Annotated in this window: 125 protein-coding genes, 1 pseudogene and 1 riboswitch (1 of these 127 running past the window's edge); of the genes and pseudogenes, 53 read left to right on the top strand and 73 right to left on the bottom strand. The window is 42.8% G+C overall.

Annotated features, from left to right (window positions below; genetic code table 11):
* The first annotated feature begins 573 nt into the window (after positions 1-573).
* Positions 574-1,341, top strand: coding sequence for an SDR family NAD(P)-dependent oxidoreductase (locus LGO15_RS02660; protein ID WP_226086599.1), 768 nt, complete (start codon positions 574-576; stop codon positions 1,339-1,341).
* Between the two features lie 48 nt (positions 1,342-1,389).
* On the top strand, positions 1,390-1,689 hold the full coding sequence (locus LGO15_RS02655) for an ArsR/SmtB family transcription factor (RefSeq protein ID WP_226086598.1): 300 nt from the start codon (positions 1,390-1,392) through the stop codon (positions 1,687-1,689).
* A gap of 42 nt (positions 1,690-1,731) precedes the next feature.
* Here the strand turns inward: LGO15_RS02655 and LGO15_RS02650 are convergent, their stop codons facing one another.
* The gene (locus LGO15_RS02650) at positions 1,732-2,541 is read right to left on the bottom strand and encodes a cupin domain-containing protein (protein ID WP_226086597.1); all 810 of its coding nucleotides are present in this window, start codon (positions 2,539-2,541) and stop codon (positions 1,732-1,734) included.
* A gap of 162 nt (positions 2,542-2,703) precedes the next feature.
* On the opposite strand from LGO15_RS02650, the gene LGO15_RS02645 reads away from it, so the two are divergent.
* The 3 genes from LGO15_RS02645 to LGO15_RS02635 all read left to right on the top strand — a co-directional run bounded on the left by LGO15_RS02645 (position 2,704) and on the right by LGO15_RS02635 (position 6,990).
* Positions 2,704-3,312, top strand: a complete 609-nt coding sequence (locus LGO15_RS02645) for a DUF421 domain-containing protein (RefSeq protein ID WP_226086596.1) — start codon at positions 2,704-2,706, stop codon at positions 3,310-3,312.
* Between the two features lie 216 nt (positions 3,313-3,528).
* Positions 3,529-5,412: a M48 family metallopeptidase gene (locus LGO15_RS02640; protein WP_226086594.1), complete on the top strand. Its 1,884-nt coding sequence runs from the start codon at positions 3,529-3,531 to the stop codon at positions 5,410-5,412.
* 339 nt (positions 5,413-5,751) lie between these two features.
* Positions 5,752-6,990 (top strand): MFS transporter, encoded by a 1,239-nt coding sequence (locus LGO15_RS02635; RefSeq protein WP_226086593.1) that lies wholly within the window; start codon positions 5,752-5,754, stop codon positions 6,988-6,990.
* A gap of 2 nt (positions 6,991-6,992) precedes the next feature.
* Here the strand turns inward: LGO15_RS02635 and LGO15_RS02630 are convergent, their stop codons facing one another.
* Both LGO15_RS02630 and LGO15_RS02625 read right to left on the bottom strand, forming a co-directional pair.
* On the bottom strand, positions 6,993-7,898 hold the full coding sequence (locus LGO15_RS02630) for an AraC family transcriptional regulator (RefSeq protein ID WP_226086591.1): 906 nt from the start codon (positions 7,896-7,898) through the stop codon (positions 6,993-6,995).
* Positions 7,899-8,019: 121 nt separating this feature from the next.
* Positions 8,020-8,343 carry a winged helix-turn-helix transcriptional regulator gene (locus tag LGO15_RS02625; RefSeq protein WP_226086589.1) on the bottom strand — a complete coding sequence of 108 codons (324 nt, stop codon included), beginning with the start codon at positions 8,341-8,343 and terminating at the stop codon, positions 8,020-8,022.
* A 157-nt stretch (positions 8,344-8,500) separates the two neighbouring features.
* On the opposite strand from LGO15_RS02625, the gene LGO15_RS02620 reads away from it, so the two are divergent.
* Positions 8,501-8,998 carry a lactoylglutathione lyase family protein gene (locus LGO15_RS02620; RefSeq protein WP_226086587.1) on the top strand — a complete coding sequence of 166 codons (498 nt, stop codon included), beginning with the start codon at positions 8,501-8,503 and terminating at the stop codon, positions 8,996-8,998.
* A 15-nt stretch (positions 8,999-9,013) separates the two neighbouring features.
* Positions 9,014-9,997, top strand: coding sequence for a zinc-binding dehydrogenase (locus LGO15_RS02615; RefSeq protein WP_226086585.1), 984 nt, complete (start codon positions 9,014-9,016; stop codon positions 9,995-9,997).
* A gap of 181 nt (positions 9,998-10,178) precedes the next feature.
* On the opposite strand, the gene LGO15_RS02610 is transcribed toward LGO15_RS02615, so the two are convergent.
* Both LGO15_RS02610 and LGO15_RS02605 read right to left on the bottom strand, forming a co-directional pair.
* Positions 10,179-11,015 carry an STAS domain-containing protein gene (locus LGO15_RS02610; RefSeq protein ID WP_226086583.1) on the bottom strand — a complete coding sequence of 279 codons (837 nt, stop codon included), beginning with the start codon at positions 11,013-11,015 and terminating at the stop codon, positions 10,179-10,181.
* Between the two features lie 173 nt (positions 11,016-11,188).
* Positions 11,189-12,106, bottom strand: a complete 918-nt coding sequence (locus LGO15_RS02605; RefSeq protein WP_226086581.1) for an alpha/beta fold hydrolase — start codon at positions 12,104-12,106, stop codon at positions 11,189-11,191.
* 132 nt (positions 12,107-12,238) lie between these two features.
* On the opposite strand from LGO15_RS02605, the gene LGO15_RS02600 reads away from it, so the two are divergent.
* Positions 12,239-12,694 carry a GNAT family N-acetyltransferase gene (locus LGO15_RS02600; RefSeq protein WP_226086580.1) on the top strand — a complete coding sequence of 152 codons (456 nt, stop codon included), beginning with the start codon at positions 12,239-12,241 and terminating at the stop codon, positions 12,692-12,694.
* Positions 12,695-13,173: 479 nt separating this feature from the next.
* Here the strand turns inward: LGO15_RS02600 and LGO15_RS02595 are convergent, their stop codons facing one another.
* Complete coding sequence (locus LGO15_RS02595) at positions 13,174-13,476, bottom strand: EthD family reductase (RefSeq protein ID WP_226086578.1); 303 nt, start codon at positions 13,474-13,476, stop codon at positions 13,174-13,176.
* A 205-nt stretch (positions 13,477-13,681) separates the two neighbouring features.
* Between LGO15_RS02595 and LGO15_RS02590 the strand changes: the two genes are divergently transcribed.
* The 3 genes from LGO15_RS02590 to LGO15_RS02580 all read left to right on the top strand — a co-directional run bounded on the left by LGO15_RS02590 (position 13,682) and on the right by LGO15_RS02580 (position 15,594).
* Positions 13,682-14,293, top strand: a complete 612-nt coding sequence (locus tag LGO15_RS02590; protein WP_226086576.1) for a TetR/AcrR family transcriptional regulator — start codon at positions 13,682-13,684, stop codon at positions 14,291-14,293.
* 29 nt (positions 14,294-14,322) lie between these two features.
* Complete coding sequence (locus tag LGO15_RS02585) at positions 14,323-14,733, top strand: Spx/MgsR family RNA polymerase-binding regulatory protein (RefSeq protein WP_226086575.1); 411 nt, start codon at positions 14,323-14,325, stop codon at positions 14,731-14,733.
* A gap of 96 nt (positions 14,734-14,829) precedes the next feature.
* A complete protein-coding gene (locus LGO15_RS02580; RefSeq protein WP_226086574.1) occupies positions 14,830-15,594 on the top strand; it encodes a GTP pyrophosphokinase in 765 nt (254 codons plus the stop codon).
* Between the two features lie 182 nt (positions 15,595-15,776).
* On the opposite strand, the gene LGO15_RS02575 is transcribed toward LGO15_RS02580, so the two are convergent.
* From LGO15_RS02575 to proB, 3 genes and pseudogenes are all read right to left on the bottom strand, one after another.
* A complete protein-coding gene (locus LGO15_RS02575) occupies positions 15,777-16,481 on the bottom strand; it encodes a tubby C-terminal domain-like protein (RefSeq protein ID WP_226086573.1) in 705 nt (234 codons plus the stop codon).
* A 534-nt stretch (positions 16,482-17,015) separates the two neighbouring features.
* Positions 17,016-18,287 (bottom strand): annotated as a pseudogene (locus tag LGO15_RS02570) (glutamate-5-semialdehyde dehydrogenase); the annotation flags it as partial.
* A 15-nt stretch (positions 18,288-18,302) separates the two neighbouring features.
* Entirely contained in the window at positions 18,303-19,427 is a 1,125-nt protein-coding gene (gene proB / locus LGO15_RS02565) for a glutamate 5-kinase (RefSeq protein WP_226086571.1), read from the bottom strand.
* A gap of 458 nt (positions 19,428-19,885) precedes the next feature.
* On the opposite strand from proB, the gene LGO15_RS02560 reads away from it, so the two are divergent.
* On the top strand, positions 19,886-21,580 hold the full coding sequence (locus tag LGO15_RS02560; protein WP_413231366.1) for a methyl-accepting chemotaxis protein: 1,695 nt from the start codon (positions 19,886-19,888) through the stop codon (positions 21,578-21,580).
* Between the two features lie 614 nt (positions 21,581-22,194).
* A complete protein-coding gene (locus LGO15_RS02555; RefSeq protein WP_226086569.1) occupies positions 22,195-22,374 on the top strand; it encodes a hypothetical protein in 180 nt (59 codons plus the stop codon).
* Positions 22,375-22,506: 132 nt separating this feature from the next.
* Here the strand turns inward: LGO15_RS02555 and LGO15_RS02550 are convergent, their stop codons facing one another.
* The 5 genes from LGO15_RS02550 to LGO15_RS02530 form a co-directional block, all read right to left on the bottom strand.
* A complete protein-coding gene (locus LGO15_RS02550; RefSeq protein ID WP_167832269.1) occupies positions 22,507-22,665 on the bottom strand; it encodes a hypothetical protein in 159 nt (52 codons plus the stop codon).
* 262 nt (positions 22,666-22,927) lie between these two features.
* On the bottom strand, positions 22,928-23,626 hold the full coding sequence (locus LGO15_RS02545) for a SurA N-terminal domain-containing protein (RefSeq protein WP_226086568.1): 699 nt from the start codon (positions 23,624-23,626) through the stop codon (positions 22,928-22,930).
* A gap of 96 nt (positions 23,627-23,722) precedes the next feature.
* Entirely contained in the window at positions 23,723-24,214 is a 492-nt protein-coding gene (locus tag LGO15_RS02540) for a GNAT family N-acetyltransferase (protein WP_226086567.1), read from the bottom strand.
* A gap of 496 nt (positions 24,215-24,710) precedes the next feature.
* Positions 24,711-25,016 carry a hypothetical protein gene (locus LGO15_RS02535; protein ID WP_226086566.1) on the bottom strand — a complete coding sequence of 102 codons (306 nt, stop codon included), beginning with the start codon at positions 25,014-25,016 and terminating at the stop codon, positions 24,711-24,713.
* A 98-nt stretch (positions 25,017-25,114) separates the two neighbouring features.
* Positions 25,115-26,071: an SDR family NAD(P)-dependent oxidoreductase gene (locus tag LGO15_RS02530; protein ID WP_226086565.1), complete on the bottom strand. Its 957-nt coding sequence runs from the start codon at positions 26,069-26,071 to the stop codon at positions 25,115-25,117.
* A gap of 325 nt (positions 26,072-26,396) precedes the next feature.
* On the opposite strand from LGO15_RS02530, the gene LGO15_RS02525 reads away from it, so the two are divergent.
* Positions 26,397-27,119, top strand: a complete 723-nt coding sequence (locus tag LGO15_RS02525; RefSeq protein ID WP_226086564.1) for a TspO/MBR family protein — start codon at positions 26,397-26,399, stop codon at positions 27,117-27,119.
* A 138-nt stretch (positions 27,120-27,257) separates the two neighbouring features.
* On the opposite strand, the gene LGO15_RS02520 is transcribed toward LGO15_RS02525, so the two are convergent.
* Both LGO15_RS02520 and LGO15_RS02515 read right to left on the bottom strand, forming a co-directional pair.
* Positions 27,258-27,509 (bottom strand): hypothetical protein, encoded by a 252-nt coding sequence (locus LGO15_RS02520; RefSeq protein WP_167832274.1) that lies wholly within the window; start codon positions 27,507-27,509, stop codon positions 27,258-27,260.
* A gap of 121 nt (positions 27,510-27,630) precedes the next feature.
* The gene (locus LGO15_RS02515) at positions 27,631-27,876 is read right to left on the bottom strand and encodes a YuzF family protein (RefSeq protein ID WP_226086563.1); all 246 of its coding nucleotides are present in this window, start codon (positions 27,874-27,876) and stop codon (positions 27,631-27,633) included.
* A gap of 143 nt (positions 27,877-28,019) precedes the next feature.
* Here LGO15_RS02515 and LGO15_RS02510 point away from each other — a divergent pair, with 143 nt between their 5' ends.
* Entirely contained in the window at positions 28,020-28,244 is a 225-nt protein-coding gene (locus LGO15_RS02510) for a hypothetical protein (protein ID WP_226086562.1), read from the top strand.
* A gap of 66 nt (positions 28,245-28,310) precedes the next feature.
* On the opposite strand, the gene LGO15_RS02505 is transcribed toward LGO15_RS02510, so the two are convergent.
* The 4 genes from LGO15_RS02505 to LGO15_RS02490 form a co-directional block, all read right to left on the bottom strand.
* Positions 28,311-28,508, bottom strand: a complete 198-nt coding sequence (locus LGO15_RS02505; RefSeq protein WP_226086561.1) for a hypothetical protein — start codon at positions 28,506-28,508, stop codon at positions 28,311-28,313.
* A 49-nt stretch (positions 28,509-28,557) separates the two neighbouring features.
* The gene (locus LGO15_RS02500) at positions 28,558-29,412 is read right to left on the bottom strand and encodes a hypothetical protein (RefSeq protein ID WP_226086560.1); all 855 of its coding nucleotides are present in this window, start codon (positions 29,410-29,412) and stop codon (positions 28,558-28,560) included.
* Between the two features lie 37 nt (positions 29,413-29,449).
* Positions 29,450-29,737, bottom strand: a complete 288-nt coding sequence (locus LGO15_RS02495; RefSeq protein WP_226086559.1) for a transporter suffix domain-containing protein — start codon at positions 29,735-29,737, stop codon at positions 29,450-29,452.
* Between the two features lie 333 nt (positions 29,738-30,070).
* A complete protein-coding gene (locus LGO15_RS02490) occupies positions 30,071-30,289 on the bottom strand; it encodes a hypothetical protein (RefSeq protein ID WP_167832277.1) in 219 nt (72 codons plus the stop codon).
* A gap of 158 nt (positions 30,290-30,447) precedes the next feature.
* On the opposite strand from LGO15_RS02490, the gene LGO15_RS02485 reads away from it, so the two are divergent.
* Complete coding sequence (locus tag LGO15_RS02485) at positions 30,448-30,978, top strand: GNAT family N-acetyltransferase (RefSeq protein WP_226086558.1); 531 nt, start codon at positions 30,448-30,450, stop codon at positions 30,976-30,978.
* 110 nt (positions 30,979-31,088) lie between these two features.
* On the opposite strand, the gene LGO15_RS02480 is transcribed toward LGO15_RS02485, so the two are convergent.
* Entirely contained in the window at positions 31,089-31,802 is a 714-nt protein-coding gene (locus tag LGO15_RS02480) for a toast rack family protein (RefSeq protein ID WP_226086557.1), read from the bottom strand.
* Between the two features lie 549 nt (positions 31,803-32,351).
* Here LGO15_RS02480 and LGO15_RS02475 point away from each other — a divergent pair.
* A complete protein-coding gene (locus LGO15_RS02475; RefSeq protein WP_226086556.1) occupies positions 32,352-32,747 on the top strand; it encodes a VOC family protein in 396 nt (131 codons plus the stop codon).
* Positions 32,748-32,924: 177 nt separating this feature from the next.
* On the opposite strand, the gene LGO15_RS02470 is transcribed toward LGO15_RS02475, so the two are convergent.
* Positions 32,925-33,440, bottom strand: coding sequence for a hypothetical protein (locus LGO15_RS02470; protein ID WP_226086555.1), 516 nt, complete (start codon positions 33,438-33,440; stop codon positions 32,925-32,927).
* Between the two features lie 147 nt (positions 33,441-33,587).
* Here LGO15_RS02470 and LGO15_RS02465 point away from each other — a divergent pair, with 147 nt between their 5' ends.
* Positions 33,588-34,073 carry a CBO0543 family protein gene (locus LGO15_RS02465; protein WP_226086554.1) on the top strand — a complete coding sequence of 162 codons (486 nt, stop codon included), beginning with the start codon at positions 33,588-33,590 and terminating at the stop codon, positions 34,071-34,073.
* Positions 34,074-34,545: 472 nt separating this feature from the next.
* On the opposite strand, the gene LGO15_RS02460 is transcribed toward LGO15_RS02465, so the two are convergent.
* Together LGO15_RS02460 and LGO15_RS02455 are read right to left on the bottom strand one after the other, a co-directional pair.
* Complete coding sequence (locus tag LGO15_RS02460; protein WP_226086553.1) at positions 34,546-36,612, bottom strand: DUF4179 domain-containing protein; 2,067 nt, start codon at positions 36,610-36,612, stop codon at positions 34,546-34,548.
* Between the two features lie 115 nt (positions 36,613-36,727).
* Positions 36,728-36,931, bottom strand: a complete 204-nt coding sequence (locus LGO15_RS02455; RefSeq protein ID WP_226086552.1) for a hypothetical protein — start codon at positions 36,929-36,931, stop codon at positions 36,728-36,730.
* Between the two features lie 397 nt (positions 36,932-37,328).
* Between LGO15_RS02455 and LGO15_RS02450 the strand changes: the two genes are divergently transcribed.
* Positions 37,329-37,664 carry a PadR family transcriptional regulator gene (locus LGO15_RS02450; RefSeq protein WP_226086551.1) on the top strand — a complete coding sequence of 112 codons (336 nt, stop codon included), beginning with the start codon at positions 37,329-37,331 and terminating at the stop codon, positions 37,662-37,664.
* A gap of 65 nt (positions 37,665-37,729) precedes the next feature.
* Positions 37,730-38,500: a DUF1129 family protein gene (locus tag LGO15_RS02445; protein WP_226086550.1), complete on the top strand. Its 771-nt coding sequence runs from the start codon at positions 37,730-37,732 to the stop codon at positions 38,498-38,500.
* 44 nt (positions 38,501-38,544) lie between these two features.
* On the opposite strand, the gene LGO15_RS02440 is transcribed toward LGO15_RS02445, so the two are convergent.
* Positions 38,545-38,811 carry a hypothetical protein gene (locus LGO15_RS02440; RefSeq protein ID WP_226086549.1) on the bottom strand — a complete coding sequence of 89 codons (267 nt, stop codon included), beginning with the start codon at positions 38,809-38,811 and terminating at the stop codon, positions 38,545-38,547.
* A 331-nt stretch (positions 38,812-39,142) separates the two neighbouring features.
* Here LGO15_RS02440 and LGO15_RS02435 point away from each other — a divergent pair, with 331 nt between their 5' ends.
* The gene (locus LGO15_RS02435) at positions 39,143-40,369 is read left to right on the top strand and encodes an NAD(P)/FAD-dependent oxidoreductase (RefSeq protein WP_226086548.1); all 1,227 of its coding nucleotides are present in this window, start codon (positions 39,143-39,145) and stop codon (positions 40,367-40,369) included.
* Between the two features lie 63 nt (positions 40,370-40,432).
* Here LGO15_RS02435 and LGO15_RS02430 read toward each other — a convergent pair whose 3' ends face one another.
* From LGO15_RS02430 to LGO15_RS02415, 4 genes are all read right to left on the bottom strand, one after another.
* A complete protein-coding gene (locus LGO15_RS02430; protein WP_167832285.1) occupies positions 40,433-41,194 on the bottom strand; it encodes an SDR family oxidoreductase in 762 nt (253 codons plus the stop codon).
* Between the two features lie 160 nt (positions 41,195-41,354).
* Positions 41,355-42,704 carry a TrkH family potassium uptake protein gene (locus LGO15_RS02425; RefSeq protein WP_226086547.1) on the bottom strand — a complete coding sequence of 450 codons (1,350 nt, stop codon included), beginning with the start codon at positions 42,702-42,704 and terminating at the stop codon, positions 41,355-41,357.
* Between the two features lie 87 nt (positions 42,705-42,791).
* Positions 42,792-42,940, bottom strand: a riboswitch (cyclic di-AMP (ydaO/yuaA leader).
* Between the two features lie 355 nt (positions 42,941-43,295).
* Complete coding sequence (locus tag LGO15_RS02420) at positions 43,296-44,576, bottom strand: DUF4179 domain-containing protein (protein WP_226086546.1); 1,281 nt, start codon at positions 44,574-44,576, stop codon at positions 43,296-43,298.
* Positions 44,539-45,087, bottom strand: coding sequence for an RNA polymerase sigma factor (locus LGO15_RS02415; RefSeq protein ID WP_226086545.1), 549 nt, complete (start codon positions 45,085-45,087; stop codon positions 44,539-44,541). The genes LGO15_RS02420 and LGO15_RS02415 overlap by 38 nt, the downstream gene beginning before the upstream one ends.
* Positions 45,088-45,232: 145 nt before the next feature.
* Between LGO15_RS02415 and LGO15_RS02410 the strand changes: the two genes are divergently transcribed.
* A complete protein-coding gene (locus tag LGO15_RS02410; protein ID WP_226086544.1) occupies positions 45,233-46,237 on the top strand; it encodes a DUF3231 family protein in 1,005 nt (334 codons plus the stop codon).
* 46 nt (positions 46,238-46,283) lie between these two features.
* Here LGO15_RS02410 and LGO15_RS02405 read toward each other — a convergent pair whose 3' ends face one another.
* From LGO15_RS02405 to LGO15_RS02360, 11 genes are all read right to left on the bottom strand, one after another.
* Complete coding sequence (locus tag LGO15_RS02405; RefSeq protein WP_226086543.1) at positions 46,284-46,511, bottom strand: hypothetical protein; 228 nt, start codon at positions 46,509-46,511, stop codon at positions 46,284-46,286.
* A 149-nt stretch (positions 46,512-46,660) separates the two neighbouring features.
* The gene (locus LGO15_RS24120) at positions 46,661-46,795 is read right to left on the bottom strand and encodes a hypothetical protein (RefSeq protein ID WP_264163862.1); all 135 of its coding nucleotides are present in this window, start codon (positions 46,793-46,795) and stop codon (positions 46,661-46,663) included.
* Between the two features lie 110 nt (positions 46,796-46,905).
* Positions 46,906-47,358: a hypothetical protein gene (locus LGO15_RS02400; RefSeq protein ID WP_226086542.1), complete on the bottom strand. Its 453-nt coding sequence runs from the start codon at positions 47,356-47,358 to the stop codon at positions 46,906-46,908.
* Positions 47,355-47,561, bottom strand: coding sequence for a helix-turn-helix transcriptional regulator (locus tag LGO15_RS02395; protein ID WP_226086541.1), 207 nt, complete (start codon positions 47,559-47,561; stop codon positions 47,355-47,357). Before LGO15_RS02395 ends, LGO15_RS02400 begins: the two co-directional genes overlap by 4 nt.
* A gap of 126 nt (positions 47,562-47,687) precedes the next feature.
* Positions 47,688-48,035: a hypothetical protein gene (locus LGO15_RS02390; protein WP_226086540.1), complete on the bottom strand. Its 348-nt coding sequence runs from the start codon at positions 48,033-48,035 to the stop codon at positions 47,688-47,690.
* Between the two features lie 109 nt (positions 48,036-48,144).
* Entirely contained in the window at positions 48,145-49,248 is a 1,104-nt protein-coding gene (locus tag LGO15_RS02385) for an AI-2E family transporter (protein WP_226086539.1), read from the bottom strand.
* Between the two features lie 54 nt (positions 49,249-49,302).
* Positions 49,303-50,511 carry an MFS transporter gene (locus LGO15_RS02380; protein WP_226086538.1) on the bottom strand — a complete coding sequence of 403 codons (1,209 nt, stop codon included), beginning with the start codon at positions 50,509-50,511 and terminating at the stop codon, positions 49,303-49,305.
* A gap of 963 nt (positions 50,512-51,474) precedes the next feature.
* Positions 51,475-52,002, bottom strand: coding sequence for a YceI family protein (locus LGO15_RS02375; RefSeq protein WP_226086537.1), 528 nt, complete (start codon positions 52,000-52,002; stop codon positions 51,475-51,477).
* Between the two features lie 144 nt (positions 52,003-52,146).
* Complete coding sequence (locus LGO15_RS02370; protein ID WP_226086536.1) at positions 52,147-52,521, bottom strand: hypothetical protein; 375 nt, start codon at positions 52,519-52,521, stop codon at positions 52,147-52,149.
* A 41-nt stretch (positions 52,522-52,562) separates the two neighbouring features.
* Positions 52,563-53,198 (bottom strand): coiled-coil domain-containing protein, encoded by a 636-nt coding sequence (locus LGO15_RS02365; RefSeq protein ID WP_226086535.1) that lies wholly within the window; start codon positions 53,196-53,198, stop codon positions 52,563-52,565.
* Between the two features lie 111 nt (positions 53,199-53,309).
* The gene (locus tag LGO15_RS02360) at positions 53,310-54,365 is read right to left on the bottom strand and encodes a GNAT family N-acetyltransferase (RefSeq protein ID WP_226086534.1); all 1,056 of its coding nucleotides are present in this window, start codon (positions 54,363-54,365) and stop codon (positions 53,310-53,312) included.
* A gap of 355 nt (positions 54,366-54,720) precedes the next feature.
* Here LGO15_RS02360 and LGO15_RS02355 point away from each other — a divergent pair, with 355 nt between their 5' ends.
* From LGO15_RS02355 to LGO15_RS02330, 6 genes are all read left to right on the top strand, one after another.
* Positions 54,721-55,374: an ABC transporter permease gene (locus LGO15_RS02355; protein ID WP_226086533.1), complete on the top strand. Its 654-nt coding sequence runs from the start codon at positions 54,721-54,723 to the stop codon at positions 55,372-55,374.
* A gap of 24 nt (positions 55,375-55,398) precedes the next feature.
* Positions 55,399-56,364, top strand: coding sequence for an ABC transporter ATP-binding protein (locus tag LGO15_RS02350; RefSeq protein ID WP_226086532.1), 966 nt, complete (start codon positions 55,399-55,401; stop codon positions 56,362-56,364).
* A 16-nt stretch (positions 56,365-56,380) separates the two neighbouring features.
* Positions 56,381-57,124, top strand: a complete 744-nt coding sequence (locus LGO15_RS02345; protein WP_226086531.1) for an ABC transporter permease — start codon at positions 56,381-56,383, stop codon at positions 57,122-57,124.
* A 32-nt stretch (positions 57,125-57,156) separates the two neighbouring features.
* The gene (locus LGO15_RS02340) at positions 57,157-58,077 is read left to right on the top strand and encodes an ABC transporter substrate-binding protein (protein ID WP_167832300.1); all 921 of its coding nucleotides are present in this window, start codon (positions 57,157-57,159) and stop codon (positions 58,075-58,077) included.
* 260 nt (positions 58,078-58,337) lie between these two features.
* Positions 58,338-60,491, top strand: coding sequence for an ATP-binding protein (locus tag LGO15_RS02335; protein WP_226086530.1), 2,154 nt, complete (start codon positions 58,338-58,340; stop codon positions 60,489-60,491).
* Positions 60,466-61,860 (top strand): sigma-54-dependent transcriptional regulator, encoded by a 1,395-nt coding sequence (locus LGO15_RS02330; protein WP_226086529.1) that lies wholly within the window; start codon positions 60,466-60,468, stop codon positions 61,858-61,860. The genes LGO15_RS02335 and LGO15_RS02330 overlap by 26 nt, the downstream gene beginning before the upstream one ends.
* A gap of 58 nt (positions 61,861-61,918) precedes the next feature.
* Here LGO15_RS02330 and LGO15_RS02325 read toward each other — a convergent pair whose 3' ends face one another.
* Positions 61,919-62,434, bottom strand: coding sequence for a DoxX family membrane protein (locus LGO15_RS02325; protein ID WP_167832304.1), 516 nt, complete (start codon positions 62,432-62,434; stop codon positions 61,919-61,921).
* Positions 62,435-62,671: 237 nt separating this feature from the next.
* Between LGO15_RS02325 and LGO15_RS02320 the strand changes: the two genes are divergently transcribed.
* Positions 62,672-63,412: a YhcN/YlaJ family sporulation lipoprotein gene (locus LGO15_RS02320; RefSeq protein WP_226086528.1), complete on the top strand. Its 741-nt coding sequence runs from the start codon at positions 62,672-62,674 to the stop codon at positions 63,410-63,412.
* A gap of 131 nt (positions 63,413-63,543) precedes the next feature.
* Here LGO15_RS02320 and LGO15_RS02315 read toward each other — a convergent pair whose 3' ends face one another.
* Complete coding sequence (locus LGO15_RS02315; RefSeq protein ID WP_167832306.1) at positions 63,544-64,056, bottom strand: DoxX family protein; 513 nt, start codon at positions 64,054-64,056, stop codon at positions 63,544-63,546.
* A 236-nt stretch (positions 64,057-64,292) separates the two neighbouring features.
* On the opposite strand from LGO15_RS02315, the gene LGO15_RS02310 reads away from it, so the two are divergent.
* From LGO15_RS02310 to LGO15_RS02295, 4 genes are all read left to right on the top strand, one after another.
* The gene (locus LGO15_RS02310) at positions 64,293-64,664 is read left to right on the top strand and encodes a VOC family protein (RefSeq protein WP_226086527.1); all 372 of its coding nucleotides are present in this window, start codon (positions 64,293-64,295) and stop codon (positions 64,662-64,664) included.
* A gap of 22 nt (positions 64,665-64,686) precedes the next feature.
* Complete coding sequence (locus tag LGO15_RS02305; protein WP_226086526.1) at positions 64,687-65,109, top strand: DUF1801 domain-containing protein; 423 nt, start codon at positions 64,687-64,689, stop codon at positions 65,107-65,109.
* A 12-nt stretch (positions 65,110-65,121) separates the two neighbouring features.
* Positions 65,122-65,586 carry an SRPBCC family protein gene (locus LGO15_RS02300; protein ID WP_226086525.1) on the top strand — a complete coding sequence of 155 codons (465 nt, stop codon included), beginning with the start codon at positions 65,122-65,124 and terminating at the stop codon, positions 65,584-65,586.
* Positions 65,587-65,708: 122 nt separating this feature from the next.
* The gene (locus tag LGO15_RS02295; protein WP_226086524.1) at positions 65,709-66,032 is read left to right on the top strand and encodes a hypothetical protein; all 324 of its coding nucleotides are present in this window, start codon (positions 65,709-65,711) and stop codon (positions 66,030-66,032) included.
* Between the two features lie 246 nt (positions 66,033-66,278).
* Here the strand turns inward: LGO15_RS02295 and LGO15_RS02290 are convergent, their stop codons facing one another.
* The 3 genes from LGO15_RS02290 to LGO15_RS02280 all read right to left on the bottom strand — a co-directional run bounded on the left by LGO15_RS02290 (position 66,279) and on the right by LGO15_RS02280 (position 68,597).
* Complete coding sequence (locus LGO15_RS02290; protein ID WP_226086523.1) at positions 66,279-67,463, bottom strand: MFS transporter; 1,185 nt, start codon at positions 67,461-67,463, stop codon at positions 66,279-66,281.
* A 135-nt stretch (positions 67,464-67,598) separates the two neighbouring features.
* The gene (locus LGO15_RS02285) at positions 67,599-68,093 is read right to left on the bottom strand and encodes a fasciclin domain-containing protein (RefSeq protein WP_226086522.1); all 495 of its coding nucleotides are present in this window, start codon (positions 68,091-68,093) and stop codon (positions 67,599-67,601) included.
* Between the two features lie 261 nt (positions 68,094-68,354).
* Positions 68,355-68,597, bottom strand: coding sequence for a hypothetical protein (locus tag LGO15_RS02280; protein ID WP_226086521.1), 243 nt, complete (start codon positions 68,595-68,597; stop codon positions 68,355-68,357).
* 84 nt (positions 68,598-68,681) lie between these two features.
* Between LGO15_RS02280 and LGO15_RS02275 the strand changes: the two genes are divergently transcribed.
* Entirely contained in the window at positions 68,682-68,870 is a 189-nt protein-coding gene (locus LGO15_RS02275) for a transcription initiation factor TFIIIB (protein ID WP_226086520.1), read from the top strand.
* A 43-nt stretch (positions 68,871-68,913) separates the two neighbouring features.
* Here LGO15_RS02275 and putP read toward each other — a convergent pair whose 3' ends face one another.
* Positions 68,914-70,383, bottom strand: a complete 1,470-nt coding sequence (gene putP, locus LGO15_RS02270) for a sodium/proline symporter PutP (protein ID WP_167832314.1) — start codon at positions 70,381-70,383, stop codon at positions 68,914-68,916.
* Between the two features lie 681 nt (positions 70,384-71,064).
* Positions 71,065-71,382, bottom strand: a complete 318-nt coding sequence (locus tag LGO15_RS02265) for a hypothetical protein (protein ID WP_226086519.1) — start codon at positions 71,380-71,382, stop codon at positions 71,065-71,067.
* Positions 71,383-71,539: 157 nt separating this feature from the next.
* Here LGO15_RS02265 and LGO15_RS02260 point away from each other — a divergent pair, with 157 nt between their 5' ends.
* Positions 71,540-72,352: an N-acetylmuramoyl-L-alanine amidase gene (locus LGO15_RS02260; protein ID WP_226086518.1), complete on the top strand. Its 813-nt coding sequence runs from the start codon at positions 71,540-71,542 to the stop codon at positions 72,350-72,352.
* Between the two features lie 54 nt (positions 72,353-72,406).
* On the opposite strand, the gene pepF is transcribed toward LGO15_RS02260, so the two are convergent.
* Positions 72,407-74,224 carry an oligoendopeptidase F gene (gene pepF, locus LGO15_RS02255; protein ID WP_226086517.1) on the bottom strand — a complete coding sequence of 606 codons (1,818 nt, stop codon included), beginning with the start codon at positions 74,222-74,224 and terminating at the stop codon, positions 72,407-72,409.
* 132 nt (positions 74,225-74,356) lie between these two features.
* On the bottom strand, positions 74,357-75,142 hold the full coding sequence (locus LGO15_RS02250; RefSeq protein WP_226086516.1) for an SDR family oxidoreductase: 786 nt from the start codon (positions 75,140-75,142) through the stop codon (positions 74,357-74,359).
* 238 nt (positions 75,143-75,380) lie between these two features.
* On the opposite strand from LGO15_RS02250, the gene LGO15_RS02245 reads away from it, so the two are divergent.
* Positions 75,381-76,388 (top strand): NADP-dependent oxidoreductase, encoded by a 1,008-nt coding sequence (locus LGO15_RS02245; RefSeq protein ID WP_413231389.1) that lies wholly within the window; start codon positions 75,381-75,383, stop codon positions 76,386-76,388.
* Positions 76,389-76,474: 86 nt separating this feature from the next.
* Here LGO15_RS02245 and LGO15_RS02240 read toward each other — a convergent pair whose 3' ends face one another.
* The 7 genes from LGO15_RS02240 to LGO15_RS02210 form a co-directional block, all read right to left on the bottom strand.
* The gene (locus LGO15_RS02240) at positions 76,475-77,041 is read right to left on the bottom strand and encodes a DUF4256 domain-containing protein (protein ID WP_167832319.1); all 567 of its coding nucleotides are present in this window, start codon (positions 77,039-77,041) and stop codon (positions 76,475-76,477) included.
* Between the two features lie 17 nt (positions 77,042-77,058).
* The gene (locus tag LGO15_RS02235) at positions 77,059-77,853 is read right to left on the bottom strand and encodes a nucleotidyltransferase domain-containing protein (protein ID WP_226086514.1); all 795 of its coding nucleotides are present in this window, start codon (positions 77,851-77,853) and stop codon (positions 77,059-77,061) included.
* A gap of 15 nt (positions 77,854-77,868) precedes the next feature.
* A complete protein-coding gene (locus LGO15_RS02230) occupies positions 77,869-78,225 on the bottom strand; it encodes a hypothetical protein (RefSeq protein WP_226086513.1) in 357 nt (118 codons plus the stop codon).
* Positions 78,225-78,497 (bottom strand): hypothetical protein, encoded by a 273-nt coding sequence (locus LGO15_RS02225; RefSeq protein WP_226086512.1) that lies wholly within the window; start codon positions 78,495-78,497, stop codon positions 78,225-78,227. The genes LGO15_RS02230 and LGO15_RS02225 overlap by 1 nt, the downstream gene beginning before the upstream one ends.
* A gap of 12 nt (positions 78,498-78,509) precedes the next feature.
* Positions 78,510-78,689 carry a hypothetical protein gene (locus LGO15_RS02220; RefSeq protein ID WP_226086511.1) on the bottom strand — a complete coding sequence of 60 codons (180 nt, stop codon included), beginning with the start codon at positions 78,687-78,689 and terminating at the stop codon, positions 78,510-78,512.
* A gap of 527 nt (positions 78,690-79,216) precedes the next feature.
* Positions 79,217-79,426 carry a hypothetical protein gene (locus LGO15_RS02215; protein ID WP_167832323.1) on the bottom strand — a complete coding sequence of 70 codons (210 nt, stop codon included), beginning with the start codon at positions 79,424-79,426 and terminating at the stop codon, positions 79,217-79,219.
* A gap of 103 nt (positions 79,427-79,529) precedes the next feature.
* Positions 79,530-79,706, bottom strand: coding sequence for a DUF4083 family protein (locus LGO15_RS02210; protein WP_226086510.1), 177 nt, complete (start codon positions 79,704-79,706; stop codon positions 79,530-79,532).
* Positions 79,707-79,812: 106 nt separating this feature from the next.
* Between LGO15_RS02210 and LGO15_RS02205 the strand changes: the two genes are divergently transcribed.
* A complete protein-coding gene (locus LGO15_RS02205; RefSeq protein WP_226086509.1) occupies positions 79,813-80,889 on the top strand; it encodes a Gfo/Idh/MocA family protein in 1,077 nt (358 codons plus the stop codon).
* Positions 80,890-81,363: 474 nt separating this feature from the next.
* Here LGO15_RS02205 and LGO15_RS02200 read toward each other — a convergent pair whose 3' ends face one another.
* Together LGO15_RS02200 and LGO15_RS02195 are read right to left on the bottom strand one after the other, a co-directional pair.
* Entirely contained in the window at positions 81,364-81,540 is a 177-nt protein-coding gene (locus LGO15_RS02200) for an SE1832 family protein (protein ID WP_167832326.1), read from the bottom strand.
* Between the two features lie 129 nt (positions 81,541-81,669).
* Positions 81,670-81,780, bottom strand: a complete 111-nt coding sequence (locus tag LGO15_RS02195) for a DUF378 domain-containing protein (protein ID WP_226086508.1) — start codon at positions 81,778-81,780, stop codon at positions 81,670-81,672.
* Between the two features lie 247 nt (positions 81,781-82,027).
* Here LGO15_RS02195 and LGO15_RS02190 point away from each other — a divergent pair, with 247 nt between their 5' ends.
* Together LGO15_RS02190 and LGO15_RS02185 are read left to right on the top strand one after the other, a co-directional pair.
* Positions 82,028-82,912: a MerR family transcriptional regulator gene (locus LGO15_RS02190; RefSeq protein WP_226086507.1), complete on the top strand. Its 885-nt coding sequence runs from the start codon at positions 82,028-82,030 to the stop codon at positions 82,910-82,912.
* An 81-nt stretch (positions 82,913-82,993) separates the two neighbouring features.
* The gene (locus LGO15_RS02185; protein WP_226086506.1) at positions 82,994-85,117 is read left to right on the top strand and encodes an MMPL family transporter; all 2,124 of its coding nucleotides are present in this window, start codon (positions 82,994-82,996) and stop codon (positions 85,115-85,117) included.
* A 148-nt stretch (positions 85,118-85,265) separates the two neighbouring features.
* Here the strand turns inward: LGO15_RS02185 and LGO15_RS02180 are convergent, their stop codons facing one another.
* Positions 85,266-86,726 carry a protein adenylyltransferase SelO gene (locus LGO15_RS02180; RefSeq protein ID WP_226086505.1) on the bottom strand — a complete coding sequence of 487 codons (1,461 nt, stop codon included), beginning with the start codon at positions 86,724-86,726 and terminating at the stop codon, positions 85,266-85,268.
* Positions 86,727-86,865: 139 nt separating this feature from the next.
* On the opposite strand from LGO15_RS02180, the gene LGO15_RS02175 reads away from it, so the two are divergent.
* Positions 86,866-87,480, top strand: a complete 615-nt coding sequence (locus LGO15_RS02175; protein WP_226086504.1) for a hypothetical protein — start codon at positions 86,866-86,868, stop codon at positions 87,478-87,480.
* Positions 87,481-88,115: 635 nt separating this feature from the next.
* A complete protein-coding gene (locus tag LGO15_RS02170; protein ID WP_226086503.1) occupies positions 88,116-89,012 on the top strand; it encodes a 3-hydroxyacyl-CoA dehydrogenase in 897 nt (298 codons plus the stop codon).
* Between the two features lie 45 nt (positions 89,013-89,057).
* Here LGO15_RS02170 and LGO15_RS02165 read toward each other — a convergent pair whose 3' ends face one another.
* The 5 genes from LGO15_RS02165 to LGO15_RS02145 all read right to left on the bottom strand — a co-directional run bounded on the left by LGO15_RS02165 (position 89,058) and on the right by LGO15_RS02145 (position 93,751).
* Positions 89,058-90,578: a UDP-N-acetylmuramoyl-L-alanyl-D-glutamate--2,6-diaminopimelate ligase gene (locus tag LGO15_RS02165; protein WP_226086502.1), complete on the bottom strand. Its 1,521-nt coding sequence runs from the start codon at positions 90,576-90,578 to the stop codon at positions 89,058-89,060.
* A gap of 402 nt (positions 90,579-90,980) precedes the next feature.
* A complete protein-coding gene (wrbA, locus tag LGO15_RS02160) occupies positions 90,981-91,592 on the bottom strand; it encodes an NAD(P)H:quinone oxidoreductase (protein WP_167832448.1) in 612 nt (203 codons plus the stop codon).
* Positions 91,593-91,652: 60 nt separating this feature from the next.
* Positions 91,653-92,636: a ring-cleaving dioxygenase gene (locus tag LGO15_RS02155; protein ID WP_167832334.1), complete on the bottom strand. Its 984-nt coding sequence runs from the start codon at positions 92,634-92,636 to the stop codon at positions 91,653-91,655.
* Between the two features lie 222 nt (positions 92,637-92,858).
* The gene (locus LGO15_RS02150; protein ID WP_167832335.1) at positions 92,859-93,140 is read right to left on the bottom strand and encodes a GNAT family N-acetyltransferase; all 282 of its coding nucleotides are present in this window, start codon (positions 93,138-93,140) and stop codon (positions 92,859-92,861) included.
* Between the two features lie 80 nt (positions 93,141-93,220).
* Positions 93,221-93,751, bottom strand: a complete 531-nt coding sequence (locus tag LGO15_RS02145; protein WP_226086501.1) for a CBO0543 family protein — start codon at positions 93,749-93,751, stop codon at positions 93,221-93,223.
* A 157-nt stretch (positions 93,752-93,908) separates the two neighbouring features.
* Between LGO15_RS02145 and LGO15_RS24280 the strand changes: the two genes are divergently transcribed.
* Positions 93,909-94,427: a CBO0543 family protein gene (locus LGO15_RS24280; RefSeq protein ID WP_318999819.1), complete on the top strand. Its 519-nt coding sequence runs from the start codon at positions 93,909-93,911 to the stop codon at positions 94,425-94,427.
* Positions 94,428-94,514: 87 nt separating this feature from the next.
* Here the strand turns inward: LGO15_RS24280 and LGO15_RS02140 are convergent, their stop codons facing one another.
* Both LGO15_RS02140 and LGO15_RS02135 read right to left on the bottom strand, forming a co-directional pair.
* Positions 94,515-95,486, bottom strand: coding sequence for a PstS family phosphate ABC transporter substrate-binding protein (locus LGO15_RS02140; RefSeq protein WP_226086500.1), 972 nt, complete (start codon positions 95,484-95,486; stop codon positions 94,515-94,517).
* Positions 95,487-95,588: 102 nt separating this feature from the next.
* The gene (locus LGO15_RS02135) at positions 95,589-96,473 is read right to left on the bottom strand and encodes a GNAT family N-acetyltransferase (protein WP_226086499.1); all 885 of its coding nucleotides are present in this window, start codon (positions 96,471-96,473) and stop codon (positions 95,589-95,591) included.
* A 259-nt stretch (positions 96,474-96,732) separates the two neighbouring features.
* Between LGO15_RS02135 and LGO15_RS02130 the strand changes: the two genes are divergently transcribed.
* Entirely contained in the window at positions 96,733-97,173 is a 441-nt protein-coding gene (locus LGO15_RS02130; protein ID WP_226087796.1) for a peroxiredoxin-like family protein, read from the top strand.
* Positions 97,174-97,442: 269 nt separating this feature from the next.
* On the opposite strand, the gene LGO15_RS02125 is transcribed toward LGO15_RS02130, so the two are convergent.
* From LGO15_RS02125 to abc-f, 4 genes are all read right to left on the bottom strand, one after another.
* Positions 97,443-97,934, bottom strand: coding sequence for a TspO/MBR family protein (locus LGO15_RS02125; protein ID WP_226086498.1), 492 nt, complete (start codon positions 97,932-97,934; stop codon positions 97,443-97,445).
* Positions 97,935-99,035: 1,101 nt separating this feature from the next.
* A complete protein-coding gene (locus LGO15_RS02120) occupies positions 99,036-99,173 on the bottom strand; it encodes a hypothetical protein (protein WP_167832341.1) in 138 nt (45 codons plus the stop codon).
* Between the two features lie 12 nt (positions 99,174-99,185).
* Positions 99,186-99,641, bottom strand: coding sequence for a DUF2269 family protein (locus tag LGO15_RS02115; RefSeq protein ID WP_226086497.1), 456 nt, complete (start codon positions 99,639-99,641; stop codon positions 99,186-99,188).
* Positions 99,642-99,785: 144 nt separating this feature from the next.
* On the bottom strand, positions 99,786-101,723 hold the full coding sequence (gene abc-f / locus LGO15_RS02110; protein WP_226086496.1) for a ribosomal protection-like ABC-F family protein: 1,938 nt from the start codon (positions 101,721-101,723) through the stop codon (positions 99,786-99,788).
* A 463-nt stretch (positions 101,724-102,186) separates the two neighbouring features.
* On the opposite strand from abc-f, the gene LGO15_RS02105 reads away from it, so the two are divergent.
* The gene (locus tag LGO15_RS02105; protein ID WP_226086495.1) at positions 102,187-103,107 is read left to right on the top strand and encodes a DMT family transporter; all 921 of its coding nucleotides are present in this window, start codon (positions 102,187-102,189) and stop codon (positions 103,105-103,107) included.
* Between the two features lie 16 nt (positions 103,108-103,123).
* Entirely contained in the window at positions 103,124-103,684 is a 561-nt protein-coding gene (locus LGO15_RS02100) for a cysteine dioxygenase (RefSeq protein ID WP_226086494.1), read from the top strand.
* A gap of 29 nt (positions 103,685-103,713) precedes the next feature.
* Here the strand turns inward: LGO15_RS02100 and LGO15_RS02095 are convergent, their stop codons facing one another.
* Positions 103,714-104,205, bottom strand: a complete 492-nt coding sequence (locus tag LGO15_RS02095) for a YehS family protein (protein ID WP_226086493.1) — start codon at positions 104,203-104,205, stop codon at positions 103,714-103,716.
* A 292-nt stretch (positions 104,206-104,497) separates the two neighbouring features.
* Between LGO15_RS02095 and LGO15_RS02090 the strand changes: the two genes are divergently transcribed.
* The 5 genes from LGO15_RS02090 (at position 104,498) to LGO15_RS02070 (ending at position 109,780) form a co-directional block, all read left to right on the top strand.
* Positions 104,498-105,637: a metal ABC transporter solute-binding protein, Zn/Mn family gene (locus LGO15_RS02090; protein WP_226086492.1), complete on the top strand. Its 1,140-nt coding sequence runs from the start codon at positions 104,498-104,500 to the stop codon at positions 105,635-105,637.
* Positions 105,638-105,714: 77 nt separating this feature from the next.
* On the top strand, positions 105,715-106,710 hold the full coding sequence (locus LGO15_RS02085; protein WP_226086491.1) for a permease: 996 nt from the start codon (positions 105,715-105,717) through the stop codon (positions 106,708-106,710).
* Positions 106,711-106,722: 12 nt separating this feature from the next.
* The gene (locus LGO15_RS02080) at positions 106,723-107,727 is read left to right on the top strand and encodes a TIGR03943 family putative permease subunit (protein WP_226086490.1); all 1,005 of its coding nucleotides are present in this window, start codon (positions 106,723-106,725) and stop codon (positions 107,725-107,727) included.
* A gap of 191 nt (positions 107,728-107,918) precedes the next feature.
* Complete coding sequence (locus tag LGO15_RS02075; RefSeq protein WP_167832354.1) at positions 107,919-108,881, top strand: ABC transporter permease subunit; 963 nt, start codon at positions 107,919-107,921, stop codon at positions 108,879-108,881.
* Positions 108,878-109,780 carry an ABC transporter permease gene (locus LGO15_RS02070; RefSeq protein WP_226086489.1) on the top strand — a complete coding sequence of 301 codons (903 nt, stop codon included), beginning with the start codon at positions 108,878-108,880 and terminating at the stop codon, positions 109,778-109,780. The genes LGO15_RS02075 and LGO15_RS02070 overlap by 4 nt, the downstream gene beginning before the upstream one ends.
* Before the next feature lie 89 nt (positions 109,781-109,869).
* Here the strand turns inward: LGO15_RS02070 and LGO15_RS02065 are convergent, their stop codons facing one another.
* Positions 109,870-110,352 carry an Lrp/AsnC family transcriptional regulator gene (locus tag LGO15_RS02065; protein WP_167832356.1) on the bottom strand — a complete coding sequence of 161 codons (483 nt, stop codon included), beginning with the start codon at positions 110,350-110,352 and terminating at the stop codon, positions 109,870-109,872.
* 182 nt (positions 110,353-110,534) lie between these two features.
* Between LGO15_RS02065 and LGO15_RS02060 the strand changes: the two genes are divergently transcribed.
* A complete protein-coding gene (locus tag LGO15_RS02060; protein ID WP_226086488.1) occupies positions 110,535-111,503 on the top strand; it encodes a DMT family transporter in 969 nt (322 codons plus the stop codon).
* Between the two features lie 502 nt (positions 111,504-112,005).
* Complete coding sequence (locus LGO15_RS02055) at positions 112,006-113,310, top strand: MFS transporter (RefSeq protein ID WP_226086487.1); 1,305 nt, start codon at positions 112,006-112,008, stop codon at positions 113,308-113,310.
* Between the two features lie 369 nt (positions 113,311-113,679).
* Here LGO15_RS02055 and LGO15_RS02050 read toward each other — a convergent pair whose 3' ends face one another.
* Positions 113,680-114,690, bottom strand: a complete 1,011-nt coding sequence (locus tag LGO15_RS02050) for an EAL domain-containing protein (protein ID WP_226086486.1) — start codon at positions 114,688-114,690, stop codon at positions 113,680-113,682.
* A gap of 173 nt (positions 114,691-114,863) precedes the next feature.
* Here LGO15_RS02050 and yfkAB point away from each other — a divergent pair, with 173 nt between their 5' ends.
* On the top strand, positions 114,864-114,998 hold the start of the coding sequence (gene yfkAB / locus LGO15_RS02045) for a radical SAM/CxCxxxxC motif protein YfkAB (protein ID WP_226086485.1). 987 nt of this gene lie beyond the right edge of the window; 135 of the gene's 1,122 nt are visible here — the first part of the coding sequence; the start codon lies at positions 114,864-114,866; its stop codon lies off the right edge, out of view.

Below are 114,998 nucleotides of genomic sequence, written 5' to 3'. Positions count from 1 at the left end.
CCGTTAATTCAATATAAATTTTGTTCTGGCGAAGGACTATCAGACAGACAAGTCGATAAACTCTAGTTCCATTTCTGCTTCTGCTTTCGAAAGATAAAGCGATTATTTCCTCCCCTCCATTTATGAACTCATTATCACCCACCGCATATTTAGAACAATCACCTGGGTTTCCCTTGGACTGGCGGGAGGTGTTTTATATTATTATTGTTATTTTTCTTACGGCTGGAGTCTATCAAGATTGCCATTCGAAGTATCATAACCTTATCTCGACTCCCTTTTTATTTCATTTCACCACCTTATGGTTTGGAAGCCCTATTGGATTCCGTACTTCTTGCACAACCCTCGTTTCTCCGTTCCTCCCTCTTAATCAAACGTTTGATTAAATTCAAGACACCCCTTGATAGCCGTCGTTTTTGTGAAGTCTCCCCCTTCATGACCTCTTGTATTGAAATTCTGATGGTTCTGTTCATTTATAAAAAATAGATTTAAACACTTGAATTTTTTTAGAAAAGGTATTATTATTTGTTTAAACGTTTAAGCTTTTAAACATTTAAACATAATAGGAGGATTCACATGAATAAGACAGCTTTAATTACCGGAGCAACGAGCGGTTTAGGATATGATTTTGTTGGCATGTTTGCACATGATGGGTTTGATTTGGTTCTGGTGGCGCGAAATCAGGCAAAGATGGAGGAGATCAAGAGTCAATATCCTCAACTGAACGTCACCATCATCACCAAAGATTTAAGCAGGCCTAATGCTGCCAAAGAGGTATATGAGGAAGTCAAATCTGCAGGCATCACGATTGATACTTTAATAAACAATGCTGGCTTTGGTTTAATGGGCAATTTTGATAATCTCGATATCCAAAAGCAATCTGAGATGATTCAATTGAATAACACCGCACTGACAGAATTAACGTATTACTTTTTGCCAGAGATGAAAGGAAGCTCTCATAAGGCGAGGATCCTTAATGTTGCCAGTACCGCAGCCTTCCAGCCAGGACCGATGATGGCCGTTTACTATGCAACAAAAGCGTATGTGTTGTCCTTTTCAGAAGCGCTGGCTGAAGAACTGGCGGGCACGAATGTGACGGTCACCACTCTATGCCCCGGAGCGACAAAAACCAACTTTGCTTCTGTTGCGAACGTGGCAAAGACCAAGATGTTCAGCGGTGCCATGTCTTCACATGAGGTGGCGAAACAGGGCTATCAGGCATTGATGGCAGGCAAGCGTGTCGTCATTACTGGGGGTACGAATAAAGTCGGTGCCTACGCAGCCAAATTCCTGCCAAGGTCCCTAGCCGCCAAAATCGCTAAATATGTTGCGCAAGAAGCATAACTGCGATTTAATAAAAGGTAACGACTCAACAAAGGAGAGCATTCAAAGGTGGAAAAAGCAATTGAAGTTTTCCGTTCATGCATCCCGCTTTTTACAGCCTTAAGTGACCCTGCAAGGCAGGATATCATCTTATTATTAGCTGAGCATGAGCGCTTAAGCGTGAATGAAATCACCGAGCACGCAACCTTGTCACGGCCGGCCATTTCCCATCATTTAAAAATACTCCGTGAGCATAATTTGGTCGAAATGAACCAACAGGGCACACAGCGGTACTATTCCCTTTCCCTGGATCATTCGGTTGAATTATTAAAAAAGCTCATCAACACCGTGGAGAATGAATGCCTATAATACGCAGAAGCAAAGGGATCTCCCTTTGCTTCTTTCGTGTGCCTACATATTTTTGCTCTGCTGAAGAAGCTTGGATTTTCCGGAACGCTCCCACTCTTCTACTGTTTCATATGCTTTTTCAGGAGTGTATCCCTTCCCTACCAGGACTCCCATTAGAATGAATTCTTGAAGAATATGCGTGGCATTGATCCCTCTTTTCACGTCTTCTAATCCTTCCTGCACCAAATACTCTGTGTGCTGCACCCATTCATCTGGAGTCTTGCCAAAAACAACTGTATCCCCATTGCTGTTCGCACCGCCTTCACTTGCAATTGCATCGGCTTTTGTCACGTGGACAGTTCCGAATGGATGGTTAGGCGGCGCGTAGATGGAGTAAAGCTTTAACGGCGTATTGCCGGTATTGGTCACATTATGCCATGTTCCGGCAGGAATCATGATCGCAGAATCGTCAACCACCGGGCGCTGGAAGGTTAAGTTCTCTTTGCTCTGACCCATCTGAACCATCCCCTGCCCTTGCTCGATCCGCAAGAATTGATCCACATCAGGATGAATTTCCAGACCAATATCATCACCAACATCAATGCTCATCAACGTGACTTGCAAATGTGTTCCTGTCCATAAAGCCGTTCGATACGTGTTGTTCTGTATTGTAGCTTCATTGATATTGACCACATATGGATTAGGCCCATAATCCGCTAAAGGAATCATTCCGTTCCCGTTAGGATAGCGGAAACCATGGTAACCGTTCACATAATACATTCCATAAGGGTAAGCCCACTGACCAGACTGTCTTCCATCGTAATAATTCGGTCCATAATATTGATTAGAATAACCATTTGGTACATAGTACATTTTTGTCCATCCCTCCCCAGTTCATCAACATATCCTATGCAATGTATATAGGTAATGTACTTAGGTTCCATTCATCCAAGCCTCGGAAACTGCCTCCATACATGCATACTTTTTACACTTTTTAACAACATACATATTAATTGGTAAAAAGGAGGGCTACTCTTGGATTTACATTTCATATGGAAATCTGTCGTTATTGTCATCGGTGGCATCCTCATTCTCCGCCTGGCAGGAAGAAAATCAGTATCCCAGCTGACAGTGGCCCAGACGGTCATGATGGTAGCGGTTGGTTCATTGATCATCCAGCCAGTAAGCGAGAGGAATATATGGATCACTTTGGTCATTACCTTGTTGATGGTCATCACCCTTCTTGTCATTGAATATATCACCTTAAAAAACAATGTTCTGGAAACTTTTATCTACGGGAAATCCCGCCTCGTTGTCGAAAACGGCGAGTTGAATGTAGCTAACTTGAAAAAATTACGGTTGACCGTCGATATGCTTGAGGTCCGGTTACGGCAGCAAAACATTCAAAATTTCAGTGATCTGCAATGGGCAACGATTGAATCGAACGGTCAATTAGGATATATGCTGAAGCCTGAAAAACAATATGCCACTAAAGAGGATATCCAAATGCTTAAATCGCTGATTGAGAGCAGCCAACCACCAGGCAACAATCAAAACTCCACACCAGCAAGCGATTCGGACAATATTTTTACAGAAATAAAGAATCAAGGTCATAGCAAAGGCCACCCTGAAGAGTTGGAATGAGGAAATGGCGGGAACAAGTCAGCTGCAGACTTATTCCCTTTTTGATTTGGCTCTCCAGTGATTGTTGCAAACCCCCCATCATCCTAATTTCGAGGATGAAAAGGCCAGATTTGTGAATTGCTCTACTGTTTTGATTTTTTCCAATAAAAAACAGCTATTAGCAATAACTTCCTCCCTGCTATAATACTATCGATAACAAATTAAAGGGGAATGAGAATGACAAATCAAGAGTTTGAAATATTGGTCAACAAGCTGGAGAAACAGGCATCTGCCAACCCGAAGCTTTACAGATTCAAGGTCATCATGCTTACTGGACTTGGTTTTGGTTATGTTGCATTATTTTTGTCGTTATTTTTGTTTTTGATGGCTATTTCCGTATCGATGATTGCTGACGGTGATTTTACTTTTGGAAATGTGAAAGTTCTGCTCTTGACCGGAACTCTGTCATTCTTCATTATTAAAGCCCTGATTGTGAAGATGGAAATGCCTGATGGGTATTATCTTCAACGGGAAGAAGCTCCTAAGCTGTATGAGATGATTGATGCTTTACGTCATAAAATGAACACGCCGCCTATCGATGAGATTGTCCTTGATAGTGAATTCAATGCCTCTGTCGCTCAAATTTCTGCATATGGCATGTTCGGGAAAAAGCGGAATGTCCTTGTCATCGGAATCCCGCTTCTCACCACACTTTCTCAGCAGCAATTTACAGCTGTTCTGGCCCACGAGCTAGCCCATATCTCAAACTCGGATACTGCGCTTGGAGCGAAGATCTACAGGCTGAGAATGAGCTGGGGCCGTTTATTGCAGTCACTGGAGGAAAACGAACAATTCGGCACGTTTATATTTAAGAAGTTCTTCCAGTGGTTTTACCCACGGTTTGACGCTTATACTTTTGCAATGGCAAGACAAGAAGAATATGATGCTGACCGTTCGGCTGCTGAGATGACCTCTCCGCAGGCAATGGGAGAAGCCTTGGCAGCTACTTCTGTGGCAGCACCCTACTACTACCGTGATTTTTACAGTGAACTGTTCGAGGAGTGCGCCAAGACAAACAGTGTTCCTCAGCCATATTCGAATTTTACCGAAAAGTTCATCTCACTCAATGACCAAAAGGCAACTCAATACTTCCAGGAACAGCTCGATGAAGAGAGCTATATGACAGATACCCATCCATGCTTGAAAGACAGACTTTCTGCCCTGGGTGTTGAAGCACGTTTGCCTGAAAAACAACATGAATCCGCGCTGGACTATTTCTTCGCCTATCCAGGTCGAATCGTAAGTGACTTTAATAAGATGTGGGTCGATCACAATGAGGATACGTGGAAAGAAGAAATCGAAACCTTCAATGATTCAAAGCAGCGATTCGATGAATTATCGAAAAAACAGGTTACCTCTCTTGATGAACTCCTGGAAAAAGCTTATTTAACTGTTGAATTCAATAGCCTGGAAGCGGCGATTCCTTTGTACGAAGAAATTGCTGAAAAGCATCACCACGAGCAAAGAACCGCAGGAGCGCTATTGACTCTAGGAGAACATTACCTGGAATCCAGTGACACTGCGAAAAAAGGGATTTCACTGATCAACCTTGCGATGTCATATGATTGGGAATTGCGCCTGCCCGCTCTTGATGTGTTATGCGGATACTATTATGACACACAGCAAAGCGAGTTATTTGAGCAAACGAGAGAAGAATTGGAGAAGTGGGCTGATCTCGTGGAAGCTTCCAATGAAGAATGCGACTTTATCCAGCCAACAGACAACTTTACTGCCCATGACAAAGAGCCCGAAGAAATCCTCGCCGGATTGGAGCAGCTTGCCCAATACAGGGAGATTGCCCATGCATACCTTGTACGCAAACAAATCAAAGCCATTCCTGAGCGTAAGCAGTATGTCCTTGGCCTTGAGCTGAACCTTCCGAAGGGCACGGATCTCGACGAAGCAGAAGAAGCCTTATACGAAAAGTATATGAATGGCCTGGGCGAGTTCGAGGATACTTGCGTCATCATCCTCAATGACAAAAAGGATTTGCGCAAAAGCCTGCTTAGCGTAGAAAATTCCCAGATTTACTCTTTGGAGGATAAGGAACAAGCCTCCTGACCGAAAAGCGGAAGCGGCTTGGTCAGGCCCGACAAGCGTTGGAGGGCCTGACAGTGAAGTCGCCCTTTGACTTCATTGGCAGGACCGAAACGTCTCGAGGGGCTAGGCGCTGGAGCTAGACACTAATTTAGGTGAGAAATCTATACCTTCTTATCCAGTACGAAAAGCGGAAGCGGGTTGGTCAGCTCCTACAAGCGTTGGAGCTGGACCATTCTCAAATTATACTCTAGAGCAGCGAAGCCCTCGTGACTTCGCTGTTTTTTATAGGCACCTCAAAAAAACCGCAAATTTGGAAAAGAAATCATCTTTCTCCCTCTCTATAATCTTGTTAGGGGGGAGATGAAATTGACATTTATCAACAAAATGGATTCGTATCGAATCTATCTATACACACGTTTTTGGTCTCAGTTCTTTTTTACGTTTATCTTCACAGTTAACTTGCTGTATCATGTGAAGGTCGTTGGGCTTGATCCGTTGCAGCTCGTTCTGGTTGGAAGTGTTCTGGAGGCAGTTGTGTTCCTGTTTGAGATACCTACTGGGTTTGTGGCCGATTTAAAAAGTCGCAGGCTTTCTGTGATCATCGGATTTTTTTTGATTGGGGCCGGGTTCCTCATCGAGGGATCGTTTCCGTATTTCGTGGCTGTATTAGTGTCCCAGGTGCTTTGGGGGATTGGCTACACGTTCACAAGCGGAGCGCATCAAGCCTGGATTGCCGATGAAATCGGCGAAGAGCGTGCTTCCGAGGCGTTTGTGAATGGCGCTAAAGCTGGCACCCTTGGAGAAGTGATCGCGATTCCTTTGAGTATGCTGATCGGTTATTTTTTCATGATCAACCTGCCGATCATCATTGGCGGATTATCAATGATGGGATTAGCTGTTTTCCTGCTCCTTTTTATGAAAGAAGAGAATTTCAATCCTGTTCAACATGAAAATACATCCACTTGGAAGACGCTGAAGACAAATATGAAAGAGATGGTCCATTATACAAAGGCCAGTTACCTGATGCGGATTCTCTTCCTTATTGCCTTATTTTTCGGGTTATATAGTGAAGGGTTCGACCGGCTATGGATATCTCACTTTCTCGAAGAAACGCAGCTTGCTTATATGACAGAAGGAAATTGGGTCATCCTGATCGGCAGCATCCAATTTGTCGTGATGCTCCTTTCATTTGTCGGCCTTCATTTTATCAGCCGGAGTTCTCTCCACCAGAAGTTAAACACCATCTATGCATCCTTGCTGATCGGATGTGTTCTGATCATCGCCTCGCTGGCCGGTTTCGCTCTTTCGACCGGCATCATCGGCTTGCTGATCTTCTATCTGATCATCCAAGGAACAAGGTCTGTCATGGCACCACTTGAGGATACATGGCTGAATAAAATCATTCCTGATTCCTCAACAAGAGCGACGTTCTTCTCGGTAAAAGGACAGGTTGATGCGATTGGCCAGATTAGCGGAGGGCCGGCAATTGGATTGATTGCCGCAAATTTTTCGATTAAAATCGCCATGCTCACAAGTGCCCTTCTTTTAACGCCAGTGATTTATTTATATCGGTTAGTCATAAAAAAATCTCGAGGGTGATATCATCCTCGAGATTTTTCTTTGATTGGAATATGAATTTGCATATACACTTTTTTAAAATCCCAGTAATGGCAATTCTCATCATAGTATTCAAAATCAAAGCCCTCTTCATCCACTTCATAAGCGGAGTGCGGGAACCAATCCTCGAGTATGTATCTCCACGTCCCTTTGATTGCCGCAGCGAATTGGTCAACCTCAACCAAGGGCGTACGGAATATCGCATAAACAGCCTCAGGAATTTGGGTAGATGTTATTTCCGCCGGCAAGCCTTTTTCATCGTCATAGTCTACAGCAAACATGTATCGGCACCTGTCTTCATCGAGGCTGCGGCTCAAATTGATGCAATACTCTCCATGCTTTTTTGGTGCCAATTCTTTGTACAGGTACCGTTCGATCGACCCGTCTGTCAAACCTTCCTGGTCCCAAAAAGCCGGCACATTGCGGTCAGCAGGAAAATTCTCGATACTGAAGATTTTCCCGGCAACGTCAAAAGCACTCCGGCGGACAATCTGGGGCTGCAAGACAATGCCACCCGTGTTCTTTTCGTGAAGGCTCATCAGATCCAGTTTTTGAGGCAGTGATGTCGGACCATGCTCCTTATAAAGGCTCGGAGGACTTCCGAAACACTTCTTGAACGCTCTCGTGAATCCAGAATGAGTTTCAAACCCATAATCCATGGCAATTTCGATGATCTTTTTTCCTTTCACCAATTCATAAAGCGCAAACTGGAGCTTCCTTTTGACCACATAATCCATCAAGGTATAACCCGTCTGCTTCTGGAAAATCCGCGAAAAATGATAAGGAGAATACCCCACCATTTTCGCCATTTCCTCAGCACTAAGTTCCTCTTTAATATGGTCTTCTATATAATCAATGACCCGTTGAAGTAAAACTAACTGTTGAATCATCCTCACCACTTTACGATACTTGGAGATCAAGTTATGTTCATTTCTTCCTATTTTACAAAACTGACAGATAATGTGCACCATTCGGGAATGAAATAATCATAGAATCTTCGATGGCGCAACTTCAACCGCAATCCGGCTCATTCCCCATTCTTCTGTCACCCCAGGCACACATTAAATTCAGGATTTCCTTTAAGGTCTCCCCTTCCTCACTTAGTGAGTATTCCACTTTAGGAGGGATTTCATCGTACACTTTGCGGTTGATAATTCCGTCTTTTTCAAGCTCCCTAAGCTGCTGGGAAAGCATTTTCTTCGTTATCGCAGGCATAGCCCGCTGCAGTTCACTGAACCGTTTTTCTCCTTCTTTTAGCAAGCATAAAATGACCACTTTCCATTTTCCGCCGATCACTTCAAGAGTTGCCTCAACAGGGACATTGTATTTCGCCATAATTAAACCTCCTACTTCATGATAATGACACACCATATAGGTCAATATAAAATACGGTTACTAATAAGTTACCAGGTTACATAAAAGTGCCGTCTTACCATCACAGCATCTACTCATTATACTTAAAAAGGACTTTTAGTAAAAAGGAGAGAACCAAATGAACAAACCATATCCACGTTCTTTTTCACATATAGGCTTATCGGTACCCAATATAGAGGAAGCTGTCAGCTTCTATACGGAGGTGCTGGGATGGTACGTCATCATGGAACCATCTGATGTAATCGAAGACGACAGCCCAATCGGCCAGATGTGTACAGATGTTTTCGGCAAAGGCTGGGGGCAGTTCAAGATCGCTCACCTGGCTACATCGGATAAAATTGGCATCGAGCTTTTTGAATTTCCGAGCAACGAAACACCGGAAAACAACTTCGAGTATTGGAAGACGGGAATTTTCCATTTTTGCGTCCAGGATCCAGACATTGAAGGTCTTGTTGAAAAGATTGTCGCTCACGGCGGTAAACAGCGCATGCCAATCCGCGAATACTACCCAAATGAAAAACCTTATAAGATGGTATACTGCGAAGACCCATTCGGCAACTTGATTGAAATTTATACACATAGCTACGAATTGACCTATTCACAAGGAGCTTACTAAAAAGGAGAGTTGATCATGAAGGCATTATTGTTAGAAGACAAAGGAAAAGTTTTTGAAATGAAAGTAGGCACAACGGAAAAACCTGCTCCCGGAAAAGGAGAAATCCTCGTCAAAATAAAAGCAACTGCCTTGAATCCTGTCGACTATAAAACCGGCAATGGCGGCAACCCGAATTGGACATACCCTCATATTATTGGTCTAGATTCAGCTGGAATCGTCGAAGAAGTGGGTTCAGATGTTACAAATATCAAGGTTGGGGACAGGGTCGTCTATCATGGGGACTTGACTAAAAAAGGCGGCTACGCAGAGTATGGGGTGACAACAGCACATACCGTTTCCATCATTCCGGAAGGCGTTTCATTTGAAGATGCTGCTGCTTTGCCTACTGCCGGTTATACAGCGTACCAGGCACTATTTTATAAAATGCATGCTGCTAAAGGGCAAACCATTTTGGTACACGCTGGAGCTGGCGGAGTGGGAGGCTTTGCGATCCAGTTAGCGAAAAATTCCGGACTGACTGTTTTAACAACTGCCTCATCCGCCAATCACGAATATGTCAAAAGCCTTGGAGCCGATTATGCCATTGACTACCGCCAAGAAGACTTTGTTGAAAAAGCGTTGGACATCACAAACGGTCTCGGTGTCGATTTAGTCCTCGATACAGTCGGCCGGGACAATGCAGACAAGTCACTGAAGGCTCTCGCTTTCAATGGACAAATCGCTTTCATTGCCGGACCTCCAAACGCAAACGATGCAATTTCATTCGCCCATCCACTATCATTCCACCAGGTCGCTCTGGGGAGTGTGCACGAATCGAATCACTTGAGAGAGCAAAAAACGCTCGCAGAAATGGGCGACCATATGCTTTCAATGCTACAGGATAAGAAAATCAATCCCATGGTTGAGAAAGTGATCCCATTGGAAGAAGTGCCAAAAGCTCTGGCTGAACTTTCAACCCGGAGAGTGAAAGGGAAGATTGTCGCGAAAATCTCTGAATAGAATGTCCATAACATTGGGAACCAAAATTCAGGATTGATTCGGTTACAGGTCGTTACCTTTTTTAAAAAAGAAAAAAAAAGGGACGGAGATCGTGTTTCATTCTACGAAACTTGATCACCGCCCCTGTTTTTTTATATCCTCTGTACCTTATTTCAATCAGTTAAGGCTGAAGTTACTCCAGCTAAGCAATCTTCACTTTAAGTAACCTTTCCATAGCCATATGCAAATTCGAGGTTACTGGGATGTCCGAAACGTCAACACCTAGATTCACCATTGTTTGAGCGATTTCTGGGCGTATACCAGAGAGAGTAGCCTTAATCCCTAAGAGTGACAACGCCCTGACGACCTTAATTAACCGATCAGCAACCATGGTATCAATGATCGGCACACCCGAGAGGTCAATAATTATATGTTCCAAAGATAACTCACTGCCTTTAAGCAGAGCTTTGTTCATTAATTCTTGAGCTCTTTGTGTATCTATATCACCGATTATAGGAAGTACGCCAATCTTATCTGAAATTTTAATCACAGGAATGGACAATTCCAAAGCAGAGGTTTCCGCTACATGGATCCGAGTGTAAAAAACTCGTGTGTAAGAGATGCTTAACCAATGTACAGCACGGTCCACTACGGCATCAAAATTGGATATTAATTCGTAAAAATCAGCTATCGGCAAATTAAGCTTTATCGCTTCGTCCTTGATCATGTGTCCTATAAGATTTCTATAGTCTCTGACTTCATCAAGAGCTAGTTCAAGAGGTAGGTTATAGTTCACTAAAGTGTCTACTGCTTCCCGCCCCCATTCCTTCAATACGCTGAAAGAAGTTTCTAAATCACTTGCAACAGAAAGCGCATAGATGTCAATGATATTCTCACGCCACTCTTGCAGCAGGGAATCAAGTTTGGTAGACGTTTGGTGGGAATCTAGTTGAGTTTTATGTTTAATGAGACTTTGTTTTTCCGAAAGAATCTTATCAGATATATCCTGAAGATAATTAACTCGTATTTGTTCGCTCATGGTATCTCACTCCCTAGAAAGGTATAGTCTATTTTAGGGTAACATATCATCTCTATAGGATAAATGACTGGAATTTTGTACCATTCACTTTTAAAAAACCCTACATATAAGGGTACGTAAATGAACTAATTGTTCCCTTATACAGCCTCTTCCCTTCGACGCAAAAGAGCACCTTATGAATTTATCTTTATCAGCTTAAGAATACTATTTATCACGATCTCTGGATTTTCAAGATGCACGGAATGCCCAGTATCCGCTTCAATCTGTTCGGTATTATTGGTTAAATTGATCACCAGCTGCTGATCCTGCCTCCAGGCTTCAGGTTGTTTTTTGGCACTGATTACAATAACAGGTAAATCCGAACGTAAAGGCTTGGCATTTAAAAGTTGCTTCGCGGACTCTTCAGCATCCAAATATTCACGGTAAACAGACTTATATGCACCTAACGTATATCCGATATATTCCAGTGATTCATCATATTCCTTGGCAAGAAACTTCCTGCCAATCTTCTGTTTCAGCATTCTAGGTATACCAACTAGTGAAGTAATATATCCAAAAGTTACAAGCCTTCTGAATTTCTTGATTCTATTGATATTTTCTTTGGACAACATATACTGATTCTCATGGGCAGCATCCTCTAAAACTAGACCTGCAACTTCATTTGGATACATACTTGCAAATAGCCTCATCGAGAGACCGCCAAAAGAGTGGCCCACTAATATATAAGGTGGTTGTATTTTAAGATGATCAAGAATATCTTTTATTTCTTCCACACTATCCAAGGACGTCATCGTTCTCCTCTTGGTTCTGCTCCATCCATAGCTGCCTCGATCATAAGAAACCACGCGGGCAACCTTAGAAATCTCTGGTTGAACATAGCACCAATCAATGGATATTGAACTGAACCCCGCCTCCAGTATTACCGTGATAGGGCCTTCACCTGTAACAATGGCATGAACCTCAGAAGATTTCGTCTTAATGATCTGTCCAGGTGGTTTAACTTTATTTTTCCTTTCGATTGCAAGGTTCCATAATGTAAAAGGAAACCCAACAGTGCCTAATGTATTCCTGATTAATGTAGATAATATCATTGTCTTCCTCACCTTTTTCCAGAGATATTCTTGAAGATGCCTATAATTAAAAAACTAGTTGTCTTTTATTTTACAGGCAGGTTATGATATTCCTAATTTACCAGATTCTACATTATTGGAGGAATTTTTTTCATGGAAATCAAAGCTGATGATTTAACAGGTCCTGAGATTATTTCGTTGATTGGGGAGCATTTGCATGGAATGGCACTTCACTCCCCACCGGAGAGCATTCATGCTCTAGACCTGGAGAAATTGAAAAAACCGGAGATTTCCTTCTGGACTGTTTGGGAGGACGGTAAGCTGATGGGCTGCGGAGCACTGAAGGAGCTAGACCCTCAGCACGGTGAACTCAAATCAATGAGGACCGCTTCTGCCCATCTTCGTAAAGGGGTCGCGCGAGCTGTGCTTCAATACATCATTGACGAAGCCAGAAGACGTGGCTATAAAAGACTAAGCCTGGAAACAGGATCGATGGAGGCGTTCCTCCCCGCACGGAAACTTTATGAAAAAAACGGCTTCCACTACTGCCCGCCATTTGCGGATTATGTGGAAGACCACAATAGTGTGTTCATGACGAAGGAATTGTAAGCAGGAAACATGGGTGGTCCCGACTTTTCCCTCCATATAAAAGTACCCTGTGAATTTATGCGAGCTTCAGCCACCTCATAAGGGTATGATTACGGCTTTATCGTACCCTTATGCGAGTTCTCCCCACCACATAAGGGTACGATTTCGGGGTTATCGTATCCTAATGCAGGCTCTCCCCACCACATAAGGTTACGATTTCGGGGTTATCGTATCCTTGTGCGAGCTCTCCCCGCCACATAAGGATACGATTTCGGATTTATCGTATCCTTGTGCGGGCTTCGGCCTTCACATAAGGGTACGTTTCCTTACTAACCGTACCCTTATGCAAGCTTTGACCTTCAATAAAGGCACCTTTCCTACTAATCACACCTTAATATCGAGGCCGTCATGGATTGTAAAACTTAATCAACTCGAGGTGCAAAACGCTAGTGCTAGACAATTTAAAAAGGGACACCGGCGTGTCCCTTTCATGTCAAACTCTAATCCACAATCGCCACTACTGGCGGCTTATTGAGATAGTTTACTAGATTTTTGACATCGCCCTGCACTTCCTGGAATTCTGGGGTTGCCAACGCCTGTGCCAGGACTTCTTGATTTTCAAACTTCAGCTCAGCAATCAAGTACAACTTTTCATCCGTATACATGGACTGAAGCACACGATGAACCTCAGCACCTTTTAAGTTTGGAACCTTTTGAACAAGCGGAATATGAACCTCAAAATAATGCTTTTCAAATCCTGCTTGGTCCTTCGGCTGATCGTAAATAACAATAACCTTCGCCATTTCCTTCCCCCTTTTAAAAAAGAATCACAGTTTCATTATAAGTAACCAAACGTTCTTAATAAAGAATTACCTTTCGACAAAAAACTTTAACACACATACCCAATATGACGCTGTGTCACATTCAACATTGACAAGTGACACAGTGTCATTTATTATTTAATCATAATATGACACCGTGTCACATCACTGAATCGAGGTGATCATCATGCCAAAGCAAACATTCTTTAATTTGTCAGAGTCTAAAAGGAAAAAGCTGATTGAATCAGCAGAAATCGAGTTCGCCAGGGCTCCATTTTTTGAAGCTTCAATAGCCAATATCATCAAAACCGCCGGCGTATCCAGAGGAAGTTTTTATCAATATTTTGAAGACAAAGAAGATTTATATTTCTATTTGTTAGAAGATAAAGTAAAAAAGGCCAAATTCTATTTCAGCGGTTTATTGGAAAAACATCAGGGAGATCTGATTGAAGCCGTGATTGAACTTCAAAGTTACTTCTTGCATGCCTTATCAGATGAGGAGGAGAAGCTTTTTTTAAAAAATGCCCTGCTCTACACAACACATCGAGTAGAGAGTTCCTTTACAAGTATTTGGGATACACAGCTTGATAACGAGGAATTCAAGAAGGTCGGGGAGTTGATAAATCGGGAATACCTGAATCCAACTGCAGAAAAAGAGCTATTACATATCTTCAAAATGGTTTCTGCACTGGCATTCAACAACCTGATCGAGAAAACAGTAAAGGGCTTGTCCGATGATGAGGCAATGGAATCCTTTAAACTAAGCATGCGTTTACTGAAACAAGGTATATACAAGTAAAACCCAAAATAATTGAGGTGCAGGTCAAAATGACAGTTACGATCTATGGACTAGGATGCAGATCAACAAAGAAAGCCAAACAATGGATGATAAATAACCAAATCCCATTCGTAGAAAGGAATATGGCGGAGGAGCCTTTGACGGTTGCTGAACTTCAAGAGCTTTTACGAATGACAACCGATGGTACTGATGACATCGTCTCTAAGAGATCCCTTCCTTATAGAACCTTGGATATTGATTTTGATAAACTTTCTTTATTTGAATTACTGGAACTTGTCCATGAACACCCTCGGCTGCTTAAAAGCCCTCTTATCGTTGAAAAAAAGAAGCTTCAAGTTGGATATAACGAGGAGGAAATCCGGCAATTCCTTCCGAGAAAGGTACGTAATTTTCAGTGGCTGCAATGGAAAATGGAACACTTACAGCCTTTAGAGGGTTAACATAGAAGTTATTTATTCAGAAGTGGTACCTATCCCCTTTTACAGTTTCATCCACTTGGGGAATTATAGACTATAACCACAAGGAGAAGTCTACAAATGGAAAAATTGGCTCAGCAATATAGAATACATCCTAAACAAATGGTGAACGAACTTAAAAGGTTTTCTTTGAGCTATAAATTTGCTTTGGAAGAAATGAATACAAAGATCAATATTTTAAAAGAAGAGTTCATTCATATCCACGACTACAACCCTATAGAACATTGCAATTCTAGGATAAAGTCTCCCGAGAGTATCATCAAAAAACTGAGCAGGAAAAACCTTAGCTTTTCGATAGATTCCATCAGGGAAAACATCAAAGACATTGCCGGAATCCGAATCATTTGCCCGTTTATCACCGATGTTTATAAAATAAGCCAGATGATTGAAAAGCAAAGGGATATAGAGTTGGTTGAACGGAAGGACTATATCAAGGATCCAAAACCCAACGGTTATCAGAGCCTCCATCTTATTATTAAAATTCCGGTTTTCATGTCTGACCGAGTAGAGATGGTATTTGTGGAATTGCAGATCCGAACAATTGCCATGGATTTTTGGGCCAGCTTGGAACATAAAATCTATTATAAATATGATAAGGAAGTTCCGGAAAGGATCAAAAAAGACCTAAAGGACGCAGCCATATCAGCCGCTGAGCTGGATAAAAAAATGGAGAGCATCAATAATGAAGTCGCGAATTTGAAAGTGAAAGAAACTCATGATACAGACCTTCTAATCTTCAATGAAGCTGTGAATGGATCAAAGAGTAATTTTCAATCCATCATTAATGGCTTTTTTGTGGATGCTTCCAAAGAGGGGAAAAAGTAGGGATATCTATAAGCAGGGACACTGGACAGTTCTTCAATCCCGTGTCTCTTCGGGATAATATCATAAAATCAAACCGTCGAAAAAGCAAGACACAGGGTCTCAAAGGGGACCGAAAGCGCCAAATTTTGAAGGATTTTACCTTAGTGAGTCCCTGTCGAGTTATATCTGTGTCTCTATGTATTTTATTTACTTTTGAAAAAATAGGAATGAAGAATCAGCGCGACAAGGTATTCCGGTTTTTCATCTTGTACCTCTAATACTTGTACATTGCTGATGATATGGTTCCGTTTCATTGTGCCGAGCAGCACTTTGTCTTGGGTAAGTGAAATGGTTGATGTAACCGTCATTGCTGAAGACACAATAGTCGTGTCAAAGAAGTTGAGCTTGATTACTTCATTTAGTTGCAGTGCATTCCTCAGATTCACCTGTGTTTGAGCTTTGCCAATGAGCTTTCCATTTTGATAGATCTTCCATTGATCCTGTTGGGTGAACCACTTTTCTCGATACCATTGTACGTCGTATACATCATTATCGATTTCAATTTCTAAAGAAAGATACCAGTTAAAACCGAAAAGATCGCCAAAGATATATTTCCACTTCTGCGGAAAGTACCGTTTTATGTATCCTCTTTGAACTATCCCTTTAAAAAGAGGTTTCTGAATGGGTAATGATTTTTGGATATTGTAAAATGACCAGCCTTCGATATTTTTCGGCTGATAAGCACGCTCTTTCTCTGCGAACCTTTTACTGAGCAAATATATAGCAAGTGAGCCTACTGGAAGCACCAGAATCACCGCAAACATCAGTGGCTCAAATGCATCAAATACAATATACCGAGCTAGAGTTGTAAGCAATAACAGAACAAAGAGAAATAATAGTTCAATCACCAAAGTCACCTCTAATGATTTACGATAAAATTCTATAAAAGTTTCAACTTTTTGTTTTCTTACATTTAAACGGCATTCCTTCCAGTACAGCCACAAAGCAAGTCCAGTTAGAGGAAATTCCTAATATGATGTCATGTCTTCATCGAAAAATAAATAAGAGGAGATTTTCCGGTTAAATACAGAATCGAGCTGTTTTTGGGGTATATAAGCGGAAACTTTCCGGTTATGCAACGCAAAACCTCCCATTTTTGACTTTTTGAAGTCAATAGGCGGAATCTCTCCGGCTATTTAGGCTATTTTCAAAGCTATTTACTATTTAAGAGAAATTTCTCCGGCTATTTACGTTTCTTAATATGATTCCATAACTGATAAGCGGAGTCCCCTCGATTCTCGATGATTGCAATCCAGTAACTGAAAATATTACCTAAACTTTCATCTAGGTAAAGGATGATTAAGTTTTAATTAAGCCAAAAAAACAAGAATTGACGCATGCCAATCCATACGTCAATTCATGGGTCTCTTATAAGAATTTGTTTACCTAACCAATCCATCCCCAACCATGACATACTTCCTGGTAGTCAATGCCGGCAAGCCCATCGGCCCTCTGGCATGGAGCTTCTGAGTTGAAATCCCAATCTCAGCACCAAACCCTAACGCTCCTCCATCTGTGAATCTAGTGGATGCGTTATGATAGAGCGCTGCTGCATCAACTAACTGAAGGAATTTCTTGGCGTTCTCAGTATTTTCTGTAATGATTGCTTCAGAGTGTTTGGTGCCGTACTGGTCGATGTGCTCGATCGCTTCATCCATATCATTAACAACCTTGACGGCGATGTCGAGGCTCAAATATTCATCAGCCCAATCACTCTCATTTGCGGGCACAACATTCGGCAGAACCGAAGCTGCTGCTTCATCACCATGTACGGTGATTCCATTCTCCTGGAATGCGGCCGCAAGCTTCTCATTGTTTTCCTCAAGCCATGCTTGATGAACAATGAGTGTCTCTGCCGCGTTGCATACAGCCGGGCGGTCTGTTTTGGCGTTGATCATGATGTTCAATGCTTTTTCCGTATCCGCTTCTTCGTCTACATACAGATGGCAGTTCCCTACCCCGGTTTCTAGTACAGGAACCGTCGCGTTTTCAACGACTGCCTTGATCAATGCTCCGCCGCCGCGCGGGATCAAGACATCAATATGCTCTTTCATCGTGAACAGCTGCTGTGTTGCTTCACGGTCTGCTGTGGCAATAAATTGGATGGCGTCTTTAGGCACCTTGGTGTTCTCAAGTGCCTGGTGCATGATGTCGACGATGGCTTTATTGGAGGACAGTGCGGATGATCCGCCTTTTAAAATAATGGCGTTTCCTGATTTGAGTGCCAGCCCTGCTGCATCAACGGTTACGTTCGGGCGCGCTTCGTAAATCATCCCGATGACACCGAGCGGGACGCGGATTTCATTCACATTGAGTCCATTTTCCAAGGTCCAGTCTGAAAGTACGTCGCCGACTGGATCAGCATGCTCAGCGACCTGGCGAAGTCCTTCCGCAAAGTCTGCAATTCGTTCGCGTGAGAGGGCCAGGCGATCCATGAATGCGTCCTCGAAGCCTTTTTCCCTTCCGTTCTGCAGATCTTTTTCGTTCTCCGCTAAAATGGTTTCATAATTATGATCCAGTGCGTCAGCGAGAATCAGCAGTGCATCGTTTTTTTCCTCAGTGGAAAGGATGCTCAGCTGCTTCGCTGCCTTTTTCGCTGCAATCGCTTGTTCCTCTACTGTCGTTGCTTGAGTCATTGTCAATGTCATCAAAACGCCTCCTGTATATTTTTAGACTGATACTGGCAATGCAAAATCACGTGAACAGACAAATGTGTCCTGTTCGATTGCTTCTTTTCGTTCACATTCTTCTTCAATAAGTGTCTCTTCCAATTTTCCGCTGGAATAATTAATCCGTCCGAGCCCGATCTCTTCTCCGGTTTCATCCATCACTCTGACGACCGCTCCCTCGCCGAACCTTCCTTTTACCTGAAGGATGTCAGATGGAAGGATGTTTTTCCGATCCTCGATGATGGCTGTCCTTGATTCCGGGCAGATGATGACTTCACCCTCAGGTCCAGAATGGAAGGCGATCCATTGCTGGTTGTTGTCGAGGTTGAATCCTTCCGGGTCCTGGTTAAAATACGTTCCCTTTGCCGTTCCGCTCACTGCATTTACCAAAATGTCCTTGCTGTCGGCCTTCCCTAAAAACGAATCGATTCCAGATGCCATCGCAATTTTCACCGCGGAGATTTTCGACTTCATCCCGCCTGTACCGACTGCACTTCCGGAACCGCCTGCGGCTGCTTCGATTTCAGGAGTGATTTCATGGACCTTATCAAGCAATTTAGCGTCTGGGTTGTTGTTCGGGTTATCGTCATACAATCCGTCGATGTCGGAAAGGATGATCAGCTGGTCGGCCTCAATCAGCGCTGCAACCTTTGCTGACAATGTGTCATTGTCACCAAAACGCAGGCGATCAACCGTGACCGTGTCATTTTCATTGATGATCGGGATGATCCCTCTCTCCAACAGGACATTCAACGTATTTTTCATGTTGTTGTAGCGATTCTCATTCGCGAAATCGCTTCTCGTGATCAAGATCTGCGAAGCGACATACCCATGAGATAAAAAGAGTTCTGAGTAAGATTCCATTAACAAGCCCTGGCCTATTGAGGCGGCTGCCTGCTTTTCCGGCAATGAAGTCGGCCGCTGAATACAGCCAAGTTTTCGGTACCCTGCCGCCACTGCGCCAGATGATACAACGGCTGTTTCATAGCCAGCATCCTTCAAGGCCACAATCTGGTTCGCCAGCTTCTCCAGCTTCCTGCGGCTGATTTCCCCGTGCATGCTCGTAAGCGAACTGCTGCCAATCTTAATTACAACTCTTTTTATCTTCCTGTCTTGCTCTAACATCCAATACCTCCTTGTGAATCCGTCTGCAACAGATGAAACAATCACTCATTCAAAAAGTGTTCGTATACCGTTCGTCTTTTGCCAACGTTATTAATGTTAACATCCTCAGGAACACATTCAAGGGATATGGGGGCATTCGTGAGCATAAGGCCGAGATAGTGAATGGAAGCGGTAACATTTTAAAGATATGGGCCATTATATGAGGCTAATCATGGATAAAGCTCTCTCAGGGGAATATTTGGAGGTATATCGGAAGTATTGAGACAAGCTTGGGATATTTTATTCGGTATCACGTTCTAGATAGAAATGCTCTAGGAACTGAAAGTATCAAATAACTTCATTAAATCATCTTCTCTTTTCCAAAAATAGAAAAAGTATCCTTACAAAACCTTAACATTCACTTTACAATCGCTCGGTATACTGAATGTAATAGGTCGATCGTATCATAATTGGAGGTAATGATTTTGAAGTTCACAACCAAGTTTTCCTCTTTCACGCTAGGCACACGCTTGCTGCTCTTATTCTCCACCCTTCTGATGATTTCGGTTGTCACTGTCGGAGTCAGCTCCTACATAAAAGCAAAGAATATGGCTGTCGAAACGGTCGAACATCGCCTTCTAAGGGAAGCACAATTAATAGGATTCATAGCCGAGAATCTGAAATTTGTCTATATTAGTGATGATGATTATTTCAGGCAGCAGTTGGAAGTCAATGTCCGCTCACAGCAGAAAAAGCTAAAAGATGATGGAATTGCTTCTGATTTCTTCTATATTAGTGAAGGAGAAGCTGCTCCCTTCAATGTAAGCAAGAAGTCAGAGTATACCTTTTCTGACAGCCAAATTAAGTCCATCCAAAAGTCCAGGAACGGGGTGTTCCATTCCGCATTCAATGGACAAGACTATACAATTGCTTTTAATGAAATGAAAGAAATCAATGGGATTTATGTCATCGTGATCCCAACCAGTACATATATGGAACCCGTTAATGAAATGGCTTTTTTTACAATCATCGTCATCTTGATCAGTCTATTAGCTTCAACGATTTTGATCAGCCTGTTTGTCAAAAAACTGACGAAGCCATTGAACGAGCTTAGAAACACAATGAAGAAGGTCCGCGATGGCCATTTGCAAAGTGCTGCTGATATAGATACCTCTATTCCCGAAATCAACTCCCTTCAAAAAAGCTACAACAGCATGATTGAGCAGATGATGCAAATGGTGACCGAACTGACAGCCACGACAAAAGAGTTAGGAAATACCGGCAATGAGCTCAAGGATTCTTCTCAAAGTTCACTGGCGAGCAGCCAGCAGCTTGTCGCAGCCATACATCTTGTCAAAACCGGAGCACAACAAACTGCCGCAAGCTCAGAGACAAGCGTTCGAAGTTTTACAGAAATGAAAGATATGATTGAAGACATGGTAATGAATATGGACAGTGTGTTCAGCAGCTCAGAAGCAATGAATGCCTCCGCTCTGCATGGTGAAAAAACACTGCGTGAACTAATCTCAATGATTCATTCATTTGAAAAGGACTTCAATCAATTAGCCAATACAGTCCATCAAGTGAAAGACTATTCGTTATCGATCACCAAACTTGTTGGCATGGTAAAAGCAATTGCCGACCAGACTAAACTGCTCGCACTCAATGCCTCGATTGAAGCAGCCCGCGCAGGTGAAGCCGGCAAAGGTTTTGTGGTTGTCGCTAATGAAGTCGGCAGCCTTGCCGAACAATCAGCAAAAACCGCCGAGGAAATCACTAAGGCTATCGGTAAGATGGAGAAAATTACGATTGGGGCAACAGCAGAATTTGATGAGATGCATACGAAAATCATAACCAATCTATCAATGGCAGGCAGCTCACAATCGTCCTTCGACGAACTGATGGACGGGATTTCTGCCGTGAGCACCAAGCTTCACTCTGTGCAAGGAGAGCTAAAAAACCTTGAGAACACCCTGCCGCAGTTAGCAGAGGGAGCCGATAGCTTCCTGTCCGTCTCACAGGAAACCCTGGCAAGCGCAGAAGAAATGCTTCTGGCAAGTGAGACTCAGGTTGGCCAGATGGAAACCACCGATCAAATCGGAATGAAGCTGAATAACCTCGCCAGTTCATTAGCCGAGATTACCAACCAGTTCAGACTTGGAAGTAAAGCCTGATCCATTTTGGATCAGGTTTTTTTTGGTGAATATGCACGTATTTGGCCGATAGAAGAGCTTTATCGGACATTCAGATGGCCGTAACCACATAATGTGGCCGATAGAAGGGTCCTATCGGACAATTGGATGGCTGAAGACAGAAAAAGTGGCCGATAGAAGGGCTCTATCGGACATTCAGATGGACGTAACCACAAGAAGTGGCCGATAGAAAGGCCCTATCGGACAAGCGGATGGGCGTAACCATAAAAAGTGGCCGATAGAAGGGCCCTATCGGACATTCAGATGGCCGTAACCACATAATGTGGCCGATAGAAGGGTCCTATTGGACATTCGGATGGCCGAAGACTGAAAAAGTGGCCGATAGAAGGGCCCTATCGGACATTCAGATGGCCGTAACCACATAATGTGGCCGATAGAAGGGTCCTATTGAACATTCGGATGGCCGTAACCATAAAAAAGTGGCCGATAAAATCAGCTATTGCCCACAACGACATGTAAATCAGGACTTGGACCCTGCAGCCTTAAAAAAGTCTTAATAAAACACCTGCATTTCCTTAATATCCTCCAGTTACTCTATTAGTGTTAGTTCCTATTAATCTAGAGGAGGAGTCAGAATGAAGAGCAATCTTTCTACAGAAGAAGAAATAAAATTAAAGGAATTGAAATTACAATTAATGCATGCCCTTAACCCAAACGAGCACCACACCATTCTAAAGAACATCGAACAATTGCTCAACAAAGCAAAATATCGCAATAGATTCATTTCGACATTGAAGGATAATGAAAGTTTGTAAGTGTGATCATTCCTTCAGGGCTAGCCTTAATCAGAAAAACGAATCACAAATACGGCACCATCTGAGAGTTTGCCTTATTATTTTGCAACCATTTCCGGGACATGAGAACCCTCCCCATGTCCCCCATAAAATTCATTCCCCATCCGTTGAAGGCTCTTTATAATAGTAGTTTTTTATGTTATTACCAGAGTTATTACCAAGCCCATTCTTAACTGGTGAAATGAAGAAACCCAAAATAACACCCATAGAAAATGTTAAAGCTGATAACGTAAAGATTTCTCTTTTTCCCATTTTTCAACTCCCTCTCCTATTACTAACTTTTCCATTGCAAAATGTGCGCTAATCATAGTGTATAAAAGAACTATTCTGCAAAGGCAGAAAAGATTCCTACTAAAATAAAGAACTCCTTCTCCTTTATACCAACACTGATCACTGGAACCATTAGACTCCCTGATATGAATTCAATTCAATATATAAGCCCTTTTCATTTAAACGAAAAAAGAGGATAGACAGAAGTCTATCCCCCTTTCTTTATTCAACTTGAGAAGTGTCTTTACGCCTTAGTGATCTTAATCTTGTCTTCATTCTCTTTGCGAAGATCTTCTACCAGCTTGCTGATTTTCGCATTTTCTTTTTCAGAGATAACCTGCTGCTCGAGCTGTGGTTTGATTTTCTCTAATTCTTCAGGCTCTTGCTCTTGGGCTTTTGCTAACTCTTTATATTGGTCATATCTGGCCTGGATTTCTTTGTCTGTTACTTCTACCTTGCCAATCTTGCTGTCCAGGTATTTGTTGACGGTCATTTGCTTTTTAAGCTGGTTCTTTAGTTCTTTTTCTGTCATTTCATTCTTTTTCAATGCTTCTTCAAACTTTTTTTCGTCTTCGAAGTTGCCTTTGATTTTTTCCAGTTCTGCATCGATTTCTTTATCTTCAATCGAGATGCCATCCTTCTCTGCTGTCTGGAGAAGCAGCTCTGCATTGATCATTTGGTCAAGAACCGATTTTTCAAGTTCTTCTTTCTGCTTGTCATCCATTTGATCAACCGGCATGCCCTGCTGTTCGTAAGTTGCTTTTGTAGCCTCAAGCTCTTTCTCGTATTGTTGCTTTGAAATGCCTTGTCCATCTACTGTCGCAACCACATCTTCTTTATTTTTTTTCTCAGTATTCTCTTTTGAGCTATCATTGCTGCATGCGCCAAGCACAAGAACTGCAATGCTCAATAAGATCATACCTGTTAAAATACGTTTCATCATCAATAACTCCCCTTTCACCCAACATGTCCGTCATACTACCATATTACCTGAATGAATAGGGAAATTGTAAGGAAATGTTATCAGAATGTAATATTTTTAAGAGAGTTTCCTTCTTTCCAGTAAAATTGTATCCCGCCATACACCATCCATTTTGCCAATACGCTCCCGCCGCCCTACCTCGCGAAAACCATGGTTTATATGTAATTTAAGACTGCCTATGTTTTCAGGGAATATACTAGACTGCAAAGTCCAAAACCCACTCTGCTCACTTTTTTCGATCAATGACCTTAACAGTAGGCTGCCCATCCCTTTTCCATTATAATTTTGGCTAACATACACACTCACTTCCCCAACACCTGCGTACACACTCCTGCTGGATACCGGACTTACCGCAGCCCATCCCACAACAGCTCCATCTAATCGCGCAATAATCCGACACTCCGCATTATGGCCAAGATCCCATTCTTCCCATGAAGGAGCTTCCTTTTGGAAAGTTGCATGTCCGGTAGCAATCCCTTCAAGGTAGATAGCCCTCACTTCTTCCCAATCATCTGCACATATTGATTCAATGTTAATAGTACCTTCCATATTATCCACCTTGTCTTTCGTACTTAGTCTTATCGTAGCCAATCGGTACCCTTATAGAGGGGAAATCACTTGCATAAGGGTACCGTTCGTTTCGTTCCGTACCCTTATAGAGGTGAAACCACTTGCATAAGGGTACCGTTCATCTCGTTCCGTACCCTTATAGAGATGAAATCACTTGCATAAGGGTACCGTTCGGCTTGGTCCGTACCCTTATAGAGGGGAAATCACTTGCATAAGGGTACCGTTCGCTTCGTTCCGTACCCTTATAGAAATGAAATCACTCGCATAAGGGTCCCGTTCGGCTTGATCCGTACCCTTATAGAGATGAAACCACTCGCATAAGGGTACCGTTCGGCTTGATCCGTACCCTTATAGAGATGAAATCACTCGCATAAGGGTACCGTACCCTGTTTCTCAACTATCCAGTTGGTGGGGACGGCGCTCCCTCTTAAATACAACAAAAACGGCGATAATCCTCCTGGATCACGCCGTTCAACTAATCTTTATCATCAGTGAATATTTTAAGAGCTCCAAATATCATCAAAATCGGAATCACAACTAATACTAATCTAAGAACATAGATTTCAAGGATGATACTTGCGACTGCAAAAGGTATGGCAATCATCGAAGTCATCGCTATGAACCGAGTATACCTAATGGCTTTCCTCGATATCTCCGGCTCCTCTCTATACATCCAGCGACTGCCGAACAAGATGCTTTCTTCAGGACAATAATATGTCCAAATCAACAAGCCATAGATCGGAATCAACATAACCACTGTAAAAAAAATCGTTGTAACCATTACCTGCCTCCCCAGGAATCAGCGTTGGGACCCTATCTAATGGTACGCACTTTTTCTGAAAAGGTTTCATTTTAATTGGATGAAGCAGAGATGCTGCCCTACGACAAGCTTACAGGATCTCTCGTCAGGCTGACACACAGATCCCAGACTCTCTCGATATTCTCCTGGTCATCTGCGTATTTCGGGTAAACATTTTGGTCCATCAGCTGCTTGATATCCTGTGTAAGTCCTGCAGAATAATGTGAGGACTCCATCACCTTTCTTTTATCATTGATCAGCTTGCCTGTCACAGTCTTGAACTCATCGGATGTGCATATGTAGTAATAAGTGTCGGCCATCGTTTCACGAGGTGCGCTGAATACATTCTGGATCCTGGCCGCAAATCTCCAGCCAGACTGTAATTTATTTATGGTTTCTTTTGAAAGTTTAATAGCTGGAATTTGCACGGCATTGACGCTGATTCCCTGGCCCCTCAATTCTTCAGCCATTTTAAAAGTCAGCAGCAACAACGCCATTTTAGTATCGCCGTAAAATTTATACGTGCTGTATGGTCTTTCGTCCTTGAACTCTCCCTGAAGATTATCGAACTCAATCTTCCTTTTCGGATCGAAAAAATGCCTGATATTCGTCGTGCAGGAGTGAAGGACCCGTGCATCTTCCGATTTTTCAAGCATACCAATCAATTGCCTGGTGAGCAGGAACGGGCCGACTGTATTCGTGGCAAAAGAAAGCTCGATCCCGTCCCGGCTAAGCAAGTATTGTTTCTCTCCATGATTTAAATAGGCTGCATTGTGAATCAGAATGTCTAGTTTAGGATATTTATCTTTAAACATTGTGGAAAATTGACGGATGGATTTAAATGAAGAGATATCTAGCTGCAGCAGGTCGACATGTGGATTCTTAGATGATTCTATTATTTCCTGTTTTGCACTCTTGCCCTTCTCAAGGTTGCGGCAAGCCATTACGACGGTGTACCCCTCACTTGCAAACTTGATAGCCGCCGCCTTGCCAATACCAGAGTTAGCTCCTGTAATGACCACGATTTTATCGTCCATAAGAACCTCCTATGTAAAAAGGATTACACTCTTTATCATATCTTATCATCTCGCTAGCCAGAATACATTGCTGAAAAAAGTTATGGACTGAGCGTGATTGGTAAATAAGATTTCTTAATCAAACGTTTGATTGAAAAGGAGCGAGACCGCGTCACTCTTGACTTCCATCTATCCTTAAGAAGATTTAAAAATTAACTTTCGTTAAAAACCCCTACCTCAAACACACCCAAATGTTTATCCCCTGCCCAAAAGGCTAAATGTAGTTATGCACTTGTCTTAAGTGGAATAATATAAACAAACTACTAAAATGAAGGCTGGGGATGAAATGGGACGTTTTATCTTGAATCTGATTGCCACGGTGCTAGTGGTACTGGTCAATGCGCTTGCGAATATTCTTCCGATCAACGGGCAGACGACCGGGGAAATTTCGGATAAGCTGGATGTGCTGTTCACTCCAGCGGGATATGTTTTTGGCATCTGGGGATTGATTTACATCTTATTGTTCATCTGGACAATCAGGCAGTTCCCTGCTTCCAGAAGGGATTTGCCGGTTTACGAAAAGGCCACTCCACTTTATCTGCTGAGCTCCGCCCTTAATATCGCCTGGATCCTCTTATGGCACTACGAGTTTTTCCTGCTGACGGTTTTCGTGATGATCGGATTGCTGCTGACTCTCATCAGGCTTTACGATGTCATCAAAAATGAAAAGCATTCTGCGTGGGATCTCCTTCCCTTCTCTGTTTACCTCGGCTGGATCAGCGTCGCCACTATCGCCAATATCAGCTATTACTTGAAGGATATCGGCTGGAATGGATTCGGTCTTTCGGATGTAGCCTGGACCCTGATCATGCTCGTGGTTGCCACAACCTTGGCCATTTATTTTCAACATAAACATGACGACCGTATCTATCCGCTCGTATTCATCTGGGCCTTTATCGGAATTGGTGTAAAAAACGCCGCCTCCTACCCGACAGTCAGCACCACTTCTTATGTCCTGTCCGGTGTCATTTTGGTCGTGATCATTTTCAGACTGTTTCGGAAGCACTGATTTCGACACTATGAAAATTTGAGCAACTGGATCCAACTCCACACTCATTATGAATATAAAAAATCGCACCTGCGATTGCTGGCTCCATCTAGCAATCGCAGGTGCGTTTTACGTCTTAAAAAAGGCTACAAATAAAACCTAAGGAATAATCGTAATATGCGGCTTACTGAAGTGGCTTGTTCCCCCGCTGCCGACCAGTACATATCCATTCTTAGGGAATAACACAATCCTGGTTGAACCATCAGAAAGAATCAAGTCTACTCTTGCTTTATTTTTCAAGGCTGTATATTTCACATAGCCGCTTCTCGTCACAGTGGTCTTCCAGTCGTCATCAAACTCGGCTCGCAGCACCCTGTTTGAGTAGGTCTGGTTGGTTTTTGCTGGCTTCATTCTTGTCTAACCTCCTTGCATGAAGACACTCTCATTATTCTATTCACCTTGAGATCTTTCTGTATAGACAAGAATCCACAAACGAAAAGAAGCAAAGGGACGTTATTCCCCTTGCTTCCCTTTAATTCTCTGGCATGATCCAGACAATTTCACGTATTCGGACAAAAAAGGTGGAATCATGCTCCTGGACCACCACATGGTCGGGCTTGGCATCCCTCACGATTCCACTGACAGATCCGCGCTTTGTATCCAGGACGACTCTTTTTCCAATAAGACTGCGAAGTGCAGCATAGACATACGGTTCAACGACAACCACGTTCATTGGCCCATTTTGCGCTCCTTGTGAATACATTCCATTAGGCATCATAATACTTCTTCCCTCCAGGCAGGTCACATTTCACCTAGTTATACTATGAGCACTTCGCCCGGTTTGTTCCCTGCTGAGGGTGAACTGAATTTACTGTTAATATATGGTACAATAATAAATATCAAACCATAAGAGGTGATATCTTGGCTTGGATTCTGTTTTTCATCGCAGCTATCACAGCTCTATGGGCTGTCTTTAATGTAAAAACAAAGCCCAAATTCAGCTTGATCGTGACTGCACTCGTATCTTTTATCATATTCTACTTTATTGGAAAGACTGGAAACGAGGAAGTCTTCATTCTCGCATCCATCCTCTTTTTCATCATTGGAAATGTCCTGTTTTTCCAAAACAAGTGGAGACAAGCGTAAAGGGACGGTTCGCCCGTCCCTACCGTTTCTTGAAACTCCAAAACCGATCCTGTGTCCCCATTTACTTCATCTTTTCACTCTTTGTCGATGATTCACATCTATCACAATATCTCCTACACCCATGGCAATCAAACCATTTAGCAAAGCGAATAATGGAATGACTAGATCTCCGCCGCCATTTGAAAAAAGAGACATAATGAGTACAACGATACTAAAGAAAACGAATGACATCCCCAATAAATATAATATTCGACCAACAAACAATAAGATCCACTCCCTTTAAAATCTACCTACCTTCTTTATAGGCTTAACATCACGAGTTCTCCAGCGGAAACAGAGGATACTCCCATCGATGAGTGCATTCCTCCAGCATATAATAACCTCGCTCTTCATCGGGTACGATGCGGGTACACTGTTGCCGCGGTATCGGCCCCTGTTCTCCTTCACTCGTTACCTCAATCCAGCTCTCATCTGCTGCTTCATCATAGCGTGTGACCAGCCGGTTTCCATTCACAAAGATTGTGTGGCCGTCTTCTTGATTCTCGACCTTTTCAATGAAAACTTCGATCTCCTCTAAAATTTCTTCTTCAGTTTCTTCTATATTCTTTTTCTCACCCCTGGCTGATTCGGAACCACCAAGATGCACTTCTTTCATCCCCTGCCAGGCAGGAAAACGTAACGTGTTTTCGGTGACCCACTCAGCTCGGTCAACGCCAAGGATTTCTTCGGCCTCCAGCCCTGGATGTTCAGTACCTTGTATGACCATTGTGATCGATTGTTCATCAAGGAGCTTGCCCACTATCCCAAACCTTGTTTTGTAAAAATGGTACTGGTAAGTCGATTCGCCTAATGAGAAAAGTCTGTATTCAATCATGATAGATTGCTTGTTCCATGGAGAATCAATCTTCGTATAGCTATAATCCCATAGCATGACCATAAAACTATGGAAAAGTAACGCCGGTAAAATGACGATCATACCAACAATCGACAACCTTTTTCTAAGTTGCGTTGAACGATATGCGACTGCTGCTAACACCAAAAAATTCACTATTAATGGAAAGATATATCCCGTTGGCTTTAAGAATAAAAAGAAGTAATCCGTAAAATGCATGATGACAAGCAATAAGTCCATCGCACCCAGAAGATACAATGCCTTTTTTGTATTCATTGTTTCTCCTCACTTCCTTGCAACAATCCTAACCCGCTTACTCTCCATCCTCTTGCTTGCCTTCATTCCTTCTTTTCTTCCAGTTTTTCAGGTTAATAGCTGTCCTTATTTTTCTCGCTGCTTCTTTCCCTACCATTAAAGCACCGACCCAGAATAAAACCTCTGCCATGACGAGAGCACTTGTGATACTGAATGCTTTCATTTTTCCTGAAATGGGCAAAAAGGGAATTCCAAGAGGCATCACCCAAACGATAAAAGATGCTATGATCAAGATCATTCCTATTCTATATACCAAGGGTTTCGTTGCTTTTGATTTCGTCTCCATCAGTTCCTCCATCGCTTTACTTCATAACATCTAAGTCCTTACCCAATATTTTAACAAAATCAACAGCACCACACCCATACAACCACAAAAAAACGCTAATCCTCCTGGATCAACGCTGTTCTGGCTTTTCTTTATAAATACAGCTCTGTTGTTCCTCCAACTTGTTACCTAAAACCACGGCTCCTCCTTTTTTCGGGCACATGTTCCTCCAACTTGTTACCGAAATCCCAGACTTCTCCTCTTTTCGGGTCCTATAGGACTTCTGCAGGTTCTGCGGTGCCCTAGATTTCATCTTCGAGATCCTTAAAAAATAAAAGCATCCATAAAGGATACTTAGTTATAAACTTTCAATGGCTGAATATTGACTTTCAGCACGATGGTTGCAGGATCGTGAACCATATTTATTTTATCTACCATGTATTCCTTTTTATTGATCGTGACCGTATTGCAGGCCCGCAAGGCAGAGATATATTGCTCCCACTGCTTTACGCTGGCACTTAAGAGACATTTGTCTTTAAGATAATAATCCACTCTGTTCGAAACACGGTTCAACTCTACACCCCCTTTTGATAGAGTTTATGAACCATGTGACCTAATCATGACAAGCTATCAGCAAGAAAAAAGCATAGGCTGCCTTTTACATTCTGGTTATCAAGAACCAATGTTTCGCGGTATAATCCGATTAAGGATTCTGAAAGAAAGGAAGTTGGATGATGGCAATTACTTATGAGCTTGTACCTGAAGAGCAGCTTAGCATTGTGAAAAATCTCTGCAACGAGTTGATGGTCTATCAGAAATCATTAGCGACGGTTCGTCCTGAGCTTTTTGACGGCATGAGCTTTGAAACGAGAATGGTCCCTTCTGTAAAAAATGCAAAAGCGAATCAGATCATTGCCGCAATGGATGGCGATGAAGTTGTGGGATACGTGTATAGCAATGTTTCCCCGAAGGAAGTGTATTCCAACGAGTTTGCTACTTTCTTTGACATGGACTCGGTTAAAGGGAATGATGTCGGCTGCCTTTCGCAGTTCTATATCAAAGACGGGTACCGCAGCATGGGCATTGGTTCAGTCCTTTATGAAAAATCAAAGGAATGGCTCGACTCCCAACATGATGTTCATGACCAGTTTATCTATGTATCCAATGGGAATGATTCTGCCCTTTCTTTTTACAAAAGTAAAGGGTTTAAAATTAGCCATCAAATTTTGGATGGGTTCATCACTGTTCTTAGGAACACATAATGGAAAACTCCTTCAAGGGACACGAAAAGGTCCCTGCCCAGTCCAAGAAAAAAGCGAACGGCTCCGCTGTCTCACATTTCGTGAAACCCGTAACTGTTCGCTTGCTTTCATTATTTCTCCGTTTTAAACGTTACTTCACCAACGCCAATGTCGGCGTCCAGATCGATCTTTATTTTTGCATCTTCGTAAGCTTCATTTACATAAGTTCCATTACCTTTTGAAATCAAATCTTCAAATGATGCTGAGCCGATTCCTTTATCTACGCTGACTCTTACTCCAATATCCTTAGGAAGAATAACGGTCATTTGCCCTACTCCAGATGAAATCCGCCCATCAAAACTTTCTTTCCAATCTCCTCCGAGATCAACGGTTATTTCACCAACCCCTGCGTTCACTTCAAGGTTTGAAAGCTGCAATCCCTTCAGGTCAAGATTGGTGTCTGATGCCCCGGCATTTACGACAAGGTCAAGTGGAACATCCTCATTCAGCTTCAGATCCCATTCATTCTTCATCTTGCCAATTTTAAAATAGTCCGGCTGAGAAATCTCCACCTTGCCAAGCTTCCCGTCAAGGTCATAGGAAACTTCAGGTTTCATTTTTTCCGGCTCATAGATTGCGTTTCCGTTAACCCATTCATCCGCACCGTCCGCCACATCCATTTTACCGGCTCCAAAATTCAGAACAACCTCAAGCTTCTTGGCACTGTCCTTCTCAACAACGACTTCATTATCACTAGCGCTATTCGCAAAAATCATATTATTGCAACCTGACAACAATAAAACCGCAGACACTGCCGCTACACCAAAACCCATCACTTTTTTCATATTATTTCGCCTCCAACTGATTATAGGTTAATCATAAGCTATAACCTACGATCAATTAACAGGCTGCAGCTTTAATATGGAGTCAGCCTTAAGACCTATAATTGGAACATTTCACCAATAGTCTTACCCATTGAAATAGAGGAAGACAATGAGAAAGATGATCAGACCAATCATGAAGACCGAACCAAGACTAGCACTGAACACCACATACACCTTGGTGTGAAGTATCACATGCACAAATAAAACTATAAGCAAACAGAAAAGCGCAAAAATGACTACATTCAAATTCTTATTCCTATTCAAAAAATCAGCACCTTATAGTCCCAATTTCGTATGGCAGTTGTCCAAATCCATTTATTCTTTATATATTTTTGTGATACAAGTTTTATTCATGATTTCCTTCAACACCTTCCCTTCCGAAAAAAGCTTATTCTAGCACCTGGCATAAAAGTATAAATCATCAAATTAATACCATAATGGAGAAGGAGTGCCCAACAGCTTTGTAGAAAAATACATCCTAGAGATTGTTTTTATAATTAGGAGGTAATCATGGGTAGATTAGTACATTTTGAAATACATGTAGATAACATGGATCGTGCAAAAAAGTTTTATGGTGAAGTATTTGGATGGACATTTGAAGATTACAGCGAATACGCTGGCATGCCCTATTTTGGGGCGGTGACTGGTGGTGAGGATGAGCCTGGAATCAACGGGGCTTTAATGCAACGTCAAGGTCCTCCTCCAGAAGCAAACCAGCCTTTAAATGGATATGCCTGTACAATGGGCGTAGAAGATTACGATGCGACGGAAACAAAGATCCTTAACAATGGCGGCGTAGTAGCATTGCCTAAATATGCTCTGCCTGGCATGGCGTGGCAGGGGTACTATAAAGATACAGAAGGAAATATCTTTGGCATTCATCAACCAGATGTAAATGCGAAATAGATGGCTACCAATCAGAAGAGGCACTTAAACGGGTAGATTTTGAAGCCAACATGCTAATTAACAGTGCTTTTAGTACACAATAATTAGCAGGCATAAGTTAGACAGCATAGAAAAATGCTTGGCACGGTTCCAAGCATTTTTTTGCGCGGTATTTTCTCTAACATTTTACCCATTACATCAATAAGATAACTCGATTCCTTCATCATCAAAATACTCGAAATCGGTTTGAGGCATTAAATTAGCTTCTACATTGTGAAATAAAAATGCTTTCATCTTATCCATTGTTATCAATGTAGCCTCATGATCTCCCAATTTCACTTTTTCTACTTCTGTTGAGACAAGTCCTACAATGTAATCATCATTGCCTGAAGACATACCGATATTATTTTCATCAAGATTTCCGACACCAATTGTTTCGTCAAAACGCCATCCATATTTATTCTTATTTATCCTTCCTGCAGCTAAGTAGTTCTTATGAGCTTCACCTACTTCTGAATAGTAAAAAACATAGGCAACACGATCGTAGAGCTTTGTATCAATGATTTTTAAAACCTCAAATTTAGGGTTTTTAACATTACTTAATGCTTCTTCTGGCGTTGAATATGAATTATTTTTTTTACTATTCTCTAAATAAAAAAAGGCAAAGCCCACCATAATAACAATAAATACAAAACCAAACATTACTTTTTTCATCGTATCCCCCTTTATAGTTGAGACATTGGAGACAAAGGGAACGGTTCTCTCGTCGCAAAAAGAACCGTTCCCATGTCGCAATACTAAAAATCATTATCATAATACACTTAGAAAAAGGACACCTTATTCACAGGAGGTGTCTGTTGAATGAAGGACAGGACAATATTAAATTTACTGACCGCATTCGGAATATTGGGAAGCCTATTTTTTTTATCACGCAAGAAGAGAAATATAAAGGACTGGATCCTTATCTTTTTTATAAAAACATTTGTTTCTACAATATTTGATGGACCGCTGATCAAAGCTAAATATATGCAATATCCACATCGCTATCTTCCTAAATTATTTGATTCAAATATTGTATTTCTTTACATATTATTTCCCTTATCATGTGTCATGTACAATCAATTCACCGATAAAATGAAACCATTGAAAACTATTTTAAGCGTTTTTCTTTTTAGCGGGCCAATGACACTCGTTGAGAATTGGCTCGAAAAAAATACAAAGTTAGTGAAATATAGTAAGGGCTGGAATGGCTATATAACATTTAGTGTTCTTTCGTTTACATTTTTACTTGTTAAAGGATGTATCAATGGGATTAGATTTTTAGAAAAAGAAGCTCGTAATCCTTAAATATTGTATGGGCATTCGAATTGGGACACCAGAACGGTGCCCAAATCCCTTTTAACAGAACGAATCTTATTTTTATGTACCCGGTTTCTACGGCTATTCCCTAACCGGGAATATATCCTGTCTTTATGTGCCCGGTTTCCCTGACTCTTCCCTTATCCGGGAACATATCCTGTCTTTATGTGCCCGGTTTCCCTGGCTCTTCCCTTAACCGGGAACATATCCTGTCTTTATGTGCCCGGTTTTCCTGGCTCTTCCCTTAACCGGGAACATATCCTGTCTTTATGTGCCCGGTTTTCCTGGCTCTTCCCTTAACCGGGAACATATCCTGTCTTTATGTGCCCGGTTTCTACGGCTCTTCCTCTAACCGGGAACATATCCAACGAGACAGCAGGTCGGTTCTCCAGTATGTCGCACATCCCTAAGTTTTTTTCGATTAAACAGAGGGACAGTTTCCCGTCCCTCAAAATACATGTTACTTATTATCCTCGGACACCAGAACCGTCCCCAGGTCCCAAGATTCATCCATGTACTTCAAGCTGTTATAACCGGTAATTAGGAGCTTCATGGATTTCTCTTCAACATTATCTACCTTCATTGTCATTTCTGTGACGAAATAGCGTGGCTGCTCTAATTTCTCAAAATCGACTCGTTCGGTTTGCATATCATATTCGACGCCGTTTTTATCAACAATTACTGATTTGGATTCCATATGGGTTACATTGGATTGCTGATTTTTGTCATTCACTAAATCCATGTGAAGGGATTCAAACACCCGATTTTCCAGATCATCACTCCGTACGATCACTTCGATAGACTGACCAACTTTGGTCTTATCAATAAAGATGGTACTGCCCGCATATTCAATTTCCTGCGGGAATGTCCCGCTTAGTTCGATGCTCTTATGATCTACAATCGATAGATAGATCGAGTCTAAATTGGCTCTGATGTCTTTGACTTTCTCACCATAGAGCGGGTCAAAATAGGCCTGGAATGCAGTCCAGTCACTGTCCAGCTGGTAATCCATAAAGTGGCTGCCATACCGGTCGGACTTCACTTTTTTTTCATTCACCTCTAGCGATTTGAAATTGAGGAAATCAAGCCTCTTCTCTTCGTTTTCAGTATTAATGCCAAACTGTAATAGAGTGCTAGTTGGGGCTACAATCAACTTATCTAGTCTGACGGCGACACCCTCAAGTTCTTTTTGCTCATTGATTTCGTATTCAGTGGCAGGCTGTTTCGTTACAGGAACCTTGAAGCTCCAATCCCCTGCCTTATAATCACCTGAAGTAAAGCCGAATGATAATGAAGCATCGTTAGCCAGTCTTTGAAGCCTGGTAATCCTTAACTCGATTTCCCCCTGATCCTCTTTTAGCGGCCTTAGGGCTACCTTTCCATAGAAGACATTCTTCTCTTTTTTGTTCATCTCGGCCTCGACATCTGGAAAAGAGTAGCGTGGATAGGATTCACGATTCATCATGTCAAATTCGTTCACGACTGCCAATCCATCAGCAAAAGTCATGAAATACTGCTTGTCTTCCTTCAGGTCATGAATTTCATAGAATACAAGCGTCTGGATATCATCCGCAACCACGCCCTTTATCTTCACCCTCACCCCGCCACTTTCAGCTTCCAGATTCAGCCTCTGGCCAAAACCCTCCTGGAGGAAGGCGCGTAACTGCGCATCATCTTCCGTCCAGGCATAATAGGCCTTTGGAAACGCACCGGTAATGAAGCCAATCGCTAAAAGGAAGGCAAACGCACTTGCAAAGCCAAGAGCCCACTTTTTGTGCTTTTTATTCTTCTGCTGTCTATGTACCTTCTGATCTGCGAATCTCTTTTTCACATTCTCCATTAGTTGAGGATCCACTTCCAGGTCATTGACTCCTTCAACATGGTTCAATCTCGTCATCGCGACTTCCTGGAAGCTGGCCAAATCCTCCTGACAAACACTGCAATTGTAAAGATGAATCTCGAACTCTATCTTTTCCGGACGTTCCATGCATTTTTCCAGGTAATCGATATAATGTTTCTGGTACTGCTCACAGCCATGATAGTCGATTCCATCTACTTGTCTTCTTACCGTCTGAATCCCCAAGAACAATAATTGCTTTATTTTTTCATCCGTAACTTCAAGGATTTGAGCCGTCTCCTCAATGGTAAGACCTGTTACATATGTAAGAACAAACGCATCCTTTTCAGCGCCCGCCAGTTGATGTATGGCAGCAATTACATCCGGGGCTGGTTCCGTTCCCTCCGAATCTTGCACATTTCGATCAGCAGAAAGCCCTCGGATGTTTTGAATAAAATTCGACGTGACCCACATCTTGAATGTTGAATTCCCCTTATACCGCGGCCATTCCTTATGCACCTTCAGAATACTCTGGTAAAAAAGTTCCTCCATCTGCTGCGAGTTGTGAGTATAACACCAGCCAAGACGATAGAAATATTCACTATGCCGTTCAAACCAATCCACGACAGATTCAATGCCCATCTCTTGAATCGCCGCAATCGAAATCGGCTCCATTTTTTCCAGCATCATTATTAACTTCCCCCCTTTAGACAAAAGCCCGTCCATCCAACGCCCAGACTTACAATCATAGACATTCCACATCTCAACTATTAGAATAATCAGTTATTTATAAAAAGACAGGTCCTTAAGAGCAACAAGCTACTGCTTTCTTCAAATCCTTGTCGCGTACCCAGATCTCGCCTTCTCTGATTTCATATTTTATCCCCGCATCATCCAGACGCTGGATTTGGTTATCCGTACTATCGGTCCAGTGGGTATACGATTCCTCCGAGTTGCAAGCTGCTAAAAGAACCAGGACGCTAAAGCTTAAAATTAGTGTTTTCTTCAAAATACTCATCCCTAACTGCTTATCGTTACTTCAACGATACCACAAAATGGCAGGCATAGACATAGTTTGGACGACCGGTTAGAACATTAATGGAAAACATCTACTATATAACCCTTGCATTGCAAGATACCTTCATGTATAGTAAAAATATATCTTGCAATACAAGGTACTGTTTTTTCACAATGGGCTTGCAATACATAGGAATATTTTTTCACCCAATTATCTTGCAATACAAGATCCTATTTTTTTACACAAATGTCTTGTATTACAAGATCCTGTTTTTTTACACAAATGTCTTGTATTACAAGGTAGCGAATATCACTTACCCACTTCAGCTGCCATGCAATATGAGTACCTAAATACTTCGCAATTCAAGTTACTGAAAGGAGCCCGTGAGATGGCTGATACGACGCAAATGCTTAAAGGGATTCTCGATGGATGCCTTTTGTCCATCATCAAAGAGGGCGAAATTTATGGATATGAACTGGCTGCCAAACTAGAGTCCTATGGCTTTCATTCTTTTAGCGAAGGAACGATCTATCCCCTTTTGCTGCGTATGCAGAAAGAGGGCCTTGTGAGCACAACATTAAGGAAATCGACTGCTGGGCCGAAACGGAAATATTATTCATTGACGGAAAAAGGCGAGCAGGAATTGGAGCAATTTATCCTTCGGTGGGCGCAACTGAGCTCCTCGGTGAACAATGTATTGAACAAAGGCTATTTTTCGTCATGATAGTTGTTAAAATCCTAAAGCTGATTTTAACGTAGAAAAGAGCCTATATAAAAGGGGGAATTAAAGTGAGTGTTTCGAAACAAGCAGAGCAATTTTTAGTGGAACTGCGAATGTATTTGATTTCAAAAGGGAAAAACGACCAGGAAATCAATGAAATCACCGAAGAACTTGAGGTCCATTTGATGGAGGCGGAAGCAGCCGGCAAGGATGTCAGCCATATCATCGGGGACAGTCCGAAAAATTATATGAAGAGCATTGGCGAATCCATGAAAACCGATTATCGACAGCTTGCAGGCTTGGTTCCCTTGATGATCTTGCTGCTGGCAGCTTACATGAGTATCGGCCCTGCCATTGAAGGAACTTTTTCCGTATCGCAGGGGACCATCTGGTTTGCGCTAGTCATCAGCTCCATCAGCATCCTGGTTTACGGCGCATTCTTATTCAAAATCATGCCGAAATTCTTCCATTCTAAATGGGGTTACGTTATATTCATCGGAATCTCATTCATCGTAACCGGAATCATGGTCGCATTGATGTTATGGTACAAAACACAGGAATTCGAAGAGGTCTTCGTCGCAACGCCAGCGCAAAACATCCTGATCATTGTCCTGTGCGCAGCTATTTTCATCGGGGCCGCTCTCTACACGAAAACTTGGTTCACGGTATTGATTCCTTTATTCCTCTCCATGGGACCTATTGCAACAAGATTCATCCCAGAAGAAGCAAACAATGACCCGCTTTACATCACGATCACCATCATCGCCTTCGTACTCGCTTCAGCTGTGGCCATCGCCATCTTTATTTTTCAGAGCAAAAAAGAACGAAAAAAGGTTTAACTACAGCAAAAGGAGCTCAACTAAGTTAAGCTCCTTTCTGCTTTTTACTGAATCCCATGATCAGGATAAATCAATTCATGGTCCACAAAAATCCGGCACTCTACCGTGATTGCACCGCCAAGGCTGACCTTTATATACTGGTTTTCACCTTGATTATTTTTAATGACCCCGTTCAACGTCGCTCGATCAAACGCAAACCCCAAATTCTGATCCTGCAATTTTCCGTCTACATATAGCTTTTCCCCACTAAACCACGTATTCTCCACTTGTATATGATGACCCTCGTATGTAACTTCAAACACTTTTTTCATATCCATCCCCCCTATCCCTATCTCTATATACGGATAGGAAGACTAGAGGTTCCCTAAAAGTGGATGCACGAGTCTTCAACTGGAAAAAATCAGCGGGAATTTCCAAGTCGCCAATAAAATTCGAAATTCGCCAATAAACAAAACAGGCAGGTGTTTGTTGCGATGTGTAAACGATTTGATTAGCACTTTCTGATCCATTTTTTCAAAAATCACTATATATTCGGATTTAATAAACCATTTTCCATCATAATGAGCACCGTCCCCATGTCTCATGAATGCCAAGCCACCACATGGAAATACTATGAACATCATTTTTATCAGGAGGAAACACATGAATGTAATGTCGGGTACTTATTATTGGCCTGCCACTTTTCCGGATCCACCTTCTTATCCGCAGTTAGAAGGAGATCTTGAATGTGATGTCTTGATTGTCGGTGGAGGCAGCTCAGCTTCTCAATGCGCGTATTACCTGGCAGACTCTGGCCTGAATGTCGTTGTCATTGACAAAGGGAAAATTGGCGGCGGCAGTACAAGTTCGAATACGGCGCTCATCCAGTATTCTGGAGAAAAAATGTTCACGAATCTGGCTAACTCTTTTGGAAAAAAGTATATTACGAGGCATTTAACACTGCTTCAGGAAGCGATCAATCACATTGAGGCGGCAGCTTCAGCGACTGAGATTGATTGTGAATTCACCCGAAGAGATTCGCTTTATTCCGCAAGCTGCAGTGAGGATGTCGATACGCTAAGGAAAGAATACGAGTTTTTAAAAGAGCAAGGGTTGAAGGTAGATTTTCTCAAGAAAGAAGAAATCGAACAGAAATACCCTTTCAGCAGGGAGGCGGCCATCTACTCCTATGGGGATGGAGAGCTGAACCCTTTTAAATTTACTCATGCGTTAATGGACCATGCTGCAAGTAAAGGTATAAAAGTGTTTGAAAACACCGAGATGAACGGCCATCATCATGATCCAAAAACGAACAGAATGATAGTTTCCACTAAAAATGGCCATACCATTTCTGCAGGCAAGGTCATTTTCGCGGCAGGGTATGAAGGAATCGACATAAAGAAGGAAAAGCTCGTTTCCTTTGTCAGTACGTATACTGTTACTTCAAAACCTGCCAGCGATCTATCCTCTTGGTACAACCGTACGCTTTTATGGGAAACAGCTCGGCCCTATATCTATTTGCGGACAACGGCAGATCACCGCATCATTGTGGGCGGGCTTGATGACAATACAAATAAACCCGCAGACCGGGACAGCAAGCTGATTCATAAAAGAGATAAGCTGGTGGATGAGTTTAACAAGATGTTCCCGGAGATCCAATTTGAACCTGAGTATTATTTAGCAGCATTTTATGGAGGGACAGCGGACGGACTTCCGATTATCGGAGTATATGATGAATATCCGAACAGCTATTTCCTCTTGGCGTTCGGCGACAATGGAACCGTATACAGCCAGATGCTCGCGAAAATTATTGCCGAAGACATCGTAAAAGGAAGCAGCCCAGACCTCGAGCTGTATTTACAGAACAGGCCTCATGCAGGAAAAAACTAGAGGGAATCAACAGCAGTCAAAATAAGATGGCTCCTCTTACACATAGAGGAGCCATCTTTATATCTAAAATGCAGATGTCCAACCGCCATCAACTGTAAGAACGGTCCCGTTCACAAAGCTGGACTCATCGCTTGCCAGGAACAAAGCCGCTTGTGCGATTTCTTCCGGCTTGCCGGCTCGAGGTGATAAAGAGTGGGTCATGCCTGCACGTGACATGCCGAATTCATTGATGTTCGTCATGCTTGAACCTATATTGGTCTCAACTGCACCTGGTGCAATGGCATTGCAGCGAATCCCTTTTTGCGCATACATAAAGCCGGTATTCTTTGTTAATCCAATCACCGCATGTTTGGATGCGCCGTATGCTGCTCCGGCATGCGCACCGCTGAACCCGCCGGTGGATGCAATATTAATAATGACCCCCTTTTCCTTTTCTAGGAAGATCGGCATCGCTTTTCGCATCGCCCGCATAACGCCTTTCGTATTCACATCGAAAACTTTGTCCCATTTTTCATCCAGAATGTCACCAACCGGTTCAAAGCCATCCATGATACCGGCATTGTTCACGAGGATGTCCAGCGTGCCAAACTCCTGAACCGCTGTATCAATCATATTCTCCACATCAGCCAATTCCGCCACATTCACTTTCAAAGCCTTAGCAGTTCCACCGTTTTCGGTAATTTCCTTTGCAACGGCCTCAGCACCATCACTATTAAAATCAGCGAGCAGAACCTTCGCCCCTTCGCGAGCATAAAGTTCCGCTATCGCCTTCCCCATTCCTGATGCCGCGCCCGTTACAACCGCCACTTTTCCATCCAATTTCATAACCCTGACCTCCTTTGTCATATAACAGCAGTATCTAATCACTACCTATTATAAATTGCCTCTTTGCATTTTCTATAACCATATTGTGAATAATTAGTTAATTCGAAGAAAATAAAAAAAGAAGCATCAGGCATCTTCCACCCAATACTTCCCGGCATCCCTATCCGACAATCAATCTCTCTTTCGGATAATGGCATTTTGGCTCTAGTTTTCCACGGTTGAACAGGAAGATAAATGATAGAATCCCTATTCTTCCTATGAACATCAAAGAAATAATGACAATCTTCCCTGCCGTGCTAAGTTCAGGAGTGATTCCCATCGACAAGCCGGTTGTCCCGAAGGCCGAACTGACTTCGAACATGATTTCCATCATCGTGAAGTTTTCCGTCGCATTCAATATCACCACTGCCGCAAAACAGAGCAGCATAGCCAAAAAACTAACCACTACCGATTTCCGGATATCTTCCTCATGAAGCTCACGCCCAAATACCTTGATCGCATTATGTCCTTTTGCGAAATTGAGGATCAGCAATATGACCACCGCAAAAGTAGTCGTCCTGATGCCGCCGCCAACAGAACTTGGGGAAGCACCGATGAACATTAAAAAGCAAAGCAGCAATAAAGTTGGATTAGAAAAATCACTCACATTCATCGTCGCAAGCCCGCCATTCCTTGTTGAGGATGACTGGAACCATGCATAAAAAAACGATTCATGCCAGTTATAGTCCTTGAAGAAATGATTATATTCAAAAAGCAGGATCGCAAATGCACCAAAAAACATAAGCGCAAAGAAGGTTAATGTCGTCAGTTTCGTATACAACGAAAAATGAGATCGATGGTGCTTTTTACGGTTCAAAAAGTATTCCTTCACTTCCACTAATACCGGGAATCCAATCGCCCCTAAGGTGAGTAGAATGATGTTGATGGTTTGCACGAAATAATCATGCGCAAAAGGAATCAGTGAACTTCCTGTTATATCAAAACCAGCATTCGTCGTTGCACTGACCGCCGCAAATAAGCCTTGGAGATAGGCTTCTTGCCATGTCGGGAAGTAACCAAGAAAATACGTTCCTAATATAAGGGCCCCAACGGCCTCGATCAAGAGGATGATGGCCAATATTTGTCTCATGAGTTTAACGAGACCGGACATCTGCGACTGATTCTGGTCGGTCATGATTAACTGGCGATCTTTAAGACCGATCTTCCTTCGTAATATCATCCAGAAAAATGTACCAAGCGTCATGATCCCAATCCCGCCAAACTGGAGGATGAACATCAATATGAAAACGCCAGGTGTACTAAAGGTGTCCGTAGTAGATACAACCGCCAGGCCCGTTACACTGACGGCACTGACTGCTGTAAATAATACATCAATGAAAGTCCAATGCACTCCCGGCTTGAGAGCAATCGGGAGACTAAGGAGCGCCGCTGAGATCAACACAGCAAATACATAAAACAATACAATGATTTGCGCAGGCTTCAACCAGTTCCTTTTAAGAATTTTCGCCAAGAATACCCCTTCTAACTATTTCAGATTAGTTTTCATTAAAACACAAAAAGACCACCCTAAACAAGAATGGTCAATGCCTATCATTAACCCTTCTCTCTTCACGGCTTACGGAGTTAGCTGTCGGATTAGGGATTGAGAGTATCCCTTTTTAGCTGCATTCGCTAAAATTCACCCCAAGATAAAGTCTCTTTATCAAATATGGTTCCCCCGCTCAAAAGATTCAGCATAAAGGCCTTTTATTAAAATGAATAAGTATAAAATACTCCTATCGCATTAGAGTGTCAATCTCTTTTTAGAAATCGAAGGTGACATTTCATCTAAAAAATGAATGCCAAAGGCACTGTTCCATGAATGAACATTGCCCTCACTTTATTCAGAGCGAACTGGAAAAAAACGCTCGAAATTTCCAATTCGCCAATAAAATGAAATTTTCGCCAGTAAAATTGTGAAAACCGCCAATAAAATTATTTTTTCGCCAATAAAGTTGTGAAAACCGCCAATAAACTTATTTTTCCGCCAATAAAGTTAATAATTCCACAGGAGATGCCACAAAGTCTATCCACATATGCCTATTTTAGCCACCACCGCCAACTAATCAACCGAAATCTCAATCTTTTGATTGTATTCTTTCACATAATGAATCCCTTTGATCAGCAAATACTCTGGCATGGACTTCGTTTCAAAGACCATCGTCCGCTCGCTGGTGATTCTATCTGTCTTTTTGTTCAATCTCTGGCCAATGGTTGTTTTTATAGGAGTCACTTTGTCACCATTTTGAATCGAAACACCATCTAGCAATAGATTCTCGTCTGTCTCAATCGTGATTTCGATTCCACGCTCAGTAGCAGCAATCCGTTTAATCCTAAGGTCGTTTCCGTCAAGGTCATGCTGTGTATTTTCTGCAACCAGAATCTGTTCCTCTATTTTTTGGTAGCCAACAAACTCATTAAAAGCTAACTCAAGAGAATGAAGCTCGTCAGGAAGACCATCGAAACGCAAATCGAACTTGCTTCCGTTAAACGCGCTCCTTACACCATATCCTACATTGTCGATGGTGTTACCATTTGCAATCAACTTGACTCCTTCGAAGCCGAACCTGATCCGGTCAAAATTATCCACGTCCATTTTTCCTTCGATGACGGTCGATGTGGGTGTTGCTGTAATCGTCTTGAAGGTAACCGTCCCTTTATCAACCTTTACTGTTTCCTTAATCGACTGTTTTATCTGTGTCTGCATCGCTTTATTCGGATCATAAGGAAATGTGATGCTCCCCTCTTGGTACTCTTGCCCCTGCCAAAAATGCAAAGTCAATTTCTTCGCAAATGGACTGACTGGATCAAAATACATCGTCCCTTTTATTTCCGTACCTTCATCATTCAGCAGCTCCATGCTGCCTCCTCCATGGGCATTGGTGAGGAAGCCAGTAATTTTATCAGAAATAAAGACATATTCCAGTGAATCCGCAATCCCCTGTGGATTTGACAAGGTATAGTACATAACCAATTGATTGGCATCAGTCATGATTCCATCAATGATCAGCTCTGTTCCATCAATCAATGTCGTCTTTCTTTCGATGATTTGCCCCATGCCTTTTTCATTCAAATCCTTCATGGTTCCTGTCATGATCTCCTCATAACCGAAAATCTTTTTTCCATAAAAGGCAAAGGCATTGTAATTATAGCTGATCAGCATAAAGCACAGAACGCCTACAGCAGCCATCATAATATATGGATTTTTTCGTTTAGACTTCCTTGTAGGCTTTGCATCAAGAGCGCTGCGCATCCTCGCTTCGAAATCCGGCGGAGGTGTCATCTCAGCTATGCGCCTCTTCTCCTCACTCAACACTTCCTCTATCTTTTTCAATGCCTTCACCCCCAAAATGATCCTTCATTTTCCTTAACCCCTGAAAGACCCTCGATTTCACTGTTCCAATTGGAACATCGGTCAAATCCGCAATACTCTGATAATCCAGATCGAGAATATACTTCATTTGAATCGCTTCTTTTTGATTCTCACTCAAAATCGCTAACATCTCGGCAATCTCTAAAGGCTGCACATTCGACCCAAAAGAAGGCTGTTCCTCCTCTTTGGAGGACTGCCAGTTTTCCATCAGTACAACCTTCTTTTGGTTGCGAAGCGTTGTTTTACAAAGGTTAACAAGAATGGTCTTGCTCCAGCTGTAAAAAGCCTCTTCCTTCTTCAGCTGGCCGATATTTTCATACAGCCGGACAATCATCTCCTCCAGCACATCCATCGCATCATGCTCATTCCGCATATATGTAAAAGCAAGCCGGTACATGGCGTCCTTCTCAGCCATAATCAACTCCATCAACGCATCCTTACTACCCTTTTTGGCCTTTTTCACCAGCCGAACAATATTCATTCCCTCACCCCGCTCCTATGTAAGAGTCGTAACTATGTAGAAAAGTTCATTTTTTTTAAAAAATTTATTACACGATAACAAAATCTTGAACATGGTAAATTCATATTTCATTTAAATGAGGAAATAATACCAGCGAGGTGAAAACATGGATAAAGATAAAATACAGCTTACATCTTCCGAGATTGGAAGCTTATGGGGCGAATATGTAAACGGAACAATGATCGACGCAGTAAATAAATATATGTTAACCATTATTGAAGATGAAGCGATCAAGGCAATATTCGAGGATGCCATTTCGAAATTCGCTCGTCAAAAGAAACAACTGGTTACTTTTTTAGAGAATGAAGGTTTTCCTGTTCCCGTAGGATTTAGTGAAGCAGATATCAATAAAGGGGCAAAAAGGTTGTTCTCTGACATCTTTTGCTTGAATTATTTACATATCATGACACTCCACGGGATGACTGGCCATATCACCGCTTTAGGCGTTTCTGTCAGAAAAGACTTACGCGATTTTTACGACTCATGCGATAACGACGGAAAAGAAATGTACCACAAGACGATCGAACTATTACTTGAAAGAGGCAGTTTTCAAAGAGATCCTTTATTTTATCCTGCTAAACATCCTGAATTTATTGTCAGCCAAGATTTTACAGATGGCATTTTCGGAAAAGGCAGAAGTTTATCTGCCACAGAAATTATCAGTATCTCTTTCAACATAAAAAAGAATATCATGGCGAAAACTCTGTCGATTGCTTTCAGCCAGGTTGCCCACTCCAAAGAAGTGAGGAAGTTCTTAGCAGATTCTGAAAAAACAGCTGACCAGCAAATACAGGCCTTTGCCAAAATCATGCACGAAGATAACCTGCCAGTTCCCCGTTCTTGGGAAACAGAAGTCACTACATCTACAGAAGCTCCTTTTTCAGACAAACTGATGATGTATCATACCGGCTTCTTATACCAGGCTGCGCAAGTATATCATGGCACAGGTTTGGCTTCCGCCATGCGTACCGACCTGATCACAACCTATGAAAGCATCGTTCTCAAAAACCTCATGGTGACAAAAAAATGGTTCGATATCATGGAAAAAAATAAATGGCTGGAACAGCCCCCGCTTGCTCCCAATCGAAAAGAACTAACAAATGGAAACTAAGAACGTTCATGTCCTTCCGTATATGGGGGGACTTTTTTATAGCCATTCATTGCTTTCGTTTATGTATGAATTGAAAATAAAACGATAAAAAAGCAATGGCAACCATGGCATAAAACGATATAGAACGATACCAAACATTCTTCAATTCTTTCCAGAAACTCATTCCGCCCTGGTCTGCAGGCAATAAAGAATAGACCGATACTTCAACATAGAACATTCCAAGGAAAAATAAAAATGAAGGAACAGATATCATCCATATTAGACGGTACCGCAATTCGTGGGCCCCCTATATTTGCGACATTTCAGATCAACGCATCTTGAATTATTCCCATCCTAATTGAATTCACCAAAAATGGATATATTCCTCCAGGATGTAAAAAAGAAGCCGCCTATTTCGCAGCTTCCTCATTGGTACGGTCATCATCATTTCATTTTAGCCAGCTTATTGGTGATCTCCGCGATCTCCTTCTCGACCTCGTAAAGATTCTTCTGCATCCGGTCCCTGCGAGCTGTTAGCACGCTAAGCTGTTCTTTCAATTCCTCTTTAGATCCGCTCATTCCATCGTCCTCCATGGGCTGTTTTTAAGGGTAGGAAAAAAGGACTTCCCCAGAATATTATGTACAGTTGGAAGAGCTCTAGTATGGAAATGAACATATGGAAAAAAACCTCAAGACCGGACAACAAAAAACAAGTAAGAAACCAGAACACCTAACCATTGGATGGTGGCAAATAAAAGAATCGTTTCGGTGCTATAGTTCGGTGCGCTTAAGAGCATGATCATGAGGAACGGGACCATCAAGATGGATAAAACTCCCGCCAGAAACAGGCTTTTCGCTAAAATACTCACTTGATATTCATCGTATTCCTTCATCCTTTTCACAAGAATAAATACGACAATAACCACCGTTAACCCAATGATCAAATAGCCAATGAATTTCATATTGCCTGCTTTCAAAAAGTCTGACCACCCATTCCAAAAATCGGAGTTCAGCGTTCTGCCATGTGAAAGTATGCTGACGAATTCCATATGCCCTGCTGTAAAAATAAAAATGAATGAATAGATAGCAGACATGAAGCTAATGAAAAGAATATTGATCACCGGATGTCTCAGTATACTCACTTTCGCTCACTCTCCTCAAATTCAAATAATTCCTCGATCGTCATATTAAAAAATTTCGCTAAATCATAGGCCAGCCAGATAGAAGGATCAAATTTATTCTTTTCAATCGCATTGATGGCTTGACGTGAGACGTTCACTTTTTCTCCTAGTTGCGCTTGCGTCAAGCCGAATTGTTCCCTGTAGTGTTTGACTTTATTTTTCAAGATGGATACCTCTTTCATTGTAAGGTTAACCTTACATATAAATTACAGGTTTTCCGTTTTGGTGTCAAGTAAACCTTACATATGCTTTTTAAAAAAATGCTTTCCAATTTACTGAAAAGCATCATTTCACCTCTTATGCATGCCTCGCATCGTTTCTTTTTCAATCCTTATATTCTCCAGGAAACCTGATGCTTTCAGCTCTAAATGATAGGAAGGATCATCTTGATTACGATAGGTTTTATGCATTCTTGCTACGAAAATACCGGGCGAATAGCCTCCTTGAACTGATTGCATGATAATCTGTTCGTTATCTGTTTCAATTTGAAATACGTCACAAACATCATCAAGGCACTGCACTTCATAAGTATCTTCCATCCAACTAGCAAAATCAGCTTCATTCGGCTTATTTACAAGCGCGATTACTGCAGCAATTACAACAACCATCAATAACAGCAGCCACTTCCGCTTCCTCATACCATCCCTCCGCTCACTTTTGCATCACTCTTAATAAAAAAGCGATAGAAGCTTAAATAAAGCTCTATCGCCCAAAGTCTAATCCTGGATTCTCATGTTAGTGTATGACTCAGGTTGTCTCTGTGGTAATCGTTGCCCTTTTCCTTGCCCTTAGGAATCGGACTAGATTCAAGACGATTGTTTTTGAGACTGCATAGGTTGGAACGGCTAACACCATTCCCAGTACACCAGCCAGATTTCCAGCCGCCAATAAAATAATAATAATCGTTGCCGGATGAGTATCCAGTGTTTTACCAAGGATAAGCGGCGAAAGCAAGTTCCCTTCGATTTGCTGGGCCGCAAGGATGACGATGACCACCAACAAAGCTTTTGTTGGTGAATCAAAAAGACCAACCAGCACAGCAGGCGCTCCGCCAATAATCGGTCCCACATACGGGATAATATTTGTGAAGGCGACGATTAACGCCAGGATCAATGCATAGCGTAGATCAATGATTAAATAGCCGATAAAAGCCAAAATCCCAACCGCTGAGGCGACTGTCACCTGACCCTGGATATAGGCCGAAAGTGTTTCACCCGTTTCCTTCAGGATTTTAAGCCCCTCTTCCCGGTAATCTTTCGGAATGAACTTGGAAACAGCATGCGGGAACCGGTGTCCATCCTTGAACATGTAAAACAATAAAAACGGAACTGTCACTAGAATGATCGCGATATTGGTGACGATACCGAGCAATCCCTTTAAACCATTGGTTAGCTTATTCGGCAAGGTATTTGCATACTCAATAACGCGCTCCTGAACCGTATCAATCATTTCCCGCTGCTCATCCCTGAAGCTTTTAAACTCCGAAGATTGAACAACATCGTAAAAATACTCCGTCGTCTTATCCGCGAAAACAGGAAGATCATTCGCAAGCTCTGTCGCCTGCTTGGAAACGGCAGGAACCAAATTGCCAATTGCCAGAACAAGCAGCGCACCAAACACCACATAAATGATCAAGATAGCTGCCACGCGTGGTACTTTCTTTCGCTGCAGAAAGTCAACCACCGGATTTAGCAGGAAATACAGAAAGCCCGTGATCAGAATCGGAAAGAACACCGTCGAGATAAAGATCCCAATCGGTTCAAACATAAAGGAAATCTTTGTTGAAACATAAATGATTGAGGTGATAAGTAAAATTTGAATCAGCCAAAATTGCAATTTTGATTTTTTCAACGTATGTACCTCTTGCCTTAGGTTATTTTGGTAAAATTATACCAAGTTTTTGAGCTAAAGTATATCCGTCCCTCGAATATCAGCCTCGATCTCCTCACTCAACCGCTTCTTTAAAAATGAAATGCAAATTGGTGTAATGATTGTCATAACGCCAATGGTCGTAAATGCGACACCCCAATTAAAGTAATCAAGCAGAATCCCAAAAATCATGGGTGAAAAAATCGTTGCACTGAACCCCAGCACAGATTGGATTCCGAGGGCGATCCCTGTTATTTCCGGATTGGATATCTCCGTAATCATCGTGTTGTAGATGGGGGAATCAGCGATAATCGTAAATCCATATATGAATACTATCGGGAGCAAAATCCACATGCTCGCAGGTGTCAGCCAGCCAATCGCCAGTGAACAGGCAATACTTATATAGATAAACAACTTGATCGATTTTAACCGACCGAAAGTATCAGACATTCTGCCGCCAATGAAACTGGCAATCCCGCCAATCATCACAACAAATGCTCCGATAAAATTGCCAACTGAAATCGCATTCGAGACATCATGAGTCTGGAAGTAATACACCATAAAAGGACCTATCCACGCCCACATCGCATATAATTCCCAGCAATGCCCAGTGTAACTGATGTTCACCAGCAGGTTTTTCCTCGTGAGAACACGTTTTAACAATGCCATGCTTAAACGCTGATTATGGATATGGATATTTTCCGGAATCCTCGAAAAATAAATTAACGAAGCCGCGAGGATTGCAGAGCAAGAAGTTATGAGAATGACACCTTTCCAGCCCACCAGATTAATGAACAAGCCAGAAACCAGGAGGGAGAATCCCGAACCGACTACTAATGAGCCAACAAATAATCCCATAGCCGTCCCCCGTGCCCGATCGCTCGAAGTCTGTGCAACAATCTTCATTCCCGGCACATAAATCCCCGCAATCCCGACACCCGAAATGAATCTTAACAATAACGCAGACCAAAACCCTTGTGCCAGAACACTAAAAAGAATACCTGAGACCCCAGCAATCAACGCACCGTACATAAACGAGTATTTCGGATTATAACGATCACTCAAAAAACTGTAAAAAAACACCGCCGCCACATAGCCTATATGAAAAAACGCCACGATAATCCCAGATTCCGTCGAGGATAAATCCCATTCTTTTTCGACTACAGGCATAACCGCCGAAAAATTAAACCACACCTGCATCGCCAGAAATTGAGCTATCGACAGAGTCCATAAAAGACGAATCATCCCATCACCCACTTAACTTCCTTTAACATTAAAATAGCGAATTTTCCGAATTTAAACAAGATGAGTTTACTTAATATTAATCTGATGACAGCATGGATGGCTCATCCTGACCTTCTTCTGATATCTTTTCTTCGTTTGCACCCAAACCTGTCTTAAGTTGAGCTTTCTTTTGACAGCTTTTCTTCATTTCACGCCAAACCTGTCTGAAGTTGAGTTTTCTTTTGACAGCTTTTCTTCGTTTGGCACCAAACCTGTCTTAAGTTGAGCTTTCTTTTGACAGCTTTTCCTCGTTTGCCCCCAAACCTGTCTTAAGTTGAGCTTTCTTTTGACAGCTTTTCTTCATTTCACGCCAAACCTGTCTGAAGTTGAGTTTTCTTTTGACAGCTTTTCTTCGTTTGGCACCAAACCTGTCTTAAGTTGAGCTTTCTTTTGACAGCTTTTCTGCGTTTGCCACCAAACTTGTCTTAAGTTGAGCTTTCTTTTGACAGCTTTTCTTCGTTTGGCACCAAACCTGTCTTAAGTTGAGGCTTCTTTTGACAGCTTTTCCTCGTTTGCACCCAAAGCTGTCACGATTATTTCATTTTCTTGACAGCTTTACCCCTTCAGCTCCCAAACTTGTCACGATTACCTCTTTTTCTTGACAGCTCTACCCCTTCAGATCCAAAACCTGTCATGATTACCTCTTTTTCTTGACAGCTTTTTCCCGTCAGCTCCCGAACCTGTCATAATTCCCGTGTTTTCTTGACAGCTTTACCCCTTCAGAACCCAGACCTGTCAAGATTACTTCATTTTCTTGACAGCTTTACCCCTTCAGCTCCCAAACTTGTCACGAATTACCTCTTTTTCTTGACAGCTTTACCTCATCAGCTCCCAAACCTGTCACAATCCCTTCCCACTATCCACCTGCCCACAAAAAATAACCGCCCGGAGGTTTCCCCCTTGAGCGGTTACACGAATCAAATGTTATGCAACTGGATTTACTTCTAGTTCTACTTTGATCTTGATGTCTTTTCCGACGAGTACGCCGCCTGTTTCAAGTGGGGCATTCCATGTCAGGCCGAATTCTTCACGGTTTACTTTTGCTGCTGCTTCGAATCCGTATACTTCCACGCCCCATGGGTTTGTGCCTTTGCCGCCGTATTCCACGTCAAATGTCACTGGCTTTGTTACGTCCTTGATTGTCAGGTCGCCAGTTACTTTGTAATCATCGCCATCGCGAGTGATGCTTGTGGATTTGAAATCGATTGTTGGATAGTTTTCCACATCGAAGAAATCTGCTGATTTCAAGTGGTTTTCGCGGTCTTCGTTACGTGTGTCGATGCTTGCTACGTCAATTTTGAATGCGATTGAAGCTGTTGTTAAATCTGTTAGGTCCGCTGCTTCAACATCAGCTGTATAAGAGCCGAATTGTCCCTTTACCTTTGAAACCATCATGTGTTTCACTTCAAATCCTACTGCTGAGTGCGCCTGATCTACTGCAAATTTAGCCATTCTCAATTCCCCCTGTTTTGTTTTTATCTCGAATTCGAGATATAACTTCAAAAAAATAAAAATCTCGAAACAATTTACTTTTAATTCGAGATAAATTTATCATGAATTCGACATAACTGTCAATACACTTTTCAGATATTTTTTTCAGGATAAAAGTGTTTTGGCAATCTCCTGATGTCGAGCAACGTCCCAAATCATAAAGGACACAAGTAGGATCAGATATAATACTACATACCAACTAAAATGTTTCTTCGGTTTTAAAGGAGTAAAGAATAGCGCAATAAAAACGGCAGCAAAAAGAGAAATGAGATAAATATTCACTTCCCATAACCGCTTCGCCTCATTAATCGGCACCATTATTTTAAGCGCTTCATGAGCAGTAACCTGCCTTTCGACCACTTCCTTATCCCAAAATCCTTCTTCAATTATCATCATCATCTTTTCCTCATCGAACTGATAATGAACACCTGAAAGATTGAAGTTCGTTTGTTTCGTAAAAAGCAAAAGCAAGCCTGCCACTAGAAAATAAACCACTAATGGGAGAAACCGTTTATCGAATTTTATAATGGGGACCCCTCCTTTTCTACAAGCCTAATTTCTTCTATCCTCCATTTTTCAGTTCTATCGTAAAAGCCATCGCTCTTAGTCAATACAAATTGATAATTATCTTCCAGGTCCTCCACTGTAAGATATGTAAGAACGATTCTTCCTTTTTCAATTTTAAATCCACTTAGGTCTAAAACTACACCGGGGATCCATTCAAGATTGCTATATTTGAAATTAATAGTGCAAGGGCAATTGTCATCTTGATCAAGGGTGCCAAAACTTGTAAAATTTCCAAGAGCAATTAAGTCAATTACTTCTTTAAACTCTCCGGCAGCTTTATAGGTCTCAACGACATCGATCGCATCCAGGAAGTCCTGATATCGAACAGAGGATTGTGATGCAGCTACTTCTTCTTCCAGGTTTGAAAGATTGACGGCCAATGTATCATTTTCATTCTTCAAATCATCCGTCATCCTCGACCGTCTTTCGATTTCTTTTTCTAAACTAGTCACTTTCGTTTCAAGACGATTTTTATCCTCCTCAAGCTTCGCTGCAGAATCTGCTGTTCTTGCATTATCCATAAGAGCAATCGCCGTGATGACTAATAAGATGATAAGAGCCGAAGTTTTAAAATCTTTCTTCCAATTCATTGGTACCCCCCCATTCAAAAAGGATGATAATAATATACTACGAATCTACCACCCATTAGTTTCAAAATAATCCAAAAATATCCACCTCATTCTTTACGAGGTGGATATCGTTTACTTCAGCTCAAAATAATCCATCGTAGATGTCTCTTCAAAACCGCATGACTTATAAAGGTTAAGCGCATTCGAGTTTTCCGCCGCAACCTGCAGCATGATCTCCTGTGCTTCGGCTTCCTTCAGCTTTTCGATGGCCAGCAAAAGAAGCGCCCTCCCATATCCTTTACGGCGGTGCTCCGGCAGCACGCCGAGACCAAAGATGGCACCGAGCTTCGATGTCAGCTGCAGATTCACTTTCCCGATGATTTGCCCTTCTTTTTCAACAAGATAAGAAGTCATCCCGCGCTTTTCTTCTTCCTCTGGCAGAATCATGTCATCCGTACTGACTTCCTCTTCCTTTGGCAAAACCATGCAATCCGATCTGATTTCCTTTTCCTCAGATAAAACCATGTCCTCCGATCTGATTTCCTCTTCCTCTGGCAAAATCATGTCTTCCGCACTGGCTTCCTCTTCCTCTGGCAAAATCATGCCATCGGAACTGGCATCCTCTTCATCGTTAAAATAAATCGCATTCTGCCGGGCGATTTCTTTCGCATCTGCATTCGTCGCTTTCCTGAAAGCAATGCCTGCCAACTTATCTGAAGTAGCGGCAGGATTCTCTTTTTTCAAAAACATCTCATACTCCGAATGCTTGTACTGAGCACCAACTGTAGCAATGAATTTCTGCCCTGATTCTGAGTTACGGTCACTCAACAGCAGCATGCTGCCAGAACCTCTGCGCTTCCATTCTGCCATTACAAGCTCGAACAATTTCCTAAAAACACCCTGGCGCCGGTAAGCAGGATCCACCATACCGTTCACTTCCCACGGACCGCCGAAACTCGAAATCCCCATATAGCCAATCAGCACATCGCCGTCATAGTACATGAACTCATTTATATCCTGAACACCTTTGCTGCTGTCAATGCTGACCCCGAGCTTGTAATCAAGCTCCAGCTTCAATGCAGTCTGGTCATGTTGAATGCAGAGCTCCTCAAGCTTATTAATTGTTTCATAATCTCCCGCATCGATATTTCCCTTCAGTTTAATCCATGGTTTATGTATTTTTTTCACCCTTAGCACTCTCCATATCCCTTACTTCTCTTATTCATCGTATATTTTATTCTATGAAACACCCTTTCACTCCTTTTTCTTCATACTATTTCATAAACTCAGGTTTATCCCCTTTTTACTTCGGGTAGTTAGATAGAATTGAAGATGATCCTCCTTTTTGTAAAAAAATTTTGACAACCCTGTAAAAATTCTTTGCTCTTGTAAAAAAATCTATTAAATGCCGAAATACATAATCAAAGCGCTTGGCCCTTAGTAAAATATGGGGTCAGGCGCTTTTTTGCGTTTTCTTCAAAAATTGGCACGCTTCTTGCAACTATTAAATTTGTACTAGTTATTTAGAAGGAGGTGCAGAAAAATGAGTGATTTATTGAACTACATAATAGAAAACCAGGCTTCGATTTGGACGTATAGTGCCGAGCATTTGCAGCTTGTAGGTTTGTCCATATTGATTGCCATAGCAATCGGGCTTCCCCTTGGGATTTATCTTACAACGAACGAAGAACTGGCTGAGACCGTTCTCCAGGTGGCGAATATCATCATGACGATTCCGAGTATCGCGCTTTTTGGAATCATGATTCCAATTCTGTCGATTATCAATCAGGGAATTGGCTTTGTTCCAGCAGTAATCGCGCTAATTTTATATTCGCAGCTGCCGATCATCCGTAATACATATGTAGCCATCAATAATGTCGATCCCAATATTCGTGATGCCGCCATCGGGCTGGGAATGAGTACAACGCAGCGTCTTCTGCGAGTTGAAATTCCAAATGCCCTTCCTATCATCATGGCAGGAGTCAGGCAGGCCGTTGTCATGAATATCGGAATCGGCGCAATTGCAGCGTTTATCGGAGCTGGTGGTCTTGGTGTATTGATTAACCAGGGGATTTCAAGATCGAACACAACCATGGTACTGGCAGGAGCCATAGCCATTTCTATCCTGGCGATTGTGACAGACGGACTATTGGGGATTCTCCAAAAGCGTATGACTCCAAAAGGTTTTCAAAAATAAATAGAAAGAAGATGGGGTGAAAGTATGATTAAGTTTGATCAAGTCACCAAAGTGTACGGAGATAAAGTGAAAGCTGTTGATAATGTAAGCTTTGATGTACCTGAGGGCAATATCGTCGTTTTCCTGGGGCCATCTGGCTGCGGAAAGACGACAACACTAAGAATGGTAAACAGGCTAGAATCGATTACCGATGGCAAAATTTTCGTCAATGAAACAGATGTGAATTCCTTGAATGACATCGAGCTGAGACGGAATATCGGCTATGTCATCCAGCATAACGGCCTGTTCCCTAATATGACGATTGAAGATAATGTGATGGCTGTCCCAAATTTATTAGGCTGGGACCGAAAAAAGAAAACAGACAGGTATAAATACTTAATGGATCTGGTCGGCCTGAATCCAGATGAATACCGGAAGCGTTACCCGCATGAACTTTCAGGAGGACAACAGCAAAGGATCGGTATCGCCCGGGCGATGGCTGCAGACCCTCCTGTCATGTTGATGGATGAGCCGTTCGGGGCACTGGATCCCGTCATCCGCACACGAATTCAAAATGAATTTTTGCAAATTCAGAAGGAAGTAAAAAAGACGATTCTTTTTGTCAGCCATGATATTGATGAAGCCATCAAAATGGGAGACGGAATCGCGATTTTCAAAGAAGGAAAACTGATGCAATATGATTCTCCAAGCGAACTGCTTGCCCATCCAAAGAATGAGTTTGTCCGTGAATTCGTCGGCAAGGACCGCGCATTGAAGAGTTTAAGCCTTCATACCGTGAAGGATTTGATTTCTGAACGGATGCTGCGAAAGGTGGACGGACCGGAGAAAGCCAACAAAAAGACGGTTTCAGTTGAAACGAATCTAAGGGATGCCTTATCTATCCTGCTCAACCAGGAAGCTGATCAGCTTGTCGTCCAGGCAAACAATAAGCTTGTTGGTGCGATGCAAATTGATGATGTAGAGGCGTATTTGCATCAGCATATTAAGTAACGGGGGGAGAAAAAGCATGAAGAATAAACGTTTTGTATCTTTTGTCATCAAGCTGATCCTCTTCACCCTTGTCGGGAGCTTTTTCGCCTGGTCGTTCAAGTCAGGTTATTATCAGCTGATCATGGACGACGCGGAAGGATTTATCTTTCTATTGAAGCAGCATATCAACATGGTGCTCCTGTCCTCACTGCTGGCAATACTGCTTGCGATTCCGATGGGAATACTGGTTACGAGACCTAAATTCCAAAAGCTCCAATGGCTATTTATGAATACTGCCAATCTTGGGCAGACGATTCCAAGTCTTGCGATACTGGCATTGGCGATGACCTGGATGGGGATCGGTTTTAAACCGGCAGTCTTTGCTCTGTTTCTTTATTCCTTGCTGCCGATTTTACGGAATACTGTAGCTGGAATCAAATCGATTGATCCTGACCTGCTGGATGCAGCGAAAGGAATCGGCTATACACCTGCCCAAATTCTATTGAAAATTGAGCTGCCTAACGCTGCCTACCCTATTATGGCAGGCATCCGGACAGCAGTGGTCATCAATATCGGAACAGCTGCTTTAGCCTATCTGGTTGGCGGCGGCGGATTAGGTGACTGGATTTTCACGGGAATCATGATGAGAGATAACTCTTATCTCCTATCTGGGGCAATCCCGGTTACTTTGCTCGCTCTATTGGCAGATCAATTAATCAGGTTCATTGAAAAACTCGTTATTTCTAAAGGGTTAAGACAAACAGTGACAGTTTCAGATTAAGTCAGAACAAATTTTTTAGGGGGAAAATAAAAATGAAAAAGATTTTATCATTTACCGTATTAATCGCTTTAATGGTTTCACTGCTCTCCGCTTGCAGCAGTGAAGATGACACATCCGCTTCTGCTTCAGACAAAAAGGTTGTCGTCGGTGCAAAAAACTTCACGGAACAATTCGTCCTTTCGAAAATCCTGGCCATCTATTTAAAGGAAAATGGCTTCGAGGTTGAGGAGAAAAACAATATGGCAAGCCAGGTTGTCCGACAGGCATTGGAGAATAAGCAGGTAGACCTTTACTGGGAATATACAGGAACCAGTCTCGTAAACTACAACAAGCTTGATCCTCTTTCCGATTCAGTGGAAGCTTATGAAAAAGTAAAGGAAGTAGACAAAGAAAACGGCCTTGTTTGGCTTGATCAGTCACCATTAAACAATACGTACACATTGATGATGAGAGAAGAAAAAGCAAAAGAACTCGGTATTGAATCAATCAGCGATCTAGCAGCCTACTTGAATGACGGCAACAAATTGTCTTTAGGTGCCGACGCTGAGTTCGCGACACGTCCTGATGGAATCAAGGGTGTGGAAAAAGCTTATGGATTCAAGTTTGGTTCTTCCAACATTAAAAAAATGGACGTTGGCCTATTTTATCAGGCCCTAAGAGACGGACAAGTTGATGTGGCTACAGGCTTCTCAACCGACAGCCGCATCAAAGCTTTCAATCTCGTAAACCTTGTAGATGACAAAAACTTCTTCCCTGCCTACAATGCGGGAATCACCATTCATGAAAAAACGCTTGAAAAGTATCCTGAATTAGAAGAACTTCTCAAGCCTTTAGCTGAAAAAATCAACACAGAAACAATGACGGACCTAAACTATCAAGTCGATATTGAAGAAAAAAGTGAAACAGAAGTTGCCAGAACATGGCTGACAGAAAACGGCTTAATTGAAGAGTAATATGTTTTTGGGGAGGAAATCAGCAATGGTTTCCTCCTTTTTAAAACCTTCATGAGCTAGACCACTTTCTGGTTTTTACATCTTTATGCTCCTATCACATTATACTCAATACTAAAAATGGTTCTCGAAAATACTAACTTCTTCCTTTGTCCTGGAGACCTCCCATAGCAATGAAATAATATGGTATAAAGGTAATAGATTATAAGCTTCCCCGCCTCATTTTTTACTATGAAGGCATGCTGTCAGAAAGGTGAAATCGAATGAAAAGACTTTATCCATCACGATTAACCAAAAGGTTTTTATATCTTACTACCATCATCATTTTTATTCCTCTCCTGATCATATTCATTCTCGCTGCCACTTCTTCAAGAGATATCATAAAAAATCAGACTGAGAATCAGGCGATCCAGGTGACAAGGGTCATGTCCGACAAGACAAGTGACCTATTCAACCTGAAAATCCAGCTGCTGGAGAATATCGTTGAAAATCAGGCTGGAGAGACGGGTAAGTTGGAAGGCGTATTGACCAACCTCGTCGTAAATGATCCTTTCTTTAAAAGAATCCAGATTGTCAATGATGAGAAGGAAAGAATCGTCTATAAAGCTCCTTTTATCGAAAGTGATTCCAAATTGAACTCTGCTGAAGCCAGCTTGTATGCTGAGCTGAAATGGCGCCGCAGCTCTTTTGTCGCTGACTCAATCGCAAAAATGAACGGAGAGCCAACACTTTTGTTTATCGTTCCATTCCAGTCTGATGATGAAGCAGAAGTTGATGGAGGGCTGATCGCTTATGTAAGCCTTGTATATTTACAGAAGTACTTCAAGCAAAATGTCATTGGTGATCACGGCCACAGTTTTCTTTTTAACAATGAAGGAAAGGTATTGTTTGATACAAACGATTTCAGCAAGTCAGGAAGTCTGCTTGGTGAGTATCCATTTGCACGGGAGGCTTTCCTGGACCGGACTGGGGTCTACAGGGGCGAACTATGGGGTGAAGACTCCCTCGTAGCCTATAATCCTGTCGATCGTTTGCCATTTTATACAGCTACCTCCACTCCGCTTACAGAAGCAAATGCTGTCATTGATTCTTTGAAGGATATTTTATGGAAGGGCTTCATCCTGATATTTTTAGCGGCACTCACCTTGCTCATTTTCAGTATCCGCTGGATCATCAAGCCGATCAAAGCCCTCACCCAGCAGGCAGCAAGCTATGCAAAAGGCGGAGACTGGTTTGTTCCTGTACTGGAAAAAGAGGATGAGATCCAAACCTTGTCCAGTACCATGAAGTACATGGCTGAAAGCTTAGTGTCACATGAGCGCCAATTGCAGTTAATTCTGGAATCCTTCCCTTTCGGCGTCTTTGCGATCAATCCTGAAGGCTTCATCAGTTCAATGAATACAACTGCCGGTGATTTATTGAATATCCAAAAAGAAAAAGTCGTTGGAAAGTCGGTCTCTGTCCTGCCGCTGTCTTTTCGAAATCATTTTGAGCAGTGCAAGCATGTATCAAGGAAATTTGACGGGCTTGAAGAGGACTTTATTTTTGAAAGTAAAGGCGGAAAGAAAATCATCAAGCAATCCAGTTCCCCATTATTAGATGAAAATGATCAAGTCATCGGGGTACTGATCACCTTTTGGGATGTTACAAAGGTCCGGCAGCTGGAAACTCATATTCAACGTTCAGAACAACTGGTTGCAATCGGCCAGATGACTGCCGGGCTGGCCCACGAGGTAAAGAATCCACTCGGAACTGTCCAACTTGCAAGTGATCTAATCGCAAGCGAAATAGAGGAAATGACAGCTTCCAGCGAGAGTGAAGCTGCTTCCGTTCAAATCATATCCGAAGCGGCATCGGATATTCAGGATGAAATACAGCGCCTGGACCATCTCGTTAGGAGGTTCCTTCAATTCAGCAGGGAAAACAAAAAGGACGAATCTGTTTTTAACATGAAAACAGTAGCTTCCGAAACCCTTCAGCTTTTATCCCATCAGTTCAGGAAAAAGCAGATTCACGCCACTCTTGAGGCTGATGGTGAGGATTACTTTGTTAAAGGGGACAAAAACCAAATGATTCAGGCTCTCATCAATCTTTTTATCAATAGTATTGAGGCGGTTTCCCATCATGGCCAAATCACTGTTTCCATGGAAAAGCCGAATAGTGATACTATTGAAATACAGATCAAAGATGACGGAATTGGAATTCCCCAGCAGAAGATCAAACGTATCTTCAATCCCTTCTTTTCTACCAAACAAGAAGGTACTGGACTGGGGTTATGGATTACCCATGATATCATTTCTTCCCATAACGGCCATATCGAAGTAGAAAGTGAAATGGGTGAAGGAACGTCCTTCCTGATTTCATTGAAAAAGCACGAGAAAGGCGATCACTATGAAAAAAACAATCTTGTTAGTTGAAGATAATGAAAAATTCCGCCGCCTGACAAAGCTGACCTTACAGAAGGAAGGGTATGCTGTCATCGAAGCCGAAACAGGCAAAATCGCTCAAAGGCTTATGGAAAGCGAGAACATTGACCTTGTTTTACTGGATTTCCTTCTGCCAGACACGACTGGGCTAAAGCTGCTGGAAAAGTGGGCGCCTGCTTTCCCTGATGCTGTTTTCATTCCTTGTACTGCTTACGGAGATATCGAGGATGCTGTCAAAGCGATGAAAATGGGGGCTTATGACTACTTAACAAAGCCAATCAAGGCTGATGAACTAAAGGTCGTCATCAAACGGGCATTTGAAATGAAGCATTTGAAACAAGAAAACAAAGAGTTAAAGCAGGCTGTCCAGCAAAAATATGACCTTCATGGGATGATCGGCAAAAGCCCAAAAATGCAAGAGGTCTACTCGTTAATCGAAAGAGTCGCTAAGCAGGATATCACCATACTGCTAGAGGGAGAAAGCGGGACCGGGAAATCTCGCGGGGCACACGCTGTGCATCTCGAGAGCACCCGGAGGTTAGGTCCATTCATAAAAGTCAATTGCGCCGCCATCCCCTCGAACCTGTTGGAAAGCGAATTATTCGGCTACGAGAAAGGTGCTTTTACCGGTGCTGTCAGGTCCCAGGAAGGCAAATGTGCTGCTGCCGACAAAGGCACTCTATTTCTGGATGAAATTGGCGAAATCTCACTGGATGTGCAGGCAAAGCTCCTGCAATTCACCCAGGACAAGACCTTTACACCGCTCGGCACTTCCAGGGAGGTTTTTTCAGACGTTCGGATCATCGCGGCCACCAACCGAAATTTATGGGAGATGGTCCAGAATGGTGAGTTTCGCGAAGACTTGTATTACCGATTAAATATCATTGGCATCAAATTGCCTCCATTACGGGAGCGTATCGAAGACATTCCCTTGCTCGTCGAACAATTTCTGGCACAGTTTGAAGAAGAACATAGCGGCAGCTATTCAATTTCCAAAAACCTTTTAACAAAACTCACTTCCTATCCATGGCCAGGCAATATCCGTGAATTGCAAAATGCCTTATCCAGGGCAACCGTCCTCTCCCGGTCAGGACAATTGATTCTCGAAGATTTTCCTGAGGAGATCCAGAACCATTTTTCAGCAAAAGAGGCTGAAACATCTGATGCTCCTATCGAACTGACTGACGATTTTTCCTTACCGGAACATCTTGAAAAGGTTGAAAAAGAAGTGATCGAAACCGCTTTGACAAGCGAAAACGGAAACCAGGCACGTGCTGCCGAAGCACTTGGCATCACAAGGCAAGGTCTACTGTACAAGATAAGGAAATACAAAATTCTCAGAAATAACAATGACCTATAAAAAAGGCTGCCGGGAATTCCCGGCAGCCAATATATTTTAAAGGGGGAGTTAAATCAAGTTAAGCAGCGTTGCGTGTTATGTCTTCTTCCCGCTTGAAAACTGTTTTGCGGATGAATGGAACAACCCAGCGGTCTAAACCGTATTTACCTGCGTTGAATCCAGCGGCAAGGATGATGAATCCGAAGAAGATGTCAGTTGGGTTATGAGATACTGTTCCGGCAAGGAAGAAACTGAAGTTCATCACCAGACCGAAGAACATCGCAGCAGTTGTCAGAGTTCCAAGAAGCAAACCAAGACCAACAAGGAATTCCCCTAGTGGTACGATAAAGTTGAAAATGTCTACATTCGGGATTGCGAAACTTTCAAGGAAGTTCACGTACCATCCATAAACCGCGTTTCCGTCTGGGCCTTTAACCGGGTTCGCCACGGCGTTTTTCAAAAATCCAGAAGCATCAAATCCAGGGCCAGTCAATTTACCCCAACCTGCAGTCATCCAGTTGTATCCTAGCCAAACCCTAATGACAGTCAGTATACCAGCAGCAACATTGTTTTCCCTTAGCCATTTTGCAATCATGTTCCTCACTCCAATAAGTTAATTAGTATTAGTACACTTATAAGATATCAAATATATCTCGATAATAGGGCTTTTTGTGAATGTATTCACAATTCTGTTGAAATGTTTTGAACAAATTATGTCAACCAATAATCTACTCCTTATTAGGTTCGCTAAAAAAATATATCCTCCCTGCATACTGCGCCAAATTCAAGCCATCATAAGGACGAATAACTACAATAACAAGGAGTGAATAGCGTGAAAAAATCATTCATTTTAGCAGGATGTGCTGTTTTTACAATGGGGCTTGCCGGATGCGGTGCCAATAACAACGCAGCTGACAATAACCGTGATCAGCAGGTCGAAATCTCGCAGGTCAGACGCGGACCAGCTACCGAAAACAACAAGCTTCAGCTGGCAGATCGTGCAGAGCGCCAGGTTGAACAGATGCCAGAAGTAGACGACGCACGCGTCATCATCTCAGAAAACAATGCATACGTAGCTGTCAGACTTGCGGACAATAACCTGGAGAGCGACGGTAATGCAGAAATCAATGATGCCATGGATGGAAACGGCAGGAATTTTGCCGAGAATGGACGAGTAGACCAGGATGATAGCCGTGATGGAAACGATGGAATCATTGACGGCAAAGGTGATGCAGGAAATGGAGATCGTCAAAATGCTGGCAACACTAATGGCAACAATATTTTTGACAATGATAATAATAACGGCATGGGCAACATGAATGGAATTGGCAATACAGACATGAATGGAAACGCAGCTGGTAATGTCATGAACGGCAATGATGGGCAGCTGGAACAGCAGATTGAACAAAGAGTACGCCAGGCGAATAACAGAATCGACAATGTATACGTGTCGGTTGACCGTAACGCATACGACAGAATGGGAACATTCGCCGACGACATCCGCACCGACAGAAACAGGGATGGCATGTTCGAAGACTTCCGTAATGCAATGGACGGCTTCTTCGGAAGATAACACTTGAAAGCATAGGATCGGATTCCTATGCTTTTTTATAATTACTCAGTCAGTTCTGGAGGAACTATGTATAAAAAAGGCTGCCGGATTTTCCGGCAGCCAAATTATATAAAAGGGGGATTTAAATCAAGTTATGCAGCGTTTCGTTTCACTTCTTCACCGCGTCTGAATACTGTTTTGCGGATGTAAGGTACAACCCAGCGATCTAAACCGTATTTACCAGCGTTATAGCCTGCGAACAGAATGATGAAGCCGAAGAAGATGTCAGTTGGGTTGTGAGATACTGTTCCAGCCAAGAAGAAGCTGAAGTTCATCACCAGGCCGAAGAACATCGCAGCAGTTGTCAGAGTTCCAAGGATCAAACCAAGACCAACCAAGAATTCACCTAGCGGAACGATTGTGTTGAACAAATCAACGTTCGGTAGTGCGAAGCTTTCAAGGAAGTTCACGTACCAGCCGTACACCATGCTGCCATCTGGACCTTTAACAGGATTTGCTACCGCGTTTTTCAAGTATCCAGATGCGTCGAACCCTCCAGTCAATTTACCCCACCCAGCAGTCATCCAGTTATATCCAAGCCATATTCTAATAACAGCCAATAGACCAGCAGCAACATTGTTTTCTCTTAACCATTTAGCAAACATGTTCCTCACTCCAATTAATTATTTATTATTATTACACTATTAAGATATCAAATTCGGCTCAAAAAGAGACTGCGTTGTGACATTAGTCACAATTCTGTTGAAAAGCTATGAACGAATTATGACAGAGGTGATTTTTGGATTTAATGAAGGCTGATTGTAAATTCCAAAATGCTTGTCTATACTAGAATCAAGAAAGATTTCAGAAGATTCGATACAATAAAAGGACGGTAGTGGATATGAAACTCGGTGCATTTTCTGTAAGCTTGACTGTTAAAGACATTGCAGCTTCAAAAACGTTTTACGAAAACCTTGGATTTCAAGCCTTTGGAGGAGACATCAGTCAAAACTGGCTGATTCTTAAGAATGAAAATTGCATTATTGGTTTGTTCCAGGGGATGTTTGAAAAGAATATCCTTACCTTTAATCCCGGCTGGAATGAGAATGCCGAAAATCTGGAAAGCTTCACGGACGTTCGCGAACTGCAAAAGCAGCTGAAAGGAAAAGGGATTAAGTTTTTGACTGAGGCAGAGGAATTCGGAGAAGGTCCGGCTCATTTTACGATTGAAGATCCTGACGGCAATCAGATTCTAGTTGACCAACATAGATAAAAGAAAGGAGACCTTTTGAGGCATGTACGATCTAAAAACAAAGGAAAATGACAATAGTGTCATCGAATTCATTGAAAACGTCGACAGTCCCAAAAAGCGTGAGGATGCTTACAGGTTATTAGATATCTTCACAGAAACGACAGGTTACCAGGCAAAAATGTGGGGGCCTAGTATCATCGGGTTTGGATCCTACCATTACAAGTATGATTCTGGTCACGAAGGTGACGCGCCTCTTGTGGGTTTCTCGCCTCGGAAAGCGAAAATCAGTTTGTATTTTGCCACCGGTGACACAGATAGAGAGGCATTGCTAAAGGAGTTCGGCAAGCATACCTCTGGAAAAGCATGTGTGTACATAAACAAAGTAGCTGATATTGATGTAGAAGTTTTAAAAGCACTAATCAATCAATCTGTTGTATTTTTAAAAGAAAGATATTCCACTACATAAGGAGACATGAAAATGGAACCAATCACAGTTCCCAATCTTTCAGCCAGACCGTTTGGCTTCACGGTAGAGCGCAGAATGTCCTCTTCACCTGATGTTCTTTTTGAGGCATGGACAGAGAAGTTTGACGAATGGTTTGCCGCCCCTGGAACGCTGATCATGAAGGCTGAAGTCAATTCTGTATTTTTTTTCGAAACAGTCTTTAAAACAGAAGAAGATTCTGTTGAGCAGCGCCATCCGCATTATGGCAGATTTCTTCGGTTGATCCCAGGCCGACTGATCGAATTCACCTGGATAACAGGTGCTGGAGGAACGGAAGGTGCCGAAACCGTGGTGACCATCGAACTTGAACCAAGGGAGAATGGCACTTACCTAAGCCTGACTCACAAAGGATTTCCTCACGAAAAATCCCAGAGCCGCCATGATTCGGCCTGGGGAATGATCCTCGAACACCTCGATCAGAAGATGATGGAAAAATAAATAGCTCCATATTCCAGCTTTCCTTCTGAAACAAAAATGTAAATAACTGGACTCTTAATAGTCATATAAAACGGGAATATAGGATTTCAAGAGGAGTTATTTTCGAATGGAGGGAAACGAAAATGAAGAAATCAACCAAAAGCTTTGTACTGGCTTCTTTGCTTTCAGCTGGCGGTGCCGTATTGCTGACAGCTGCTTATCGCAAGAGCCAACGGGACGCGATTCGTTTTCTTGAGGATATAGACATGAGAAACAGCGAGAAAATCGACCAAATGGAGAGTGTCGATGCGGGCATAGACCCAGCAGAAAGAGGTCTCACCCAGCTTGATTCCGCCATGCGCGCAGAATGGCAGGCCAACGGTTTCCCGCAAACACATATGGAAATGGAAGAACTAGCAGAGAAAACTGATGCTGAACAAAATATAAACTACGCACCAACTTTGTAAACAGAAACCCCACCTAGATCCTGCGCCACTCAGACTGTGGACAAACTCATTGAACATGAGCTTGTTTGCAGTTTATTTTTTTGGTGAAGTAAAAATGGAGACACTTTTTTGCGTGTGTTTTGAAAAATGCGACATCCATCAACCTTATGGAGACACATAATCGCGCATGACCTGAAAAATGCGGCTATGCCCCGTCCTTTTAACCATAAACAAAAACCTCGCCAATTTCCCGGCGAGGTTTTTGTTTTACGCACTCTGCGTGAGCCTTTTTTCTTTTTTTCCATGAAGAGTATAGTAGATAAAGACTCCAGCGATGATCAGCGGCACCATTGCCAGATATAATCCGCGATAACCGTAGTCCGGCACCATGTATCCAAGCAGGAATGGGCCGACACCTATTCCGATATCCATCATGATGAAAAAGGTCGAGGTGGCAAGCCCCATGCGATGCGGCGGCGTCATTTTGATGGCGACCGTCTGGGCGACAGATTGAAAGTTTCCGTACCCTAACCCGATGAGCGCGGCAGCCAGAAGGAAGACAGCACCTGAATTCGCCTGGCTCAAGGTAAACATCCCTAACGCAAAAGCCATCATGGCTGGATAAGCAACGAAATTCGCTCCTTTTGCGTCCATCAGCTTCCCTGTGAAAGGACGTGAAAACAAGACGGCCATTGCGTAAACAAAGAAGTACATGCTCCCCGCCTCTGTCAGATCCGCTTCCTTCGCGAATGACGCGATGAACGAAAGGGTCCCAGAGTATGCAAGCGCAATGACGAACATAACGATCGACACTGGCAAAGCATTGGGTTCAAGGTATTTCGCCAAATTGAATCCCCTGCTGCAGGCATCTGCTGCACTACTATCCACAACAGGTTCTTTTACAATCAGGGCTATCGGCAAACAAAGCATACCGACTATGAGCGAGAAAATGAACATGCTTTCGTAGCCATATTGGCTGATCATCGGCAGACCGATCAGTGGGCCGATCGCTGTCGATAAAATCACGCTCAAGCTGAAATAGCTGATTCCTTCGCCTTTCCTGCTGGCCGGAACCACCTGTGCCACTATCGTTCCCGTAGCGGTGGACGCAAACCCAATGCCGATACCGTGGAGAAAACGGACAACCAGCAGGACATAAATATTGGAGGGAATGAGATAAAGAGCAGTAATCACAACGAAAAACAAAATCCCGCCAATCAGCATCCTTTTACTGCCGATTCTCGCAACCTCTTTGCCCCCATACAATCTGGCAAAAAGAACGCCGATAATGAAAATACTAGAGGCCAGGCCGGCCATGCTCGTTGACGCATCATAAGCATCGGTCGCATAGGAAGCCATCGTCACAATCAATAGATACATAGAAAGCATCATCACGAAATTCACAAGTGAAACCGAAATGAAATCCTTCGTCCATAATTTTTCTTTCTGCATATATTCACCTTCTAAGTTGTACAACATATTTCGAAAACCGAATTAATTATACCGTTTTTACAAATGTATGTCTATGGAGGTGAACTTTTTGAACATGAAAAAGACTGAATCCTCACCGGATCCAGTCATGCACAATTATTTTGGCAGTAATACTTTATCAATAACATGGATGACACCGTTCGACGCTTCAACATCTGGAGTTACGACATTTGCATCATTTACCTGAACAGGGTCAAGTGAGATGGTTACATTTTTCTTCGCAAGTGTCTGTGCCTGCATGCCTTCTTTCAAGTCACCGGACATGACTTTGCCAGGAAGCACATGGTACAGCAAGATATCCTTAAGATCCTTTCTTGCTAGTAACTGATCTGCTGTAATCCCTAAATCCTTCAAAAGCTTATTGAACGCTTCATCTGTCGGAGCGAAAACGGTGAACGGCCCTTCCCCTTTCAACGTTTCAACAAGACCTGCTTTCTCGAGGGCAGCTGCTAGAATTTTAAAATTACCTGCAGCTACTGCCGTATGGACAATATCCTTTTTGTTCCCCGAGTTGTCCGCAGCAAAACCAGGATTCGCTGCTGACATGACCATCAACACTGCAAAAAGCACAACCGCAAACTTCTTCAACATGAGAATCACTCCTTTTTCCAATAGAGGCATGTTTAACCTCTGTATTTTACAAAAGGTAGTATTCTCCAACATTTATGATTTATCCACAAATTATAATGACTGATTTGATAGGATTCTGTGCATTTACTACATTTCTTCTTTTTGATCTTTCGGCAATAAAAAAACAAAAGATTTCGCTATCGCCTTTTACAAACTTACTCCTCTTTCAGCATATTGATGTGTTCTATATGACCTTTCGTAGGATAGTCACCATATTTGGGCTTAGAATTTTTCTATGTGACCTTTTCCAGGTTCCAGCTTCGTTTTGGGCTTATAGAATCTCCCTATGTGACCTTTTTCGGCTTCCCGCATCATTTTGGGCTTATAGAATCTTCCTATATGACCTTTTTCAGCTTCCAGCCTCGTTTTAGGCGTATAGAATCTCCCTATGTGACCTTTTACTGAGTAACCGCCCCTTTTTGAGCTTATAGAACCTCTAAAGCTTCCTTTTTCATCTCTTTCCAAAATCACCACATAATCAAGTTCTTGAAACTTCCCGCACACCCATACGTAGATTCACTATAAGCATTTTTGAAAGGGATGATTACTATGAACTATGCAAAAGAATGTCCTAAATGCGGTAGTACGGAAATCGGTAAAGGTAGGCAGGCTGGATATGCAGTTATGTATCCCGAAAACAAGGTGATGAGCCTCGGCTCTGAGATTCTCCACATTATTTGCACGGACTGTGGATACATCATTGAAAGCTTTGTAAAAAAGCCGGAAAAATTCAAATAAAGGGCTGCCAGCAATATATACTGGCAGCCCATTTCTTCTATTTTTACTCAGACATAATGTTTTCCATTTCTTTAAACTCTTCTTTTACCGCTTTGCCTGGTCCAGTTGTGATTTTACTTACCACAATGACGGCAATCAAGCTTAAGAAGAATCCAGGGACCATTTCATACAAGAATGCTGACAATCCATCGATACTGATCCAGATGATGACGGTCAATGCACCGACGACGATACCGGCTAGCGCACCCCAACGGTTCATCTGCTTCCAGTACAGGCTCAGCAGCATGACTGGTCCAAATGCGGCACCGAATCCAGCCCATGCATTACCGACCAATGAAAGGATTGTATCATTAGGAGTATAAGAAAGTGCAATACCTACTAATGCGACAAGCAATACGGCTGCACGGCCGACAAATACCAATTCTTTGTCACTTGCTTCGCGGCGGAAGAACGCTTTGTAAAAGTCCTCCGTCAATGCACTTGAAGTAACGAGCAGCTGTGAAGAAATGGTACTCATGATCGCAGCCAAAATCGCAGCTAGCAAGAATCCAGTGATATAAGGATTGAACAGGATGTTCGCAAACATGATGAATACTGTTTCAGGATTTTCAAGCGTTACATTGTTCACTTGTACATAAGCGATTCCGACAAGACCAACAGCCAAAGCACCAATGATGGAAACGATCATCCAAGTCATCGCGATTCTGCGCGCAGGCTTCAGCTCATCCACTGATTTGATCGCCATAAAGCGCACGATGATATGAGGCTGGCCAAAGTAACCAAGACCCCATGCCAATAGAGAAACAATACCAAGGAATGTCGTACCTTTGAAAAGATCCATCAAAGTAGGATCGATTGAACCAACTGTGTCCATTACGTTTCCAGGACCGCCAAGCTCTGTAAAAGCAACAACAGGCACCAAGACAAGAGCAAGGAACATGATGACACCTTGAACAAAGTCAGTCAAACTAACAGCAAGGAAACCACCGAACAGAGTATAAACAATAACTACACCAGCTGTCACGAACAAGCCCATACGATAATCAAGCCCGAATGCCGACTCAAACAAAGTACCGCCTGAAACTAGACCCGCTGAAGTATACAGCGTAAAGAAAATGATGATAACGACTGCAGATACAGAACGCAGGATTTTCGTCCTATCTGAAAAGCGGTTTTCAAGGAAATCGGGGATTGTGATTGAATCATTTGCCAGCTCCGTATACGTTCGAAGTCTTGGAGCTAAGATGAGGTAGTTCAAATAGGCACCAATCGATAAACCAATTGCGATCCAAGCACTGGAAATACCTGATGTATACATTGCGCCAGGCAAACCCATCAGCATCCATCCACTCATGTCGGACGCACCAGCTGAAAGCGCCGTTACAGACGGTCCAAGACCACGTCCGCCAAGCATATAGTCTGATAGATCAGACGTTTTGCGGTATGCATACAATCCAATCAGGATCATTGCGATAAAATAAATTGCTAAAGAAACAAATACTTCAAAAGACACCAAATCTCTCCTTTTCGTTTTCCCTAAACGAAATAATTAACATAGTGGTTTACATATCGGCTAATGTTGAAGAATGAAATTGAATTCTCAAATATAAATGGTATAAAAGCTAACCAGCCGTACCACACAGAAAAAATTCTTATGTTAATTATGTCGTCCAAGTTTTTCCTGCCCTCATGGGGCTTACGGTTATTTAACCTAACAAACATCCAGAATTGTTTCAAGGATGTTACATGATTATGTGAACAGCTAAAAACCGCGTCATGACTAACATCAAGGTAATGGTAACGCTTTCAAAATTTATTGAAGTAAATATATTATGAATATTCAGAATAAGTTATTCAGCAATTAAACGAGCACAATTTTGCAAAAAAAAAATCCCTTGGATCAGGGATTTTCTCTTGAATATAAATTGCATGATAAGTTGATGATTTGCTCGATTTATTTAAATAAATGTACGGTTGGATCTTACTTGCACGTTCTTTTAGGCTAAATTCACGATTAAATGGATTATTTGCACGTTCTTTTAGATTAATTGCACGGTTAAACAAATTAATTGCACACTCTTTTATGATAATTGCATCCTCGACAGCTGGAATTGCACGCTCAACAGCCGGAATTGCACACTAAATACGATTAATTGCACTTTCATCCATATTAAGGAAAAAACCTCTAATACCCTTAATGTGTTGAATAAATAAACAAGTAAATTGCCATCAACAGGCTGCTGATCCCAAGCACGGCCAGGGATCCATAAAACACTTTTCTCCATGTTTCCCCGATGAAATAGATGTTCAGCAAAAAGTAATAAATCAAGGCACTTCCTCCGATGAACAGCAAATATTCCTTGAGATATTTTGCTGGCATGGGGTTTGTGACACTGGTCAGAGCCAGTCCGGCAAAGATGAATACACCGATGATATTCAAGATCTTTTTGAAATCTGCTTCCGGGGTCCCCTCTATTTCAACATTTTGCGATGTCTGCATTTTCGTTTCCATCCTACCACCTCAAATAAAAAGTCTTATTTCTTTTACGGTCCAAAACAAGAAATGTTCCGTCAAAAATGAAGTTAACTTTTCCCAGCCGAGACATGCACCCTTACCAATACTTTTCTCCTACATATTATATAAAGACCAACTAAAAGGAGGAGGTTATATGAAACTTTATTTAGATCCAGGCCATGGCGGCTCGGATCCTGGAGCACAGGGAAATGGTCTTCAGGAAAAAGATTTCACTCTCGATATTGCACTTAAAATTCGTTCCATTCTGGAAAACAACTATGAAAATATCGATGTCAGGATGAGCAGGACAAGTGATGTGACAAAAAGTCTGCAGCAGCGGACAGATGAGGCCAACGCTTGGGGCGCTGACTTTTACCTATCAATCCACATCAATTCCTTCAACGGTTCTGCCAGTGGATATGAAGATTATATCTATATCGGGCTTTCGGATAATTCAGCAACCGCAAGATACCGGGACATCATCCACACGGAAGTGATGAAGCTGAATCAACTCGGTGACCGAGGAAAGAAAAAAGCAGATTTCCACGTACTGCGAGAATCCACGATGGATGCCATGCTCTCTGAAAATGGCTTTATCGACAATGATCAAAACGCAGCCCTTATAAAACAGGAATCCTGGAGAACCAATGTTGCCCAGGGGCATGCAAACGGCATTGCAAAAGCGTTCAACCTTTCAGAAAAAAATACGCCACCAGGCGGGGGATCATCTAATCCTGGAACACTTTATAAAGTGATTGCAGGCTCCTTCAAACAAAGAGCGAATGCCGAGAAACGAGCGGCAGACCTGGAATCAAAAGGATTCGAAAACTTCATTGCCACATCGGAGATTTCCGGCGAGACCTGGTACCGTGTACAAGCTGGTGCTTTTACAAAACGAGAAAATGCCGAAGCTCGAGTCCGGGAGATCGAGAGCAAGGGGATCGATGCTTTTATTTCGACTGATTGATATGTAATCTGTGGCCGAATCCTAAATTAGGATCCGGCCTTTTATTATATAAAATTACTCTTCAAAACTTTCCTCCAGCTCCGTGATCAGTTCACCAACATACGAGACTGCCTCGCGGATCGGCTCAGGCTTGGACATATCGACTCCAGCCTTTTTGATCAATTCCAGTGGCTTCATCGTCCCGCCAGCTCTCAATACGTCTAGCCATTTTTCCACTGCCGGCTCGCCTTCCTCAAGAATTCGTTTTGAAACTAGAGTTGAGACCGTTAACCCGGCTGAATAAGTATATGGATACAAGCCCATATAGTAGTGCGGCTGGTGCATCCAGGTCAATCCGGCACCTTCATCCAGCTCGACTGAGTCTCCCCAGAAGTTTTCAAGGACTTCCAGCTTTAACTTGGACAATAGGTCGGCAGTCAGCGGTTCACCTTCTTCAGCCAGATCGTAAACCTTACGCTGAAGCTCTCCCTCAAGCAAATGGGTAACAAAATTATGATAATACGTCCCCAATAGCTGTAGGATGATCCAGCGTCTTTTCCGCTTGTCCTCCGTATTCGATAACAAGTGGTTTCCGAGCAGCATTTCATTCATCGTCGAAGGCGCTTCGATAAAATATCTAGATGGCCGGGTATTGACCATCCTTTGATTCTTTCCTGCCAGGTAAAAATGTCCTGCATGCCCCAATTCATGGGCAAGCGTGAAGGCACCGCGCATCGTATCCGGCCATGTCATCAGGACATATGGATGTGCACCGTAGGGACTCGAGCAAAAAGCACCCGTACTCTTGCCTACATTATCAGCATAGTCCACCCATCTCTCCGATAAAGCCGTCTGGATCATTTCGCTGTACTCCTGCCCCATGATTTCGAGCGCTTCCTGAACCGTTTCAGCGGCCTCATCATAGCTGGTCTCTATTTTATAATCAGGATCCAGCGGCGCTTTTAGATCAGCATTCGTCATCTTATCAAGCCCTAAGACGCGTTTTTTCAGTTTAGCATAACGCCTCATATGCGGAGCAAGCTCTTCCTGGATGATGTCCAACTGGTTATCATACATCTCCCGGGTGACCTGCTGATCATGCAGCAGCATGTCGGTGACAGAATCATAGTTCCTTAACTTCGCCATCGCCACCTCCTGATTCACCTGGGTCGCGTAGGTTGCTGCGAATGTATGCTTATACTGATTCAAGGCTTTATTAAAAGATTCATATGAATTGTGGCGCACGGTTGCTGTCGGTGAAGAGGCATATTTCCCCGCGTACAATGCAAATGATAATGGAATCTCATTTCCCTCATCATCGATAAAAGGTTCAAACTGCATATCAGACAATTTCCCGCGATTGTAGATATTATATGGGGAACTAAACAGTGACCCAAGAGCTGCAAGTGTTTCCTCTGTTTCCTCTCCGAGTGCATGAGGCTTGCGATCCTGTAAATCATTCAGATACTTCTTATAAGGATCCAATCCGGGCTCCTCTTTTAAAAATTGGTCTAACTTACCCTCCGGAAGCTTGATGATTTCCGTCTCTATAAATGCCAGCTCCGAATTGACAGTTGACTGAGCATCACTTGCCTTAGCACCATCCTTCTGTCTTTCCGGATCGGTATGGTCCACCGATTGCCGCAGATTGGCGTACATTGACACAAGGTTGAAACGTTCCAACAGCTTCTCCTTGGCCTCAAGGCATTCCAGCAGCTCACCTGCACTATCGCCAAGCTTCCCCTTATATTTAGTGACTTCCGGCAAGTCATCCTTGACCGCCTTCAGCTCCTTCTCCCAATCACTTTTTGTTTTAAAAAGAGCACCTAAATCCCAGGTTTGCATTTCATCGACATCCTGTCTCTTTATTCGCTCATTTGATTTTTTTGCCATACTTTCGCCTCCTTGCGGTTATTTCGTCTATTAAGCTATACCACAACAAACATCCTCTACACGTTGAATTTGATGGAAGCCCCACACGAAGAAGCCTGGCACTCAACAAATGCCAGGCTTCACTTCTCTAAATTAAATTTCCATCGTCCATCTTTCTTCCTGCGTTTTTTTCAGCTGCTTTTCCGTCTCCTCAGGATAAACATTCCGGAATTTATGGTGATCTGCAGGGATGATTTCTACCATTTTCGCAATCATATCCTCAGGATCAAATTGGTCCTTCAGTCCTTCCTCTTGCTTCTTCATATCCTCTTTCCTGGTAAAATTCTTCTCCTCATCGTACCACTTCCACTTTTCCTCAGCCGCTCGCTTGTTGAAACCTGTTTCGAATGCTCCAGGGTTAATCGTCGCTACTTGTACATTGTGCTTTTCCAACTCCGACTTCATCGTTTGGGCGATTCCCTCGATCGCATGCTTCGTCGCCGTATACGGTCCGACATAAGGAGTGGCCGAAATTCCTGCCATCGAGCTCATGAAAATGATTTTTCCGCTTCCTTTCTCGACTAGCTTCTTAGCTGCCATTTGCACAGTTTCCAGCGTTGAGAAAACGTTCACCTCAAAAAGCGCCCGGATCCGGTCCATCGGCACCTCAGCCAGCGGTCCGCCTTCATTGATCGCCGCATTCGCAACAAACACATCAAAATCATACTCCTTGATTTGCTCACGATCCCGCTCATTGGTAATATCCAGCTTGAACACTTCCATATCAAGCCCCTGCTCCTCTGCCTCCCGCATCAGATCCGTCTTCTGGGAAGTCAGCTCAGTCGTCGCAATCACCCTGTGTCCTTTTTTCGCAAGTCCAAGTGAAGCCCCACGGCCAAGCCCGCTGCCAGCTCCTGTGATAAAAATCGTTTTAACCATTTCCGATTCCTCCTAGCGATTTCAATTAATAGTTTCATCTTCCCGGGAGGAGGATAGGTAAAACATAGAATGAAAACCAGTGACAGAAAATGCTAGTATCCTACTTTGAATTGATTTGCTCTCTACTATATGTATTTTTCCCTCCTATCAGTTACGTCACCATAACAAATCGGTGAATTTGAATACACCATTCTCTCCCTGTATATTAAGGTAGAGAACAATAGGAAGGGTGATTACGATTCAAAAGCAAATACAGCTAAAAAAGAGACCAACTGGAGTCCCTACACATGAGCATTTTGAATTTGTAGAAGGACCTATAGAAAAACCAGGTAAAGGAGAAATACTTTTACAGACCATTTATATTTCGGTCGATCCTTATTTACGCGGACGCATGAATGACACCAAATCCTATATCCCGCCGTTCAAATTGAACGAGCCTATCTCAAGTGGCGTGATCGGAAAAGTGGTTGAATCCCAGTCAGATCTTTTTGAAGTGGGCGATTTCGTTATCGGCTCATTAAACTGGCAGGAATTTTCCATCGCAAAAGAAAATACAGTCCGTAAAATTGACCCGAACCTGGCACCAGTTTCGGCATACTTAAGTGTTTTAGGCATGACTGGCCTTACAGCATACTTTGGTTTATTGGACATCGGCAAGCCGAAAGCAGGAGAAACAGTCGTTGTTTCCGGTGCTGCTGGAGCTGTCGGTTCCATCGTGGGTCAGATTGCAAAAATCAAAGAGGCAAGAGTCGTTGGCATTGCTGGCTCCGATGAGAAGGTCCGTTATCTTCTGGAAGACCTTGGATTTGATGCAGCCATCAACTACAATACACAGGATGTAGGCAGCGCCCTGAAAGAGGCATGTCCTGATGGAATCGATGTCTATTTTGAGAACGTCGGCGGAGAGATTTCCGATGCGATCTTCCCTCTCTTGAACAACTTCGCAAGAATTCCTGTCTGCGGAGCGATCTCGGCGTATAACCAGTCAGAGCCAGATGTAGGGCCTCGAGTTCAAGGTTACTTAATCAAGACAAGTTCATTGATGCAAGGGTTCACAGTCGGAAACTATTCATCACGCTTTGGCGAAGGTGCCAAAGAATTGGCGAGCTGGCTTCTAGAAGGAAAATTGAAATATGAAGAAACGGTTACAGAAGGTTTTGAGAATACAATTGACGCATTTTTGGATCTGTTCAAAGGAGCGAATCTCGGAAAAGCGATCGTAAAAGTTGCAGATACTGATAAATAATAGAGAAAGCCGTTCCGGAGACATATTCCCGGAACGGCATTTCTTTTACCAGTAAACTTCACTGTTTTCTTTTCCAGCTAAAACTACTATACCCTTAGCAAGCCCCTAAACCCTCTTGCAGCATAATAGGAATCGGCACCATTGTGGTAGACAAAAACAGTGTCATAGCGGCGATCACAAAATAGTGCTCCGCCAAGCTTTCGGATATTGTCAGGTGTTTGCACCCAGCTCGACGTCTTCAAGTCGAACTTTCCTAGTGTCTGCAGCTCCCGGTATTGTTCCTCCGTTAAAAGCTCAATGCCCATCGCATTCGCCATGTCCATCACACTGTTTTCTGGCTTGTGCTTTTTCCTTGATTCCAATGCTTCACGGTCGTAACAAACACTTCTGCGGCCTTTAGGGCTTTCGGCTGCACAATCATAAAAAATATATTCTCCCGTAGTTTGATCGAATCCAACCACATCCGGCTCTCCCCCGGTAGCCTCCATTTCATTGAGCGACCATAATTTATCAGGGTTGCTTTCGAGCTTAGCTACCACGTCAGCCCAATCAAGTCCTTCATGTCTGCTCATATTTTTCTCAAAACGGGCTATCAAAGTTCCCAGTAGTTCTTGCTGCTGTTCCCTTGTCAGCTCTTTATTTTCCTTTGCCATATTGATGTTCCCCCTTGTCATATTCTCTCATGCCAAACTTCCTCTAACGTGCTCCTGAACAGCTGGTCAAGCTGCGGTGTAAAATCCGTCAACTCCACATTCAGCGTTGTGGTATATTCTTTCAGGCGCTCGATTTCCCCGTTCAGGAAATGGTTGATAACGTCAATCTTCAGTCCGTAGTCCAGTTCATCCCCGCTGATTTTCCGTTTTAATAAGGTATGAATTGCGTCCTTCAATTCACCTTCCGGCAGCAGGTCCTCCAATAACCTCGGAAATTCTAGCGGCGGAACCTCATTGTATTTCTCGATCCATTGGGCAGCCAGGACCGGTCTTAGCACATTGATATAGTTTTTTATCTTGACTGGTCCTTCCGGCAAGCACTTCTTGAAATTATTACTCGCCATATTCAAATAATGATGCAGACAGGAGTTTGGAGCGAAAACAAGTTTGCTGAGCTCCTTCATCTTATCAATGGTAGAGAAAGCCTGATAATATACGATTCCAGAACTCAGCCATTCCATCAGCGGCGGATTCGATTTTCTGAATAACTTTAAAGCCTTGGTCAATTCCCAGCCGGTTATATCAAGCAAATCATTAATCGGCAAATCGATCACATCTCTTTTTTTGCCGATTCCCATCTGGTCGATACTCAGATAATCTTCTTTTTTATGTACATAGATGAACCGGACATCATAATCGCTGTCCTTCGACGGAAACCCCCAGGCTCTGCTTCCGGATTCGACTGCATATAGGATTTTCACATCGAAATCTTCCTCTATTTTTGCCAGGGACTGTAAAATCGTTTCCTTCACAACCACTCTCTCCAATCACTTCGAAGATTTCATAGCCCACCTTACGGCTAAAAAGAGATACAAAAATGCAACATACAAGACCACACCGCTCATATATAAGACAGGATCTCCTGAATCCCTATTCATGCCGTGGAGCAGGTCATACTCTTCAGCTGATATAAAATATGACCAAATCACTAATAAAGTAAACATCAACAAGAAGAAGGCAAGAATAGCTTTTTTGTGAAAAATCAACCTCTTGAAACTCACCTTCAATGCTTCGAAAAACGGAGCATCTGCGCTGCTTTCCATTTTACCGTTAAAAGGAGTCAGGAAATAGACCATCAAGCCTCCCCAGACAATCGCAAAAACGACTATTGCAGAGAATGGCACTATAATTCCCTCTCTTTGCCTTCCAGATACTTTTTATACGCACCCGGACTTTTCAAATGCTCTGGAACGACTTTAACCACCTGCTCTTGAACTGCCTTCGACTCAGGCGAATGGACCGCCAGCCTTTTACGAATATCATTCAGCAAATAAATCCCCCGGAATAAACTGCCTGCAATCACTCCAAATGCAACAATCCCGCCAATAATCGGTCCCATGACGAATAAAAAATAGCCAAGAACCATGCTCAGTAGGATGGATAAAAACAAGTACATGCCCGTTCTCCCCTAATTCAATAGAATAAAATTCCCGCGCAGCTCGCTCTCGCTGATGGCTATCCTGGTCGACAAGTCCTTTGTTCGCAGCACATACTCTTTGACACCGATGAATTCGGACTCAACAATCATATAAAATTGTGTTCCTTTCTTAAAACCCTTGAAATTCTTTTTCAGCATATATCTCTTCATTCTCGTTGCTCCTGTACTAGTCGTCTTCGTTTATTTCAACAAAAAGAAGCGTGAATCCTCCATGATCAACGCTTCTCTTGATGTTTTTCTATTGATAAGGCACAGTTAGACTCGGCAGTTGATTAAAAAAACAACATTTTGCTATATCCGAGCCATTGAAAAAAAAAGCCACTATTTTTATGACAAGTTTCAGGTGTTAGAGCCCTAAGCTGTCAAGAAAGCGCAGGTTTTATGACAGGTTTCAGATGATAGAGCTCAAAGCTGTCAAGAAAGCGCCGGTTTTGTGACAGGTTTTCGGTGATAAAGCTCAAAGCTGTCAAGAAAGCGCCGGTTTTATGACAGCTTTCAGGTGATAGAGCCCTAAGCTGTCAAGAAAATGCCGTGTTTATGACAGGTTTCAGGTGATAAAGATCAAAGCTGTCAAGAAAGCGCCTTTTTTGTGACAGGTTTCAGGTGATAGAGCTCAAAGCTGTCAAGAAAGTGCCGTGTTTATGACAGGTCTATTTCAGCCTTACAACATGGCTCCTCTACCGTGAAGCTTTCGGCGGCTGGCACACTTCGCACTTACGCTGATGGTTGTCCTTGAATTTCTTGAAGGTTTTTTCAAAGTTGTTGCCACATTCGCATTTGAAAAGTAATTTTTGCGAAAAACCGTGGTACTCTGTCGTCAACAGCTTACTCTCTGAATTTTTCTCTACAAACTCTTTAATTTTTTCAATTGTCCATCGCTTATTCATCTTTTAGTCCTCCATATATGATCGCCATGCGGAGGCTTTTCAGGCATCCGTGCAATTCGTATAAATCTAAGTTCCTATTATAGCATGTAGCCAGGGACTTGTTTTACTCTTTATTGTTCTTTTCAAGCAGTTCGATTATTCGGTCCAGTTTTTGTTCTACGCTCTCAGCGGCGTCAGGTTTCCTTTTGATAAGTGATGTGACAACATAGAAAACTGCAGCCACAATGCCCATTAATAAGATGAAAAATATCAATTGAAATAAAAGATCCCCAATATTCATCGTGTCTTCCCTCCTTGGATTGTTTTTCCATCATTATACTATATTGATTTACATTCCTCCCTCCCGGATTTACTATTAAATTAAATTCTGGACAGGGGTGGTATTTTTGGAAAAGTTTAGAGTGGGTATTATCGGAACGGGTTTTGGCGCAAAGGTACATGCACCAATGATGGCTCACCATGCAGGGTTCGACGTTGTGGCATTATCGAGTGTTTCAAGGGGAAACACTGAAGAAGCAAAGAAAGCAAGCGGGATTGAAAACATTTATACTGATTGGCGGAAAATGCTTGATCAGGAGGATCTCGACTTAGTGATCGTCGCTTCTGCCGTGCATTTACATAAAGAAATGGTTGCCGCTGCTTTCGAGAAAGGCGTGCATGTTGTCTGTGAAAAACCAATGGCTTTGAATATCGATGAAACAGAAGAAATGATCACAGAAAGAGACAAGTCGGGTAAATTCGGGCTGATTAACCATGAATTCCGTTTCCTTCCAGCTCGAACTAAGGTAAAAGAAATCCTGGATATCGGGAAACTCGGGAGGATTTTGCACGTCCGTTATCAATGTTCATTTGCCAGCTACACTGGCCTTATTTCAAAACCTCGCGGCTGGCTTGGACAGGAAGACAAGGGCGGCGGAATGCTTGGCGCAATCGGCTCCCATATGACGGATGCTCTTCATTGGTGGATGAACAGCACTTTTAAAGAAGTATTTGCCCAGCTGCCGATCCATGTCCCAACTCAGACTGATGAGCACGGGAACACTGAACATCGGACAGCCGACGATGCTTTCCAAATTATCGGTTCTCTGGAAAACGGGGCAACCGTCACGCTCGAGCTTCTTTCTGCAGCACTCCAGACTGAGCATACATGGCGGCTGGAGATTTTCGGAACGGAAGGAACACTTGTGATGCTGGATGACAACAAAGTCCTGCTTTCTGCAGGGAATTCCGCACTCGAAGAAGTCGAGCTGGCAGCCGATTTAGAGGCTCCTTCCACTATGCCGCAAATCGCAGCACGGTATTATAATGGCTTCCAAAGAGCTTTGGATGCGCTCCATGAAACGCTGCTTTCCGGAACCAAGCATCCCTATCTTGCTGATTTCGGGCATGGACATTCCACTCAAAAAGTATTGGATGCAATCAGGACCTCTGCACGTGAAGGTCGAAAAGTAGAAGTGAATTGATAGATTCGCTGTTTCAAAAGGCATGAGCCAGGGACTTGAGCTGTCTCATGCCTTTTGTTTTTTACATAGAAGACACACCTAATTCTCCGAGTCTTTCATCGGAAAAGCTACCTAGCAGGATATTAATCAAACGTTTGATTAAAAGTGCCTAAAGCTATGGCCGATGGGAAAAATGGGTTTAATCAAACTTTTGGTCAATATTTTTACAGTTTACTTGAATATCTGCTAACCAGGCATGAGCTCGTTTTTTTATCCAGCTCATGCCTATTTATTTTCCTTCGCGATATGGAAGGTTGAGCAGAGAAAGGCAACAAAGCTTTACGAAAGAGGTCTCGCAAAAAGAAAAGCCTGATTCCTTTCCGGAATAGGCTCGGTTTGGTTTTCAATAAATCTGGTTTCTACAGATCAACCGTTGTATTTTAAGGAGCTTTTTTCTACAGATCACGCAGCATTGTACTTTTAAGGAGCTTTTCCCTACAGATCACGCAGCATTGAATTTAAGGAGCTTAATTCCTCTTCAATGGCAGCCAGCCGCTTCTCCAGTGGATGGAGATTCCCTTTTACCGATTCCAGTTTTTCGAGATTATGCTGAAGCTGCAAGTACTCGTCCTTCAGTTCGACTATTTTATATTCAATTTCTTTTTTGTCCATTGTATGAATCCCCCTGTTTTAGCTACTTCTTTCCTTTAGAATAGTCATCCAGAGTCTTTTATTCAAGTTTCCTGGCATACAAAAGGCGTATAGGTTCAATTTCTGTACGCCTTTCCACTGATCTTTTAATCATTTTTGATAAAGAATGATGCTGTAAATTGCTGCGAGCCCTGCAAGGATGTAGACCACTTTAGCGATTGGACTGTCCATGCCCTCGAAAAGACCGCGGCCAAATCCCATTCAAATAATCCAACCAAAAGCAAACTTAAACCGCCGACATTAAGCAATACTAATGAACCACATTCAGAGTTTTCTTTTCGGTACCACCCGTTGTATAATTTTTGTATAATCTTCCGAAATTAATTATACAATTATTATACAAATTCACCAAACACTTTATATATTTGTATAAAACTGTTGATTTAACAGCATTTATCTTGTGTAATTTTTGTATAACTTATCTATAATGAAAAGTGGAGGTGAGGAATTGTATAGCATCAAGCAAGTATCAGAAAAACTAGACATTCCCGCCGTTACGATCAGGGCATGGGAAAACCGTTACAATGTCGTTACCCCTACCAGGACCGAGGGCGGCCATCGATTATATAGCGAAAAGGATCTAAAGACACTCAAGTGGATTAAGACACAAATACAAGAAAAAAACATGAAAATCAGTGACGCAGTCAGGCTGCTGCAGGCATCCCCTCCGGATCCGGATCCGGCTCCTGTCCCGCCTTCATCACAGAATAACAAGTACGAAGAGCTGCATGAAAAGCTATACGAAGCCCTGGTTAATCTTGATACACAGAAGGCAAACCAAATTGCCGATCTCGCTTTTTCTCTGTATGACTATGAAGAGGTGTTCCATCACATATTAGTTCAGGTTTTGTATAAGGTTGGCGATGAATGGGAGAATGGTTCCATTAGCGTGGCTCAGGAACATTTTGCTTCCCAGTTCATTATCAACCGCTGCACCCAATTCCTAAGGATCCTTCCTGTCAATCCCGCACTCCAGAAAGTGCTGGCGTTCTGTCCAGAAGGTGAGCAGCATCAAATCGGATTGATGGTCTTCAGCTTATTTTTAAAGAAGAAAGGCCATGACGTTATTTATTTGGGCCCGAATACGCCATTTGAGGGATTGGCAGAATTGATAACATTGAAGGATGTCAGTGTAGTTGCGATATCGATGACCAACCCAGGTCCAATTGGCAAGGTGGAGGATTGGATTTCTTCCACACTAAAAATAAAGCCATCTTTGAGATTCATTGTTGGTGGCAGCTGCGTCAAAGACTGTCCAAAATCAGAGTCCAAATCTGTGACCTACTCCCTTGGGTTGGATTGGGATAAATGGTATGACTCGTTTATGCGTTGAAATTCATTAACAAAGTTGCCTTTTTTTGCAGAAAAATAGAGTGGTAAGATTAAAATGGAATCTAATTAGGGAGGTTTACTAGTGAAAAAGCTGTTGTATCCAATTACGGATTGGGTTTCAACAAAGCGTGGAATGTGGATTACCATCATTGCCTGGCTGGTCCTAATGGTTGGCTTGAGTGCAGGACCAATGCTCAGTGAATATAAAACAACCAACTTCCAATCGCTTCCTGATGAAGCACAATCAATGATTGCTGAGAAAAAAACGGAAAAACTATTTCCGAATGAACAAGGAACACCGGGAATCCTGGTATTCCATAATAAAAACGGCGACATCAATCTAGATGAAGTCAAAGAAATCCTTACCGGAATCATAGCGGAAGATATCGAGGGAATTGAAACAATCGTTGATATTAGCGCTCTTCCTCCTCAAGCGTTGGGAGGGTTCATCTCAGAGGACGGTTCGACAATGATCGTCCCGATGGAGCTGGAAAAAGGGCTCGGAAACAGCCAGTATTCTGAAATCAATGACAAGGCTCTGGAGACTGGCAATGAAATCACTGAAGACCTTGAAAGCACAGAGTTTTACATTACCGGTCCAGCCGGAATTGCCGGCGACACCGTCAAGCTGTTTGAACAAGCTGACTTTGTCCTGCTGATTGCAACCGTCCTGATTATTTTGATCTTATTAATTGTCATTTATCGTTCACCGCTGCTCGCAATCATCCCGCTGCTTGCGACTGTGATTGTCTATCAGGTCGTCAACCAGAGTGTTGCCTTGATGGGAGCGGGCGGCCTGGAGGTCAGCAGCCAGACATCTTCTATCATGAGTATCCTGCTTTTTGCAGCGGTCATTGACTACTCGCTGTTCGTCTTTTCACGTTATCGCGAGGAACTGAACAAGTATGAAAGCAAATACGAAGCAATGAAATATGCGATGCGCGCAACCGCTGAGCCTGTGTTTTTCGCAGGCGGCACAGTTCTTGCCGCGATGCTCGTCTTATTCTTTGCTGATTTCCGCGATTACCTGAATTTCGCACCTGTTTTTGGGACTGCCATGTTCTTTATCATGATCGCTTCCGTTACCCTGCTGCCAGCTCTATTCACCTTATTTGGCCGCAAAGCATTCTGGCCGAAAGTTCCGAAATACGGCCAGGAAACCGAAGTGAAACATGGAATCTGGGGACCGGTCGCTCGCTTCGTCGTGACCAAACCTGGAATCTCAGGCGGAATCGTTGCCGCATTCTTAGTTCTAACAGCATTCAATGTCTTCAATCTCGACTTTGAATTCGATACCGTAAAAAAATTCCCTGAGGACCTTCCTTCACGAGTCGGCTACGAAATCGTCGAAGCAAGGTATGACAAAGGAGAACTGGCACCGACCACACTAGTGATTGAAAGTGATGAAGCTTTTACTGAGGAAGATACAAAAGCCATCGTTGATCAATGGCAAAGCTATGATGAAATCGCCTCCGTACGGTTGTCTGCTCAAACCGAGGATGCAAGGGCCATGAAGCTTAGTGTTGCGCTATCGATGAATCCGTACTCTACTGAAGCCATTGATTTTATCGGGGATTTGCGCTCGGAAACTCCAGAGTTATTGGAGGAACTATCGATTGATGGGAAAGCATATTATAGCGGGGTCACCGCCAAACTTTTGGACGAGCGGGAAATCAATAACCGTGATATCGTAAAAATCGTCCTTCTCGAAACGGTATTGATCCTGGTTCTTTTATACGCTCTCACTCGCGCGATAAAGATGTCCATTTACATGATGGGAACGATTTTGCTATCCTACCTGTCGGCGCTGGGGCTGGGAATCTTCCTCGTCGACGTCTTGTTCGGCTTCGAAGCCTTAAGCTCGCGTGTCCCAGTCTACGCCTTTATCTTCCTGGTGGCTTTGGGTATCGATTATAACATCATCCTCGCTTCCCGGTTCATCGAAGAGCGTAAGACGCACAAAGTTAAGGACGCCCTTGAAATTGCGATTCGCAATACCGGCGGCGTCATTTCATCCGCAGGTGTCATCCTGGCCGCGACATTCGCAGCGCTGACCACGATGCCAATCGCCGACCTGTTCGTCTTCGGCTTCATCGTCGCAGTCGGCATCCTAATCGACACCTTCCTCGTCCGCGGCATGCTGCTGCCAGCATTGATTCTTTTCTTTGAAAAAGACAAAGAAACATCCGCAGTGGAAGGAAAATAAAACAAAGGCAGTCCCAGCGGCGGGACTGCCTTTATTCGTGTGGTGAACTCCGTTGCAGAACCTTTGACAATGACGGACACTTTTTCAGGATTCCCACATGGTTTTGTCCGTCATACACCTATAACAGCGACATTGCCCTCCTTAACGCTTACGTACCACAAAATGTACGATATGGTCTTGCCGCTGGTGGGGCAGGTTTGCAGTATTCTGCCTGTTCAGCTGAATGCTCATATGGGTTGGCAAGGATTTCGAGCAATTTTACCATGACACTCAAGTCACCGTTTACAGCCGCTTCCAGCGCTTCCTCCACCTTATGATTGCGCGGGATGACGCCTGGATTGCTGTCGCGCATCAGCTCCTGTGAGTCTTCCTTCGATTGCTCCTGGCGACCGAGTCTTTCCTGCCATTTTTCATGCCACTTTTTGAACTCCTCAGCTTCGAACAACTCCGATCCTTCAAGATGGTCAAATGTCAGGGCTTTAAACGTATTCGTAAAATCAGCTTTGTGTTGGTGCATCAGGTTCAATAAATCCGAAATAAGGCTTTTATCTTCTTTTTCCTCATTAAAAATCCCCAATTTCAATCTCATTCCAGATAAGAATTCCAACTCAAATATCTCTGGAAATTCAGATAGAGCTTCCTCTGCCAGCTTTACTGCTTCGTCTTCATTTTGATGCAGCAAGGGCAACAAGGCTTCAGCGAAGCGTGAAAGATTCCAGCCGCCGATATACGGCTGGTTCCCGTAGGCGTAGCGCGCATCCCTGTCGATAGAACTGAAGACGGTCGCCGGATCATACGTATCCATGAATGCACAAGGTCCGTAGTCAATGGTCTCGCCGCTGATCGTCATGTTATCGGTGTTCATGACACCATGGATAAAACCAACATGCTGCCATTTCGCAATCAATGCTGCCTGACGCTTGATTACTTTTTTCAAAAAGGAAAGATAGCGGTTAGCCTCCGCTTCGACCTCAGGGTAATGGCGCTTGATGGCATAATCAGCCAGTGCACGCAGGTCCTCTGTCTTACCCCAGTTCGCGGCAAACTGGAAGGTTCCAACCCTCAGATGGCTTGCTGCCACACGTGTAAGGACTGCCCCGGTCTGCATCGTCTCGCGGATGATTTGCTCTCCCGTTGTTGTTACTGCAAGACTTCTGGTAGTCGGGATTCCCAATCCAACCATCGCTTCACTGATGATAAATTCCCTGAGCATAGGCCCAAGCCCTGCACGACCGTCTCCCCCACGGGAATAAGGTGTCCGTCCTGATCCTTTCAGCTGAATGTCGAACCTCTCACCATCCGGTGTAATTTGTTCGCCCAGCAGCACCGCCCTTCCATCCCCAAGCATGGTGAAATGACCGAATTGATGTCCGGCATATGCCTGGGCAAGTGGAGTTCCACCTTCTGGAATCTCGTTGCCGCCAAACAGAGCAGCACCTTCATCAGCTTGTAAGGCTTCTGGGTTTAGACCCAGCTCTTCCGCAAGCGACTCATTGAAGATCACCACTTCAGGATCTTCTACAGGTGTTGGACTCTGCAGTCTATAAAATATTCCAGATAGGCCCGAATAGCTATTATCGATATTCCAGCCAGGTTGATTGTTCGTCATTTGGATTGCCTCCTTTTTCATACTGCTTTTCACTTAATATACCCTTCACTAATGCAGGAAAGCGGTGTTTAACATAAAAGAATATATACCCAGTACTATCCATATATTTATTTTACATCATTAGGGGAGTGATAAACACATGACAGCTTCTGCAAACTGTAAGAAAAGCCAGCTTCGCTTTGCCTCAACAGCAGCGATTCTTGGCGGTTTTCTCATGGGAGCAAACTGGATATGGCAAGGCTATCTTGACCTGATAGCTGGTGCAGATTCAATCCTTCATGATACCAATCACCTTGCCTATTACGTAAACAACTCCATGTTATTGGTAGCCTCGTGGTTTTTATTGCATGGCCTGTTTGCTTTAAGGCATCAGGATCCAGCTGCAGGAAATTGGGTTTGGAAATTCGGCTTCTTCCTTTCCGCTCTGGGACTCGCTCTTTTCGGCATCGGCACAGCCGGCTTTCTTTTCCACGGCCTGATTGGATTTGGATCCTTGCTCGACTTCATCAACATCAGCACCGGCATCGGCAGCCTCGCCATCCATCTCGGAGCACTTCCACTCGGATTCGCCATCCTCCACCACACCAGCACACCTCGATACAGCTCGCTGCTCTTCATCCTTCAAACGCCCATCGTGATTGTTTACCTTTTTGGACTTGTCCCTTTAAACCCGTTGCTCGCAGGCATCCTGATTGGAGGATTATATGGGAGCGCATGGATCATTATCGGGTCTTATATGCGGAAATACGTTTGATAGCACTAAGTTAGGTAATTTTTTGATACTAGGGGTTTTTCGTGATTTTTCAAGAGACACCAGCGACTTGGATTCAGATGAGGTTAATGGACATTTCAAAAGCAACCGCGGCTGAAATGACCATTAAATCTTATTTAATGGTCATTTTTTGCTCTCCTGCTCCTCAAAATGTCTAAGAAACTCCTTTTTATAGACATTTCCTTACCTCCCACTTCCCAAAATGTCTAAGAAACTCCTTTTTATAGACATTTCCTTCTCTTCCGCTTCCCAAAATGTCTAAGAAACTCCTTTTTATAGACATTTCCTTACCCTTCGCTTCCCAAAATGTCTAAGAAACTCCTTTTTATAGACATTTCCTTACCTTCCGCTTCCCAAAATGTCTAAGAAACGCCCTTTTATAGACATTTCCTTCCCTTCGCTTCCCAAAATGTCTAAGAAACGCATACCTAAAGATATCTTCACCCTTCAAACTCCTCAAAATGTCTAAAAGCAATTCTTTATAGCATTTCTGCCCGTCTTCCTTCCACATATACTAAAATCCAAACCAATAATTGTTTGGTTTCCATATTAAAAAATTACTTTTTAAGAATAATAAATAAGGGTAAATAAATAGTAGTATAGAAAGGAGAATAACCATGAATTATAAAAACATCACTGTCGCCGGAAGCGGCGTTTTAGGAAGCCAGATTGCTTTCCAAACTGCGTATAGCGGTTTTAATGTATCTGTTTACGATATTAGCGACGAGGCAATAGAGGGAGCTAAAAATAGAATCATGCTCCTTAAGCCGCGTTATCAGCAGGATCTTGGTGCTTCTGAACAGGATCTCGATGCGGCCTACAATCGCATTACTTTTTACAGTAATCTTTCCCAAGCTGTAAAAGATGCTGATCTCGTTATCGAGGCTGTCCCTGAGGTTATCGGGATCAAGACTGATTTTTATACAAAACTAGGACAGGCCGCTCCGGAAAAAACAGTGTTTGCAACAAACACTTCTACTCTGCTGCCAAGCCAGTTTGCCGAAGCGACAGGGCGCCCGGAAAAATTCCTCGCTCTGCACTTCGCAAACGAAATCTGGAAAAATAACACCGCCGAAGTCATGATGCATCCTAGCACAGACAAGGCCGTATTTGATGATTTATTGGAATTCGCTAAAGCTATTGGCATGGTCGCCTTGCCATTATACAAAGAGCAGCCAGGCTATATTTTGAATTCATTGCTTGTTCCATTCCTGGAAGCAGGTCAAATGCTGCTGATGAAGGAAGTCGCAGATCCGGAAATAATCGACAAAACCTGGATGATCGCAACCGGAGCACCGAAAGGACCATTCGCAATCCTCGATATCGTCGGGATTACCACAGCCTACAATATCTCCAATGCCAAAGGAGAGGCAGGCGTCCCAGGCTTCAAGGAGCTGGCGGAATTATTGAAAACAGAATACATTGACAAAGGAAAACTTGGTGTTGCAACCGGTGAAGGATTTTACAAGTATCCGAACCCAAGCTATGAGCAGCCAGGTTTCTTGAAAGAGTAAATAGAAAACAGCCTAATCCAATTGAGGATTAGGCTGCTTTTATCTCTACCCTTGGACATACTCCATGCCGAGGCTTTCTTTTTCAAATAGGAAGTAGTTTTGGATGATATCTTTGTCCGAATGCGGGATCCTTTCTCCTTTTACCAGCTGTGCCCCATTGATACACCCGCTGGTCAGGACAATCAAATCCTGTTCACTGCTTAGATTTAGAGCGGCCAGGACACCTTCATGACGAGTAGGCGCTCTATGAATATTGCCAGCGCGCGGATTTTTAAAACCGCTAAGAACCTTATTGATAATATCCTCCGGATCATGAAAGCCCGGGTGATCAACCGAAACCACGATTTCATCGGCTTCCCCTTCAATTGCCTGGGCCATTTGCGGCATCTTCTCCCAATCCCTGATCCCGATTCCCGCGATCATCACAATCAGGCGGCGGTGAGGCATTTTTTTCACCTCTTTTATCAGGTTTTTCAAGGCAGGAGGCGTGTGTGCATAATCAAGGATGATGTTGCGATTGCCATATTCCTGCAACACTTCAAGCCTGCCTTCAGGGCTTTCAAGCATCGTAATGGCCGGGAGAATCTCCTGGACTGTGAACCCGGAATGCAGCGCAGTACATACTGCCGCCAAAAGGTTAGCGACATTATAATTGCCGAAAACCGGAGCCCTGACGATATAAGACTCTCCTCTGACGACCATTTCAAAAACTGTCCCTGCTTCAGACATTTTTAAGTTGCTTGCTTTCACGTCAGCCTTAGCATTTTTATCAAGGCTGTAGGTCAGCACCGGACCGTTGAAAATTTCCAGAATTTCATCTGACATTCCTTCATCATCCATATTCACCACAGCTTGTTTTGCCTGGCGGAAAAGCTTTAGCTTAGCTTTGCGATAATTTTCAAATGTTTGATGGAATTCAAGGTGTTCAGGGGTCAGGTTGGTATGTATGGCAACATCAAAAGTGATTCCCTCTACCCGCTTCTGTTCAATGGCCACAGAGGTTACCTCCATTGAAGCAAGTTCATCACCCTGAAGATGCATTTGATTGAAAATCGAATGTAAATCAATGGATTCAGGTGTGGTCGGAGTTGTCTGGCTGAATTCAATCCGGCCCTTTGAAGTAAACATGCCAATCGTTCCAATATATCCGCTCGGCATGCCCAAATTTGTCATCAGCGACTTCACATATGCGGCAACAGTGGTTTTTCCATTCGTACCTGTGACCCCCACCGTTTGGATTTTTTCATGTACCCGGCCATGAAAGATGATGGAGATATTCGCCAGGAAGCTTCGCGCGTTTTCAGTTAAAATGAATGTCACTTCGGGATACTGCTGAGACCCTTCCTCAAGCCGCTCAGGGTTCTCACCTACAATGACAGCGGCTCCCTTCACAATGGCTTCTTTTATATATAAATGGCCATCATGGTTTTCCCCGCTCATGCAGACAAACATCGATTCCTTTGTCACTTTCCTTGAATCATAACAAATAGCTGATACTTCCTGATCCGTTTTCCCCCAAATCCTCTTAATTGAAAGCTGGCTGTGTTGTTTGAAATGAATATACATACTTTCTCTCCTTTTGAGTGGAATATCGTTGAAAGGTTATCGGTGGATAGTCATCGTGGAGCAAAAACTGGAGATGCGGATTTTACTATTTAGTCTGCGTTTTTTTCCCAATCCTAGTCAGTCAGACTTTACTCTTTACCCAAAAGAAAAGTGGATACTCCCTTCTCGGCACATCCGTTACCTGCTTTTTGTTCATTCTTTCAGGTCCATCCTTCTGGCATCCTTTCAATTTCCAGCAAATTTGTTAGCTCATCACTTTGCGCATTTTTCAGTTTCCCTAAAAATCGCCCAATGCAGTTGCATGTACGAAAGCTTCACTCACATACGAATACAGCCTTTTTCAACACAAAAAGACAAAAAGACGAACAGTCCAAAACTGTTCGCCTTTTAAAAATTTTTCTATTATTGATTTCCGTTCTTAACCCAACCAGCAACCGTTACAGTGCGTTTAGCCTGATATTTGACCGCAGCTTCGACGTCTTCGATCATGTTGCCGTCCTGGTCGACGGTTACGCTTGTGCCGTATGGATTGCCGCCGGCACCGAATGTCACGGGATCGCTGTAGCCAGGGGCCGCAACGATTGCACCCCAATGATACATTGTTGTGTAAAGTGACAAGATGGTCGCTTCCTGCCCGCCATGCGGGTTTTGTGCAGAGGACATGGCGCTTACGACTTTGTTCACTAGCTTACCTTGAGCCCAGAGGCCGCCTGTTGTATCAAGGAATTGCTTCATTTGAGACGGCATGTTTCCGAATCGTGTTGGAACGCTGAAGATGATAGCGTCTGCCCATTCAAGATCATCAGGAGTCACTTCAGGGATATCCTTTGTTTTTTCAACAGTCGCTTTCCATGCTTCATTGCCTTCGATTGCTGATTCTGGCGCTAATTCCTTCACTTTAAAAACCTTCACTTCCGCTCCAGCTTCTTTAGCACCTTCTGCAGCCCAATTCGATAGCTGTACATTCGTTCCACCCATGCTGTAAAAAATTACGGCTAATTTGACCATTTGGATTGCCTCCCTTATTTTTTGATACATTAAGGTATTTCCACTAATCGCCTATGGCAAACTCGCTTATAGATACTCTTTTTCAATATTACGTGTGCTGCGGACTGTATCGATTGGGCGCACAAAGTCCTCAATCTGCTCCCGCTTCGATTCAAGGAACGGCGGCAATGACAATTTTTCACCGAGAGTTTCGTATGGTTCGTCACCCATGAAGCCCGGTCCGTCTGTTGCCCATTCGAACAAGATACCCGGTGCAACGCGGGCATACAAGGATTCAAAGAAGAATCGGTCAACATAACCAGATGTGCCGAACCCAGCACCCTTCATATGATCGATCCACTCATAAAGAACCGATGTGTCGGCAACACGGAATGCTGTGTGATGCACGGTACCGAAGCCCTGGCGGCCAGCTGGAAGAACTTTGTTATCCTCCACAATGACCTGCGCACCGTTCCCGCCTTCACCCATTTCAAAAAGATGCAGGGAACCTTCCTGTCCGACTTCACGCATATGCATGACTTTTTCCAGTACCTCTTTAAAATAGTCAAAGCGTGAGATCCGGATATGGATTGGTCCTAAACCTGTGATTGCGTACTCCAGCGGAACAGGTCCGTTTTGCCAAGGAGTCCCCGAAGCTACCCCTTCATTGAACTCATCCGATATCAGCATGTATTGCTGATCATCAAAATCGACGAATGAAAGAGTCTTTTTACCGAACAATTCCTTGATGCCCGTATGCTTGACGTCATATTTATCGAATCGCTTCACCCAGTAATCGAGGGCATCATCTGTCGGCACACGGAAGCCCGTTTTATAAATCTCATCCGTTCCATGTGACCCTTTTGGGATTCCCGGAAAATCGAAGAACGTCATATCTGTGCCTGCTGACCCTTTATCGTCCGCGAAAAATAAATGATAGGTGCGGATATCATCCTGATTGACCGTCTTTTTGACAAGGCGCATTCCCAGAACATAAGTGAAGAACTCATAGTTCTTCTCCGCACTGCTGGTGATGGCCGTAACATGGTGAATTCCTTTTAACTCGTTCAAGTTGTCTCCCCCTTTATCTCGAAACCGAGATATTAATCCAAAAAATATCTATTCTTACTTTATCCTTAACAACTTTGAAAAAAACATAATATCTTGAATTCGAGATAATTTTATCATGTGGATAGTTTAAATGTCAACCTGGACAAAAGCGCAAGTGCTCCCTAACAATCGCCGCACACGTACAAGGGCAAAAGCCTTTGAGCTGACCCAAAGGCTTTCAGGCTATTTCTTTAGAACTTCCTTGTACTCCGATTTCCTCTCGAATTCTTTTTGCGCAAAGGAACAGACCGGCTCGACTTTCAATCCTTCATTTTTGGCCTTTTCCACAACTTGGCGAACCAATTCCTCTGCTACTCCTTGGCCGCGGTTTGCAGGATCGACGCCTGTATGGTTAATGATGAGAACATCATCGCCATCACGAGTATAAGTCACTTCCCCTACCTCAAGTCCATCTGCATCCTTTGCAACAAAACGACCATCTTCTTCTGTATATTCAAAAGACATAATTATCCTCCTTATGGTAAAACCTTTTCTTCCTCTTATTCCCGCCAAAGAAGAGATTACTCGTCTTTCTACAATTTTTCCTAACGAAAAACTTTAGAAGGTACATCAAAAGTATTCCACAGAAAAACAATAAAAACAGCCGAGAAGATCCAGGCTAATAGCGGTCTATGAAAATGAACTTTCAATATAAAGAACATGACCGCATTAAAAAGAACGGACCAGCCAATATTCCAGCCATTGTAGTATTTGATTAAATGGAAATGCCAGTCGATCGTTTCATTGATATAATAAACCATCACCCATGCTAAATAATAAAACCATTTCATGAAGAGGCCTTGCCTGGGAAAATGAGCTAAATAGGCAAGAACTGTCGCAGGATATTTTAATAACATAATTGAAAACGAAATATGCGTATTGGTGATTCCTATTTCCCTGTCTGCAGATGAGGGTACATATTTCCACATTGGATAATGATCAGACAATAAGTACATGTAAATAAAATCACCGAGCATAAAGAATAGGATAGTCGGATAGTACCTTCTCCAGTTCCTCCAATCCCCCAATATTATTAAGATGCCCAGCCAAAAAATCGCATAAATCGCATTCGTCATGGTTTTGCCTCACAAATCATTATTTACAAATAAAGGAAACTATCATCTATTATACCCATTCCACTGATGATTATATCTACATCCAGTTATTTGCTGGGAATAATCTAATCTACAGGAGGAATGATACAAAAGATTATCAGTCGGGAGGTCCTGCCTTATGAGAAGAAACGCCGAAAAAAATACACTAAGAATCCTTTTCGTTCTAGGTATCTTGTTTTTCTTTCAACTGATAAGAAAGCCTCCTGTTAAGGATTGGCTGATTATTTTCTTTTTAAAAAGTTATATTGCCTCCTTCATAGATAACTTACTAGTCAAGAAAGGGTATTTGAAATACCCAGTCTCCCTTTTTAAAACTTTTGATATCAGCGTGCTTTTCAGTTATCTCATTTTCCCCGTAACCTGCATCTATTTTAATCAGGCTACCGAAAAATCTGGTCCATTATCGACTTTTTTAAAATTAATATTGTTTTCCGTTCCATCAACACTCGCGGAAAATTGGCTTGAGAAAAATACAAATTTAATTCAATACAAAAAGAATTGGACATCCCTTCACAGCTTATTCTCGATCTCAGCCACTTTTCTCTTGGTAAAACTTTTAATGGCCGGGGTTAGGAAATTAGCAATCAACTCTGAAATTGAAATGACTAATCAAATAAAACAAGCAGGAGAACAATGATGAAGTTCCCCTGCTTTCTTTTTGCTTATTTAAGTTGTCATTTCGAGTTCTTCTAGTTCAGCTTTGCTTATTTCAAGTCAACTTTGTTTATTTCAAGTCTTCCAGTTCTGCTAATGTCGCCTGGATGTCTTCGTCAGACAGTGGAGCGAATCCTGTTTCAGCTGCAACATCCTGTGCATTTTCCATCGTGTAGATTGCATAGTCAAGCACTTGTGCTTTCTCTTTTGCATTATTTACATTCAAGTATGTGAAAACCGGACGTGTGAATGGAGCGTATTTTCCATCTTCCTTGATCGATTCAAGAGAAGGTTCAATAGGACCGTTACCGAAATCCACTTTTACAGCAGACAATTTGTCTTTGTTGCTTGCATAATATCCATATCCGAAGAAACCGATACCGTTCTTGTCTTTTGATACTAGATCAACAAGGGTTGCATAGTCCTGCTGAAGATTGATACCTTCTACAAGATCTTTTTCCTCGAGGATTTTTTCGAACATGAACTCATATGTCCCGTGGTTTTCGTTAGGGCCGTAAGTCTTAATCTCTTCAGCTGGGAAGTCAGCGCGGACATCAGACCACTTTTTCTTTCCGCCTTCAGCCAGGAAGATATCAACGATTTCTTCTTTTGTCAGTTCCTTAGCCCAATCATTCTCTTTATTAATAACGATGGTAATACCATCTAAAGCTACTTTCATTTCTTTTACATCGATACCTAGCTCTTCAGCTTGTGCTTTTTCTTCATCTTTAATCTGGCGTGATGCATCATTGTAGTCTGTTCCATCTTCAACTAGGAATTTCTTGAATCCGGCAGAAGTTCCAGAGCGGCTTACTTCTACAGAGACATCTTCTTGTTTGCTCATATAGTTCTCAGCCATTTTTGCCATGAAAGGGTAAACCGTACCTGAACCATCAATTACGACGCTGCCTTCAAGTTGAGTTTCAGTTTCATTAGAACCATTTGTCGCTTCTGCGTTGCTTTCTCCATCCGAACAAGCTGTTCCGAAAGCCATTACACCAGCAAGCATAGTAAACATCGCTAACTTTTTAAAACTCTTCATTCCTTAATTCCCCCTAATATTATGTCCCTTGCTACAAGAACAAGATTACTAGAGAGTTATTAATGTGATTTTAAGGAGTTGTAAATAAATCGAAAAGGATTGTTAAGAATTGTAAAGCTCTTTGACCATCCAAACTTGCTCTTCCCATTGTTCAAATCCACATTCAGCTAATAATTCCAATAGCTCAGTATTCTCTTCGGGCGTATTGACCGTCGTTCTTTGAAGAGTCCTGTCCAGCGGAGAGAAAGAATATTTCAGAAGCGCCTTCATGATATCTTGCCGATCGTCCCGGCCTTTCGCGACTTCCAGCTGCAGCAGACCAATATTTGAAACTGTTCCCTCTTTATAAAACTTTTTAAAAAGAGAGTAACCCGCAATCTCGTTTTGCTCATCCCACAGGATAACTGCATTCCCACCGTGAACATTGTCTCTATGATTTTGCCAAGAGGTTTCATGCCGGTAAAAATTAACCCGGCTTAATTCAATCGGTGCTACGTGCTCGGCATGATAAGTCGCGGTGTTGTTAAATATGCCTTCTGGAAATTGCTCATTATACTGAAGGAATTTCATCTTCTTAACGAGCTTAAAACCAAGAGATTGATATATTTGAATGGCACCTTCATTTCTGGAAATCGCCTCGAGAGTTGCGTACTTCACCTGGTTCTCCCTGTAAATATCCAGTGCCGTATTCATCAGTTGCTTCCCTATCCCCTTTCCCCTCAGCTCCTTCGCTACCCCGGTCCCGCCATTCCAGGCAATCACCTCACCATTCATTCTCTTGATACCGCTTAGCACTATTCCGGCAGGCTTGCCTTCATAGTAAGCAACAACAGAGTGCTCCGGCGAAATCCCTTCCAGTCCGAAGCGGCTCGCAAATGTCTCAATCGTTTTTGCCTGGTCGTAAAAATAACCTTCAAACCCTCGATTATAAGCCTCTACTCCATCTTTTAACGGACAATCACTTAACCTCTTGATTTCGACTTTCATGAAAAATCCCTCCTTAGATTTTTAAAATAAACCGACTGGTTAGTTTATTTTATGATTTATTTTCATAAAATTGCAAAAATATTTTTCGACAGCATCCAAACTTTTCATTACGGAGGAACTTCTATATGCTTTTACTAAAGGATGTGATTTGATGGATTATGTACTGGAAACTACCAATACTGAGCAAACCATCACATTAGAAGAAGCCATTCAAGGCCGGAAAACAATGGTAGTATTTGTCCGCCACCTCGGCTGACCAATCTGCCGACAATACCTTGCGCAGTTGCGCGAGCGAATAAATGAAGTAGAAGCAGCAGGCTACCAGGTCATTGCGGTTGCTCCTTCAAAAGGAACATTTATCAAGCAATTTGTGGACCAGTTCGGGCCATTCCCTTTTCCGATTTTAGGTGACCCTTCGCGGAAAGCGTATCGGGGCATGGGACACAAAACGATGCCGAAATGGAAACTTCTCGCGAAAGCAGGCTTCGGGTTCATTACGGGGCAGGTCAAGGATTTTATACCTAAAGAAGAAAAGCAGAAAGAATTCGTCATGAAATCGATGAAAACACAGGATGTGTATATCCAGGGAGGAACCTGGCTCTATTCAGCACAAGGCAAACTCTTGTGGAAGCATATCGATGAGTCACCAGAGGACCATGCCCAAATCGACGAAGTCTTGGAGCAAATGAAAAAACGCTGATCAGCTTAACCCGCGATCAGCGTTTTTTCTTATCATTTTTATCAGAAGCTTGTTCAAACAACTGTGAAATATAACCTTTTAATTCAAAACCTTCTTCATTCATGAATTCCTTGATTTGTTTCATCTTAATCTACCTCCGTTATTAATATGCTGTTGGTTCTATTATTCCCACTCTAGCAAACTTTTATTCACCCAATTTTTAGAATTATTGGTAGTCTATTAGTTTAGACGGAGGATAGATTAAAATAGTTGCATAATTCAGTAAAAAATTATTCCTTATTCAGTTTCCACATGCTGTAATTGAGCTGAAGCGCATAAGCAACCCATGCTATATACGGCAGCATCAATCGGCCGGCAACTTTATCTTTTTGATAGTATTGATAAGTTGTCAACGTAATCATGCCTAGTAACAAGCCAATCTCCGCAAACGCCGCTCCGCGAAGGTTCCATTTGAAAAATAAGAACGACCAAAGAAAGTTCAATCCAAGCTGGATATCATAAAGAGCCTCCGCGGTGGCAGTCGGTTTCTTCTTCATCGACACCCGGTAATTCGCCAGCCCCATCGTCGCGTACAGGCCTGTCCACATCACCGGAAACACCCACGAAGGCGGCGCATAATCCGGCCTCTCAAGCTTGCGGTACTTCTCCTTCGCCTTCCGGGTCGCAATCAAACCCGTCACCATACCGCCAACAACCGGAATCAGCAGCTCCTTCAGTAGCCTACCCTTATCGACCTTTCCATTTACCGAAAACACACTCATCTAGATCACCTGCCTTTATCATATATTTTCCTATTTTCGAGTGAAAAAACACATGCGAAGGAAATGATTGTGATTTGAGCCACCCATTCATACATCATTTCGCTTATTGCACCCTAACTTGTCTTAATAAATTTGTTTTCTTGACAGCTTTGGGCTTGCTGACCTCAGACCTGTCTTAATTCCTTCATTTTCTTGACAGCTTTGTGCTTGTTGGACCCAAACCTGTCTTAATAACTTCGGTTTCTTGACAGCTTTTTGCTTGTTGAACCCAATCCTGTCTTAATAACTTCGGTTTCTTGACAGCTTTTCGCTTGTTGGATCCAAACCTGTCTTAATTCCTCCGGTTTCTTGACAGCTTTTCGCTTGTTGAACTCAAACCTGTCTTAATAACTTCGGTTTCTTGACAGCTTTTCGCTTGTTGGATCCAAACCTGTCTTAATTCCTCCGGTTTCTTGACAGCTTTTCGCTTGTTGGACCCAATCCTGTCTTAATAACCTCGGTTTCTTGACAGCTTTTCGCTTGTTGGACCCAAACCTGTCTTAATAACTTCGGTTTCTTGACAGCTTTTTGCTTGTTGAACCCAATCCTGTCTTAATAACTTCGGTTTCTTGACAGCTTTTCGCTTGTTGGATCCAAACCTGTCTTAATTCCTCCGGTTTCTTGACAGCTTTTCGCTTGTTGAGCTCAAACCTGTCTTAATTCCTTCGCTTTCTTGACAGCTTTGGGCTTGTTGACCTCAAACCTGTCTTAATAACTTCGGTTTCTTGACAGCTTTTGGCTTGTTGGAACTAAACCTGTCTTAATTCCTTCAGTTTCTTGACAGCTTTGGGCTTGTTGACCTCAAACCTGTCTTAATAACTTCGGTTTCTTGACAGCTTTTGGCTTGTTGAACCCAAACCTGTCTTAAGTTCCTCCTTCTTCTGACAGCTTTCCCTCGTTTAGCGCCAAACCTGGCTTAAGTCCCTCCTTCTTCTGACAGCTTTCATTCTCCTGCCGCCAAACTTGTCCGAACTCAGCCTTCTCCTAATAACTCCCCCGCCCGCAGTCCTAAACAACAAAAAAAGCGCCAGCCAATATGGCTAGCGCTCTCCCTTGATCAACCTATTTTACAAACACATAAGGATTTCCGCCGATGGATTTCCTCATCTCTTCTGTAATGACGATTCTTGTTGGCTGGGTCGCTTCAGCAACCTGTTTGTTTTCTCCGTGTCCATCATAAAACATTGGCTTTGCTTGCATTTTCATTTCCCCCTAGAATGGTTTTGTTGACATAAGTACGATAAGTACAACGGCTGCGACATGAGCGATGCCGTTAAGCTTTGCGGCTTTTCTATCCAGCTGGTGATATTCTGGCGATAATTCGCCGTCGTTGCTGTTCATGACGATATTGACCTGTTTTTCGATTGTCTTTGGAAGCATTCCTGCAACGATAGGCTGAATCAGCACGTATATAATCAATGAGCCGATGAACCATCCTTGTGACCACAATGTTGGGTTGATGATCGCCATTAAAATCCCGCTTGCCAACAGGGTGATCGACCCCACCTTGGCGAATACTTCTATCTTCTTATTAATCTCAAAACATACTTTTGCATTGGTTACTGATTTAGCACCGAACTTGGCGACAACCGGCATTCCAAAGCTCGCTCCTAAACCAACAACGGCCGCGATCACATGAATAAGCACAAATAATCCATATAATGTCACGTAAATCCCCCTAAACCTTTTTACCTATTATTTATACCATAAATATTCCTTTTTAAGGGTAAAAATTACTATATTTCCAACTTATTTATAGTGTTTAATTCACACTAAAAAAAGAAGCATGAAAAAATTCATGCTTCCTCATCCTTACTCACCGGCACTCAGCCACATTTCCATTGCCAGCTCAAGCTCTGTATTCAAATGCTGCTTCCTGCTATACAGCTGATCCAGCTCCTCATAATCCTGTTTGACGCCCATCACCAGATCAAGTTCCATAATTTCTTTTTCCAGGCTTTCAATCCTTTTCAAAAGCTTCGCACCAGGGTCTGGTTTCACTACTCGCTGACCCCTTTCCTTTTTTGCACCCTGGTCAGGTTGCTCGACTCGCTCCATCCTTTTCTCCTTCACACTCGACACCACTTCAAGCTTAGCTTTCTCCCTTTTATAATCATCATAATTCCCTTCATAACTCTTCAAGCCGCCATTCTCAACGCCAATCACGCGCTCACCGATTTTATTGATAAAATAACGATCGTGGGAAATGAAGAAGATCGTTCCCTTAAAATCTTCAAGTGCTGCTTCCAGTGTCTCAATCGTATCGATATCCAGATGATTCGTTGGTTCATCGAGGATCAGCAAATTGATATCCTGGTACATCAGCATCGCCAGCTTCAAGCGAATCCTCTCACCGCCTGACAGGAACTTCACCTTCTTGAAGACACTCTTTTTGTAAAACATGAACTTCGCCAGGTACTCGCGTGCTTTTCCTTCGACAATTGAGATGTCCTCACGGAAACACTCCAACACCGTCAGCTCTTCATTCTTAAACTCGATTTTCTGAGGCAGATAGGCGGCCATCACATTTGCGCCCAACTCAATCACACCTGCGTCCGGCTGTTCTTCACCTAGAAGCATCTTCAGGAAAGTCGTCTTGCCGCTGCCATTCGGCCCAACAAGACCGACCCGCTCACCGTAATGAACCATTAAATCTGCACTATCAAAAATCACCTTATCCCCATAACGCTTGGAGACATCGATCGCCTTGATCGTCTCTTTTCCTGACCTCATACCATCGCTAAAATGAAGCCTCATATTCCTGCGCTCAAAAATCGGTTTATCGATTCGATCCAGCTTATCGAGCTTCTTCTGGATGCTCGCTGCCCGCCTGAAGAATTTGTTATTGTCCGCCCGCAGCGCCCAATCGCGCAGGCTCGTCACCTGATTCTCCATATTATTGATTTTCTTCTGCTGCTCGCGGAACTGATCGTATTGCACCCGCATGTTCTCTTCTTTTTGACTGATAAAAGCAGAATAGTTCCCTCTGTAGCTGATCGTTTCCATATCTTCAATCTCGACGATCTTATTGACGACATTATCAAGGAAATAACGATCATGCGAGACAATCAGCACGATCCCCTTATAATTTTTCAAAAAGCCTTCCAGCCATTCGATCGATTCCATATCGAGGTGGTTCGTCGGCTCATCCAGCAGCAGGATATCAGGCTGGTGTACCAGGATCTTCCCGAGACCCACAGTTGTCTTCTCCCCGCCGCTCAGCAAATCGAAATCCCTCTGTAAAAAGTCCTCGGAAAACTTAAGCCCAGTGCAAACCTTGCTCAGCTTCTCCTCCTGGTCATATCCTCCTCTTGCTTCGTATAAATTCACAAGATCACTATATTTATTGAGCGCTTTTTCCAGAGCACCATCTTCCAACACCTGCATCTGTCCCTCTATCTCGCGCATCTCTTTTTCAATCCCGTGAACCTCTTCAAAAGCAAGGTTCAGCACATCGATTACTTTCAATCCGGCCGGATAAGATGGCATCTGCTCAAGGTAAGCAAAAGACGCTCCTCTAGGGCGATGAATCAGGCCCTCATCATATCCCGGGCTTGATGTCTGAGGGTAGCCGGGATAATAATGCATCCTCTCGATTCCGGCAATCACTTTGAGAACCGTGCTTTTTCCGCTTCCGTTCGCGCCTACGATTCCTACCTTTTCCCCTTCGAATGCTTCCAATGTAAAATTGTTCACGACCAGCGTCGCTTCCATATATTTTTTGATTCCGTGCACTTTCAGTTCTAACATATCCATTCCTTCTTTCATCCATAATGAAGCTACGCTTTTATGGACAGCCAAGAAGAACTCATTTACTATTCGATTTTTTCCATATAAAAAAGACCGTAGAAATCCCCTACAGTCTTGAATCAACATTTTCAGCAAGCACAAATAAGCCTATGCCAAAAAATCCGTATCATGATTCAGTAAAGTAAGTTTTCTTCTAATTGCTGTAATTCCATAAAGAGCATAACGAAATAAACCTATGCATATAGGCTTTTTACACTCTGTACAAAATCCCTTATTAATAAAATTAATAATTAGCAATTAGATGTTGGTTCCATAAACTTACTTTCCCTCCTTAACCATTTGCTTCATTATCTCAGTTTTACATTATTTTGTAAATAACACTGGATAATTTTTCATGATTCTTCTTCCTCCAAAACAAGCATAGGATGGTAAAAAACTTGTCCGCCAGAAAGGATTCCGTGCCATGATCCCGTTTCGAACCAAGGTTACCGCATCTGTTTATGCCTTATTATCGATCAGTTTTTGGGGAGTTTCCTTTGTTTCAGCAAAAGCAGTACTCGGGAAGCTTGACCCCTATTCCCTATTGGTGCTTCGCTTTGGCATCGGTGCTTTGTTTTTATTGTTTATCCTTTTATTAAATCGTTATACTTTGCGGATTTCGATCAGATACATTCCTCATTTGGTAGTCCTCGGAATTCTCGGTGTATTCATTCACCAAGTCCTGCAGGCAACAGCCTTGTTAACAATCAATGCTTCATCGGCCGGATGGCTCATTTCGTTCTCTCCGATTTTCACCGTTCTGCTGTCGGTCCTTTTTTTGCATGAAAAGATGGATCTAAAGAAAGGAATTGGAATGGTGGTCGCTATAGCAGGTGTCTTTCTTGTCACCACTACCCGGAGCGGCCATTCCTTCGAATTCGCCTTGAACATCGGTTTCATTTTGATGATCCTGAGCACACTGAACTGGGCAGTCTATTCCATCCTGTTAAAAAGGCTGCAAATTCCCTATCCGGCTCTTTTGGTGACATTTTACATGAGCTTGATCGGCTTTATGCTCACCCTCCCTTTTATCATCCGCAATAAAGGCTGGGAATCCCTGCCCTTGCTGACACAGACAGAGTGGGCACATCTTCTTTTCCTGGCGATATTCGTGTCTGGAATTGGCTATTGGTATTGGGGAAAGGCGCTGGAGGTATTGGATGCTTCAAGGGTGTCCACGTTCATCTACCTCGAGCCTTTGGTCACCCTGATTGCCGCCATCTTTCTTTTACATGAAAAATTTATCCTCATAAGTGCCATTGGCGGAATCATAATTATTATAGGAGTGGCCATTGTCAATGGCGGACTTGCGCGCTTACTGGCGAGCACGATTTTAAAAAAATGAAGAAGGAGGGAGTGCCATGACTTTAAAACTTCAGGCAAAAAATGTGTTAGATGAATTACAAAACCCATCGAGACAAGAGATGAAGGAAGCGCTGGAGGAGCTCAACCTGTCTATAGATGAGTTGATGCCGTTCCTTCAGTCATCTTCCGGAAAGCCTTATTACCGGAAGCTCCTTTATAAAAGCGAGGATGTCGAGCTGCTCGTGATGAACTGGTCGGATTTAGAATGTGCTCCCCATGACCACGGGAACTCCCATGGATGGATCTACGTGCTGAATGGGACTTCCATCAACTCCGTCTACGAGGTCAAAAACAACAAACTTCCTAAAGAGCTATTCAAAGAGTATCATCATCAAGGCCAACTCTTTTTTGCCCCCCAAAAAGGTGTCCATAAAATGCAGGCTGGCACCCCAGAGGGACTCGTCACTCTCCACCTCTACTCCCCGCCAATCAGCGGCATGAAAGTTTACGACCTTGAAAAATGCGCAGCCTGTATCGTATCCGATGATTGCGGAGCATGGTGGCCAGATGAACAGCGTCAGCAACTGAAAGAAATTAAGCTAAAAAAAGAAGCATAGGGGCATCATTGCACCCTATGCTTCACTCCCTATTCCCTATACTTCAGAGCCAGTCCCTTCAGGAAATTACGTGCGAATTTATCGCCGCATTCCCTGTAGTTTTTATGCCCCTCTTTTCGTAAAATAGCACCCAGCTCGCCTTTTGAAACACGCACTCCGGCAAGATCAAAGATTTCAAGCATATCCTCGCTCGTCATGGCCAGGGCAATCTTCACCTTTTTCAATAGCTGGTTATTCACACTCTCTCCAGTCAATGGCGGAGTGCCAGTCTCCCCAGGACGCTTTCCTCTTTTAAAAGTAACAAGCCCATTCAAGAACTGCTCCATCATCGCATTGTTGACTCTTATGTAGCCCTCTGGGACAATCTCTTCACCATATTCATCTTCATCTATCCTCTGCAGCATCATGCGGACATCGTCCTTCGAAACGTTCACGCCGCCAAGCTTGAAGATTTCCACCATATCAGTATCTTTAATATCCAGTCCGTAACGCAAACGGATCATTATGTCATTGTTAAGCATGAAAAAACCTCCTATTGAAAGCTGTACCATTAGTATTCCCGATTACCTACTGCAGTCTACCATTAAATGATGAAAAAGCCTATTCTTTTCAATCCCAAAGTGCACCAATTCCCGGTTTTAGAACGAGGATTTATATTTACATTAAACATCAGCCCTGGAATTCTAACACCATTATCCTTAAAAAAAAAACAAATCGTAATGATTACGAAAATCATTTACAAATGCAAATTCCTGTTTTAAACTTTAAATCGTAATCATTTCGATTAACAAAAATTTGGTTAAGGAGTTCACTATGAAAATTACTAAGCTTTCACTTGGTTTACTGCTGTTAGTGGGTTTGACACTAGCCGGCTGCTCTTCCAGCAAGGAATCGGCCAACAAAATTAATTCAGAAACTTCTAAGCTGACGGTCTATACAACGATCTACCCTCTTCAGGATTTCGCGGAAAAAATTGGCGGGGAATTCGTGGATGTAGAAAGCATCTATCCTCCGAATGTAGACGCCCACAGCTTCGAACCAAGCACGAAGGATATGATGAAGCTTGCTGAAGCAGATTTATTCATTTATTCCGGTGCGGGAATCGAAGGATTTGCGGAAAAAGCCGAGCAAGCCTTAAAAAACGAAAAAGTTAGAATAGTAAAAGCAGCAGAAAACGTGGAAATGATCGAATCCTCCCATAAGCATTCCCATGAAGGAGATGCCGCCCACTCCGATGATGAGCACCATGACGATGAAGCCGCTCACTCTGATGAAGAGCATCATGACCATGAAGCAGTTCACTCCGGTGAAGAGCATCATGACGATGAAGCCGCTCACTCCGATGATGAGCATCATGACGATGAAGCCGCTCATTCTGAAGAAGAGCACCATGACGGTGACGCTGCACACTCGGAGGAGCATCATGATCAAAACTTAGATCCACATATTTGGCTTGATCCTATCCGCTCTATTAAACTGGCATCAAATATCAAAGATTCCTTAATTGAGCTGATGCCTGATCGTCAGCAGGAATTTGAACAGAATTTCGCGCAGCTAGAGAAAGCGCTAAAGGAATTGGACAATGAATTCAAAGATGTGATTGACCAGGCTGAACACAAGCATTTGCTTGTCGCCCATGAAGCCTATGGGTACTGGGAAAATAGGTATGGAATCATCCAAATAGCTGTAAACGGGCTTTCTCCTACACAGGAGCCTTCCCAAAAAGAATTAACTAATTTAATTGAAGAAGCAAAAGAGCATGATCTGAAATACATTGCATTTGAACAAAATGTTTCTTCCCGCGTGGCAGAAATGATTCAAAAGGAAATCGGAGCTGAGACAGTTACCCTGTATAACCTGGAATCCATCTCGATCGAAGATATGAAGAATGAAGAGGATTATTTCAGCCTGATGCGAAAGAATCTTCAGACGCTGGAAAAAGTTTTAAATTAATTGTCTTTTTACTAGAATATGCATAACTCTTCTATTCAACTTATATAATCTAGTAAACGTAAAAATAGGAGGAAAACATGATTCGATTAATCCGATCCAATCTTATGGATATTACAGGGTTTGCTGTCATTCTTGCATTTCTGATGCTGTTAAGCCTGGGGATGGGGTTTCAAAATAAGCTGGAGATTCCGTCTTCCATTCTTAATTTGAATACAATATTCCTCAGTATTTTAATAGAAGCCTTCCCGTTCGTCCTGATTGGTGTGCTGATTGCGGGAATGATCCAGATTTTCGTTACGGAAGAACATATAAGCAGGTGGATTCCTAAGAACAAATATTTGGCGATTGTCATGAGCTGTAGTGTCGGTGCTCTTTTCCCTGCCTGCGAATGCGGAATTGTACCAATCATCCGAAGGTTAGTTGGCAAAGGGGTACCAATAGCAGCTGCGATTGGCTTCATGCTGACAGGCCCCCTTATCAATCCGATTGTCATTGCGTCTACATACATGGCTTTTGGCAACGATGTTAAAATTGCTGCGCTTCGAATGGGATTAGGATTTGCCATCGCGATTCTTGTTGCCTTTATGGTTGGGATGATTTTCAAAGGAACGCAGTTCAAAAAAAGCACCTCATTGCCTATCCATAGCAATTCTGGAAATCAGTCCTTTTTCGAAAAATTCTGGGCCATGCTCCAGCATTCGATTGATGAGTTTTTCGACATGGCCAAGTATCTGATCATCGGTGCATTCCTGGCAGCTTTAGTTCAGACTTATATGCCGGCGAAAACTTTATTGGAAATTGGCAGTGGTGCTGCATCCTCACTAGCTGTCATGATGGGACTGGCGTTCTTCCTGTCCCTTTGCTCTGAAGCAGATGCCTTCATTGGGGCTTCTTTCAGCAGCATCTTTCCTTCAACGTCAATCCTTGGTTTCTTGATTTTCGGTCCAATGATTGACTTGAAAAATACGCTGATCATGATGAGTGTGTTCCGGTTTAAATTTGTCATGACCGTCCTTGCGCTCGTCGCTGGGACTGTATTCACTATTCTCATGCTGTTTGGCGGCATGCTATAGGAGGTCTTGTCCATGCAATTCCATGCACAGCAGGCGGCAAGGTCACTGATCCTGCTCGGATTTTCCGTCTTGATTTATATGCTGCATTTTACAGGAAAGATTTATTTATTCATCAATCCAAAGTATTTGCTTTTAAGCCAGGCAGCCGCGTTCCTATTTTTGCTCCTATTTTTCATCCAGATTACACGAGTCTGGACAATAAAAGGGGCACATGGCCACGACTCCTGCAGTCATGCGGGCGAATGCTGCGCTCATGATGATCACCATGATCATTTTCATGACCATGGGACAACACCTTTTTCGGCAAAAAAACTGGTGTCCTACTTGATTATCGTCCTCCCCCTGCTATCAGGCTTCATGCTGCCAGCAAAGGTTCTCGACTCTGCGATTGCAGATAAAAAGGGCGCAATGCTGTCAATTGCGGGTTCTAGCAAGAGCGGGCAGGGAAACCGGGCAAAAAGTGAAAAAACAGAACAGGCAGATAGCCAGGGAATTGGAGATGACAATCAGCCGCCAGAGAATAGTGATGATCAGGCTGGACAAGGCTCTGCCATACCCGAAGGCACTGAGGCAGCTACAGGTTATGAAAATCTCATGACAGATGAAGAATACAATAAAGAGATGAAAGAATTGGAGTCAGAATCGACCATCTTTTTCAATGACAGTATCTATTCATCCTATTATGAAGCTATCAGCTCCAACATCGATCAGTATCAGGGCCGGAAGGTAAGCCTCTATGGCTTCGTTTATAAAGAGGAAGGATTTGCCGAAAACCAGCTGGTCGTATCACGTTTCCTGGTCACCCACTGTGTCGCCGATGCCAGCATCATTGGATTTTTGTCAGAATTCCCGGATGCAGCAACAATTGAAAAGGACACATGGATTAAAATAGAAGGTGTCATCGAAACAGGGTCATACATGGATACCCCTATCCCCCTTGTAAAAGTCTCTAAATGGGAGATTACTGAAGAACCAGAAGTTCCATATTTATATCCTGTCAGCATTCAAAGAAATTAAACAACGAGCCTTGATTCCAGAAATTGAATCAAGGCTTGTTTGATGCAGTGAATTGTTCGTTAAACACTACTTTTTTGCGATTTACATATGACAAATCTATAAAATAAGAAGGGCGTGTCATCTGGGAGGAATTTCCTAATAATAAGGAGAATACATATAGATAATCTTCATTAACCATAAGGATGATTAAATTGCAGCTTATTTTTAAATTAGGGAAATTACTATTCATGTGGATTTTTGTCGCAGTTTTTTTAATATTGCTGGTAATGATGCCGAGAGGAAACCCGGATATTGACCATTCCCTTTCAAGGCAGGAAATGACAGACCAGTATGGCGAGCAGATGCAGACTCTCCAATGGGAGACATATAAAGAGAACATCCTTCAAACATTCAAAAACGCCATCGCGGATAAAAGCCTTGGGCAAACTGTCCACTTGCTCAGTGTGGAGGAAGAGGTGTGGCGCTTTTTTAAAAAGAGCCTTGTTCTCCTGATTCCCAGCTTATTCATCAGCTTGATTTTCGGTGTCATGAAGGGAATCTTTGATTTTAGATTTTCCAAAGGACTTGCTAGTTTACCGGGGCAGCGAACGACTTCACTGTTGTTGTCCATGCCTGATTTCTTTGTGATCATATCGGTACAGATCGGACTGATGATACTGGTCACTTACGGATTTCCGCATATAGATGTGTATGGAAGTGAAACTCTATCAAACAAGCTGCTCGGGATCTTCTTTCTATCCATGTATCCGCTTGTTTATATCGCAAGGGTCACCCAGTCTGTCTTGCAGGCTGAGGCTGGGATGGATTACATAAGGACCGCCATGAGCAAGGGAACCTCATCGAACAAGATTATATTCATCCATATGCTCGGCAATGGCTGGCTGAAAATATTAAGCCATTTGAACACCATCACCTTATATCTTCTTTCGAATCTGTTTATCGTTGAATTTTTGACTGGGTACAGGGGCGGTGCCTATCGTTTCTTCCGCGCCTTCGAGGTAAAACCTGTATTCACCATTGGCGCAAAAATGGAAATTGAAATTCCGATCATTATCGAATATATCCTGATTTTCACCTTTATCGTACTTCTGAGCCAAATGGCCAGTACGATTGCTTCGGACCGGCAATTAAGGAAAGAAGGGAACGAAGTATGATGAAAAATCCTAAACTTTTAATCGGAACGATTTTTATGATCGCGCTATTTTTCTTTGGAATTTTCGGCCCCTACCTCCCGTTTGTGGACAAAGACCTGTCAATGGTGGGATCCAGGGTAATAGATGGCGATATCAAACTTCCGCCATTTCCACCTTCAATCGAAAACCTATTCGGCACGGACAGAAAAGGAATTGATTTATTGAGCCGGATCATTCTAGGGACTCGCGAGGTGCTCATCGTCCTTTTCAGTGTCGTCCTCTTAAGATATCTCGTTGCGATTCCTTTAGGTGTGTTTTCTCTTTATTCCAGGGGTGTTAAATGGGTACAGGATTTCCTCAATAAATTCCTATCATTTGTACCGCCAGTTTTCATGGTCATCCTGATTGTCAATATGCCCATACTCGTGTACTCAGAGCATCGTTACTATATCGTGATAGGCATCATTGCCTTGTTGGAGGCTGGCCGGGCCGCTGAAAAGATTCATCTTCAGGTACAGTCCATTTCGCAAAAACCTTATATTGAAGCTGCGATTACAACAGGGTCTGGTCCAGTCACACTTTTTAAAAGATACTATGTACCTGCGTTAATCCCTGAATTAATCGTCAGCGTATTTCTTGAATTAGGCCGCACCATGTTCCTGATTGGCCAGCTCGGAATCGTAAAAATCTATCTATCTCATAAACTCCAAGTAATCGAGGCCCAAACCAGCATCGTTGTAGAAGTACAAAACACTTCAAATGCTTGGCCATTACTTTTTTCAGACATCCTTCAGGATATTTTTGTCTATCCCTGGATCCCATTCGTGGCTTGTGTCATCATCACCATTGTCATCCTGGGATTCTTCACTCTGGCCGATGGACTGAGAAAACATTTTCAAAAAGGATATGAGTACTTATGACATGAGGGTGTCCCAAAAGTATAAACTTTTGGGCACTCTCTTTATTTTATTTCCGTTCCAGGCGCTTAGATTTCATAGATTTAATATTTTCACTCATGTCCATGTATCGGCAACACCGTAGAATCCTTGATTTCCCTTAGTGCCAGACTTGTTTGAATTTTGGTTATGCCCAATTCATTCAACTTTCTAATGAAAATTTCCAGCCCCTTGCGATCCTTGCAGGCAACCTTTAGCAAATAGTCATATTCCCCCGTTAAGCAATGACATTCTAAAACTTCCTTCATCGATTCCAATGTCGCTTCCAGGGATTCAAGCTTTTCAGCCTGGTGCATATTTGTGCTCATAAAAACGAAGCAGAGTAAATCAAAGCCAAGCTTCTCGTGGTTTAAAATCGCGACCTGCTTTTTGATATATCCTTCTGATTCCAACCTTTTGATTCTTGCATGAACAGCTGGCGCAGATAAATTCACACGCTTTGATAGTTCAAGATTGCTTAGCTGCGCATCCTTTTGAAGCAAATCCAGTATTCTTATGTCCACATTGTCCAAAACCTTGCTTACAATCGATTCCATGATCCATACTCCCTTTTCAATTATTCCAAAAATACGGCAAACAACTACCAGAAAATGAATTTTTAAAACCGAAATCCTACAATACTTTTATTTATTTCGAATTACTTAAATTATACAAAATATTCTTCTGTCATTTAAGTAAAATGTTAAAATAATTCATATGAACAATGTCATTGTGCACAATGGCTCTTTTGGAAAGGGAGCTAAATGACGTGAAATATTATTTCTTATTACTTCTGACCAGCTTTCTTTGGGGCGGTAATTTTATCGTGGGGAAAACGCTAGTTGAACATGCTTCCCCTGCCACTTTGACTATTCTCAGATGGGCCATCGCAATTATCTGTCTGATTCCGCTTGTCTGGTGGAAAGAAAAAAAGCTGATTCCTCCAAAAAAAGCCATTCTTCCATTATTCTTAATGGGGATCACCGGGGTGGCCTTGTTTCAGGCATTACAATTCATGGCCCTGGAAAAAACCTCGGCCACGAATGTCGGTTTGATCTCGACATTAAACATGTTTTCCATCGCTGCATTCTCTTTCTTTTTTCTAAAAGAGAAAATAAACTCTCTACAGTTCTTTTCAATGCTTGTCTCACTATTTGGCGTTTTGCTCGTTCTGTCAAAAGGAAATTTCGAGTTATTGTTTTCATTGCAATTCAATACTGGGGATCTCTATATGATGGCCGCTGTGGGCATGTGGGGAATATATTCCGTTTGCAGCAAGTGGGCGATGGCAACTGTCACACCGATGATGTCCATTCTCTACTCTGGCATATTTGGCCTTCTCGTCCTCCTGCCTTTTAATACTACTGAATTCACGGTAAGAACTATCAATGCACCATTTATTCAATCTATTTTATATACAGGCCTGATTTCAACAGTCCTTTGCATGGTTCTCTGGAATATCGGAGTGAACAAACTCGGACCAAGTACCGCCGGGCTGTTCCTTAATTTCAATCCCATCTTTACTGCCGTTTTAGCCTTCGCCTTTTTAGATGAGAAAATGACCTGGACCCAGGCCGCCGGCAGCGTCATCGTCATCGCAGGCTGTTTCTTATTTACCATCCTAAAAAACAAACCTGTTACTTCAAAAGAAAAGCAGCTGGCCATTCCTGCACCTATTTTAGCTGGCGAGCCAATCAATCATAGGTAATAACAGAAAACAGCCTTATCCATAATCGGATAAGGCTGTTTTCTGTTATTGATTCCATTTGAGTTAGTCGATATATTGCTAAAAGTGGTCGATATATCCTTAAATATGGTCGATAAAATCAAAAATCCGCTGATATATTATGAAATGTGGTCGATATATTGGAAATTTCGCCAATAAAAGTAAATGTTGAAGCCAAATACCATGACTCATATGGAATGATTCACCCGCCACTTTTCTTCATCTTCCCCTCCGTTAACGTAAAAGCCCCCCTTTCGGTCACTAATCTTTAAACCAGACCTCAATTTTCCGTTATTCGAAAAAACAAAAACCCCAATAGGTGTTTTCCCTTACCTGTTCCCTACTTCCTGTCAAAAAATGTTCAAGACTTTTTGACAGAATTGTGATGGTGTTCTCAGATGTGAGGTTCGTCACACCTCGCATGTGATATAAATGGTTTATTAATCTTGTAAACACCCATTCAAAAATATATGGAGGAATTAAAATGGCACGCATAAATAAATGGAATCCTGAAGACGATGGTTTTTGGCAATCCGAAGGCAAGAAGCATGCCCAACGGAATTTATGGATCTCTGTTCCTTCCTTGATGCTCGCGTTCATAGTCTGGCAAATTTGGTCTGTAGTCGCAATTCGCTTGAATGATATTGGTTTTAGTTTTACTGATCAGCAGCTTTTCACTTTGGCAGCAATGCCTGGTCTTGTAGGTGCAACTTTACGATTTGTGTACACTTTCGGCGTAGGTATGATGGGTGGACGTAACTGGACGGTCCTCACAACTGCAGTCCTTGCCATTCCGGCTGTCGGTATTGGATTCGCCGTTCAGAATCCAGAAACACCTTACTCAGTGATGCTTTTGCTTGCTGCACTTTGCGGCCTTGGTGGCGGAAACTTTTCAAGTTCTTCATCCAACATCAGTTTCTTTTTCCCGAAAAAAGCACGTGGAACCGCGCTTGGCATTAACGGCGGTTTAGGTAACATGGGTGTATCAGTTGTTCAATTCGTTACTCCACTGATCATCACGACTGGAACTTTCGCATTTGTTGCTGGCGATGGACAGCAATTGTCTAACGGCCAGGAAGTATGGCTTCAAAACGCAGCGTTCATCTGGCTGATCCCAATCGCAATCGTTACAATTGCAGCATGGTTCGGCATGGATAACCTGCCTGGCACAAAGCAATCATTCTCAGACCAGTTCGTCATCGTAAAAAGAAAGCACACTTGGATCATGACTTGGCTTTACGTGGCAACATTCGGTTCATTCATTGGATACTCAGCGGCATTCCCGCTATTGTTGAAATCTCAATTCCCTGAATATATCTCTTTAGCATTCTTAGGCGCATTTCTTGCTGCAGCATCCCGTCCAGTAGGCGGATGGCTGGCTGACAAGATGGGTGGCGCGAAGCTGACAGCAATCGTATTGGCTGTCATGATGGCTGGTGCAGGAAGCGTCATTTACTTCCTTGGCACTAAGCAGTTCGGCGGCTTCCTGGCTTCATTCTTGATCTTGTTCATCGCTTCCGGAATCGGATCTGGCTCAACATTCCAGATGATCCCTGGAATTTTCGTCCCGAAAGAAGCTGCACCAGTACTTGGTTTCACAGCTGCATTCGCAGCCTACGGATCATTCTTGATTCCAAAGCTGTTCGGCTGGTCCGTCAATATTTCCGGAGGTTATGCGCCAGCATTCTTTATCTTCATCGGCTTCTATGTACTGTCGATCATCCTCAACTGGTACTACTACCAGAGAAAGACTTCAGATGCACTCATTGCAGTAAAAGAGACTGCATAAGAACTTCAAAAGCCTTGCCCGGTCAATATGGGCAAGGCTTTATTTTTATTTCATGCTGCTCTATGTAAGACTAAAAAAAGCAATAATAACTCCAACAAATCCGGTATAAATTCAGCGATGAAAACACCTCTGTTTCACATGTTTGAAATATAAACGGAAGAATTTCTCTTAAATTGGAAACGACCCTTATTTCCTTAAGAATAAGAGTCGTTTTTCCGTTAATTTCATTCAAATCGATGGATTTTGTCCTTTTTACAGCAGTTAACCGGAATATCTCCGCTAATTGCTGCTTCTAAAGACCCCTTTGATGACAATAGTCGGAAATTCTCCGCCTATGTATTCTCCTACTTATATCAACAATGTACGATTTTAAGAAAGCTGGTGTTCCAGAGCTTTTTTAAGGTTCTCAGCTGGTGCAGGTCTCCCGAAAAGATACCCCTGGAATAGCTTGTAGCCCTTTTCTTTTAACCAGTCAAAGTCTTCCTGCTCCTCGATTCCCTCGGCCAGCGGTACTGAACCAAGCTTTACGGCTTCTGCTAAAAATGCGAGTGCCGTCTGCTGTTTTTGCTGGTCATTGGAAACTCCCTGGACATATTTCATATCCAGTTTCATATAATGCGGCTGCAGCTCGGCAAGCAACTCCAATGTACTATACCCCTCGCCTACATCATCCAGTGCATAGCGGAACCCCTTTTCTTTGTAAAAAGCCAGGATCCGTTTCAAATGATCTGTGTCTTCCACATTTTCCGTTTCCACGACTTCAAAGACTAGACGGCCCGGGTGCACTCCTAAGCGATTAGCCAGCAACGTGGTCGACCTCAAACAGAATTCCGGTGAATAAATGGAGGTCGGAATGAAATTAATAAAAACCTTTTTATCTGTAAAAGCTGCCGCCCTTACTGCAGCCATCCGGCAAATTCGGTCAAGTGCATACAATCGGTCCCTTTTCCTAGCCGCCCCAAAGATTTCCCCTGGATAAATAATTGACCCATCTTCACTATGGAATCTGGCCAGCATCTCATACGCATAAACTTCCCCTGCTCCATCAAGGATCGGCTGAGCGTGACAGGTCACCAACTCTTTACGGATTACCTCATCAATCCATTGGCTCTCGAGGACATCTTCCGCTTCAGCGACCAGCAGCCAGTCCTTGCCTTCCAGCCGGAAAAAAACCCTCTCCGACTCCATATGGTCCCGGCAAAAATCAAGGAAATCCCTCATGCCTGATTCCTTTACCGCCAATGAATCATCTTTAACCCAGAGCAATTCGCCATTACGTTCCATTTGCTCAATGACTTCAGGAAAGATGAACAAATTACGTTCTCCATCCACCTTGATCTCAAACTGCAGACTCCCAACCGAACATGCATTACACTTCATGGATTTTAGCTTCCTCTCAAGTTAGTTATTTATCACTATATCATTAATAGGTAAAATGAACCAACGGCAAAGAAAGCTGCAACCTGTAAAAATAGGGGGAGAGGAATAGTCGATTGTACGGCGCTCATGTATAATGTAATGGTTTTTCCAAACTACTGACTAAGGAGCCAATCATGTCATACATACAAACCATTTCCCCTCAACACGACCCCTGGGAAGCATATCTTGATGTTGAACAATATGGCAGCCCTCAACTCACCAATATTGAATTCACGACGACAACCCTTTGCAATATGCGCTGCGAGCAT

The organism is Mesobacillus sp. S13, assembly GCF_020422885.1.
GTDB lineage: Bacteria > Bacillota > Bacilli > Bacillales > Cytobacillaceae > Mesobacillus > Mesobacillus selenatarsenatis_A.
This window is presented reverse-complemented; position numbering and strand designations above follow the sequence as displayed.

Bases quoted from the DNA above. Each gene is read 5' to 3' on its own strand.
- LGO15_RS02660 (WP_226086599.1), top strand. From the start codon at position 574: ATGAATAAGACAGCTTTAATTACCGGAGCAACGAGCGGTTTAGGATAT.
- LGO15_RS02650 (WP_226086597.1), bottom strand. From the start codon at position 2,541: ATGTACTATGTACCAAATGGTTATTCTAATCAATATTATGGACCGAAT.
- LGO15_RS02640 (WP_226086594.1), top strand. From the start codon at position 3,529: ATGACAAATCAAGAGTTTGAAATATTGGTCAACAAGCTGGAGAAACAG.
- LGO15_RS02635 (WP_226086593.1), top strand. From the start codon at position 5,752: ATGAAATTGACATTTATCAACAAAATGGATTCGTATCGAATCTATCTA.
- LGO15_RS02630 (WP_226086591.1), bottom strand. From the start codon at position 7,898: ATGATTCAACAGTTAGTTTTACTTCAACGGGTCATTGATTATATAGAA.
- LGO15_RS02625 (WP_226086589.1), bottom strand. From the start codon at position 8,343: ATGGCGAAATACAATGTCCCTGTTGAGGCAACTCTTGAAGTGATCGGC.
- LGO15_RS02620 (WP_226086587.1), top strand. From the start codon at position 8,501: ATGAACAAACCATATCCACGTTCTTTTTCACATATAGGCTTATCGGTA.
- LGO15_RS02615 (WP_226086585.1), top strand. From the start codon at position 9,014: ATGAAGGCATTATTGTTAGAAGACAAAGGAAAAGTTTTTGAAATGAAA.
- LGO15_RS02610 (WP_226086583.1), bottom strand. From the start codon at position 11,015: ATGAGCGAACAAATACGAGTTAATTATCTTCAGGATATATCTGATAAG.
- LGO15_RS02605 (WP_226086581.1), bottom strand. From the start codon at position 12,106: ATGATATTATCTACATTAATCAGGAATACATTAGGCACTGTTGGGTTT.
- LGO15_RS02600 (WP_226086580.1), top strand. From the start codon at position 12,239: ATGGAAATCAAAGCTGATGATTTAACAGGTCCTGAGATTATTTCGTTG.
- LGO15_RS02595 (WP_226086578.1), bottom strand. From the start codon at position 13,476: ATGGCGAAGGTTATTGTTATTTACGATCAGCCGAAGGACCAAGCAGGA.
- LGO15_RS02590 (WP_226086576.1), top strand. From the start codon at position 13,682: ATGCCAAAGCAAACATTCTTTAATTTGTCAGAGTCTAAAAGGAAAAAG.
- LGO15_RS02585 (WP_226086575.1), top strand. From the start codon at position 14,323: ATGACAGTTACGATCTATGGACTAGGATGCAGATCAACAAAGAAAGCC.
- LGO15_RS02580 (WP_226086574.1), top strand. From the start codon at position 14,830: ATGGAAAAATTGGCTCAGCAATATAGAATACATCCTAAACAAATGGTG.
- proB (WP_226086571.1), bottom strand. From the start codon at position 19,427: ATGTTAGAGCAAGACAGGAAGATAAAAAGAGTTGTAATTAAGATTGGC.
- LGO15_RS02560 (WP_413231366.1), top strand. From the start codon at position 19,886: ATGATTTTGAAGTTCACAACCAAGTTTTCCTCTTTCACGCTAGGCACA.
- LGO15_RS02555 (WP_226086569.1), top strand. From the start codon at position 22,195: ATGAAGAGCAATCTTTCTACAGAAGAAGAAATAAAATTAAAGGAATTG.
- LGO15_RS02550 (WP_167832269.1), bottom strand. From the start codon at position 22,665: ATGGGAAAAAGAGAAATCTTTACGTTATCAGCTTTAACATTTTCTATG.
- LGO15_RS02545 (WP_226086568.1), bottom strand. From the start codon at position 23,626: ATGATGAAACGTATTTTAACAGGTATGATCTTATTGAGCATTGCAGTT.
- LGO15_RS02540 (WP_226086567.1), bottom strand. From the start codon at position 24,214: ATGGAAGGTACTATTAACATTGAATCAATATGTGCAGATGATTGGGAA.
- LGO15_RS02535 (WP_226086566.1), bottom strand. From the start codon at position 25,016: ATGGTTACAACGATTTTTTTTACAGTGGTTATGTTGATTCCGATCTAT.
- LGO15_RS02530 (WP_226086565.1), bottom strand. From the start codon at position 26,071: ATGGACGATAAAATCGTGGTCATTACAGGAGCTAACTCTGGTATTGGC.
- LGO15_RS02525 (WP_226086564.1), top strand. From the start codon at position 26,397: ATGGGACGTTTTATCTTGAATCTGATTGCCACGGTGCTAGTGGTACTG.
- LGO15_RS02520 (WP_167832274.1), bottom strand. From the start codon at position 27,509: ATGAAGCCAGCAAAAACCAACCAGACCTACTCAAACAGGGTGCTGCGA.
- LGO15_RS02515 (WP_226086563.1), bottom strand. From the start codon at position 27,876: ATGATGCCTAATGGAATGTATTCACAAGGAGCGCAAAATGGGCCAATG.
- LGO15_RS02500 (WP_226086560.1), bottom strand. From the start codon at position 29,412: ATGAATACAAAAAAGGCATTGTATCTTCTGGGTGCGATGGACTTATTG.
- LGO15_RS02495 (WP_226086559.1), bottom strand. From the start codon at position 29,737: ATGGAGACGAAATCAAAAGCAACGAAACCCTTGGTATATAGAATAGGA.
- LGO15_RS02485 (WP_226086558.1), top strand. From the start codon at position 30,448: ATGATGGCAATTACTTATGAGCTTGTACCTGAAGAGCAGCTTAGCATT.
- LGO15_RS02480 (WP_226086557.1), bottom strand. From the start codon at position 31,802: ATGAAAAAAGTGATGGGTTTTGGTGTAGCGGCAGTGTCTGCGGTTTTA.
- LGO15_RS02475 (WP_226086556.1), top strand. From the start codon at position 32,352: ATGGGTAGATTAGTACATTTTGAAATACATGTAGATAACATGGATCGT.
- LGO15_RS02470 (WP_226086555.1), bottom strand. From the start codon at position 33,440: ATGAAAAAAGTAATGTTTGGTTTTGTATTTATTGTTATTATGGTGGGC.
- LGO15_RS02465 (WP_226086554.1), top strand. From the start codon at position 33,588: ATGAAGGACAGGACAATATTAAATTTACTGACCGCATTCGGAATATTG.
- LGO15_RS02460 (WP_226086553.1), bottom strand. From the start codon at position 36,612: ATGATGCTGGAAAAAATGGAGCCGATTTCGATTGCGGCGATTCAAGAG.
- LGO15_RS02450 (WP_226086551.1), top strand. From the start codon at position 37,329: ATGGCTGATACGACGCAAATGCTTAAAGGGATTCTCGATGGATGCCTT.
- LGO15_RS02440 (WP_226086549.1), bottom strand. From the start codon at position 38,811: ATGAAAAAAGTGTTTGAAGTTACATACGAGGGTCATCATATACAAGTG.
- LGO15_RS02435 (WP_226086548.1), top strand. From the start codon at position 39,143: ATGAATGTAATGTCGGGTACTTATTATTGGCCTGCCACTTTTCCGGAT.
- LGO15_RS02430 (WP_167832285.1), bottom strand. From the start codon at position 41,194: ATGAAATTGGATGGAAAAGTGGCGGTTGTAACGGGCGCGGCATCAGGA.
- LGO15_RS02415 (WP_226086545.1), bottom strand. From the start codon at position 45,087: ATGAATATTGTTCGGCTGGTGAAAAAGGCCAAAAAGGGTAGTAAGGAT.
- LGO15_RS02410 (WP_226086544.1), top strand. From the start codon at position 45,233: ATGGATAAAGATAAAATACAGCTTACATCTTCCGAGATTGGAAGCTTA.
- LGO15_RS24120 (WP_264163862.1), bottom strand. From the start codon at position 46,795: ATGAGCGGATCTAAAGAGGAATTGAAAGAACAGCTTAGCGTGCTAACA.
- LGO15_RS02390 (WP_226086540.1), bottom strand. From the start codon at position 48,035: ATGAGGAAGCGGAAGTGGCTGCTGTTATTGATGGTTGTTGTAATTGCT.
- LGO15_RS02380 (WP_226086538.1), bottom strand. From the start codon at position 50,511: ATGATTCGTCTTTTATGGACTCTGTCGATAGCTCAATTTCTGGCGATG.
- LGO15_RS02375 (WP_226086537.1), bottom strand. From the start codon at position 52,002: ATGGCTAAATTTGCAGTAGATCAGGCGCACTCAGCAGTAGGATTTGAA.
- LGO15_RS02365 (WP_226086535.1), bottom strand. From the start codon at position 53,198: ATGAATTGGAAGAAAGATTTTAAAACTTCGGCTCTTATCATCTTATTA.
- LGO15_RS02355 (WP_226086533.1), top strand. From the start codon at position 54,721: ATGAGTGATTTATTGAACTACATAATAGAAAACCAGGCTTCGATTTGG.
- LGO15_RS02350 (WP_226086532.1), top strand. From the start codon at position 55,399: ATGATTAAGTTTGATCAAGTCACCAAAGTGTACGGAGATAAAGTGAAA.
- LGO15_RS02345 (WP_226086531.1), top strand. From the start codon at position 56,381: ATGAAGAATAAACGTTTTGTATCTTTTGTCATCAAGCTGATCCTCTTC.
- LGO15_RS02340 (WP_167832300.1), top strand. From the start codon at position 57,157: ATGAAAAAGATTTTATCATTTACCGTATTAATCGCTTTAATGGTTTCA.
- LGO15_RS02335 (WP_226086530.1), top strand. From the start codon at position 58,338: ATGAAAAGACTTTATCCATCACGATTAACCAAAAGGTTTTTATATCTT.
- LGO15_RS02330 (WP_226086529.1), top strand. From the start codon at position 60,466: ATGAAAAAAACAATCTTGTTAGTTGAAGATAATGAAAAATTCCGCCGC.
- LGO15_RS02325 (WP_167832304.1), bottom strand. From the start codon at position 62,434: ATGATTGCAAAATGGCTAAGGGAAAACAATGTTGCTGCTGGTATACTG.
- LGO15_RS02315 (WP_167832306.1), bottom strand. From the start codon at position 64,056: ATGTTTGCTAAATGGTTAAGAGAAAACAATGTTGCTGCTGGTCTATTG.
- LGO15_RS02310 (WP_226086527.1), top strand. From the start codon at position 64,293: ATGAAACTCGGTGCATTTTCTGTAAGCTTGACTGTTAAAGACATTGCA.
- LGO15_RS02305 (WP_226086526.1), top strand. From the start codon at position 64,687: ATGTACGATCTAAAAACAAAGGAAAATGACAATAGTGTCATCGAATTC.
- LGO15_RS02300 (WP_226086525.1), top strand. From the start codon at position 65,122: ATGGAACCAATCACAGTTCCCAATCTTTCAGCCAGACCGTTTGGCTTC.
- LGO15_RS02295 (WP_226086524.1), top strand. From the start codon at position 65,709: ATGAAGAAATCAACCAAAAGCTTTGTACTGGCTTCTTTGCTTTCAGCT.
- LGO15_RS02290 (WP_226086523.1), bottom strand. From the start codon at position 67,463: ATGCAGAAAGAAAAATTATGGACGAAGGATTTCATTTCGGTTTCACTT.
- LGO15_RS02285 (WP_226086522.1), bottom strand. From the start codon at position 68,093: ATGTTGAAGAAGTTTGCGGTTGTGCTTTTTGCAGTGTTGATGGTCATG.
- LGO15_RS02275 (WP_226086520.1), top strand. From the start codon at position 68,682: ATGAACTATGCAAAAGAATGTCCTAAATGCGGTAGTACGGAAATCGGT.
- LGO15_RS02265 (WP_226086519.1), bottom strand. From the start codon at position 71,382: ATGGAAACGAAAATGCAGACATCGCAAAATGTTGAAATAGAGGGGACC.
- LGO15_RS02260 (WP_226086518.1), top strand. From the start codon at position 71,540: ATGAAACTTTATTTAGATCCAGGCCATGGCGGCTCGGATCCTGGAGCA.
- pepF (WP_226086517.1), bottom strand. From the start codon at position 74,224: ATGGCAAAAAAATCAAATGAGCGAATAAAGAGACAGGATGTCGATGAA.
- LGO15_RS02250 (WP_226086516.1), bottom strand. From the start codon at position 75,142: ATGGTTAAAACGATTTTTATCACAGGAGCTGGCAGCGGGCTTGGCCGT.
- LGO15_RS02240 (WP_167832319.1), bottom strand. From the start codon at position 77,041: ATGGCAAAGGAAAATAAAGAGCTGACAAGGGAACAGCAGCAAGAACTA.
- LGO15_RS02225 (WP_226086512.1), bottom strand. From the start codon at position 78,497: ATGTACTTGTTTTTATCCATCCTACTGAGCATGGTTCTTGGCTATTTT.
- LGO15_RS02220 (WP_226086511.1), bottom strand. From the start codon at position 78,689: ATGAAGAGATATATGCTGAAAAAGAATTTCAAGGGTTTTAAGAAAGGA.
- LGO15_RS02215 (WP_167832323.1), bottom strand. From the start codon at position 79,426: ATGAATAAGCGATGGACAATTGAAAAAATTAAAGAGTTTGTAGAGAAA.
- LGO15_RS02210 (WP_226086510.1), bottom strand. From the start codon at position 79,706: ATGAATATTGGGGATCTTTTATTTCAATTGATATTTTTCATCTTATTA.
- LGO15_RS02200 (WP_167832326.1), bottom strand. From the start codon at position 81,540: ATGGACAAAAAAGAAATTGAATATAAAATAGTCGAACTGAAGGACGAG.
- LGO15_RS02195 (WP_226086508.1), bottom strand. From the start codon at position 81,780: ATGGGATTTGGCCGCGGTCTTTTCGAGGGCATGGACAGTCCAATCGCT.
- LGO15_RS02180 (WP_226086505.1), bottom strand. From the start codon at position 86,726: ATGACGAACAATCAACCTGGCTGGAATATCGATAATAGCTATTCGGGC.
- LGO15_RS02175 (WP_226086504.1), top strand. From the start codon at position 86,866: ATGACAGCTTCTGCAAACTGTAAGAAAAGCCAGCTTCGCTTTGCCTCA.
- LGO15_RS02170 (WP_226086503.1), top strand. From the start codon at position 88,116: ATGAATTATAAAAACATCACTGTCGCCGGAAGCGGCGTTTTAGGAAGC.
- LGO15_RS02165 (WP_226086502.1), bottom strand. From the start codon at position 90,578: ATGTATATTCATTTCAAACAACACAGCCAGCTTTCAATTAAGAGGATT.
- LGO15_RS02150 (WP_167832335.1), bottom strand. From the start codon at position 93,140: ATGTCTTTTGAATATACAGAAGAAGATGGTCGTTTTGTTGCAAAGGAT.
- LGO15_RS02145 (WP_226086501.1), bottom strand. From the start codon at position 93,751: ATGACGAATGCGATTTATGCGATTTTTTGGCTGGGCATCTTAATAATA.
- LGO15_RS24280 (WP_318999819.1), top strand. From the start codon at position 93,909: ATGAGAAGAAACGCCGAAAAAAATACACTAAGAATCCTTTTCGTTCTA.
- LGO15_RS02140 (WP_226086500.1), bottom strand. From the start codon at position 95,486: ATGAAGAGTTTTAAAAAGTTAGCGATGTTTACTATGCTTGCTGGTGTA.
- LGO15_RS02135 (WP_226086499.1), bottom strand. From the start codon at position 96,473: ATGAAAGTCGAAATCAAGAGGTTAAGTGATTGTCCGTTAAAAGATGGA.
- LGO15_RS02125 (WP_226086498.1), bottom strand. From the start codon at position 97,934: ATGAGTGTGTTTTCGGTAAATGGAAAGGTCGATAAGGGTAGGCTACTG.
- LGO15_RS02120 (WP_167832341.1), bottom strand. From the start codon at position 99,173: ATGCAAGCAAAGCCAATGTTTTATGATGGACACGGAGAAAACAAACAG.
- abc-f (WP_226086496.1), bottom strand. From the start codon at position 101,723: ATGTTAGAACTGAAAGTGCACGGAATCAAAAAATATATGGAAGCGACG.
- LGO15_RS02105 (WP_226086495.1), top strand. From the start codon at position 102,187: ATGATCCCGTTTCGAACCAAGGTTACCGCATCTGTTTATGCCTTATTA.
- LGO15_RS02100 (WP_226086494.1), top strand. From the start codon at position 103,124: ATGACTTTAAAACTTCAGGCAAAAAATGTGTTAGATGAATTACAAAAC.
- LGO15_RS02095 (WP_226086493.1), bottom strand. From the start codon at position 104,205: ATGCTTAACAATGACATAATGATCCGTTTGCGTTACGGACTGGATATT.
- LGO15_RS02090 (WP_226086492.1), top strand. From the start codon at position 104,498: ATGAAAATTACTAAGCTTTCACTTGGTTTACTGCTGTTAGTGGGTTTG.
- LGO15_RS02085 (WP_226086491.1), top strand. From the start codon at position 105,715: ATGATTCGATTAATCCGATCCAATCTTATGGATATTACAGGGTTTGCT.
- LGO15_RS02080 (WP_226086490.1), top strand. From the start codon at position 106,723: ATGCAATTCCATGCACAGCAGGCGGCAAGGTCACTGATCCTGCTCGGA.
- LGO15_RS02070 (WP_226086489.1), top strand. From the start codon at position 108,878: ATGATGAAAAATCCTAAACTTTTAATCGGAACGATTTTTATGATCGCG.
- LGO15_RS02065 (WP_167832356.1), bottom strand. From the start codon at position 110,352: ATGGAATCGATTGTAAGCAAGGTTTTGGACAATGTGGACATAAGAATA.
- LGO15_RS02060 (WP_226086488.1), top strand. From the start codon at position 110,535: ATGGCTCTTTTGGAAAGGGAGCTAAATGACGTGAAATATTATTTCTTA.
- LGO15_RS02055 (WP_226086487.1), top strand. From the start codon at position 112,006: ATGGCACGCATAAATAAATGGAATCCTGAAGACGATGGTTTTTGGCAA.
- LGO15_RS02050 (WP_226086486.1), bottom strand. From the start codon at position 114,690: ATGAAGTGTAATGCATGTTCGGTTGGGAGTCTGCAGTTTGAGATCAAG.